We start from the raw sequence: 109779 nt of genomic DNA, 5'->3' as shown, positions 1-109779 counted from the left end.
GCGAGCGGCTGGCCCGGCTGTATCCGGATGTGCACCGGCCCGCGATCTCGACGGTGCATGCCGTGCTCGACCGCCACGGCATGGTCGAGCGCCGCAAGCGCAGGCGCAACAGGGCGACGGGGACACCACTTTCAAACGGCTGTCGCCCTAACGATCTTTGGTGTGCCGACTACAAGGGCGAGTTCATGCTCGCCGATCGGCGCTATTGCTATCCGCTGACCATCACCGACTTCGCCAGCCGTTATCTCATCGCCTGCGAGGCGCTCTCGACCACCAAGGAAGCCTATGCCTTCACCGTGTTCGAAAGCGTTTTCAAAGAGTTCGGCCTGCCCAGCGCGATCAGGACCGACAATGGCGTTCCCTTCGCCAGCCCCCAACGCGCTGTTCAATCTCAGCAAACTGTCGGTCTGGTGGCTGCGCCTGGGCATCGACATCGAGCGCATCAAGCCGGGCCGTCCGCAGCAGAATGGCCGCCATGAGTGCATGCACCTCACCCTCAAGAAGGAGACCACCAAACCGGCCGGCGCCAATTTCCTTCAACAGCAGGCCAGGTTCGATGACTTCATCGACGAGTTCAACTCACAACGCCCGCACCAGGCGCTCGACATGGACTGCCCGGCCGAGCGCTACACCCCCTCAACGCGTCCCTACACCCGCTTGCCCGATCTCGACTACCCGTTTCACGACAAGGCCGTCACCGTCACCACCTGCGGCCGCATCTGCTATAACCGCAAGAAGATCAACCTCAGCCTTGTCTTTGCCGGCCAGACCGTCGGAATCAAACAGGTCGAGGACCATATCTGGCTGGCTAGCTTCATGGACTATGATTTGGGATATTTCGACGATGAGACATGCAGGCTCGAACCACTCCAAAACCCCTTCGGGCCAAAAGTGTTACCCATGTCTCCGGTATAAACCGTAACCTATGTGTCCGGAACGGACCTAACGATAATGGTGGGCCCGGAGGGACTCGAACCCCCAACCAAGCGGTTATGAGCCGCCGGCTCTAACCATTGAGCTACAGGCCCCACGCGGGCTGGATTAATGTTTTTCGCATCGCGGCACAAGGCTTTCCCGACGGGCTTCCCCAGATCGCCCAAATCAACCCATAATCGCGCTCTACGCGACGTCTGCGACTTGATCGCAGACCAAGGAGATTTTCATGACCAGACATCTTTTGCCTCTCGCGCTCGCCGCTGCAATCGCTTTTCCGGCGATGGCTGGAGCCACCGATCTGCCGACGCCGCCCCGCATCATCGTGTCGGGCGAAGGCGAAGCAACCGTGGCCCCCGATCTGGCGGTCCTGACGCTGAGCGTCATGCGCGAGGCCAAGACCGCGCGCGCCGCGCTCGACGCCAACAATGACGCCATGGCCGCCGTGATCGCGGCGATGAAGTCCGCCGGCATCAAGGACCGGGACCTGCAGACCGCCGGCATCCAGATCAACCCGCGCTACAACTACACCAACAAGCCGGACGGCAGCCAGGAAGCCGAACTCGTCGCCTATCAGGTGACCAACACGCTTTCGGTGCGGGTGCGCGATGTCGACAAGACCGGCGAGATCCTCGACAAGGCGGTGTCGCTCGGCGTCAACCAGGGTGGCGGCATCGCCTTCACCAATGACAACCCGGCAGCCACGGTCACCGAGGCGCGCAAGAAGGCGGTCGCCGACGCCATGGCCAAGGCCAAGACGCTGGCCGAGGCCGCAGGCGCCAGCCTCGGCCGGGTGCTCGAGATATCAGATCAGAACATTGCGCCGGCGCCGATGCCGATCAACGCCAAGGCCTTCGATGCCGCGGCGGGTGGCGCGGCTCCCGTGCAGGCCGGCGAGAATTCCTACAATGTCCAGGTGACCGTCACCTTCGAACTGAAGTAAGCGGCTCTGAGGATCCGTGGCTGGGTCTTGCCCAGCCACCGATGCATCACCAGCCAATAGCGCGCATGAAAAACCCCGCGGGATTGCTCCCGCGGGGTTTTTTCGAGCCACACCCTTCAAACGGAAAGGGGCTCCGCTAGTCCCAGCTGATCTTGCTAAAGATCATGCTGCCAGGCTGACCCTCAAAGAGGGGTCGGCCTTGATTGTCGAACCTCAGCGATAGATAACCGGGCAGCCGCGCTCGTTGGCGAACACCACCACGACACGGTCGCCGTCCTGACGGCCCGCCACCTTCACCGTGCGCCGGTTGACGTCGACGATGCGGACCCGGTGGAGGCCCATGCGTTCGGCCTTGTCGAGGGCGCGGTCCGGCGAGCAGCCACGGCGCCAGTCGCCGCGGCGTTCATCACGGCGATGGCGATAACCGTCGTCACCGGTATAGACGCCGAAACGCGGGTCGTTGTTGTTGCCGAAGCCGAGATAGAGGCTGTCGGCGTGGGCGGGAACGGCCGCCAGCGTGCCGAGACCGACCAGGGCCGAAAGGGCTGCCGTCTTGATCGTGTTGAACATCGTCTTCTCTCCTTTTTGCGGGCCTTCGCCCGTCCTCGTGAACCAATGGGGGGGAGAATGCGCTTGCCTGTCTGAACTCTTTACGAACCTGCCGTTCATCTCCGGTTCATATGGCGGGAAGAAGGAAGTTCCGGCCATTCGCCATCCTCCCCAGCCCTTGGTGAAGGCCGGAATGCCTGACTCGGCGCCCGATTCCGACCCCCCGCGGATTGGCCAAATGCCTTCGAACGTAGGGCTGTTGCTCGCCGCGGCTGGTCCTACGGCTCCTCGTCCAGCACATAGTCAAAATAGTCTTCCGGCTCGGCAAGATCGGTTTCACTCGCCTTGACCCGGCCGCGCATCGAGATGCCGGCTTCATGCACGGTCTCGGCGCTGCCAGACACCAGCCGGTGCCACCAGTAGAGGTCGCGGCCCTCGGCAACCAGCCGATAGGCACAGGTACTGGGCAGCCAACTGATGGTTCGCACATTCTGCGGCGTCAGCCCGACGCAGTCGGGAACGCGCGCCAGCCGGTTGGCGTAGTCCGAACAGCGGCAGGTCTCGGCGTCGAACAGCCGACAGCCGACGCTGGTCCAGTAGATCTCGCCGGTGTCCTCGTCCTCAAGCTTTGACAGGCAGCATTTACCGCAGCCGTCGCACAGCGATTCCCACTCGGCCGGGCTCATCGCCTCCAGCGCCTTGGTTTTCCAGAATGGCGTTTCCATTTCCCGGATGTGGCCCCAGCCGCGGGCAAGGTCAAGCGCGGCAATGGTCGCAATTGCGGCTATCGCCAGGTGAATGACATGAAGTTGCCTTCAAAAGGTCGGTCAATCGCCCCGTACGGCCTCTATCCGTGCCAGACTGGAACCAATCGGCACAAGATCGGTTTCGGCAAGGATGGGACCCCACAAGGAGAATTTCGATGAAACGCCAACCACGGATTCTGGCAGGCACCGCACTTGGCCTGTTGATGGCATCCGCGCCGTTGGGCGCGTTCCCGCTTCAGGGAAGTGTCGCGTCCGGTCTTGCCCAGCGCACGGCAACCCCATTCATCCTGGCGCAAGCAGCATGCGCCGAGGGCGAATCGGCCGAGGCCTGCGCGCAGAAGCAGCAGGCGGAACCCGAACAGAAACACGAGCGCAAGAAGGCCGAGCCTGAACAGCAGGCCGCGCCTGCCCAGAGCGAGCAGCCCGCCGAGGAGCAGCAGCCACGCCGGAAGAAGCGCGACCAGCAGCAGCAGGCCGAGCAGGCGCCCGCCGAACAGGCCGCTCCCGCCGAGGAACAGCAGCCGCGCAGGAAGAAGCGTGATCAGCAGCAGCAGGCCGAGCAGGCGCCGGCCGAACAGGCAGCACCCGCAGAGGAACAGCAGCCGCGCAGGAAGAAGCGTGATCAGCAGCAGCAGACCGAGCAGGCGCCGGCCGAACAGGCAGCACCCGCAGAGGAACAGCAGCCGCGCAGAAAGAAGCGTGACCAGCAGCAGCAGACCGAGCAGGCGCCGGCCGAACAGGCAGCACCCGCAGGGGAACAGCAGCCGCGCAGAAAGAAGCGTGACCAGCAGCAGCAGACCGAGCAGGCGCCGGCCGAACAGGCAGCACCCGCAGGGGAACAGCAGCCGCGCAGGAAGAAGCGTGATCAGCAGCAGCAGACCGAGCAGACGCCGGCCGAACAGGTCGCGCCGGCCAACGACAATCAGCCCGGCGAACAGGCCCAGCCGCGCAAGAAGAACAGGCAGGATCAGCAAGCCCAACCTGAAGTCGCCCCGGCGCCGAAGGAAGCTCCCGCTGGAGAGGCGACGGCCCCTGCCGGCGAGCAGCCGGCGGCCCAAGGCGAGCAGCCCCAGGACACGACGAAGAAGCACGGCAGGAAACCTGTTGGCGAGCAGCCGGCGACGGCCGAACAACCCGCCACCGGCGAACAACCGGCCAATGGTCAGACGGCAGCACCGGCACAGGGCGAAAACCCGGTGCAGGGCGAAGCACCGGCTGATCCAAACGCCGCCCCCATCCTGGACAGCCAGAAGGACGCCGAGCGCAGAGGCGGACGCAAGCAGGGCGACAAGATCGTCCCGCAGGATGGCGAGCAGCAGAATGGCGGGCAAAATGCCCAGCAAGGTGGCGATCAGGGCCGCAAGCCGGTGGCTGCTCCCGTCGACCAGGGTCCGCCGCCCACCGACGACAGGGCCGCACAGCAGGAGATCAAGCCCGAGAAGATCGTCCCGGTGACCGAGGAGAAGGGCACGCGCGTAGAGCGTGCGCCCGATGAGATCGCCCGCGATCGTCGGCGTCCGAAAGGCGTCGACGTCGTCAGGAAACTCGGCGATCGCGTCATCCTGCAGTTCAACAACCAGACATTTGTCCAGAGCAATGACGCCCCGCGCGTCACCCGCGGTGCCAAAGAAGTCTACTATGAGGATCTGTCGGGCGATCGCACCCGGGAAATCGTCGAGCGTGACAACGGTGTCCGGATCGTCACCATCCGCAACCGCTATGGCGACGTTATCCAGCGTTCGCGCATCGCGCCGGATGGACGCGAATATGTGCTGAGCTATGTCGACGAGCGGCACTATCAAGATGACAGCGACTGGCGTGATCCCGGCGACGACCTGCCGCCGATGCGGCTGACCATCCCGCGCCGGGAATACATTCTCGATTCCGAGGACGTCGAGAGCCCCGATGACTACTACGAGTTCCTCGAACAGCCCCCGGTCGAGAAGGTCCAGCGCCTCTATTCGATCGACGAGGTCAAGCGTTCGGCCCGCGTGCGCGACATCGCACGTCGCGTCGATCTCGACACGCTCAACTTCGAATTCGGTTCGGCCTCCATCTCCGACACCGAGGTGCAGAAGCTCGAGGGCGTAGCGACGGCCATGGAGAAGCTGTTGAAGAAGAACCCGGCCGAGACCTTCCTGATCGAAGGTCACACCGACGCGGTCGGCACACCGGAGGCTAACCTCGCTCTTTCCGATCGCCGTGCGGAAGCGGTGGCGGAGGCTCTGACCAATGCCTTCGGCATCCCGCCGGAAAACCTGACGACACAGGGCTATGGCGAGGAGTATCTGAAGGTCAACACGGCGGCGCCCAACCGCGAGAACCGCCGCGTCGCCATCCGCCGCATCACCTCGCTGGTGGCACCGGTCGCCAGCAACAATTAGGTCATGATTTCAAAATCATGACCCGGTTTGTGGAATCGGCAAGAGAAGCATCCACCCCCGGCACAGCCGGGGGTGGATGGATGTGCGGGGTTCAACAAGAATTGTACGGGCGTTAGACACGGCTCATTGAATCGCGAGCGCAGCCACCCCAGATTCGGTGCTGGGCGTTCCCTGCCCCGTCCCGACTCCAGCGGGACGCATTGAGCCCCGCCGGACCTTGTTCGGCGGGGTTTTTTGTCTTGCAAACGGTGGCGGCCTCGTCGAATACGGCCATTGCTGAGAGATCAACCCGCCGGAATCATCCCATGAAGCGTCTCGAACTCGCCATCGAATCGATCATTCTCGCTTCACGCTGGCTGCTCGTCGTTTTCTATATAGGCCTGGCCCTGGCATTGGCCGTCTATGCGCTGTCCTTCGGCAAGAAGCTCTATGAGTTCATTAGCCTGGCGTTCACGCTCGGTGACACCGACACCATCCTGAAGATGCTCGGCCTGATCGATGCCGCGCTGGTTGCCTCGCTGGTGGTGATGGTCATCATCTCGGGCTACGAGAATTTCGTCAGCCGCTTCGACGACCAGGACGGCGGTGTGCACTGGCTGGGCACCATCGATGTCGGTTCGCTGAAGGTCAAGGTTGCCTCGACCATCGTCGCCATCTCGTCGATCCACCTCTTGCAGGTGTTCTTGAACTCATCGTCCTACACGACCGACCAGTTGATGTGGCTGACCATCATCCATCTCGCCTTCGTCGTCTCGGCGCTCATGCTCGCCTATATCGACCGGCTGATGGGCCTGAGCAAAGGCAAGAAGGACGAGGCGTGAGCCTGCGCCTGCCGGACGTTGAATCAATCCCGCAGGAACGATGCCCTACCGCCTTGTTCGAGCAGGGCTTTCCCACGACTCTGCGGGTGGCGAAGGGCTTGGCTCGACGCCCGTCGCGTCAAAACGAACAGCTCTAGTAAATATTCCTGATCTTGCTGTCCGTGCGGGCAAACACCTCGTCGGGGACAAAAAAGTCGCCGGCCAGCGGCCCGGTCGCATCAGGCGCATAGATCGAGAAATCGCTGACGCCCTCGGCGCGCAGCACCTCTTCGTCGATGTAGAAATTGCCGGTCGCTTCGCGCGCCGGCCGCATGAAGATGGCATGCGCAGCATCGGCCATGATGTCGGGCAAACGGCTCATTGCCGCCACCGTCGCGCCGCCCAGCAGATTGCGCACGGCTGCCGTGTCGATGGTCGAAATCGGCCACAGTGAATTGACGGCGATGCCGTCCTTGGCGAGCTCGGCGCTCATGCCGAGCGTGCACATCGACATGCCGAACTTGGCCATCGTGTAGGCGACATGGTTCTTGAACCACTTGGCCTTCATGTCGAGTGGCGGTGCCAGATTCAGGATGTGAGGATTGCTGGCCAACTTCAGGTGCGGAATGCACATTTTGGACACCAGGAAGGTGCCGCGCGTGTTGATCTGATGCATCAGGTCGTAGCGCTTCATGTCGGTTTCCAGCGTGCCGGTGAGCTGGATGGCGCTGGCATTGTTGACGCAGATATCGATGCCGCCGAACTTTTCCACGGTCCTGGCGACCGCCTCGGCCACCTGTGCCTCTTCACGGATGTCGCACAGCACGGGCAGCGCCTTGCCGCCGGCCTGCTCGATCTCTTCTGCCGCGCTATAGATTGTGCCGGGCAGCTTCGGATGCGGTTCGGCGGTTTTGGCCGCGATCGTCACATTGGCGCCGTCGCGCGCCGCGCGCAGCGCGATCGCCAGCCCGATGCCGCGCGATCCGCCGGAGATGAACAGCGTCTTTCCCTTGAGCGACATTTCCTTGCGCCTCCCTTGCAACACGTCAGACGCGAAGCTTTGCGCGGCGGGCGACCACAGCGCAAGACCCGACACGCCGGACACCGCGTTACGCAGCGTAGGGTTTATGACTAAACCAGCACCAGCCCCTGCCGCATCGCAGTGGCAATCGCGTCGGTGCGGTTGGCGGCACCGAGCTTGATCAGGATTGCGGCGACATGGAACTTCGCGGTGTGCACGGAAATGTTCAGCCGCCGCGCGATCACCTTGTTGGGTGCGCCCTCGGCCAGCAGCGCCAGCACTTCCGCCTCGCGCGGCGACAGCGAAGGACGGACGGCATGCTCGTCGGAGGCTTCATCTTCGAACGGCTCGCCATCGCCAGTATGGAAATCCTCATGGCGTCCGGTTCTGCGCTCGCCCGATACCCGATAGCCGGCCGCCGCCAGCCGCGCCGCCGCAGCGATCAACAAATCGTCCGCGCCCGTTTGGAGGACGGCCAACACCTCGCCCGCGGGCCGTTCGCCATTGGCGCCTCCCGATAGAAGAACCCGGGGAATGGCGGCCGGCACAGCACCGCCGCTGCTGTCGTCAACGATGGCGACGTCAGCCCTGCCGGCCACCACCGGCAGCAGGTCATCGCTCGCGGCCAGCGAGGCCGCCAGGCGCTCGGCGCGCGACGCATCGCCAAGCGCAATCAGCACCACCAGCCGCCGCGAGACGGCACCGTCATGCATGATCCGGTCGCTGGTGAGCGTGTCCATGGATGCCCTCAGCTCAGCGGCTTTTCGCCGATGGTCAGCCCGACATCGCGCTTTTCGCCGCCGCGCACCACGCCGAGCGTCACCGAAGCGCCCGCACTGTCTGGTCCGAGCCTGCGGATCAGGTCGCGCGGGCCATGCACCGCCTCACCGTTCCACGCCACGATGATATCGCCGAGAGAGAGACCGGCGGCCTTGGCGGGACCATCGTCATCGAGGCTCATCACCATCGCGCCATGCGCGTCGCGGTCGCGTACCGGATGCAGGCCGGCGCCGAGATAACCGCGCGCGACATGGCCCTTTTCGCGCAGCGTCGCAACCGCCCGCTCGATCGTCTCGTAAGGCATGACCAGCGCCCGGTGGCGCGGCCCGAACAGCAGCATGCCGATCAGCGCACCCTTGGCGTCGAGAACCGGGCCGCCCTCGAAACGGCCGCCGGCACCGACGGCCAGATTGATGCGCCGGTCGATGGTGCCGCCGCGCATCGAGCGCCAGGCCGGACCGACTTCGCCGACCGAGCCCGAAACGGCCAGAGCCGACCCGTTGCTATTGCCGATGGCGATGGCAATGTTGCCTGGCCGCACCGCGTCAGCCCTAGCCAACGGCACGGCGTTGATGGCCGTAGCCGGCTTCAGCAGGGCAACGCCAGTCGACGGATCGCGGCCGACCAGTTCTGCCTTCACCGCCTCACCCGAGGCCAGCGTCAGTTCGATCTCCTCGCCGGCCTCGACAGCCTCCTCGGCGGTGACGAAATAACCGTCACGCCAGTGGAAGGCGCTTGCCGTGCGGTGATGATGCGTGGCGAAGCCAGCCGTTGCCGGTGCCGCCTGGGCGGCGAGATCGGCGATGGCTTGCGAAAACGCACTCAGATTGAAATCGCTCATATTGATCTCCTGGGTTCATCCATGCCCCAGATATCGCTCGACAGCGCGTTCAGAGGTACTCGCCTGAAGGCTAGTTGCCGGTTTGACTGGCCATCTGGTCAGGTCGCGGCGGTTCCAGCCGCTCCGCACATATAGTGCGTGTCGCCCAAAAGTGCTCAGCGGTTTTGGGACAACGACACGCACAGGAAAAAAATCATCCTTTCGCCCGAAAATACGGAGCCCTTCCATGGCCCTCGCCGCAGCCAAATTCGAACCTGACGATACATTGCTCGACGCATATTCGACGACCGTTGCGGACGCCGTCGACCGCATCGGCCCGGCCGTCTGCCGCATCGAACGCTTTGGCGGCCAGGGCGGCCACGGCTCCGGCTTCGTCATCGCGCCGGACGGACTGGTCGTCACCAATTTCCACGTTGTCGGCGATGCCAGGACAGTGCGCGTCTCGATGCCGGACGGCGCCTCCCGCGAAGGCCGCGTGCTCGGCCGCGATCCCGACACCGACATCGCGCTGGTGCGCGCCGACGGCAGCTTTGCCGATGTCGCGCCGCTCGCCGATTCCAAGCGGCTGCGGCGCGGCCAGATCGCCATCGCCATCGGCAATCCGCTCGGCTTTGAATGGACCGTCACCTCCGGCGTCGTCTCGGCGCTCGGCCGCTCCATGCGCGCCTCGACCGGCCGGCTGATTGACGACGTCATCCAGACCGACGCAGCGCTCAACCCCGGCAATTCCGGCGGGCCGCTGGTTTCGTCGGCCGGCGAGGTGATCGGCGTCAACACCGCCATGATCCATGGCGCGCAGGGCATCGCCTTCGCGGTCGCCTCCAACACCGCCAATTTCGTCATTTCGGAGATGATCCGCTTCGGCCGTGTCCGCCGCGCCTTCATCGGCGTCTCGGCCGACACTGCCAGTTTGCCGCGCCGCGCCGCCCTGTTGTCGCAAGTCTCGACCAGCACGGCGGTTCGCCTGCGCAGCGTCGAAAAGGACGGCCCGGCGGCCAAGGCCGGCCTGAAAGAAGGCGACATCATCGCCGCCATCGACGGCCGTCCTGTCACCGGCGTCGACGACCTGGTGCGCATGCTCGACGCCGAACGCATCGGCCGCGAGACGCTGTGCACCGTCGTGCGCCGCACCGGTGTCAGCCAGGTGACGGTGACGCCGGTGGCAAGGGCCAGTTGAGGCGGGCGCTCAGGCTCCCGCCACCCCTTCCGCATACTGCCAGAAACGCCTCGCTCGGCGGGATCGGCTTGATGACGTCGATCAGCACGCCATTGGGGTCCTTGGTGATGAAATGGCGCTGGCCGAAGGGCTCGTCGCGCAGCGAGCGCAGGATCGGCAGGCCGGCGGCGACGACGCGCTCATAGACAGCGTCCGGGTCGCGAACCTCGAAATTGATCAGCAGGCCCGAAGCGCGGCCCCGCCACTCTTCCGGGATGGTCTCATGGTCGCCCTGGACGATGCCGAGATTGACTCTTCTGTCCTCCCCCGATTGCAGATGCACATACCAGTCGCTTTCGAACAGGGGCTGGAAGCGGAAATGCTTCACATAAAAGGCCGCCGTGCCGGTGACGTCGCCGGTCATCAGCACCGGGTAATAGCTCGTGGTCTTCATCTTTCCTTCTCCCGTCAATTAACATACAGTCTGCATGTAAACTGAATTAACATACAGGCTGCATGTATGCAACACGATTCCGCGCGTCGTTCCAACCGCGACCGCACCGAAGCGACGCGCGCCCACCTGATTGCCGCGGCGCGAAAGCTGTTCACGGAGAAATCCTATTCCGAGACCGGCACGCCGGAGATCGTCGCCGCCGCCGGCGTGACGCGCGGCGCGCTCTACCATCATTTTGCTGACAAGCAGGCACTGTTTGCTGCCGTGGTCGAGCAGGAGGCGGCAGCGGTCGCCGAGGAGATCGAGCGCGCCTCGCCGCCATCGCTGTTTGCCCATGACGCGCTGATTGCCGGCTCCGACGCCTATCTCGCCGCCATGCGCGCGCCCGGACGCACGCGGCTGCTGCTGCTCGACGGCCCGGCCGTGCTTGGCCGCGCCGCCATGGACGCGATCGACAATCGCCACGGCAACCGCTCTCTGCGCGAAGGGCTGGTCGCGGCGATGCGGGCGCAGACGATGACGAGATTGCCGGCCGACGCGCTGACCGCACTGCTCGGCTCCGCCTTCGACCGTGCCGCCCTGGCCATCGAGGCCGGCGCCTCAGCGCAAGATTACCGCGCCGTGCTCATGGCGCTGATCGATGGGCTGTCTCGTGCTCCTCATCCGGCACCTCGCCCGGCTCGAACTCGTTGAAGCAGCCGAGCTGGCGCTTGAACTGGTCGATCAGCCAGGCCGCCGCCGGCTTCGGGCTGCGATCGCTGCGATGCATGGCAAACAGCGGCGAACTCACCTCCCTGAAGGATTCGAGGTCGATCTCGACCAGCCGGCCGCTCGCCAGGTCGTCTGATATCAGCCAGCGCGGCAGCCCGCCCCAGCCCAGCCCCTCGCGCATCAGCATATGCTTGGTGCGCACATCCGTCAGCCGCCAGGTACGGTAGGCATAGACGCCGAAGTCGTGCCCCTTGGTGCGCTCCGACTGGTCGGTGACGACAAGTTGGGTGTGTTCGCGTGCATCCTCGATCGCCACCGGTTTCGGCAGCAAGGCCAGCGGGTGGGTGGGCGCGGCGGCCAGCACGATCGACATGAAGCCGATGCGCACAAGGTTCACGTCGACATCGCCCAGCAGGCCGCCAATGCCAAGGTCGGCCTGCCCGCTGACGACATGGTCGGGAATCAGGCCGAGCGTGCCGATGTGCAGCCGCAGCATCACGGTCGGAAACTGCGCCTCGAATGCCTTCAGCACCCGAACCAGCACCGGTGACGGCAGCGTCGCGTCGACCGACAGCGCGACCTCGGCCTCGAGCCCCTGGTGGTGGCCGTCGACGCGCGAGCGGATGCGCTGCAGCACGCCGATCATGCGCCGTGCGTCCTCCAGCATCGCCCGGCCGATCTCCGTCAATTGCGGCTCGCGCGTGCCCTCGCGCTCGAACAGTTTCAGCCCAAGCTGCGCCTCGAGATTGGCGATGCCGTAGCTGATGACGGACTGTGCCCGGTTGAGCTTGCGGCCGGCGGCCGAGAAGCTGCCGGCTTCGGCGACTGTCACAAAGATCTGAAGTTGATCGAGCGTCGGGTTGGGTTGCATCGTTATATCCAATTTATGGATGGATCGTATAGAAAATATACCAGTTTATTGAATGGATCGAAAGCCCCATATCTGGCGGGACAAATCATTCCAACCGCTGGAGAGAGCCCAAAATGTCCATTCTTCTTGTCACTTCGAGCCCGCGCGGCGCTGCCTCGCATTCGACCCGCATCGCCACCGAATTCGCCGAAAAGCTCGTCGCCGCCGATCCGTCGAACACGCTCGTCGTGCGCGACCTCGTCGCCAATCCGTTGCCGCACATCGATGCCGACTATGCGACGGGCATCTATACCCCGGCCGAAGCGCGCACCCCGCGCCAGGCTGAAGTCGTCGGCGTCTCCGATGTCGTGCTCGACGAGCTGTTCGCCGCCGACACGGTGATACTGGCCACCGGCTTCATCAACTTCAACATCTCCTCGACCCTGAAGTCATGGGTCGACCACATCTCCCGCTCCGGCAAGAGCTTTGCCTATGGCGAGAACGGCCCCAAGGGTCTGGTCACCGGCAAGAAGGTCTATATCGTGCTGGCTTCCGGCGGCATCTATTCGGAAGGTGCGGCCGTGCAGTTCGATCACGCCATTCCCTACCTGCGTGGCGTGCTCGGCTTCCTCGGCATGACCGATGTCGATGTCATCCGCATCGAAGGTGTCGGCATGGGCCCTGACGCGGTGACAGCAGCGCTCGCCAAGGCGACCGCCAAGGTCGACGCCGTTGTGGCCGCCAGCCAGGGTGTCGCGGCTGCCGCGTAAACAGCCGAGATTTGTCCGCATCGAAGGCAGGCGTTCGCGCCTGCCTTTTGCGTTCTAGCCGATGAGGTGCCTCAGCAGACCAGCGGCGCTGACCCCGACCAGCACGGTCGGCAGCATGGAAAATCGCGTGGCTGCGACCAAGGTAATGGCCAGCGCTAAAAGGTCGGCAGGATTCCGCGACACAAAGGTCGGTGCGATGACAGAGATCAGCACGCAGCCGGGCGCAGCTTCCATCACAGCCGTGGCACGGGCGCCCAGCGTGCGGTTGCGCAGGACGACATAGCCGCCGATCCGCGCCAGGTAAGTGACGCCGGCCATCAGCACGATGGTGAAAAGGGTCGTTGCATCGATCATGCATCACCCGCCATCAGCCAGGCCGCGACCAGACCCGACATGGCGCCGGCGGCGACATACCAGGCACCGGGAACGAAGAGATAGACCAGTGCTGCAACGACCAGGCTGACCAGCCAGGGCCGCGCCGCCGCCATACCCGTCCACATGCCGCGCATCAGCACCAGGAAGACAGCCGGGAACGCCATGTCAAAACCATAGGTCTCGACATGGCCAAGCATCGGACCGAGCAAGGCACCCAGCGTGGTGAAGGCCACCCAGGTGAGATACATCGCCAGCGCCGCGCCCATATAGTAGCGCGGGCTGAAGGCCGGCGTGATGCCGGCAGCAGTACGCAGTTTGGCATCGGCCAAGCCCAGCGCCCAGCTTTCATCGCACATAAGGAAAAGCGCCGGAAACACCTTGCGCCGTGGCAGGTCGCGCAGGAACGGCGCCAGTGCCGCACCCATCAGCAGGTGACGGCTGTTGACCAGGAAGGTGATGGCGACGATGAGCACGATGTGCGGCGGCGACGTCCACAACTGGATCGCCGCGAATTCCGAACCGCCGGCGAAATTCAGCCCTGTCATGGCAGACAGTTCGACCGTGCTCAAGCCTTTCTGCGTCGCCTGGGCGCCAAGCACCAGCGCATAGGGGATGGTGCCGAACAGCACCGGCGCGCAGGACGCCACGCCACGGCGGAATTCGGATTTCGAACCATCTGCCACCGTCTCGACTGCCTGTGAAATGCTCATGTGTCTTCATCGGCTGACCTCGCGGCCGCCGCTTCCCTGCGTTTGAAATCAACTGATGTCGGCAGCAAACATACCGAAATCGGTCCGCAATTTGGTTGCGGAGATTGTTGTATTTCGCCGAATTCTGGCATTTTATGTTACAAATTTTCGAATAGATGGAATCTGTAGCCATGAAGCTGGATGAGATCGACAAGCGGATTCTGCGGGCGCTGCAGCGCGACGGCCGCATGGCCAACAATGATCTGGCCAATGAGGTCGGGCTGTCGCCATCGCCTTGCCTGCGTCGCGTGAAGCTGCTGGAGGAAGCCGGTGTCATCGACCGCTACGTCGCCGTGCTCAACCCGGCCAGCATCGGCAAGGGTCTGACCTTCTTCACCCGCATCTGGCTGAAGACGCAGGACGAGGACACGATCGAGCATTTCGCCACCGAAGTCGCCAAGCTGCCGCAGGTGATGGAGTGCTATCTGATGCTCGGCGATTGCGACGCCATGGTGCGCGTGGTGGCGGCCGGCATCGACGATTACCGCCGCTTCCAGTCGGAGCATCTGAGCCGCATCAAGGGCGTGCAGAACGTCAAGACCGACGTCCCCAGCCAGACGATCAAATACACGTCGGAACTGCCGGTCTGATCTGCTGAAAACGGCGTCGGGCCAGACTGGATAAAAAATGCAACCGGATTGTAGGATCAGCCTCGCTGCCGGCGTCCTTCGGATGCAAGCAGCGCTGAGCGCTGCCCTCTGGCATGGGAGATTTGAATGAGCTTTTCCTATCGTTGGGTCATCGTCGCGGCTGGCGCGCTGATGTCCTGTGTCGCCATCGGGACGATGTTTTCGCTGGCGATCTTTCTCGAGCCGATGGCGATCGACACCAACTGGTCGCGCGCCGGCATTTCGAGCGCCATGACGCTCAACTTCCTGGTGATGGGCCTTGGCGGCTTCGCCTGGGGCGCGATATCGGACCGTTTTGGCGCCCGCATCGTCGTGATGACCGGCGCGGTTCTGCTCGGGCTGGCGCTGGTGCTGGCCAGCCGGGCCGGTTCGCTGCTGAGCTTCCAGATTACCTATGGCGTGCTGGTCGGCCTCGCGGCAAGCGCCTTTTTCGCGCCGATGATCGCGCTGACCACAGGCTGGTTCGACACCAACCGTAGCCTCGCCGTCTCGCTGGTCTCGGCCGGCATGGGCGTGGCGCCGATGACGATTTCGCCCTTCGCCCGCTGGCTGATCTCCGCCTATGACTGGCGCACCGCCATGTTCGACATCGGCATTACCGCCTGGGTATTGCTGTTGCCGGCGGTGCTGCTGGTGCGCCAACCACCGAAACCCGTCATGGCCGATACCGGCTCCGCGCCGGTTGCCGAAGGCGCCGGCCTGACGGTCGGCAAGGCGCTGCGCTCACCGCAGTTCATCGTGCTGGGGCTGACCTTCTTTGCCTGCTGTGCGGCGCATTCCGGCCCGATCTTCCATATGGTCAGCTATGCCATGCTGTGTGGCGTCGCCCCCATGGCAGCGGTCTCGATCTACAGTGTCGAAGGCCTGGCAGGCCTCGGCGGCCGGCTCTTCTACGGCGTGCTGGCCGACCGGCTGGGCGTCAAGCCGGTGCTGATCGCGGGCCTGGCGATCCAGGCGATCGTCATTGCCGCCTATCTCTCGATCAGCCGGCTTGAGCAGTTCTACATGCTGGCCGTTATCTTCGGTGCCACCTATGGCGGCGTCATGCCGCTCTATGCGGTGCTGGCGCGCGAATATTTCGGCCAGCGCATCCTCGGCACCGTGTTCGGCGCCGCCACCATGCTGTCCAGCCTCGGCATGGCGCTGGGCCCGCTTGCCGGCGGCATGGTGTTCGACGCCTACGCCAACTATTCCTGGCTGTTCATCGGCTCGGCTCTTATCGGGCTCGGGGCGGTCGGCATCGCCATCGCGTTCCCGCCACTGCCGCGCAGGGAGTTGCAGCCGGTTTAGTCCGCGTCGATTTCCACACCTTGCTGGCCGGGCGCGCAATCAGCCTGGCCCGTTCGGTTCACTGCGGATCCTGTCCCCTGTTTCATCCGTTCCCCCTTGCGCGAGGCAGCTTACGGCCAACGTTTGCACCAAGCGATCTCGACTGAGCTCGCGCATCCAGTCCACGCCAGAGAGGACACCCTGATGGTCGAACATCCGAGTGGAAGCGAAAGCAACAGAATTGCCGCAAGCGCTGTTACCGACGACGATCCGCGTCTTGCATTCATTTATCAGGAAGCAGTGAGAGGTCTCACGCAACAGCAAACCCTTGTGGAGAACATGAGCAGCCGCGCCGGCAGCCTTGTCTTCGCCACCGCCTTCGCAAACTCGTTGCTTGGCGGTGCGGCCCTTTCCAACGGGCTTGGGCCTTGGGACTGGATTGCGGTGGCCCTGCTGTTCGGCATTGGCGGGCTGATCGTCTTCATGCTTTGGCCCTACCACCAATACACATTCCGCTTCGATCCCGAAGAGTTGCTTGATCAATATGTCGACGGCGACAGGCCGACGACGATGTCGGCCATGCGCCGCGCGCTTGCGCTTCGCATCAAGGCGGACATGGCCGGCAACTGGCGAATTATCCAGCGGCTGCGGGTGGCGCTGCAGATTGCGCTGCTGTTTCTGCTGCTCGATATCCTGGCCTGGCTTTTGGCGATTGCAGGCGTTTGAGCCGGAGGGCACACGGGTCCGCCACGGCCCGGCGCTTGCAGGACAGGCAACCCACGATGGATCGAAAAGCTTTCTTGAGCATTTAAGCTTTGGCTAATAGTAGCCCAGGAGAGAACCAATGAAAAAGACGCTGCTCATTTTGAGCCTGCTCATTCCGCTCTCGGCGTGCTCCCGTACAGAACAAGGCGCTGCCGTCGGCGGCTTGGGTGGCGCAGCGGTAGGCGCCGCGGTTGCCGGCGATCCTGTGCAAGGGGCGGTTGTTGGCGGTGCGGTTGGCGCGATAGCCGGGGCCGTCATCGGGCACGCCAGCGAAGCCGGCCAGTGCAGATATCGCGATCAGTATGGCCGGGTTTACGTTGCACGATGCCCGGAGGGTTACTGACCTGGAGGCGCGTGATCTCTTTCGATCACGCGCCTGCTCCGGAGGTGGGATAAGCGATGGGCTATCGGATCAAAGTACTGCTGGGTTGCTGGTTCGCCGTTGCCAGCGCTGCCGCGATGTATGCGGCATCCACCGCCGCGATCTCCGCCGCGCCTGTTGATGCCAAGACGATTGCCGATCACCTCTCATCGATAAAGTCCATGTCCGGGGACTTCGTCCAGTCGGGTCCAAATGCGGAGAGGACCCGTGGCAGGTTTTTTCTACAACGCCCCGGCAAGATCCGATTCAACTATGCAGGCCAATCAGGGATCAGCGTGATTGCAGATGGCAAATCCCTGGTGGTTTATAACAGAAAGCTGAAGACATCGCGGCTTTATGCTCTCTCGAAGACGCCGCTTAAGCTGCTGCTCGACAATAAGGTCGACTTCTCCGGCAATCGCGTGAAAAGCGTCAGGGACGATGGCGCCCAAGTTACCGTCAAGCTGTCCGACAGATCGACCTTCGGCAGTTCGAGCATCTCCATGGTGTTCGACAGTAAATCTCTAGATCTGCGCAGATGGAGCCTCACCGACGAGAAGGGACTTACCACAACGGTGACTATATCAAATGTGAAGCAGGGCGTTCGCGCTCCCGAGGGCACCTTCGTGATCGATTACACGGCAAACCGTGAATTCAACACCACCACGAAATAGCCGAAGCCGCGGGCATATTCCCTGGGCCGGAACCAATACGATTACCAGCGGTTTAGTCCATGAAGGGACCGGAACCGCAAAGGACGCGGCGCAATGATTGAAATTCACAGCATGGAAGCGGCCAAAGCCAGACTGCGTATAAGGAGAGCTGAGCACTCTTTGAAGTGCGCGAACGACTTGCTGGATGAGGAAGGTGGCGTCGCCCTCAATCTGGCATTGTGCAGCCGGATAAGAGCCGCGCAAAGGCACCTGATCGAGGCAAGGGCACGCCTGATGACGATCGATCCCGCCAGGACGAATTGACCCGCTGGTGGTCGCACGTCAACCCCTGAGCGATAGGTCTATCGTGGCGCAAGGCCCGGGCGGCGCTCGGTTCGGCGATGGTCCGGCCCTTACCCAAAAACCCGATCGCCCTGCTCGTCGACCAGTTGGATGCCCTTCTTGATCGAGATGTCGACGGCGTCGTCGAGCCCGGCAAAGCGGTCGGCGCGGATGAATTTGTGTTCCTTCACCACGCCGTCGATCTCCTTGGAGACGACGCCGCAGGTCTGGTACTGGCCATCGGCCTTGTAGGGCGTGGCGCTGATCAGAAAGCCCTTGTGCTCGACCTGCTTGGCTGGCGCTGCACTCGTCGGCTCAGCCGTCTGGGTTCCGCCGCCGCCACCGCCGAAAAGACGCTTCAGAAAAGACATCGGACTTCCTCCAACAGCATTCATCCCGCACCATGTAGAGTGACGCGGGATGAATTTCACTATCGGTCCTTGGGCCAGCGGGCAAGGGCTGCGTCCGGTCGGCTGGACGAGCTTACTTGTGCGACAGCGCTTCCAGCGCCTCGGCGGCGGCTTCGAGGATGGCGATGGCCTCGGCCTGCTTGTCGGCCGGGGCGTCGACGAAGTCGCCCAGAGCCGCGCGCAGCCGGTGACGGACTGCGCGGAATTCGTCGCGCGCTTCCGAACGATCCCCGCGGCCACCGCGGCCGCCACGACGCCCGCCCTCTTCGCTCTCGTCGTTCCAGCCGAACCAGTCGCGCGCCTTGGCCATTTTGCGGCCGAAGCGCTCGAGATGGTCGAGCACGCCGTCGATCATCTCGCGGTTGTCGGCGAGATGCGCCTGGCCCGCCTCGGTGATCGAAAACACCTTCTTGTTGCCGTCGGCGGCGGAGGCGGCATAGCCGGCCTCTTCCAGGAAGGTCAGCGTCGGGTAGACCACGCCCGGGCTCGGGCTGTAGATGCCGCTGGTGCGCTCTTCCAGGGCCTTGATGATGTCGTAGCCGTGACGCGGCGCTTCGGCCAGCAGCGACAGCGTGATCAGCTTGAGGTCGCCGTCGGCCAGCATGCGTCCGGCGCGGAACATGTCGCCCGGACCGCCGCGCCCGCCACCACGGCCGCCGTGGCCGAACGGGCCAAAGCCGCCGCCCCCTCTGCCACCGAATTTGCCGGCCATGTGCATGAACATGCGCTCGCCGAAATGACCGCGCCCGAAATGATTGTGTTTGTGCATTGATTGCTCCTTGAGTTGTATCTTACGATATATCTTAATTAGGCAAGTCAATCGATGGAGTCAAGATATATCTTACGATGTATCTGAATGCAGCACCAGCGGGCTCGATTTTCCAGTCTCGGCCGCTTCGTTGCGAACGGCGGCCACCGATAAATTCGGCTACCAGCGCCCCATGCGCCGGTTCCAGGCATAGAGAAGATCGGCAAAGCGATCGTAGGCAAAGCGTGTCAGCGGCAAGGCAACCGGATTGCCGAACAGCGTCGCCAACCAGCCCTCGCCCGGCGTGACCTTCCATACCGCGATGGCGACATCGGCGCCGACCAGCAGTCGGCCCTCGGCATCGGTGGCGTGCAGCCGGCGGCGGATATCCTCAAGCGACGCGCCAAATCCGGCTAGCGCTGCCGGTTCAAGATTGATGTCTCGGAACTTGATCCGCCCAGCCTTGATCGCTTCGATCAGCCGCCGCTTCTGCCTGCTGATCCCGGCATCGCAGACCGGGCAGCGCGTATTGTACCAGACGGTCAGCATAGTTCCGGCATTTGGTTGGTAGCGCAAACTTGAAGGACCACGAACGATCGGGCGCCGTCAAGACGTCGCTCGGTCGCTCGCGCGAAGGAGAATGTATCGGGCCAGCCGGTCCGGCCCTTCCGCTACGGGCTTTATCCGAGCGAGGTGACGATCTCGCGGTAGGCTAATTCGGGAAAGGCCTTCAGCGTCCGCGTCCTGACATTGCCGGCCGCCGCCAGCATCAGCGAGAAGCGCGCCAGCACCGCGTCGTCGGGCGCTTCGACCACCGCCACCATGTCGTATTCGCCCATGGTCAGGTAGAACGCCTTGAACGATCCGCCCATGTCTCCCAGCTGCTTTCTGGCGGCGTCGAGCCGCTTCGGTGACTCGCGCACGTTTCTGGCACCCTGCTCCGTCCAGTTCATCAGCACGATGTAGCTTGTCATGGCACACCTCCCTCCGGGGCCACGGAGCACGGCGGCTTCGCCGGGGCGGGCATCCGGCTTATCGCCCAGAAATGCATCCGACAGCGAAATTATCCTCCCGAAGGGCCTGGCCCGCAAGAGTGCGCCCCACAAACAAAAAAGGGCGCCATCGGCGCCCTTGAACTCTTTGCATCGGTAAGTCTCAGCTATCCAGGAAACTGCGCAGCTTGCGCGACCTGCTCGGGTGCTTGAGCTTGCGCAGCGCCTTGGCTTCGATCTGGCGGATACGCTCGCGGGTAACCGAGAACTGCTGGCCGACTTCTTCCAGCGTGTGGTCGGTGTTCATGCCGATGCCGAAGCGCATTCTGAGCACGCGCTCCTCGCGCGGCGTCAGCGAGGCCAGCACGCGCGTGGTGGTCTCGCGCAAATTGGCCTGGATCGCCGCGTCGATCGGCAGGATCGCCATCTTGTCCTCGATGAAATCGCCCAGATGCGAATCCTCCTCGTCGCCGACCGGCGTTTCGAGCGAGATCGGCTCCTTGGCGATCTTCAAGACCTTGCGCACCTTTTCGAGCGGCATGGCAAGCTTTTCGGCCAGTTCTTCCGGCGTCGGCTCGCGGCCGATCTCGTGCAGCATCTGGCGCGAGGTGCGCACGATCTTGTTGATCGTTTCGATCATGTGCACCGGAATGCGGATGGTGCGCGCCTGATCGGCGATCGAACGCGTGATCGCCTGCCGGATCCACCACGTCGCGTAGGTCGAGAACTTGTAACCACGGCGGTATTCGAATTTGTCGACCGCCTTCATCAGGCCGATATTGCCTTCCTGGATCAGGTCGAGGAACTGCAGGCCGCGATTGGTGTATTTCTTGGCGATTGAGATGACGAGGCGCAGATTGGCCTCGACCATTTCCTTCTTCGCGATCGCCGCTTCGCGCTCGCCCTTCTGCACCTGGTTGACGATCTTGCGGAATTCCAGGATCGAGATCGCCGTTTCGGTGGCGAGGTTCTGGATCTCGGCGCGCAGGTCCTTGATCGCATCCTTCTCGTTCTTGGTGAATTCCTTCCAGCCGCGCGAGGTCAGGTTGCCGATCGAGCGCGTCCAGTTCGGGTCGAGCTCGGAACCCTGATATTCCTTCAGGAACTCTTCGCGACGCACGCCGTAGCTTTCGGCGAGCCTGAGCAGCTTGCCTTCGTTCTGCACCAGGCGCTTGTTGATGTCGTAGAGCTGCTCGACCAGCGCCTCGATGCGCGCCGTGTTGAGCGACAGCGACTTCACCGCCTTGATCAGCTGGTCCTTCAGCTCCTTCAGCCGGCGATCCTGGCTGGGCGACAGCGTGCCGGCCGCGGCCAGACGGTTCTCGACCTGCTGGTCCTGCAGCTTGCGCAGCTTTTTGTAGGTGTCGGCGATAACGTCGAGCGTCTCCATCACCTGCGGGCGGAGTTCCGCTTCCATCGCGGCCAGCGACAGGCTCGCTTCGTCCTCGTCTTCGTCGTCGTCATCCGTCAGCCCACGCGTATCGGCGCCGACATTGGTGATGTCGTCTTCGTCGTCGCGCGAACGGCGCGGCTTGTCCTCGACCTTGGCTTCCTCGACGCGCTCGACCACCGGCGCCTGCTTGGCCTCGGGGCCGGCATAGGTGGCTTCGAGATCGATGATCTCACGCAGCAGGATCTTGGATTCGTTGAGTTCGTCGCGCCAGATGATGATGGCCTGGAAGGTCAGCGGGCTTTCGCACAGACCCGCGATCATCGTCTCGCGACCGGCCTCGATGCGTTTGGCGATGGCAATTTCGCCCTCGCGCGACAAAAGCTCCACCGAGCCCATCTCGCGCAGATACATGCGCACCGGATCGTCGGTGCGATCGGTCGGTTCTTTCTTGGTGGTGGTGGCGGCAACCGCGGTGCCGGTCTGCTCAGCCAGCTCGTTGGCGTCTTCCTCGGCATCGGCCGCGGTGTCGGCGGCCTCGGGCTCCTCGCCCTGCTCGTCGTCTTCGACCACGTTGATGCCCATGTCGGACAGCATCGCCATCGTGTCCTCGATCTGCTCGGAGGTCACTTCCTCTGAGGGCAGCACCGAATTCAGCTCGTCCATGGTGACATAGCCGCGCTTCTTGGCGGCCTTGATCATCTTCTTGACAGCATCATCGGAAAGGTCGAGCAGAGGGCCATCGGTGGCGCCTTCGCGTTCGGTTTCGACCTCTTCCTTTTCCTTTGTCGCCATAGTCTTTATCTTCTCCTAGCGGCCGAACTTCAAAGCCGCGTAAGCTGTCGGACCAGTCAAATCGGATGCGCTCGCTTATGAAACGCGCTTCACCGGGCCAGTAACTGCATCAACTCGTTTCGTTTGGTGTATGTCGTTGCCCCAAAACCGGGTTTCCCTTTTTTGGGCGACATCCATTAAGTCCAGATTAACCCTGATATCTGTGGCAGGCGGGCTGCCTGTCCAGTGACCGGTACCTCACATCGCTTATTTCCCGTCGACGCGGGTTCGGGTTAACGTTTCGAATCGTCCTGATTCCGCCAATCTGCCAGAAGGTCAAGCGCCTCTCGCATGATTCGCATGAAAAAAGCGAATCAATTACCCGACTTAGCCCGTTACGCGCCATTTCGACGCGCAACGACGCTTTCTCAATTCACTCGCTTCCAACTAAGCTCGCCCTGCCCTGCCAGAGGAGACGCCAAACCCTTCGATCAGCGCTTCCGTGGCTTGCACATCCTGGAATTGCGCCTGAATTTCGATCAGGTGCCGGTAGTTTTCGTCTGTGGGATCGGTGGCGAGCGCCGCTTCCGCCTGTTTCAGTTCCTTATGTAAGGTGCGCGCGCTGCGCTGCAAGTGCAGCGCCTGGCTGAAAGCATCGCGGGCATCTTCGAGGGCGGCGGTCTCCAGCGCCGGCCATTGCCGCATTCGCCGGATCAGGCCGACCGCCCGCTCCCAGATCTCGGCGCAGCCGGCGCGTTCGATCGTCGCAATCACCGCCTGGCGGTCATTGGCCATGTCATGCGCCATTGCATCGAGGATTGCCGCATGCAGCCGCCTCAGATCGGAGTTGGCAAGATCGAGAAACTCGATATGGGCGAAATTCTCGTCGATCAGTGCCGGATGGTTGACCAATGCGACGATGATCGTCGCCTCGCGCACCGACATCCCCTCGCCGCCGCGTTTGACCAAAGCCGACTGGCCGAGACTTTCGGTGATCGCAATGCGGCCGCCACCGCTCTTGGCGAACTGCCCGCCGGGAGCGGCTGCCTTGCCCTGGCCCGGGCGCCCATCCTGGCGGCCGCTTTGCCTGGTGCCGCGCTGCGAGCCGAAGAAGCTCAACACGCGCTCGCGCATCTCCTGTTGATAATGGTAGCGGAGACTTTCATCGCGGATGCGGCTGGTCAGTTCGCGCAGCGTCTTCTCGAGCTCGGCCCGCCGCTCCGGCGTGTCGAAGACGCCGCCCGCCGTCTCACGCATCCATAAAAGGTCGACCAGCGGCCGCGCCTCGGCCAGAACGCTACGAAACGCATCCGGTCCTTCGGCCTTGACCAGATCGTCGGGATCCTTGCCTTCCGGCAGCAGCGCGAAACGCGCCGAGCGGCCGGCCTGCACCGACGGCAGCGCCATGTCGGCGGCCCGCCACGCGGCCTTCAACCCGGCCTTGTCGCCGTCGAAGCACAACATCGGCTCCGGCGCCATGCGCCACAGCAGCTCGAGCTGGTTCTCGGTAAGCGCGGTGCCGAGCGGCGCCACGACATTCTCGAAGCCGGCCTGTGCCAGCGCGATGACATCCATATAGCCTTCGACGGCGATGACCGTGCCGCCCTTGGCCAAGGCCTTGCGGGCGCGGGCGAAATTATAAAGCACGTTGCCCTTGTGGAAGAGCTCGGTGTCGGGCGAGTTCATGTATTTGGCCAGCGCATCGGGCTGCAGCGCGCGGCCGCCAAAAGCGATGATCTTCCCCCTGGAATCCGGGATCGGAAACATGATGCGGTCGCGGAACCAGTCATAGGAAACCGGGATGTCGTCGCCGTGGCGCACCAGTCCGCAGGCCTCGATATCGGCTTTCGGCACGCCCCTGGCGGCGAGATGCTCCTTCAGCGCATTGCGGCTGTCGGGCGCAAAACCGAGCCGGAACGATTGCTGCGTCGCCGGCGTCAGGCCGCGGTCGCGCAGATAGGCACGCGCCTTGGCGCCTTCCGGTCCCTGCAGCCGTTCCTGGAAGAAGGCGGTCGCCATCTCCATGACGTCGGTCAGGCTGGCGCGTTCCTTTTCGCGCCGCTCCTCCTGCGCATCGCGGACCGGCATCGGCACCCCGGCCATGTCGGCGATCTTTTCCACAGCTTCGGGAAAGCTCATCCCGTCCAGTTCGGTGAGGAACTTGAAATGATCGCCCGAGACCGAACAGCCGAAACAATGGTAGCGGCCCTTCTTGTCCTCGCAGTGGAAGGAAGGGCTCTTCTCGCCATGAAACGGGCAGCACGCCCAATAGTCGCCGCGTGGTGCGTTGGTCTTCTTGCGGTCCCACGCGACGCGCTGGCCGATCACCGATGAAATCGGCACGCGGTCGCGTATCTCGTCGAGGAAGGCGGGTGGAAAGCGCATCGGGGAACTCGTTTCCCGGTTATATAATCACGCCCGCGAAATCCGACGACCCTTAATGCGGGCCATACCCGGTTTCCACAGGCAAAAAGAAAGGCGGCCGTAGCGGGCCGCCTCCCTTTTCAATGTCCGGCAAGGTGCCGATTAATGCGCGGCAAGCGCGCCGAAGATGACGCCGGAGAGGATGCCGACCAGGACATAGTCGTTGCCGACGCGGATCCATTCCTGGCCGCGGCCGGGGCGATGCAGGCCGTAGCGGCCATAGTCGCGGATCGGCTGATGGCGCTTCCAGCCGGAATATTTCTGGCCATGCCGCCAGTTGTTGCGCTTCACGACGACGACCTTCTTCTTGTAAACGCGCTTCCTCACATCGCTGTGGTGGCCGGGCTTCTGCCAGTCGACCTGGCTGTAGTTCGACTGCGGCGCGTTCGGCGCATTCAGCGGTGCGGCCTGGCCGGTGAGCGACGTGGCGGCCAGCATCGAGAAAGCGAGTGCGGAAAGGACGATGCGTTTCATGAGAAGTCTCCTTGGTTGTCGATATCGAAGCAGTAGCTGCCCATCGATGAACCGAAACTGAACGCACGCATTACAATTAGGTAATGAATTCCTTGATTTACCCAAGGAAGCTGAACATGATCGCAAAGGCAGGAGCCAGTCGCACCGCAAACTCGGCCTATCCGCCGCTTCGCGCCCGCCCCGCGATGCAACCATTTGCGCGTCCGTCCATTTTCCGACACCGCCTGTCGCGCGGCAACGGCCCTTGAAATCGACAAGATTTTATTATCCGGCTAAAATATTCGCGCTATTATAAGTCACCGCCATGAACATGATTCGTTCCCTCGTTTTTCCTTCTGATCGCCACGCAAAACAGGGCGGGCGCCCTGTTTGCATGCAGGGGACGAAATGAGCGGGTCCGTCGTCCTTCTGCATCTGGCCGGCGCCGTGGCGCTGATGCTGTTTGCCACCCGCATGGTGAAGACCGGCGTTGAACGCGCCTATGGCGACGTGCTGCGCCATCGCCTCCGCGCCACCATGCGCAATCCGATCATGGCGGTGCTGGCCGGCACCGGCCTTGCCATCGCCCTGCAGAGCTCCACCGCCGTCACGCTGCTGGTCGGCTCCTTCGCCGGCTCTGGCATCGTCTCTGGCGCCGCGGGCCAATTGGCGGTGCGCGGCGCCGAGATCGGCTCGGCGCTGGTGGTCAAGCTGCTGACCTTCGACCTCACCTTGCTGGTGCCACTGTGCCTGATCACCGGCACGGTCATGTTCATGGCCACCGAGCGGCGCGACTGGCGCCAGTCCGGCCGCATCCTGGTCGGCATCGGCCTTCTGATCCTCTCGCTGGAGATGATCGGCCAGGCATCGGAGCCCCTGCGCAACAGCCAGCTCATGCCGGTCATCATCAACTACTTCTCGACCGATTCCATCACCGCCTATCTGCTGGCGGCACTGATCACCTGGCTGTTCCAGTCGAGCATCGCGGCGGTGCTGTTGATGGCGACGCTGGCAGGCCGTGGCCTGATCACGCCCGAACTTGGCGTCGTTCTCATCCTTGGCGTCAACCTCGGCTCCTCGATGATCGCGCCGATGCTGACCCGCTCGTCGAGCCCCGAAGTGCGCGTCGTGCCGATCGGCAATCTCCTGATGCGCGGGCTTGGCTCGCTGGTCATGCTGATCCTGGTCATGATCTTCAGGCCGCACTTCGCCTTTCTCGGTTCGACGGCGGCGGACCAGATCGTCAATGCCCACATCCTGTTCAATGTGCTGATCCTGCTCGCCGGCCTGCCGCTGGCAGGCTTCGTCTACCGCGCTTCGGAGAAGATCGTCGCACTTGGCACCAAGCCCGTGCCGGCCGCCTCGCTTGACGTCGTCGAGCTGTCCGCACTCAACGAAAGCGCGCTCGACGTGCCGAGCCAGGCGCTGGCCAATGCCACCCGCGAGGTGGTGCGGGTCTGCGAGACGATCGAGATCATGCTCAAGCGTATCATCGAACTCTATGAAAGTGCCGACGCCGACAAGATCAAGGCGCTGGCCGCACTCGACGACCGCGTCGACCGCAAGCACGCCGCGATCAAGCTCTACCTCGCCAAACTGACCAGGAACCCGCTGACCGAGGACGAGGCGCTGCGCTGCCAGGAACTGATCGGCGCCTGCGTCAAGCTCGAGCAGGTCGGCGACATCATCGTGCGCAACATGCTGGTGCATGTGAAGAAGAAGTTCGAGCGCGGACTGGAATTCACCGACGAGGGCTGGGCCGAGCTGTGCGCCTTCCATGGCTCGGTTCTGGCCAATGCGCGGCTTGCCTTCAACGTTCTGGTGTCGCGCGATCCCGAGACCGCCCGCCAGCTGGTGCTGGAAAAGGACCGGCTGCGCGACCGCGAAAAGGAAACCAGCGCCAGCCATTTCGTGCGGCTGCGCGACGGCACCGCCAAGAGCGTCGAAACCAGCTCGATCCATCTCGACACCATCCGCGACCTGAAGCAGATCAATTCGCTGCTGGCCTCGATGGCCTATCCGGTGCTTGAAGAGCGCGGCCTGCTGACGGGGTCGCGGTTGAAGGCGAGCTGAAGAATAGCAATCCCCCACGAGGCCTCCGGAGAGAGAGGAAGGGCGCTAGTTGAAATAAGATCGCGCCCTTCCTCTACCCCGTCGGTCGGGGGAGAGGAAGGGAGCGCGCTTGGATAGGTTCGCGCGCTTCCTTTACCCCGGCCATCTCCCCCACAAGGGGGAGATTGGCGCTTCACCGCCTCGCCCCCACTGAAGAAAACCTAAACTCGCGACAAAAATTTCTGGATTGCCCGCAAAGCCCATCCGTGGTTTGAGGCGCTTCCAGCTAAGGCTTCCCCATGTCGCTTCCGCTCATCGCCCTGTTCATCGCCGCCTTTGCCTTCGGCACCACCGAATTCGTCATTGCCGGCGTGCTGCCGCAGGTGGCGCAAGGCCTGGGCGTCTCGGTTCCCTCCGCCGGCTATCTCGTCTCCGGCTATGCCGGCGGCATCGCCATCGGCGGCCCGCTGCTGGCGCTCGCCACCAAGTCATTGTCGCGCAAGAGCCTGCTGCTAGGCCTCGCCATCGCCTTCACCATTGGCCAGGCGGCTTGCGCGCTGGCGCCCGATTTCACCTCGATGCTTCTGTTGCGCATTGCCGTGGCGGTCGCGCATGGCGCCTATTTCGGCGTCGCCATGGTCGTCGCCGTCGGTCTCGTGCGCGAGGACCAGCGCGGCATGGCTGTCGCCGTCATCCTGTCCGGCCTCACCGTCTCCAACGTCATCGGCGTGCCGGCCGGCACCGCGATCGGCAACATCTGGGGCTGGCGTGCGACTTTCTGGGTGATGTGCGCGCTGGGTGTCGCGGCAACGCTTGCCATGGCAGCCCTTTTGCCGCGCACCACCGGCTCATCGGCCAAGCCCGCCGGTTTCGCCCGCGAGGTCCGCGTGCTGGCCCGCCAGCAGGTCTGGACATCGCTGATCCTGATGCTGATGCTGATGATCGGCCAGTTCGGCCTGTTCACCTACATCACCCCGACACTGCTGGAAGTCACCGGTCTCGACGAGAACCTGGTGCCGTGGGTGCTGCTGCTCAACGGCGTCGGCGCAACCCTTGGCGTCTTCCTCGGCGGCAAGCTCTCCGACTGGAAGCTGATGCCGTCATTGATCACCATGCTGGCCCTGCAGGCGGTGACGCTTGGCGTCATCTATGCCGTCAGCCCCTATCCCCTGCCGATGGTTGTGGCGATCGTCATCTGGGGCGGTCTCAACTTCGCCATCGGCACGCCGATCCAGACCCGCATCCTGGCCTGGACGGCAGATGCTTCCAACCTCGCTTCGTCGCTCATTCCGTCCGGCTTCAATGTCGGCATCGCGCTGGCCGCTTCGTTGGGCGCCGCGATGCTGAACAGCGGCTATGGCTACCGCAGCCTGCCGCTGCTCGGCGCCATCGCCATGCTGGTCGCCGTGGCAGTGGCGCTCGCCTCTTATGTCTGGGAAGGGCGCAGCAACGCCACGCCGCCGCTGACAGCCCCAGCCGAGTAGATCACGATCCGGAAAAGTGGACGCCGGTTTTCCGAAAAGATCGTGATCAACCAAAAACACTTCACCCGCGCCAGCGCAGCAGGCGCATGGCGTTGGCGGTGACCAGCACGGTCGCGCCGGTATCGGCCAGGATCGCCGGCCACAGGCCGGTGATGCCCAAAATGGTGGTGACCAGGAACACCGCCTTCAGCCCCAGCGCCACGGTGATGTTCTGGCCGATATTGGCCATCACCGCCCGCGACAGTTTCACCATACGCGCGACGTCCATGACGCGGCCGTGCAGGATCGCCGCGTCCGCGGTCTCCAGCGCCATGTCGGTGCCGCCGCCCATGGCAATGCCGATATCGGCGGCCGCGAGCGCCGGCGCGTCGTTGATGCCGTCGCCGACCTTGGCAACCTTGAAACCCTCGCGCTGCAATTCGCCGACGATGCGCTGCTTGTCCTGGGGCAACAGCTCCGCCCGCGCCTCGATGCCGAGCGAAGCGGCGATGGCTTGCGCCGTGCGGCGGTTGTCGCCGGTCAGCATCACTGCGCGGATGCTCTCGGCCTTCAGCGCCGCGATCCCGGCCGCAGCATCCGGCCGCGGCTCGTCGCGCATGGCAATCAGCCCGGCCACCACGCCATCGGCGACGAGCACTGACACCGTCTTGCCCTGGCCGTTGAAGCTGTCGACGACGAGGCGCTGCGCTTGCGTCATGTCGGCGCGTTCGCCCGCCGCCTGGCCGGAGCCGAGGAAGACGGCGACGCCGCCAACGCTGCCCTCGACACCCTTGCCCGAGATTGCCTTCGCCGCGAGAGCCGGCGGCACCGGCGCCTTGTCGGCCTTGGCCCGGTCCAGGATCGCCATCGCCAACGGATGGCTGGAGCCCTGCTCCAGTGCTGCCGCCAGCGCCAGCACGGTGCGTTCATCCCTTCCATACGCCACGATGTCGGTGACGACAGGCTTGCCTGCGGTCAGCGTACCGGTCTTGTCGAAGGCGACCGCCGTGATCCGGCGAAAGCCTTCCAGCACCGCACCGCCTTTCATCAACAGGCCACGCCGCGCACCGGTCGCAAGGCCCGCGGCGATCGCCGCCGGGGTCGAGATGACCAGTGCGCAGGGGCAGCCGATCAGCAGGATCGCCAGGCCCTTGTAGATCCATTCGTTCGAGTCGCCGCCGGCAAGCAGCGGCGGCAACAATGCCACCAGCGCACCGACCGCCAGCACCGCCGGCGTGTAGGTGCGCGAGAAGCGATCGATGAAGCGCTCTGTCGGCGCCTTGGCCTCCTGCGCCTCCTCCACCAGCCGCACGATTCGGGCGATGGTGTTGTCGGAAGCGGCCGCCGTTACCCGCACCTTCAGCACGCCGTCGGTGCTGATCGTGCCGGCAAAGACGGCGTCCGCAACGCCCTTGCGCTTCGGCGTGCTCTCGCCGGTCACCGGCGCCTCGTCAATTTCGCTCGCGCCCTCGATGATCTCGCCATCGGCCGGGATGCGGTCGCCCGGCCGCACCAGGATGATGTCGCCGACCGCAAGGTCTTCGGCGGGACACTCCGATGTGCCGCCTGCGCGCTCGACCAAGGCCGTCTTCGGCACCAGATCGGCAAGTCCCTGGATGCTCGCCCGCGCCTGGCCGGCGGCGACACCCTCCAGAAGCTCGCCGATCAGGAAGAGCACCACCACGGCGGCGGCCTCTTCAGTGGCACCGATCATCACGGCGCCTATCGCCGCGATGGTCATCAGCATCTCGATCGAAAACGGCGTGCCGGCCAATGCCGCCATCAGCGCGCGCCGTGCGATCGGCACCAGGCCGACCAACAGCGCGGCCAGGAACACCCCGCGTTCCGCCACCGGGAACAGATGGCCGATGCCGTATGCGGCGAGAAGCGCTGCCGCGCAGGCGAGCGTCAGCACCGCCCGGCGGGAACGCCACCACGCCTGCCCCGTCTCGGAATGGCCATGATCGGGATCGTGGCTCGCATGATCGTGGCCTTCATGGTCATTGTGGACGTGATCGGCGTGCGCCTTGTTTGACATCGGCGATACATGTGCCTCGGCCTTGACGATGCCGTAGCCGAGCCGAGCCACCTGCTGCAGCACCTTGTCTTCCGGCAACGCGCCGCCATGGCTGACCGTCATGCTGGCACCGGTCACCGAAACCGAGACATCGGCGACGCCGTCTAGGCGACGCACCGCCGTATCGATCTTGGTTGCGCAAGAGGCGCAATCCATGCCGCCGATCTTGAACCGCGTCTGCCTGATTTTTACCTGGTCGAGGGGCGCCGTCATCACATCACCTGTCTGTCTTGCCCGCGCGGCGTCGCCGCATGGTCTTGAACGCTGATGTCAGGCACTGTAATTGCTCTAGTCACTAGAGCTTCAAGAGGCAATTCATGTTTTCGATTGGTGATCTCTCGCGCCGCACCGGGGTCAAGGTGCCGACCATCCGCTACTACGAGCAGATGGGCCTTGTTGCCGCACCCGAGCGCTCGGAAGGCAACCAGCGCCGCTATTCCAGGCAGGAGCTGGAGCGGTTGGCCTTCATCCGCCACGCCCGCGATCTCGGTTTCGCCGTCGAGGACATCCGCTCTCTGATCGATTTGAGCGGCCACCCCGAGCAACCCTGCGGCCACGCCGACAAGATCGCCGAGGAGCAACTGATCTCGGTGCGGGAAAAGATTGCCCAGTTGAAGCGGCTCGAGGCCGAGCTCGAACGCATCGCCACGTGCTGCAATGGCCAGACGGTCGGTGATTGCTACGTCATCCGCGCGCTGTCGGATCATGCGCTGTGCGCCGATGAGCATGGTTGAGATACATCCTACAGCTCGATTCGGAACCGCAAGCTTTCTGCTCCGCCATAGGCGGCGTCCTCGAAAAAGCGTTCGACGAGCTTGCCGCCATTGGCCAGGATCACCTTGTGCGAGGCCGGATTGCCCGGTTTGGCGGTGATCTCGACGTGAGCCAGGCCGACCGCCCTCGCCTCCTCCAGCATCAGGCGCAGCGCCTGTGTAGCGTAGCCGCGCCGCCGCTTCCACGGCACCACCGCATAGCCGATATGGCCGAGCACATGCGGCGGCAGGTCCGACGTGCCCTTCTGCCAGCGAAAGCCGATCGAGCCCGACGCCTCGCCGTCCCAGATCCAGCGGCGGAAGCCTGGCAGGCGCGGCACCTTTTTGCCGTCGGGCAAGGTGATCGGACCGCCCCTGGCCTGGGGATCATCGAGGTCGGCGAGAAAAGCCACGGGATCCCTTTCGATTGCCGCAAGCTGCTCGCGCGTCGCTTCCAGCAATCGCACATTGTCCGGCGACCAGCCGCGTTCGAGTGCCGCCTTGTAGGACAGCAGATGTTCGAACGCGGGTTTGACGATTTCGATCATGGTGCACCGGTGCAGACGCGATACCCACAAAATAGCACGCTTGACCAGGGAGGCGCGGTCCACCAAAGCGCGGCCCCATACGACAGAGGCCGCGCTCCCATCACTGGAAACGCGGCCCTGGCGTTGTGTCCTTGGGAGGACCGGCGATCCGGCGCGGCCGCGCCGGAGCACCTTTAGCGATCTCAGGCGATGTCGAAGCGGTCGGCGTTCATCACCTTGGTCCATGCCGCAACGAAATCCCTGGTGAATTTCGCCTTGGCGTCCGCCGACCCGTAGACCTCGGCAAGCGCGCGCAATTGGGCGTGCGAGCCGAAGATCAGGTCGGCACGGGTGCCGGTCCACTTGACCGCCTTGGTCTTGCGGTCACGCGCCTCGTAGACTTCGTCGGAGCCGGCGGCCGGATCCCAGATCGTGTTCATGCTGAGCAGGTTGACGAAGAAGTCGTTGGTCAACGTACCCGGCCGGTCGGTGAACACGCCGTGCTTCGAGTTGGCCGTGTTGGCGCCGAGCACACGAAGACCGCCGACCAGCACCGTCATTTCGGGTGCGGTCAGCGACAGCAATTGCGCCCGGTCGACCAGCATGGCTTCGACCGACATCGGCTGCTTGCCCCTGACATAGTTGCGGAAGCCATCGACTTTCGGCTCGAGCGCGGCAAAGGAATGGACATCCGTCTGTTCCTGTGAAGCATCCATGCGACCCGGCGTGAACGGCACCTTGGCCTCGTGGCCGCCATCCTTCGCCGCCTTCTCGACAGCGGCGACACCGCCGAGAACGATGAGGTCGGCCAGCGAGATCTTTTTCCCGCCGGTCTGTGCCGCGTTGAACTCCTTCTGGATGGCTTCCAGCCTGGCCAGCACCTTCGACAGTTCCGCCGGCTGGTTGACCTCCCAATCCTTCTGCGGCGCCAGTCGGATACGTGCACCATTGGCACCACCGCGCTTGTCGGAATTGCGGAACGTCGAGGCCGAAGCCCACGCCGTCGAGACCAATTCGGAAACCGACAGGCCCGATGCCAGGATCTTCGCCTTCAGCGACGCAATGTCCTGCTCGCCGACCAGTTCGTGGTCGACCGCGGGGATCGGATCCTGCCAGATCAGTTCTTCCTTGGGCACGAGCGGGCCGAGATAGCGAACGGCCGGACCCATGTCGCGATGGGTCAGCTTGAACCATGCGCGGGCAAACGCGTCGGCGAACTGGTCCGGATGCTCATGGAAGCGCCGCGAGATCTTCTCGTAGGCCGGATCGACCCGCAGCGCGAGATCGGTCGTCAGCATGGCAGGCGCGCGGCGCTTGGACGGATCGTGGGCATCCGGCACGGTGCCGGCACCGGCGCCGCCCTTCGGCGTCCACTGATGGGCGCCCGCAGGGCTCGTGGTCAGCTCCCATTCGAAGTTGAACAGATTGTCGAAGAAGTTGTTGCTCCACTTGGTCGGCGTCGTGGTCCAGGTCACCTCGAGGCCCGAGGTGATGGCATCGCCGGCGATGCCCGTGGCATGCTTGCTCGACCAGCCGAGGCCCTGCGCTTCGATGCCGGCGCCTTCCGGCTCCGCACCCACAAGCGAAGCATCGCCGGCGCCGTGGGTTTTGCCGAAGGTGTGGCCGCCGGCGATCAGCGCCACGGTCTCCTCGTCGTTCATGGCCATGCGGCCGAACGTCTCGCGAATATCGCGTGCCGAGGCCAGCGGATCCGGCTTGCCGTTCGGCCCTTCCGGATTGACATAGATCAGACCCATCTGGACGGCGCCGAGATGGCCCTGGAGTTCGCGGTCGCCGGAGTAGCGCTTGTCGTCGAGCCACTTGGTTTCCGAACCCCAATCGACGTCCTGCTCGGGTTCCCAGACGTCGGCGCGGCCGCCGGCGAAACCGAAGGTCTTGAAGCCCATCGATTCCAGCGCGACGTTGCCGGTGAGGATCAGCAGGTCGGCCCAGGAGATCTTGCGGCCATATTTCTGCTTGACCGGCCACAGCAGCCGGCGCGCCTTGTCGAGATTGGCATTGTCCGGCCAGCTGTTGAGCGGAGCAAAACGCTGCTGGCCGGCCCCGGCGCCGCCACGGCCGTCGCCGATGCGGTAGGTGCCGGCACTGTGCCAGGCCATGCGGATGAACAGCGGCCCGTAATGGCCGAAGTCGGCCGGCCACCAATCCTGCGAATCCGTCATCACCTGGTGCAGGTCCTTGATCACCGCATCGAGATCGAGCGACTTGAATTCCTCGGCATAGTCGAACTCTTCGCCCATCGGGTCCGAAAGGTTCGACTGCTGATGCAGAACGCCAAGGTCCAGTTGGTTCGGCCACCAGTCACGGTTCGTCCTGCTGGAGGATCCGTGCGCAACGGGGCATTTGCCGGCACTGGGATCATCGGTCTGTGCGTCCATGTTCTTCTCTCCGATCGTGGCTGAGTTGAGCTGTTCAACTGCTGCGTGAACAGGAACACAAAAATGTCCCTGTAGGCGGTCCGTTTCATGGCTGGCGCGATGACCTGAGCCCGATACGCGACCGAATATGTTGGATGTCCTGTTGCTGCGGGCATGCGCCTCACCAGGCGGTCCCGGCTGCTCCTCATCTTCGTTACGACTCCTATAGCAAAGCCGCTTGATTAATTTAAGTTGGATTTCCTGATTGCAGCGATAAGATGACATTATGACAAACCTGACGCTGAAGCAGCTGCGTTATTTCGAGGCGCTGGCCCGGCACAATCATTTCGGCCGCGCCGCCGATGCCTGCTCGATCTCGCAGCCCGCCATCTCGGTGCAGATCCGGGAGTTGGAGGAAACGCTGGGCACGGAGCTTTTCCAAAGAGGCCCACGCCAGGTCCGGCTGACCAATTTCGGCGAGGAATTCGCCTTGCGCGTCCGCGACATCCTGCGCTCGGTGGATGAGCTGACGGATCTGGCCCGCGCCTCGCGCGACCGGCTGGTGGGACGGTTGCGCATCGGCGTGATCCCGACGATCGCACCCTACCTCCTGCCTGCCATCATCGGCCACCTCGCCCGCATGCATGACGGGCTCGATATCCACGTGCGCGAAACGCAAACGCAGAAGCTGATCCAGGAACTGGCCGACGGCCGGCTCGACGCGGCCATCGTCGCCTTGCCGGTGTCGGAACCCTCGCTGACGGAAATCGTGCTGTTTGCCGAGAACTTCGTGCTGGTCCGGCCCGGCGAGGACGAGGGAAAGCCGGTCCCCAACCGCGAAATGCTGCGCGAGATGCGGCTGCTTCTGCTGGAGGAAGGCCATTGTTTTCGCGATCAGGCGCTGTCGTTCTGCAACATGCATTCGGCGCGGCCAAGGGAGTTGCTGGACGGCAGCTCGCTGTCGACCCTGGTGCAAATGGTCGGCGCCGGTGTCGGCGTCACCTTGATTCCCGAAATGGCCGTGCCGGTGGAGACGCGCTCGGCGGCGGTGTCTGTCGCCCACTTTGCCAACCCCCAACCGTCGCGGACGATCGGCATGATCTGGCGCAAGACAAGTCCGATCGCCAAACAGCTGCTGCTTATATCCGAAGTGGTTCGCCAGGCGGCCGATACGTTGCGGGCGCAGCACGGCTCGGCATTGCTTGCGCAGCCCGTGAATCTGCCGGCAGCCGCTCAATGAAGGCTTGGCTGACCCGATCGTCAGCCTGCCGCGTGGAACCGGATCTCGCCCTTGTTCAGGAAGCAGGTCTTGTTGAACAGCGACAGATCCAGAGGGTTCGGCAACCGCACATCGCCGATATCGGGAACCGGCTTCTGCGCCGGGTCGTAGGACCGGTCGATCTGCGAGATGAAGACGAGGATCAATCCCCTGTCGCCGGCAAACGCTTTCAGCGTGCGAACCTGCGCCATCAGCTCCGGATTTTGCCGCTTCTGGTCGAGCAGTTGCAGATAGTCGATCACCACCAGCGTGCCGCGCGGCGCCGAGCCCAATGCCTTGACGATATAGTCGGCGCTGATGGCGTCGGAATTGTCGAACACGAACCGGTCGTTGAACTGCACCGGGTCTGCCCCGATGGCTCGAAACCGGTCGAGCACATCCCGCTGCGTATACTCCAGCGTGAAGAACACGCCCCGACTGCCGGACTTCATGGCTTCGATTGCCAGTTCGAGACTCATCAGCGTCTTGCCGTGGCCGGGTCGTGCACCGACCAGGACCAGATCGCCGGGCGCAAGTTGCGCAAACAGTGTGCCGGCAGGCGCCGCCCCGGCTGCCTTGGCCGCAAGCAGGCTCCAACTGGCGAAACCTTCCCGTACTGCAACGCGGTCAAGCGCTTCGTGGAGCGGAATTTTGGCCTCGCGGGACAAAAGCCTGGCTTGACGCTTCAGATGATAGACGGGCGCGGACAACTTCATGACAAACCTCCTGGTGCGAGCCGTTTTCGCAACCCCTCCTTATGCCAAGCGCTCGAACAGTTGGTTCGGTGATGAGAGGCCCTGCATGGATGATGCTTTCCCGGCGGAGGGAGGAGGCGTGAGCCACGCCAGAATCAGATGATAGCTCAATCCCTGCGTATCGAAAATCGCGGAACTCGAGAGATCAGGTTCCGAACTCGCGGCTTTTCGCGATAGGAATTTTTTCTTGACTCCCTGCACTCAGCTATGGTACATATTTGTCCATGGTGCTGATTTGCGCCAATGGCCCGCCGCACAGGCGGGTTTTTCGTTTGATGCTCCGTCAGCCAACGCGCCGACGAGCTCGAAGGAACCCGCCAACCCGAGTTTGTTGCCCTGCTTCAAGGATGCGAAGACGTCCGCCGCAAGCCTGGAGCCAGCATGTCGGCGTAGGCGTTTGCATGCATCGACCTGCTTTACGGATCTTCATGCGGGTACGCTAAACAAGATGTGTTTCGCCTGATAATGCGAGGCCATCTATGATCGATTCTCGCGGCAATACCGCAAGAAATAGCCATTCGCTTCGACAGGAGAATTGATCCGTGCGGTTGAGATCTGTTTGTCTGGGCGTCGTCGCCAGCTTTTTCGTCGCCGTCATCGCCGTGACGGTGTCGGCTCGATCCTTTGCCGCATCATCTGACGTTCCGGCCTGGCTGCAGGCTCATGTCGGCAACAGCGACGGCCAGATCTCACAAATTGTCCTCGAACGTGCCCGCGCGCTTTATCGGAAGAAGGTCGCCCAAGGGGCCGTCAAGAACCCCTGCTACTTCGCCATGGATGCGACACGCCCCAGCGATCTGGGCAATGGCGTGCTCGGCCGCCGCTACTACGTCATCTGCGAGGGCAGCGACTCCTTCCGCGCGATTTCGTCGGGTCATGGCAGCGGGCGGAATCTGAAGGGCGTCGTCGATTTTTCGAACGGCAAGCGGTGCGCTAGGAACTTCGGCAATGCGATGGATTCATCGTTGACGGCCGGCGGCGCCTATATGACCCGCGAGGCGAAAACCTCGTTCAAGGGTTATTACCGCACCGGTGCGAAACGGGACGTGGCTTTCCAGCGCACCTTCATCCAGTTCGACGGCGAAGGCGAAGCCGCGAACGCCAGGCAGCGGGTGATCGGCGGCCACGCGGCCCAGGTGCTGCACGGCCTGTGCCTGCGCAAAAATCCGAACAGCTCGCATGCCGACCATGACGGCTTCGTGCCGTTCGGCAAGCTGGTGGATTATGCCGGCGGTCGCAGCAATGGCTGCACCAGTTGGTCGCCGGCGGATGCGCAGCAGATTATCCCGATGGTCAAGGACAATCCGACGACGCTCTACATCTACCCGGAATCGCGCGACATCGCCGCGGTCGCAGCCAACCATTCACAGCCGGGCGCCTATTGGAACGCGTCCTGCCTGAAGGAAATCGGCACACCGAAATTCTGGCCGCGAAAGACCCTCGAGCCGATCATCGCCCAATACAGGAAGGATCATCCGGCACCGCCGCCGCAGCCAGTGCCGATTTGCACGCAGCCGTGACGTCCGCTTCGGCATGCGAACCATGCGCATTGATCAGCAACCCGTCGTGAACCGGTATCGATCCCGATCTCCGAGGTTTGCCAGCGTCTGACTCCCCGCGCGTCGTCGATGCCGGCAAGCCAAAGGCTGGGATCGGATCATTTGCGACCTCGGCGCGTTGGTCCCCAGAGACAACGCGCGCCCATGGCGCGGGCGGCCGCCGCCGAGAAGGCCGCCGAAACGAAAGGCGCATCCGGTCGTTCCGCCGCCGCGCGCAAGGCAGTGCGGACCAAGGGTACCCGCGGCAGGAAGGAAGCGGCACAGAAGGCTGCCAGAACGCGAACACATCACGCTTACATTGAACGTCTTCTTCGAGGACTGGCGCTCCGGGTGACGACTATGATCGAGACATGGGTAATCGCCTGCGCCTCGCACCTTCCCGCCGCGTTGTATGTCGCGAACGGATCGGGAGTGGCTGAATGCTCCCGGCGAGGACAGTTCCCGGTGCCGTGTCCAGGCCGATTGGTTGGAGCCAACGGCCTGCTCTCCAGTTAGAAAGCCAGCAAGTCTGGTTGTAGCCTTGCCGCCATGTGACCGACGGTTTCAAGGCCACCGATTGAGCTTCGGAAGCGTGGAGAGCACGCTTGATGGAGAAAATCATGAACCAATGGTCAAACGCCAAGCTCTGTGACGTAGCAAATCTGGTCCTCGGAGCAATTCTCTTCTTCTCTCCATGGATATTCGCCTTCGCGGCGGGGACACAGTCCCAGAATGCCATGGGCAGCGGCATCGTGATTGTCGTGCTTTCGGTTGCCGCCCTCTTCGCCTTTGCTGTCTGGGAGGAATGGCTGAACCTCGTTGTGGGTCTTTGGGTAGTTGTGTCTCCCTGGGTGCTTGGATTCCAGGCAACCACAGCCATGGGCGTGCATGTTGTAATCGGCGTTCTGGTCGCGGTGCTGGCTGCGATCGAGCTGTGGATGATGAACCAGAGCCCGCCGACGCAGTCTACGGCCTAGCAGGACTGGGCGTCCTTGCGGCGGCCTGATCGTGACGGATTGGCCGCCGACAAATTGGCATCCCGCTGGGTCGCCGATGACGGTGGAAAATCATCTGACGTTGGCCCCCCGGGAGGCCAGCGTGCCTGCCGCCGCAACCCCGGTTGCACAGCCGCTGACGACAGCCCTGCAGACAGCGTCGCCGAAAGCCAGACAACAGGAGGTATGCCGACATGAAAGCAATCCGCATCCACGCTTTTGGCGGACCTGAGGTCCTTTCGATCGATCAGGTCCCCTCGCCTCAGCCCCTTGACGACGAGGTTGTGCTCAGGGTCCGCGCCGCAAGCGTCAATCCGATCGACTACAAGACCCGCGAAGGGTCGGTGAGCGAGACCCTGCCGGTCACGCTCGGGCGCGACGTATCCGGCACGGTGGAAATATGCGGTACGCGGGCGCATACGTTGAAGAAGGGCGACCCGTTGTTTGCGATGCTTGGTCATGACCGGGGCGGCAATGCCGAATATGTCGTGGTCAAGGCGACGGAAGCGGCTGCCAAACCGGATCGTCTAAGCCATGTCGAAGCCGCGGCGGTGCCGCTTGCCGGCATCACCGCATGGCAAGGCCTTTTCGACCATGGCGGCCTCAAATCCGGACAACGGGTTCTCATCCATGGCGGCGCCGGCGGCGTCGGTCATCTGGCGATCCAGCTGGCCAAGGCCGCGGGCGCGTTCGTCGCGACAACCGTTTCCGCCGAGGACGTCGTTTTCGTGCGTGAGCTTGGCGCCGATCAGACGGTCGACTACAAGAATCAGCGTTTCGAAGAGGTCGTCGATGCGGTCGACCTGGTGTTCGATCTTGTCGCGGGCGACACGCAGGAGCGCTCCTGGGAGGTGCTCAAGCCTGGCGGGACGCTCGTTTCCACGCTTTCCCAACCGTCGCAGGAAAAGGCAAACTTGCGTCGGGCGCGTGGCGTCTCCTACCTGGCCGAGCCGAATGCGGCGCATCTTGCCGAGATCGGCCGCCTCATCGAGACCGGCAAGGTCACCCCCTTCGTGCAAGCCACCTACCCTCTTGGAGAGGTCGCCAAAGCGGAAGAACGGCTGGAAAATGAGCATGTGCGTGGCAAGATCGTGCTTGAGGTTTCCGCCTAGCGCGAGTTGATGCTCCTGCCCTCTCGGACGCGTTATCCGATCCGCGCCTTGCCGTCGCTGTCCGGCACGTTTGGAAACAGCACCTTCAGCTTGTGTTCCGCGCTTGCCCAACTGCGCCTGTGATATTGCCACAGGCACCAGTTGCTCACCGCAAAAGCTAGAATGCCGACAGTCACGGCGAGACTGACCGTCGAGCCAACGACAACCTTGAGCATCACGCCGGCAAAGACACCGGCGATGGCACCGTTGACGACATTCACCATCCCTGCGGTTCCGGCGAACGCTTGCCAGGGCCTTGGCTTGAGGCCGACATCGGCCAGCAGAGCCGTTTGGTTGTCATGGGTGGAGTGAACCAGATAGCGCGCCATCGAAGGGGCGAACTCGGTGTAGCAATGCCTGATGCGTGCCATGCCGCGGGCGTGGACCATGTCTTCGATGGCCACCTGCACAGCCCTGACGAATGTCACCAGCCCAATGAAGTAGAGGCACGGCAACAGGATCAGGCTGAACAGCATGAAAGGAAGCCCCATCCTCGTCACCTGGGCCACGAAAGCAAGGGCGATCGTGGCGCTGGATACCGAAGTCAGGAACAAATTTGCGCGCTGATTTGCCTCCTGAATAGTCGCCGCCCTGGCGGTCCCCAGCACCAAATGCTCCGTCGTCATCATCTGCAGGAGTTGCTGTCGGTTCTCGCCTTCATTGGTTTTTGTCTTTCTTGCAGGCATCGCAAAAAATCCGTTGCAGGACGCGCTCCCCCCAACCAGTTCCTCAAAGCCGCCCACCCAGGAACGAACTGCTTCGGAAGGGGTTCCGGCGCAACCAAGACCGCTACCGTGGATCCCGGGGCAGAGCCGGATCACAGGCCGAGCCAATTTGTCGACAGATAGCGAAACGATTGTCCCTGAGCATCGTTTCGAAACCAGACATGAATTTGATGAGGAGGCGATGATGAGCGCTACCGGTTTGGATGTCTTTGACAGGACGCTGCAGACAACCAACATCTGGCTCGACGAGATCATGGACGATCATGGTCCGGATCGGCGAATTGCATGGCACATATTGGGCGCGGTCCTGCGGACCGTAAGGGACAGGCTGCAGATCGGGCTTGCGGCCAAACTTGGGGCGGAACTGCCGCTCCTGGTGCGCGGCGCCTATTACGACCACTACCGGCCCGCAGCCGAGCCGGACAAAACGCGCTCCCTGGAAAACTTCTCGCAGCACATCGGCGAGGAATTGAAATCGATCCGCCCCGTCGATCCCGAGGATGCAGCACGCTCGGTGTTCCGAGTTCTTGCACGGCATATTGATCTTGGCCAATCGGCTAAGGTGCGCGATGCGCTGCCGAAGGAAATCCAGGCGCTCTGGCCGGAAAGCCTCGGTGTCAAATAGAGATGGCACGAATCTGACGGCTCCCCGGACAGCCAGGCCGAGGCTGGCGCCCCTGTCGGGCGTCAGTCCCGCAAACGGTTGGCGGCATGATCCTGATGCTGCTCGGTCGCGACCTGCCTGGAGTCCAAACCGCGTTCTTTGGAATGCTGTGCCTTGTCGCGATTGGACAGAACCTTGTTTTCTTCGAGCTTGTCTTTTGGCGTCACGGTCATGGCGCCTGTGCCGGAACCCTTTCCCTGTGAACCTGCTCCGATGCGCTTCTTGCTGCCGCGTGCCATGGGCTGCCTCCAATCTATGACGAATGTTCCAGGAGCGTTGCTGGTCCGTGACGCGCTTTAGTCGTCGGCACGGTTCTTGTGATGGGCGCTTTCCTGATTCTTGCCGCGAAGCATGTTGCGGTCGTCTGGATCGACGAGGTCCGGTGTATCGGTCCTCATGTCCGATCCCTTGCGCAGTGCTTCGCGTTCCGCCGCTGATCGTTTCAGATCCGCCTCGGCATCAAAATCCTTGCCGGCGTTTTTTGTGTTTTCCCGCTCTTCAATGATGCGAATTTGTTGATCGTGGGTTTTGCGTCCAGTCATCGCTTTCCTCCGGCGTGCTCGTGTCGGCGCGCGAAAGTGGTGCGTCGCCGACCGTCTCTAAGGTCGGTTACGGCGTTTGCCTGGCCGAGCCTGCCTTCGTGCTGATAATGGCAAGGTGACGGGATCGTTCCGAAAGGCGTTGAAAAGCTTCTCGCCAGATGGCTCGGCTCGGCCCGGCGCTCACATTGACGCAGGCTCCGGCTGGCGCCCGCCCTTGTGAACCGCAGCGTCCCTTGAACGCTCGGCAACCGCCGGGCTGGTGCCGGATGCCTTTGCCGTCGCGGCACTCGGCTCCGCGCAGAAATCGATGACAGCCTGGATGAACTCTGCCGGATATTCGATGTTCGACAGATGGACCGCAGGCAGCACAACCAGCTTCGCGCCGGGCACCGTCGCGGCGATCAGCTCGCTGTGGCTGGCTGCCGTCACCGTGTCGTGCCGACCGGCGATCACCAGCGTCGGCCGGGGTATCAGTGCCACGGTACGGCGAAGGTCCGCGTCGCGAACCGCCGCGAACAGACCCGCCAGGCCCTGCCGGTCGATAGCCAGCAGCATGGCGCGAAAGTCTTCGACCACAGGCTCGTTGGCGGCAACCAGCGACGCGGGGAACCAGTTGCTCAGGAACGTCTCGGCGGTTTCCGACATGTCCGGCGCCTGGCGCACCGCAGCGATCCGCTCGTCGAAATAGCTTGCCGGCGCCAGATGGGACGAGGTGTTGCTCAGGATCAGCCGGTCGATCCGCTCGGGCGCGTGGATGCCGAGCCACTGCGCGACGAACCCGCCGAGCGACAGGCCAAGGAAATGTACGCGTTGCAGGTCGAGCGCATCGAGCAACTCGATGACGTCGCGGCCAAGCCGGTCCAGCGAATAGGCGCCGACCGGAACGCTCGATCCGCCATGGCCGCGAAAGTCGTAGCGCAGGACACGAAAATGCTTCGACAATTCGCCGACCTGCCCATCCCACATGTGCAGCGTGGTGCCGATGGAATTCGACAGCACCAGCACCGGCTTGCTTGCCTCGCCGTCGAAGCGGTAGGCGATGCGCGTGCCGTCGCCCGTTGTGACGAAATTCAGCTCATTCATGATGAAGATTCCTTCTGGAACGTTGAACGAGACAGAGCCTAGCTGTGGAGCGATTTTGTTGATATTACAAAGATAAGACAATCTCTGTAACAAAAACCGACATGGCCGAATTCACCCTGCACGATCTGCAATGCTTCGATGCGGTGGTCCGCACCGGCGGTTTTCAGCCTGCGGCGGCCATGCTGTATCGCTCGCACCCCGCGGTGTTCGCCGCCGTCGCCAAGCTGGAGCGACAGCTCGGCCTCGTCCTTTTGGATCGCAGCGGCTATCGCGTGCGTCCGACCGAGGCCGGGCTGTCGTTCCACCGCCGAGCGCTATCGCTGCTGCGCGAGCTGGACGGTTTGCGCGTCCATGCCGCCCAGTTGGCGATGGGTGAGGAAAGCGAGATCCATGTGGTGATCGGCGACCTGTGCCCGCGCCCGCAGGTGCTGGGCATGCTCGGGCGATTCTTCGCACAGTTGCCCGGCACGCGCCTGCATCTGCATTTCGAAGCGGTGGGCGGCCCATGGGAGCGTCTCTTCGACGACGAAGCCGACCTGATCCTGCACTGGGTCGACAAGGGCAATGCGCGGGTGGAATGGGTCGATTTGTGCAAGGTGTCCTTCATTCCCGTGGTGGCGCCGGGCTTTCTGCCTCAGCGTATCGAGCAGCCGATCACCCCGGACCAGATGCAGGCACTCACCCAATGCGTCATGCGCGACAGCGCCCGCCATTCGCCACAACAAAACTATTCGCTGATCGAAGGCGCGCCGCAATGCCTCGTCGCCGACCAGGGCATGAAGAAGGAGATCATCCTGCAGGGCCTTGGCTGGGGCCACCTGCCCCGCTTCCTGATCGAGGAAGAACTGCAGGACGGACGCCTGCACTCCATTGCCGGCCGTCATCTGCCGGGCCGCACCGACGAACTGGTGGTGGCGCGCCGCCGCGACCGGCCGCATGGGCCGATCGCGAACCGGCTGTGGGATCATATCCAGCAGGAAGCGCCGGCATTGCGCCGTGTGCTCGAAGCGCCGAAATCCGCCGAGGAAGTCAGCGGCCAACCAGCCAGCGAAAAGCGCGACGGATGAACGTTTGAGCGTCCTCCGTCACTGGTTCGCCGTGCGCCATCAGCACTCTTTCGGCCGGCCATGCCAGTATGCGTTGAAGAGCGGCACGCGCGGCGCGCCGGTCGGTAAAGCCGGCGCGGAATTTTCGCGGCACTGAGGGCTCTGCGGCCACCATCAGATCCAGCCGGGCTACGAGCGCCCGCCAGCCCTTGAACCATCCGGCGTGGAAATGCTGGATCAGATCGGTGAACAACACTGTCCTGCTTGCGCGGTGGAAGAAGACAATCTCGGTGGTGATCCTGTTGCCGCGCACGACGACCTGGTCGAGATCGTCCGCCCAGTCGGCGGCAGGCGTATCGCCGAGCTCGCCGCAGAAGAGGATATCTCGGCGCTTTTCCCGCAGGCCGGGTGGCGCATAGACCTTGGCATCGGGATAGCCGCGCTGCCAGTCAGCGAGAAACACGTGGTGAAGCGAATTGGGCGGGATCAGGAAGCGCACCACGCCCAGAGCGTCTACATCGGCACGCAGCTCGTTCGTGAGCTCTACCGGTGACCAGATGAACAAACCGCCCCCGGACAATCCGATAACGGCCATACGCGTGGGATAGTGAAAGCCGGCGGCCGCCGTGACGATCGGATCATCCGCAATCCAGATCCCAAGGCCGAATTCCTTGAGACTACCAGCCATTTGCACATTGCTTCCCATAGAGCCGCTTGAATTCCGATGCGCCACGGTCGACCCTTCGCGGGATTGGCGGCTGCCGCAATGCGGCGGTCACGCAGCAAAAATTTACATATGTGTAAATTTACACTAGGGTATAAAAATGACAACCCCAAAGCGGACCGAACGGTCGCGAAGCCTCATCCTCGATGCCGCCGAACTGGCGTTTCGGGAGATGGGGTTTGCCAACACCTCGGTCGAGGAGATCGCGACGCGCGCCGGCTTGACCCGCAAAACGGTCTACAATCTGTTCAGTTCGAAAGAAGAAATCGCGTTGCGGCTCATCGCCCGCGTGGAGGCGGGCGATGCCGCCTACCGCGCCCGCATGGCGGCGAACGAAGAGGTATTCGTCATGCTCGAGACAGTCTTTCTCGACAGCGCCGGCTGGTGCCTGGCCAATCCCTCGCTTGCCAGGCTGGCTCTTGCCCCCGCCGAGCGTCCGTCCCTACAGCCGCCGCCCGACCGGCCCTCATTCCAGCGCCTGGTCCGGGACCTTCTGGTGCTCGGCCAACGGCAAGGTGTCATTCGCAGGGATGACGATGCCAATTTCATGGCGCTGGTCCTGCTTGGAATATACGGCCAGGCGATGCTTTCGGCGCTTTCGGCCGGGTCATTCAGCGAGGACGAGATCAGGCACCTCATCCGCATCGTCGTTGAAGGGATCGGCAAACGCTAACTACGCGAACCACTTGTCCGCCGATCTCCAAAGCGCCGCAGGAGTGCTCCCGGCCTTCGCTTCATTGGCCGCTCTTCGGAGCCTTGGCGTCCTTTGAACGCTCCGCGATAGCGGGGCCGGCCCCGGACGTCTTTTCGGTTGCGGCGCTCGGCGTGACTTGTCTTGGCGGGTTTTGTCCCTCCGACTGGCGGGTGCGGTCTTCCACTTCGCCCATCCGGCGGGTGAGCCCTATTCCGCCGGCAGGCTTCTCGTTGGCGGCCGCATCCTGGGAGAATTCATCGGAAGCGTCGGCATCGGTCTTTGCCGGATATTTCGTCGCACCGGTTTCATAGCGGGTTTCGTTCTCAGTCATGGCATCTCTCCAGTTGCATGACGGATAAACATCTCGGCGCTATCCGGGTTCCAATTCCTGGACTTGGATTCCGGACGGATCTGGATTCCGCCCGGTCGGCCACCCAAGCGACGAGATGAGCAGCACCCTACTGCAGCAGACCCTTGACGATGCCGCTCGCCTTGCCGAAATCCATCTGGCCGGCATATTTCTGTTTCAGCGCGGCAATCACCTTGCCCATGTCCTTCTGGCTGGCCGCACCGGTCGCGGCGATCGCCTCGCGCGCCGCCGCGGTTACCGCCGCATCGTCCAGTTGCGTCGGCAGGAAGGTGCGGATGATCTCCATCTCGCCGCGCTCCTGCGCGGCCAGTTCCGGCCGCTTGCCGTCATCGAAGGCTTTGGCCGATTCCTCGCGCTGCTTCACCATCTTGGCCAGGATCTGCAGGATCTCCTCGTCGCTGGCCGGCTCCTTGCCTGACCCGCGATTGGCAATGTCGCGGTCGTGAATGGCGGCCTGGATCAGCCGCAATGTCGGCAGCCGGTGCTTGTCCTGCGCCTTCATCGCGCTCTTCAGGGATTCGGCGATTTTGCCGCGCATGGTGCATTCTCCTTCGATCGGCGCGGACAATAGCGCCGCGGGCGAGCCAAGGCAAACTCTGATGTGCCGAGGCAAGCCACTGATTTTGCTAGGCGAAATAAAATATGGCGGCATTTCGCATGATCATTGACCGCCCTGCCCCCTTCCCCTATGTACTGGGCCTTGCATGAACGGAAATTTGACTGCGTGGAAGCCGCGAAATCGCCGCTTCGCGCCGTTTGCCGCGCAGATGGCCCGCCGGGCCGGTTGCAGCGCGCGGCCTGACAGGAGTGCCGCATGGCCGAGATGACGCCCGCCTTGACCCCCGCTTGGGCCACGGAAAAGCCGACCGCCCTTCTGGTGCTGGCCGACGGCACCGTCATCGAAGGTCGCGGTCTCGGCGCCACCGGCTCCGCTGTCGCCGAAGTCTGCTTCAACACGGCGCTGACCGGCTATCAGGAAATCCTCACCGATCCGTCCTATGCCGGCCAGATCGTCACCTTCACCTTCCCGCATATCGGCAACATCGGCACCAATGACGAGGACATCGAGGATCTCAATCCGGTCGCCCGCGCCGGCGCCGTCGGCGCCGTGTTCAAGGCCGATGTCACCAACCCGTCCAACTACCGTGCCGGCACTGGTCTCGACCAGTGGCTGAAGAAGCGCGGCATCGTCGCTTTGTCGGGCATCGACACCCGCGCGCTCACCGCGCTGATCCGTGAAAAGGGCATGCCCAACGCCGTCATCGCGCATGCGCCCGATGGCGTGTTCGACATCGACGATCTGAAGCGCCGCGCCGCCGCATGGTCGGGCCTGATCGGGCTGGATCTCGCCAAGGAGGTCACCTCGGGCCAGTCCTCGGTCTGGCGCGAGACGCCCTGGGTGTGGAACGAAGGCTTTGGCGAACAGATCGAACCGACAATGCACGTCGTCGCCATCGACTACGGCGTCAAACGCAACATCTTGCGCCTGCTCGCCGGCCTCGGCGCCAAGGTCACCGTGGTGCCGGCCAAGTCCGGCGCCGAGGAAATCCTCGCCATGCAGCCGGACGGCATTTTTCTCTCCAACGGCCCCGGCGACCCGGAAGCCACCGGCGACTATGCCGTTCCGGTCATCCGGGATCTGCTGAAGACCGACATCCCGGTGTTCGGCATCTGCCTTGGCCACCAGATGCTGGCGCTGGCGCTGGGCGGCAAGACCGCCAAGATGCACCAGGGCCATCACGGCGCCAACCATCCGGTCAAGGACCACACCACCGGCAAGGTCGAGATCGTCTCGATGAACCACGGCTTTGCCGTGGATGCCGACTCGCTGCCATCAGGCGTCGAGGAAACCCACGTCTCGCTGTTCGACGGTTCGAATTGCGGCATCACGCTGACCGGCCGGCCGGTGTTCTCGGTCCAGCATCACCCCGAGGCTTCGCCCGGCCCGCAGGATTCGCACTACCTGTTCCGCCGCTTCGTCAATTTGATCCGCGAAAAGCGCGGTGAGGAATTGCTGGCCGAACGGGCTTAGCGGACCGCCGCGACGGCGCGGCGCAGTTTTGGGGGCAAAGACATGCGTAAGAATACGGACCTGCATGCCGCTGAAGAAGCCCTTGAAGACGCCGCAGATGTGGCGATCTACGACGAACGCAAGGCTCAGCTGAAAACCGAAAAAGCACTGCCCGCTGACGCGACCATAGAGATTTTGCGGGGCCGGCTCACGCACGCCGAACTGGCGCAGATCAATATTCGGCATTCCGAGTGAAATGGATTGAATTGAGCATTAAATCCTCGACGAGGAAGCTTTGATCATTCGAAGGCAAATCGCGTGACTTCGACATTTGGCTGAGACCTGCCTCCCGTCGTCATTCACGGCGGACTCCGCAAAGCGAATGGTCGATAGCGCCGCAGGCAGATCTCCAAGCGGCACAAGCCTCGCCCTCACGCCACCGGCCGACCTTCGCTGGCCTCCAAGATGGCGAACCATTGCTGGCGGTCGAGCACGATGTCCAGCGCCCTGACCATGGCCGCCAGCCTTTCCGGCTTCATCGAACCCAGCACCGGCACCAATCGGGCCGGATGGCGCAGTAGCCAGGCGATCGCGACGGCAGCCAGATCGCCGGCACCGATTTCCGCTGCCACCTCGGCAAGCGCTGTCCGCACCCGCGCCTCGCGCCCCTCCTTGCAGGTGAACAGCGAGCCGCCCCCGAGCGGCGACCAGATCATCGGCGCATAGGCAAGGCGCTGCGCGTGGTCGAGGCTGCCATCGGTCAGCGCTGATGTCTTCAGCACCGACATCTCGATCTGGTTGGTGGCGAGCGCGAACGGCATCCGCGAGGCCAGCAAATCGAACTGCGACGGCGTGAAATTGGAGACGCCGATCGTCCGCACTCTGCCCGATGTGACCAGCCCGGCAAGGGCTGCCGCCGTCTCGTCGCCATCCATCAGCGGGTCTGGCCGGTGCAGCAGCAACAGGTCGAGATAGTCGGTGCCGAGATTGGCGAGCGAGCGGTCGACGGAGGCTGCGATATGGGTGGCACTGGTATCGTAATGCTTCAGCCGGTTGTCCGGCCGGCTTGGCGCTTTCTTCATGATATCGCACTTCGAGATCAACTCGATGCCGTCGCGCTTGCCTTTCCAGCGCGCCAGCCCGGCGCCGAAGGCCGCTTCAACCTCATAGTGCCCATAGATGTCGGCATGGTCAAAGCTGGTCAGTCCGAGATCGACGGCGGTGCCGATCAGCCGTGCGACATGATCGGCATCCGGGCGGGCGGCGCTGCCGAGCAGCCGCGAGGCGCCGAAGACCAGTCGCGACAGCGATGGTCCATCCCTGGTGAGCGCAATGCGGCTGTGACTCACACCTGTGCTCCATCCTCAGCGACATCGGTGGCGACATTCGTGCGCGCTGCCGGCCTCGCAACTTTCGTCACAAAGACGATGACCGCCAGCGTCAGGAAGCACGCTCCCAGCAGATAGGGCGCGCCGCCGAAGGTCACCGGCGCGCTTGGCCCGGTGAACCAGGAAAAGATCGCCGTGTAGAGCAGCGGCGTGATGATCGAGGTGATCGAGAAGATCGAGGTCATCGCGCCCTGCAGTTCGCCTTGCGCCGAAGGCGGCACCTTGGCGGCGGCGAGGCTCCTCAGCGGCGGGTCGGCCAGCGCTTCCAGGCAGCCGACGACGATCACCGCATAGATCATCCAGCCTTGCGACGCGAAGGCGTAGCCGAAGGCGCTGGCTGCCGTGAATGTCAGGCCGATGACTGCGGTCTTCCACTCGCCAAGCCTAGGGATGACGCGCGGCAGCACCGTCGCCATGACGATCGCGCCGCACAGGCCAAAGGCGCCGAGCGAGAAGCCGATCTGCTGCTCGCTCCAGCCATAGCGGTAGCTGGAGACGAACGACCAGACCGCCGGATACATCATATGCCCGAGCGTCATCAGGAAGAAGACAAGCCCGATCCAGCCGATGCCTTGATATTGGCGCATCTGCAGAAGCGTGCCGACCGGGTTGGCGCGTTTCCACTCGAAGCGGCGGCGGTGCTTGTCATCGAGCGTTTCCGGCAGGAAAAACAACGCGATGAGGAAATTAACGAAGGCGAGCCCGGCGGCGAAATAGAACGGCACGCGCGGCCCGAACGTGCCGAGCAGCCCGCCCAGAACCGGCCCGATGACGAAGCCGACGCCAAATGCGATGCCGAGCAGGCCGAAATTCTTAGCCCGATTGTCATCGTTCGAGATGTCGGCGATGAAGGCCGATGTCGTCGAATAGCTGGCGCCCGAAATGCCGGCCAGCACGCGCCCGATGAACAGCATCGGGTAGGACCAGGCGACGGCGCAGATCAGATTGTCGATGGAGAAGGTCAGCACCGATGCGAGCAGGATCGGCCGCCGCCCGAACCGGTCGCTCAAGCCGCCCATGATCGGCGCGAAGAAGAACTGCATCGCCGCATAGACGAAGAACAGCCAGCCGCCTTCGATCGCCGCGCCGCTGATGCTGACCCCGGTCAATTCCCGGAGATAGGCCGGCAGCACCGGCATGATCATGCCGAAGCCGATAATGTCGAGCAGCAGCGTGGTGAAGACGAGCGCAAGGCCCCGTCTGGCGGTTTTGGGGTCGATCATGCAGGATCAAGCTCCTCTGCTCGCCCTCAGGCGCAGGCGGACGCACCTTATAGGCGAGCTCGCGGAAAGGAACAATGCAGGAACAGGCCGAATCTATTCATCCTGACACCACCTGACGGCAGCATCGCCGGCAGGTGAAGCTCGACAACGGTCTGGTCAGATCGGCCCACTCAGCGTGTTGCAATCCGACAGCTTGCCGCTCTTGTAACCACGCGCCAGCCAGGTCTGCCGCTGCTGCGAGGTGCCGTGGTTGAAGCTTTCCGGCACGACATAGCCCTGCATCTTCTTCTGCAGCGTGTCGTCGCCGATCTGCTTGGCGGCGTTCAGCGCGCTTTCGATGTCGCCCTGCTCCAATATGCCTTTCTGTCCGGTGTAGTGGGCCCACACACCGGCAAAGCAGTCGGCCTGAAGCTCGATTCGCACCGACATCTGGTTGGCCTCGACCTCGCCCATGCTCTGCCGCATCTGGTTGAACTTGGACATGATGCCGGTCAGGTTCTGCACATGATGGCCGATTTCATGCGCGATCACATAGGCGCGGGCAAATTCGCCCGAAGCGCCGAACTGCTGGTCGAGTTGCTGGAAGAAGGTCATGTCCAGATAGACCTTGTGGTCGCCGGGACAATAGAACGGTCCGGCCGCCGCGGAGGCAAAGCCGCAGGCCGAACGGACCTGGCCGGAAAACAGCACCAGCTTGGGATCCTCGTAGGTCAATCCCTGCGACTTGAAGATGCCGGTCCAGGTGTCCTCGGTCTCGGCCAGCACGGTCGCCACGAACTGCTTCATCTCGTCATTGGCCGGTGTGGCACCGTTGTCCTGGCCGCTGTTGTCGGTGATCTGGCCGCCGCCGCCCGGCAGCAGGCCGCCGTCGCCGCCACCCAGGATCGTCGAAGGATCGAAGCCGAAATACCATCCGGCCAGCACCACCAGGATGACGAGGAAGATGCTGCCGCCGCCACCGGTACGGCCGCCGATCGGAATGCGGAACTGGCCACCGCCGCCGCCGAGTCCGCCGCCGCCGCTGTCGCTGCGGTCGTCCTCGATATTGTCACTCTGACGACGGCCCTTCCAGAGCATGGCAACTCCTCGTGCAGCAAACCTCCCCGTTGCTCCGGGGCACCAGACAATTATCCCAATGGTTGCGCCAAGTCACAGCATTTTTCGATGGCCTTTTTGGCCACACGGGTCGCCTTGCGGCCAAGTTCGTTGTGGCGAGCGGCTCGGCGTTGCAATCGTCCCCGTGGCCTACGCCGATCACGTAAGCCCGACAGAGAGCTAATCTTCCTGCTTGGCGCCGGCGCTCTTGCCGTCGGAGCTCTTCGAACGCTCCTCGAAACGCGCCGCGCCCTTTTTCAGCGGATGGCCGGTTTCGGCTTCGGTCTTGCGCTCATCCCTGGCCGCCGCCTGTTTCAGTCCCTCGGCTGCCTGCTTGCCCTTTGCCGCCGGCGTTTGTTCGATGCCCATCGTTTCCTCCCTTTCGCGCGCCAATCGCACGGATCTGGTGCAAACGTGTCTGGCGTGCGACGGTTCCGGCGACGCGGGAACTCTGGCGCTCAGCGCGCCGTCATCGCCTTGCGGAAGGCTTCCAGCGTCTCGGCGCTGACATGGTGCTCGATGCCCTCGGCATCGATGCGCGCCGTCTCCGCACTGACACCGAGCGAGCGCAAGAAAGCTTCCACCGTCTGGTGGCGGATGCGGCTTTCCTCCGCGACTTTGCGGCCGGCTTCGGTCAGGAACACGCCACGATAGGGTTTTCTCGACACCAGACCGTCGGCGCACAGCCTGGTCAGCATCTTGGCCACTGTCGGCTGCGCGACACCGAGCCGTGCGGCGATGTCGACCTGACGCGCCTCGTTGCCGTCTTCGATCAGGTCGGCGATCAGTTCGACATAATCCTCGACCAACGCACTGCGGCGCGCTTCGCGCTGCTGCCGGAAGCCCTCCGAATGAATTTCGGCGTCGAGCAGCGGCTCGCGCGGAACTGGTCTGTTCTTCAGCACCAATACGCGCTCCTCCCAGGACTATTTGCCATCCATGCTTTCATAGCACGGGCTCTGATTCTTCAGGCCGTTTATTTGCATTCCGCAACAGGTGCAACCGGGGCTTCCGATTGCCGTTTCACCCGATGACCGCCAGCCGGATAAAAAGCAACGACAATGAAATATAGCATATTGCATAATGTTGAGCCATGGCATAGCTTAAGCCAACATCGTCCAGTCTCGCGGAAAGCCCTCCTTCATGTCTGAAGCCGAAGCCACAGCCTCCCGTTCCTCATGGCGGTTCGCCAGGCCCGACGAGGACGAGCAGCCCAGCCTGCGCGAAGTCAATTCCTCTATCGCCGTGCCGAACTCGGGCGTCTGGTTCCGTCGCCTGTTCGCCTTCATGGGTCCCGGCTACATGGTCTCGGTCGGCTATATGGACCCCGGCAACTGGGCGACCGACCTCGCCGGCGGCGCCCAGTTCGGTTACACGCTGCTGTTCATCATCATGCTGTCCAACCTGATGGCGATCCTTTTGCAGGCGCTGGCGGCACGGCTCGGCATCGCCACCGGCCGCGATCTCGCCCAAGCCTGCCGGGCCTATTATCCCCGGCCGGTGAACTTCGTGCTGTGGATCGCCTGCGAGCTGGCCATCATCGCCTGCGACCTGGCCGAAGTCATCGGCACCGCGATCGCATTGCAGCTTCTGTTCGGCATTCCGCTGATCGGCGGCGCCATGCTGACGGCGCTCGATGCCTTCCTCGTGCTGCTCCTGATGAACAAGGGGTTTCGCTATCTCGAAGCCTTCGTCATCGCGCTTTTGATCATCATCTTCAGCTGCTTCGCCATCCAGATCTTCGTCGCCGCCCCGCCGGCCGGTTCGATCCTGCATGCCATGTTCGTGCCGTCGTCGGAAATCGTCACCAATCCGGCGATGCTCTACATCGCCATCGGCATCATCGGCGCCACCGTCATGCCGCATAATCTCTATCTGCACTCCTCGATCGTGCAGACCCGCGCCTATGAACGCACCGACAAGGGCAAGCGCGACGCCATCAAATGGGCAACGACGGACTCGACCATCGCCCTGATGCTGGCTTTGTTCGTCAACGCCTCGATCCTGATCGTGTCCGCGGTCGCCTTTCACAACACCGGCCACCAGGACGTCGCAGAGATCGGCCAGGCCTTCGAGCTGCTGTCGCCGCTGCTCGGCCTCGGCATCGCCTCGATCCTGTTCGCGGTGGCGCTGCTGGCTTCCGGCCTGAACTCGACGGTGACGGCCACGCTCGCCGGCCAGATTGTTATGGAAGGCTTCCTGCGCCTGCGCATCCCCAACTGGGCACGCCGGCTGCTGACGCGCGGCCTCGCCATTATCCCGGTGGTGGTCGTCACCGCGCTCTATGGCGAAAAGGGCACCGGCCAGTTGCTGGTGTTCAGCCAGGTCATCCTGTCGATGCAACTGCCCTTCGCGGTCGTCCCGCTGGTGCAGTTCGTCTCCGACAAGAAGAAGATGGGCAATCTCGCCATTCCGCGCGGCGTCGCAGCCCTTGCCTGGGTGGTCGCCGCGATCATCCTGGTGCTCAACTTCAAGCTGCTCTACGACACCATGTTCGGGGTCGGCTGAGTTCCGCTTCGCCTGGAAACCGGCTGCCCTCTGCGCAGGGGGCAGCCTCGCGACAAATCGGCAATCCGCGCTATGTTTTCCGGCATCATGACCCGGATCGAAGACATCAGGAAATTCTACGCGCGGCTGCTGGCCGCCAATGCCGGCTCGCCCGACCCACGTCTGGAAGCGGCTTTCGCCGACGTGCCGCGCGAAGCGTTTCTCGGTCCCGGGCCGTGGACGGTCGTCGCCGGCAACGGCAAGGTCAGAACACCGAGCGCCGATCCGGCTCATATCTATCAGAACGTGCTGGTGGCGCTCGACGACGACAAGGGCATCAACAATGGCGAGCCATTCCTGCACGCCATGTGGATTGGAAAGCTTGAACCGAAACCCGGTGAGGCGGTTTGCCATATCGGCGCCGGCACCGGCTACTACACCGCCGTGCTGGCCCGGCTGGTTTCGCCAGGCGGCATCGTCACCGCTTTCGAACTCGACGAGAAGCTGGCCGATCTGGCGCGGCAAAATCTCGAAGCCTATGGCAATGCGACGGTGGTCCATGGCGATGCCGTGACGACGCCCCTGCCGCCATCCGACATCATCTATGTCAATGCCGGCGTCGTAGCGCCCCCGGCCGGATGGCTGAAGGCGCTGCGGCCAGGCGGCCGCATGATCTTTCCCTGGCGGCCGGCCGCGCGCGTCCCGCTGGCGGTGATGGTGACACGCACGCAAAAAGGCTTCGCCTGCGATCCGTTCATGCGGTCGTGGTTCATTCCCTGTGTCGGCGCCTCGGTCGCGGACCCCGCGGCGATGATCCCCATCGGCGAGCAGGCCGCGCGCAGCCGCTCGATCTGGCTGGCGCAGGACAGGGCGCCGGACGACACCGCCACCGCCATATCAGGCGATGTCTGGTTCTCGTCGGAAAATCTCCACACCGAGCCTCGCAAGCAACGGTGATTTTCCAAAATTTCGTCCTGTCCTGTCGGACCGGTGGCTCGTCGCCCGTCCTTGGGCTGAAGTCCGCCACGACGGCGTGGACCGAAGAACGGGAGCATTGGAATGAGAAAGATCATCTCTGCGACATTCATCAGCCTCGACGGCGTCATGCAGGCGCCCGGCGGCCCGCAAGAGGATCCGGTCGGCGGCTTCAAGTTCGGCGGCTGGACCTTCCATTACTTCGACGAGGCGGGGGGCGCGGCGATGGATGAACTGTTCTCCAAGCCTTTCGCCCTGCTTCTCGGCCGCAGGACCTACGATATCTTCGCCGCCTACTGGCCATATCAGAAAGATCCGATCGCGGATGCCTTCAACCCTGCGGCCAAATATGTCGCGACGCATCGGCCCGACACCCTCACCTGGCAGAACACGCAATCGCTCGGCCCTGATATCGTTGCGGAGTTGCGCCGCCTCAAGCAGGAGGATGGACCCGACCTGCTCATCCAGGGATCGGGCAACCTGATCCAAACGCTGCTCGCCAACGGGCTGATCGACGAGATCCGGCTGATGGTCTTCCCGCTGTTGCTGGGTAAGGGCAAGCGGCTGTTCGGCGACAGCGCGATCCCGGCCGCCTTCAAGCTCATTAAGTCGCAGGCAACCGGCACCGGCGTCATCATGGCGACCTACGAACGCGCGGGCGAGGTCAAGGTCGGGTCGTTTGTCACGGGAGAGCCGTCGGAAGCCGAGCTCGAGCGGCGCAGGAATTGGAAGTAGCGGGACGGCCTTGGCACCTTTCCTCTCCCTCCGGAGGGGGGAGAGCGACGGGGGAGAGGAACCCCAGTTCTGAGAAGCTTCAAGCAGCGACTGGTCGCCGCGCCAGCCCTTCCCGTATATGCCGTGCGAATTCCTGCGCCGCGGGGCCTACCCCATGCCTCGGCAGATGCAGGTTGATGGCAAAATTCGGCAGCGGCGGCAGGCCGGACTCCGATGGCAATATGTCGAGATCGGCTGGCACCGTGGAGGCCAGCCAGGTGGTGACGGCGAGGTCGGAGCGCACCGTCGCGGTCGTCGCGTCGATGTTGCCGTTCTCGAACACGGTGCGCCACTCCAGCCCATGCTCACCGAGCGCCGCCAGCACAGCCGGCCGGAAAGCGCAGGTGTCGGCGACGATCGAGACCGGCAGCGGCCGCTTGGCGCGGGCAACGCCGCCCTTGGCACCGACCCAGACCAGCCGGTCAACGACGAGGCATTCGCCGGCCGACGGGCCGGCGCATTCCTCGATCACGGCAAGGTCGATGGTCCCGGCCGCAAGGGCAGCAGTCAATTCTGGCGACGAGGCGCAGACCAGCGATATCTCGACCTGCGGATAGGTCTCGGCATAGGTCTTCAGCACCGGCGCCAGCAAGGTGCCGACAAGGTCGTAGGGCACGCCGAGCCGCACCTGGCCGGCCACCGGTGTCCCAGCCATTTCGGCCCAAATCTCGTCATTCAAGGCCAGCAGCCGCTTGCCCCTGCCGAACAGCTGTTCACCGGCGCGCGTCAGCCGCAAGCCGCGCCGGTCGCGCTCGAAGAGGCTCGAGCCGAACGCCTCCTCCAGCCGTTTGACCTGCTGGCTGACAGCACCTTGCGTCAGGTGCAGTGCATTGGCCGCCGCTGTCATGCTGGCCTTGTCGGCGACGGTGATAAAGGTGCGGATCAGCGCCATGTCGAGATTTCGGATCATGGTTAGCATTATGCTTGCTAATGTCAACCATAGCAAACATTGCATTTACTGAAGTTCGTGCGCAGCTACGATGGCAGCCCTCCCACCGAGGACGCCGCATGCTCGAGCCCATTTTCCCGCTCATCCTGTTTGCCATCGTCGCCACCACCACGCCCGGCATCGCCACGACCCTGTCGACGGCATCGGGCGCACAGTTCGGCTTTCGCCGTTCCGTACCCCTGCTGATCGGCAGCGCCGCCGGCCTCGCCACGGTGACGAGCGCCGCCGCCGCCGGGCTCGCCGGCCTGCTGCTCGCCGTGCCCTCGCTGCAACTGGCGATGAAGGTCACCGGCTCACTTTATCTCGTCTGGCTGGCGATCAAGATCGGCCGCAGCGGACCGCCTAATCTGGATGTGAGCATGGCCAGGCCGAACAGCTTTCTCGGCGGCGCCGGCATTCAATGGATGAACCCGAAGGGATGGGCGATGGGGTTGGGCGCCGCGGCGTCGTTCGCGGCATTGGCCAGCGGACCGATGCAACTCGCGCTGCTGCTCGGCGCCACTTTCGGCCTCGCGGCCGCCGCCTCGCTGTCGCTGTGGTGCGTGGCCGGCATGGTGCTGGCGCGGCTGCTCAAGACCGAGTGGCAATGGCGCGCGCTCAACATCGTGCTGGCGCTGGTGCTGGCCGCCTCGATCATTCCGATGTGGCGGTCGGTGTAAAGCGCTCAAGCCAAAACCCGCGCCAGCCCCCCACCCGGGCCTTCGGTCCGACCTCCCACAAGGGGGAGGTGGGGAGTCCAGCTTTTCGCGCCCCACAAGACCATTGTCGCATGGGCGGACAAGCCGCGTCCCCAACCTTCCCCCTTATGGGGGTCCGAAGGACGGGCGAGACCCGCGGCTCGCCCCGGCAAGTCGCTGCGAAGCAGCGGGGTGGGGTCCTGGTTCGCAAAGCGGACCAGCCTCTCAACCTTCAAACCCCGTAGCGGGCCGCCGGCTTGTCGGCGTGCAGGCTGCCGTAGAAGGCTTGCCGGGCGCCGAGGAATGTGTCGAGCTTGGCCGCATCGGCAAGCGCGGGCACGGTGACCGCCTCGCCTTTGGCCAAGCCGACAAGTGCGGCATCGACCATGTCGTCGGCGGTCATGATGATCTCCTTCGGAACGTTGGCGATATCGGTGCCGGCAAGTTCCCAGAAATCGGTCCGGGTCGCGCCCGGCAGCACCACCTGCACCTTAACATTGGTGCCCTCGACCTCACGGTGCAGGGCTTCGGTGAAGTTGACCACATAAGCTTTGGTGCCGCTGTAGATGCCGCCGAAGGCGGTGTCGAAGGCGAGCACCGAGGCGATGTTGACGATGCCGCCGCGGTTGCGTGCCAAAAGCCCCGGCAGCACGGCGCGGGTTAGACGCGTCAAGGCGATGGTGTTGACCTTGATCATGCGCTCGGCCGCGTCGACATCGGCGGTGGCCACGACGGCCTGGCCGCCGATGCCGGCATTGTTGACCAGCAGTGTGATGCTCTCGTCGGCTGTTACAGCTTGCTCGACGCGGCGCACATCATCGTCGTTTGCAAGATCGGCGCTGATCACGCCGACCTTGCGGCTATAGGTCTGGCGCAGCTTCCCGGCCAGTTCCTCCAGCCGGTCGGCGCGCCGCGCCACCAGCACCAGATCGTAGCCCTGCCCCGCCAGCCGGTCGGCATAGACCGCGCCGATGCCCGACGAAGCGCCGGTGACGACCGCCGTGCCCTTGTTGCCCTGTCCACTCATTGTCCTGTTCCTTCTTCAACTGATCTTGTTCGTTTCGAATGACCCCGGCGCCGTGGGCATCTGCCGCGCTGCCGGAAAGCCGCTTGATCTGATTTAGTGGCATATACCACTAATCGTGAAGTAGGCATATGCCACTATCTTGTCAATGAGACGGGCGGGGATTATTTGAGGGGAGCAGCCGGGCCTCATTCGCCGGCGCCAGGGACCATCATGTCAAAGGACAGCCTGCCCGGCCTCACGCTCTGCAACAACGCCGCGCTGCGCCGCGCGGCGCGCAAGCTCGGCAAGTTTTATGATGATGTGGTGGAGCCGTCAGGCCTCAAGGCGACGCAGCAGGGCCTGCTTTACCAGATCCATATGGGCGATGAGCCGGCGATGGGCGCCATCGCCACGTCGCTGATCATGGACCTGTCGGCGCTCGGCCATACGCTGAAACCGCTGATCCGCGACGGCTATGTCGAGACCTTCGCCGACCCGGAGGACCGCCGCGTCAAGCGTGTACGACTGACGCCAAAGGGCCTGGACAAGATCGAGGAAGCGATGAAACTGTGGCAAATCGCCCAGCAGCGTTTCGAGGATGTCGTCGGCAAGGACAAGGCCGAAGATTTGCGCGCGGCTCTGGATGAGATCGCCGCGCTGGATTTTGATCTGCCGCCGGCCACGCCCTAAGGCCAGCGTTTGCCAAAGACTCTACTCGGCAGGCATTTCTACAGGCCGAGCCGCCCAGCGGCCGGCGACCACGACGCCAAGCCCGACGATCGGGAAGATCGCGGCGACCAGGCCGAGATCGGCCGGCGCGCCGTAGCGCAGCACGGCACCACCGACCACGGCACCCAGCGCCACGCCGAGATAGAGCGCCGAGGCGTTGAGCGACAGCACGATCGGGGCGGCATCGGGCGCCAGCTTGATGATGCGGCTCGCCTGCGCCGGCGGGAACGCCCAGCCGACGATGCCCCACGGCACCATCATCGCCATCAGCGCCGGCCCGGCAATATGGTGCGGCAGGAAGGTCGGGATGACCGACAATAAGACCAGCATGCCGGCACTCAGCGCCAGCGACCAGCCGACGGTGCGGGTCGCACCGAACCGGTCGGCGGCCTGGCCGCCGCCAATGTTGCCGATGACGGCGCCGACGCCGAAGGCGAGCAGCATGCCGGGCAGCGCGATCTGGCTGAGACCGCCGCCCTCGATGGCAAGCGGCGCGACATAGGCAAAGACGGTGAAGGCGCCGATCAGCGCCAGCACTGTCGTCAACAGGATCGGCATCACGCCTGGACGCAGCGCTGCCGCCAGCCTGCGCTTCAAGGGCAGCCTGGTGCCAACGATGCCCTGCGGCAGCCGGTACCACAGGATCGCGCCCGCAAGCGCGCCAAGGCCGGCGATGGCAAAGAAGGTGCCGCGCCAGCCGGCGACGGTGGCAACGAGCGCGCCCAGCGGCGCACCGAGCGCAACGGCCACAGTGGTGCCGCCGACGACGACGGCGATGGCACGCGCCCGGTGATGATCATCGACCAGCGCCACCGCCGTGCCTTGCGCGGTTGCGGCGAACAGGCCCGACGACAGCGCCATGACGATGCGCGCGACCAGCAGCAGTTCGAAGGAGGAACTCAAGGCGGCGGCGATGTTGCCGATGACGAAGAACACCAGCGTCCACAGGATGACGCGGCGCCGGTCCCATTCGCCGGTCAGCGTCGCCAGGATCGGCGTGCCGACCGCATAGGCGAGCGCGAAGGCGGTGATCAGCGTGCCGGCCAGCGGAATGGAGATGCCGGCATCCGCCGCGATGTCGGGCAGAAGGCTGGAGATGACGAAGCCTTCGGTCGAGATCGTGAACGATCCGAGCGCGAGCCAGAAGAGGCGCTTGTCCATGGCGGGATGTCCTTAGTTCAAAAGTTATTGAACAATTGGACATAACAGGGCATCATGTCAATGAAGCCAGGGAAAAATAGCTGAACCTTCCTGACAGCCCTGTGTCAGCACAGGCCGGGCGGGGTTCGCGCGAGACGGAGAAAGGCCATGTGGAGCCAACAATGATGGATGCGTTGAAATCGGACCCGACTGTGCTTAGTTTCGAGCCATGACCTTGCCACACCCCAATACGGACCAGATCAGCCTGCCGATCGTGCTTGGCGTGCTCGGCGACCCGACGCGGCTTGCCATCGTGCGCTATCTCGCCAGCAAACAGGGCGTGCCGCTGAACTGCAGCCAGTTCCTCGATTTCGGCTCGAAGACCAATCTGAGCTACCACCTCGCCAAATTGCGCGAGGCCGGCGTCACCCGCGCCGAGGTGGTCGGCACCAACCGCATGATCACACTGCGCCGCGCCGATCTCGACGCCCGCTTCCCCGGCCTGCTCGACAGCGTCATCGCCGCCGCCGGCGACGATCCCGCACTGCCGGCGGTTGGCGGCCACGATATCGAAGTGCACGCCCGACCCTGAAGGACTTGGGTTCCTCGCCCACGAACGTGGGGAAAAGGAAAAGCGGCGTCACACAGGAGCTTCCCGAAATGCGCATCGCCGTCCTCGCCGATATCCACGGCAATGTGCTGGCGCTCGACGCCGTGCTTGACGACCTGCGCCGGCGCGGCGGCGCCGACCTGACCGTCAATCTCGGCGACAGCGTTTCCGGCCCGCTATGGCCGCGCGAAACGATGGAACGGCTGCAGGCGCTGAACCTGCCGACGGTGCGCGGCAACCACGACCGCCGTGTTGCCGCCGACCCCGCTGATGACACCATGTGGCCCTCCGACGTCTATGCGCAGGAGCGGCTGACCGAGGCACAGCGCCAGGTGCTGTTCGCCCAGCCGTTGACGCTGGAGATCGCACCCGGAATCATCGCTTTCCACGCCCGTCCCGACCATGACGAGAAATATCTCACTGATACGATCGTCAATGGCCAGCTGGTGCGCGCGCCGCTGACGGCGATCCGGCGGCGGCTGAAGGCGCTCGACCCGGCTTGCCGCATCGCGCTGTGCGGCCACAGCCACCGCGCGGAACTGATCCGCGTCCCCGACGGTCCCGTCATCTTCAATCCGGGCAGCATCGGCTGCCCTGCCTATGACGATTCCACGCCGCCGGCGCATGTCTCCGAGCAGGGCTCGCCGCATGCGCGCTACGGCATTGTCACCCTGGGCAGCAACGGCCAGCCCGACGGCTTCGAGGCCATCGCCGTCGACTACGACCACGAGGCGGCCGCCAGGCAGGCCGAACAAGCGGGCCGGCCGGAATGGGCTCACGCGCTCAGAACCGGGTTCATGCCCCTGCCCGGCTGAAGGCTGGCGAAACGGCGGCCCGAATTTTCGGGCTTACATGGCGCCGCGTCGTCCCTTATAAAACCGGCCGGGCTTGCGGCGGGCTCGATCCGCCGCGGCACGGTATCAGCGCACGGCCAAACGATGAGGCGCACAGTTACGCTCCGAACAATCCTCCATGCGCTGATTGCTGCTCCGCTGCTGATGACGGCGTGGCCGGTGATTGCCCCCGCTATGGCTGAAGAGATGGCCCAAGAGGCGCCGGAGCTCGTCATCTCCGTCGTTACCGGCCTGGCGCCGGACGACCTTCTCAAGGTCCGCACCACCGCATCGCCGGTCGCCACGGTCGAGGCGCGGCTGAGCAGTGGCGACATGGTCACCAATCTCGGCTGCAACGACATCAACGGCTACAAATGGTGCAAGGTCGAGAGCACGGGCAAGGAGAAGCTGAGCGGCTGGGCGCCGGCGCGCTATCTCATCCCCCTCAATCCGAACCCCTATGTCGAAGGTGAGCCAAGACCGGCCGGTGCGCCGGTGGTTGCCTCCACCGGCAGTGGGGCCGAGCAGGCCTCGGCACCGGACCAATCGCAGGCCACCGGCTCAGCCGACAGCGCGCCGGTCGCACCGCCCGACCTGACGGCGCGGCTTGGCGGCGCCGGTCCGGCAGCCGAAAGCACGCCGAAATCGCCAGAGGAAATCGGCCACGCCGCCATGCAGGATGCGTACCTACTGGCGCTGGCGGCGCCTGACGTCCCGCTTGATTCCGCTCCGACGCTGGCTTCTGGCCCCGAAATTCCTTGCGCCCGCTATGTCGGCCAGCCGATGGAGCGCTGCAAGGTCAGCGTGGTGCACAGCGCCGACAAGGCGAACATCACTGTGACCTGGCCCGATGGCGGCACGCGCATCATCTCCTTCCGTGCCGGCCAGCCGGCCGGTTCCGACGCGCCCGGCGACTTCCGCTTCACCAGGGAAGGCAGCCTCAACATGATCCGTGTCGGCGTCTCGGAGCGGTTTGAGATCACGGATCAGTTGGCGCTGGGGAATTAGAATTCAGGGGAGTAAGGGAGCAAGGAATAAGGGAGTGTGTTTGGAATTCTCTCGAACCCACCCTATTCCCCTATTCCCCTATTCCCCTATTCCCCTATTCCCCTATTCCCCTATTCCCCTATTCCCCTATTCCCCTATTCCCCTATTCCCCTACCTCGCATTTTCGGGGTTACATCAGTCAAAACTCTTCCCTATAAGGCCCTCCTAGCCTGATACCAGAATCGCGAGCACAACCGGCCGGGTCTTCCCGTCCCGGTTTTTTGTGCAAGCCGCCCGCCGAACGGACCTTTGACATGCCAAGACGCACTGACATCAAGTCGATCCTGATCATCGGGGCCGGCCCCATCGTCATCGGCCAGGCCTGCGAGTTCGACTATTCCGGCACGCAGGCCTGCAAGGCGCTGAAAGAGGAAGGCTTCCGCGTCATCCTGGTCAATTCCAACCCGGCCACCATCATGACCGACCCGGAACTGGCCGACGCCACCTATATCGAGCCGATCACGCCTGAAGTGGTGGCCAAGATCATCGCCAAGGAGCGGCCCGACGCGCTGCTGCCGACCATGGGCGGCCAGACCGCGCTCAACACCGCTCTGTCGCTGCGCCGCATGGGCGTGCTCGAGCGCTACAATGTCGAGATGATCGGCGCCGATGCTACCGCCATCGACAAGGCCGAGGACCGCGCGCTGTTTCGCGAGGCGATGAAGAAGATCGGCCTGGAAACGCCGAAGTCGATGCTGGCCAACGCCACCGACGTCAAGAACACCGACCGCAAGACGCATGAGGCCGAGCGCGCGGCGCTCAAGGCCGAGCAGCCGGCCGATCTCGACGCCGCGCTCGATGCGCTGGAAACCCGCTGGAACCTCGGCGAAGGCGACCGCAAGCAGCGCTATATCAGCCATGGCATGGCGATCGCCGCCCAGGCGCTCGACCATGTCGGCCTGCCGGCCATCATCCGCCCGTCCTTCACCATGGGCGGCACCGGCGGCGGCATCGCCTACAACCGCGCCGAATTCTACGAGATCGTCCAGTCCGGCCTCGACGCCTCGCCGACCACCGAAGTGCTGATCGAGGAGAGCGTGCTCGGCTGGAAGGAGTATGAGATGGAGGTCGTCCGCGACAGAGCGGACAATTGCATCATCGTCTGCTCGATCGAGAACATCGACCCGATGGGCGTGCATACGGGCGATTCGATCACCGTCGCCCCGGCGCTGACGCTGACCGACAAAGAATACCAGATGATGCGCAACGCCTCGATCGCCGTGCTGCGCGAGATCGGCGTCGAGACCGGCGGTTCCAACGTGCAGTTCGCCGTCAACCCGGCCGATGGCCGCCTCGTCGTCATCGAGATGAACCCGCGCGTCTCGCGCTCTTCAGCTCTGGCTTCAAAGGCGACCGGTTTCCCGATCGCCAAGATCGCCGCAAAGCTCGCCGTCGGCTACACGCTGGACGAGCTGGAGAACGACATCACCGGCGGCGCGACGCCAGCCTCGTTCGAACCGAGCATCGACTACGTCGTCACGAAGATCCCGCGTTTCGCCTTCGAGAAATTCCCCGGCGCCGAGCCGGTGCTGACCACCGCCATGAAGTCGGTGGGCGAAGTCATGGCCATCGGCCGCACCTTCCAGGAATCGCTCCAGAAGGCGCTGCGTGGACTGGAAACCGGCCTGACTGGTCTGGACGAGATCGAAATCCCCGGTCTCAGCCATGGGGGCCTCGGTTCCGCCAATCATGCCGACGACCGCAACGCCATTCGTGCGGCGCTCGGCACGCCGACGCCCGACCGGCTGCGCATGGTGGCGCAGGCGATCCGCATGGGCACCTCGTTGGAGGACGTGCACGCCATGTGCAAGATCGACCCGTGGTTCCTCGAACAGATCGCCGGCATCGTCGCCATGGAAGCCCGCATCCGCGAGCACGGCATTCCCGAGGATGCCGTCAACCTGCGCATGCTGAAGGCCATGGGTTTCTCCGATGCCCGCCTCGCGTCGCTGACGAAGACCGACGCCGAAGTGATTCAGAAAGCTCGCGAAAAGCTCGACGTTCATCCTGTTTATAAACGCATCGACACTTGTGCGGCCGAGTTCGCCTCGCCCACCGCCTACATGTACTCGACCTATGAAGTGCCGTTCGCCGGCGCGCTGGCCAACGAGGCGCAGGTCTCGTCGCGCAAGAAGGTCGTGATCCTCGGCGGCGGCCCCAACCGCATCGGCCAGGGCATCGAGTTCGACTATTGCTGCTGCCACGCCGCCTTCGCGCTGCGCGACGCCGGCTATGAAGCGATCATGATCAACTGCAACCCGGAGACGGTCTCGACCGACTACGACACCTCGGACCGGCTCTATTTCGAGCCGCTGACGGCCGAAGACGTGCTGGAGATCCTGCGCGCCGAGCAGGCCTCGGGCGAGCTGGTCGGCGTCATCGTCCAGTTCGGCGGCCAGACGCCGCTGAAGCTGGCGGATGCGCTGGAGAAGGCCGGCATCCCCATCCTCGGCACCTCGCCCGACATGATCGATCTCGCCGAAGACCGCGACCGCTTCCAGAAGCTCCTGCACAAGCTCAACCTCAGCCAGCCGAAGAACGGCATCGCCTATTCGGTCGAGCAGGCTCGGCTGGTTGCCGGCGAGCTCGGTTTCCCCTTGGTGGTGCGCCCGTCCTATGTGCTCGGCGGCCGCGCCATGCAGATCATTCATGACGAGGGCATGCTGCAGACCTATCTGCTCGACACCGTGCCCGGCCTGGTGCCGGAGGACATCAAGCAGAAATACCCCAACGACAAGACCGGCCAGATCAACACGCTGCTGGGCAAGAACCCGCTGCTGTTCGACACCTACCTATCCGGCGCCATCGAGGTCGATGTCGACTGCCTCTGCGACGGCAAGGCGACCTTCGTCTCCGGCATTTTGGAGCACATCGAGGAAGCCGGCATCCATTCGGGCGACAGCGCCTGCTCGCTACCGGTGCACTCGCTGCCTTCCGAACTGGTCGACGAGCTGGAGCGCCAGACGGCAGCCCTTGCCCGCGCGCTCAATGTCGGCGGCCTGATGAACGTGCAGTACGCGATCAAGGACGGCACGGTCTATGTGCTGGAGGTCAACCCGCGCGCATCGCGCACCGTGCCCTTCGTCGCCAAGACCATCGGGCGGCCGATCGCGAAAATCGCCGCCCGGATCATGGCCGGCGAAAAACTGGAAGACGCCTTCGCCCATTACGGCGCCATGCCCGACCCCAGGAACCCCGGCCACATCGCGGTCAAGGAAGCGGTGTTCCCCTTCGCCCGCTTCCCCGGCGTCGACATATTGCTCGGCCCGGAAATGCGCTCGACCGGCGAAGTCATGGGCCTCGACCGCGATTTCGCGCTGGCCTTCGCCAAGAGCCAGCTCGGCGCCGGCGTCGACCTGCCGCGCTCCGGCACGCTGTTCGTCTCGGTGCGCGACGAGGACAAGAAAGGCATCCTGCCGGCGGTGAAGCGCCTGGCCGGCCTCGGCTTCAAGGTGCTGGCGACCTCAGGCACCGCCCGCTTCCTCGCCGAGAATGGCGTCGACGCCCAGAAAATCAACAAGGTGCTGGAAGGCCGCCCCCACATCGAAGACGCCATCCGCAACCGCCAGGTCCAGATCGTCTTCAACACGACGGATGGCCAGAAGGCAGTGTCGGACTCCAAGTCACTGCGGAGAGCAACGCTGATGCAGAAGGTGCCGTATTACACGACACTGTCGGGTGCTGCGGCGGTGGCGGAAGCGATCGCGGCGCTGAAGGCGGGGAGCCTCGAAGTCAGGCCGCTGCAGGAGTATTTTGCGTAAAGCTCAACAGATTGAGGTGACCGCATCAAGATTATGGCTACTCAGAGGGAGATCCGATTTTACGGATAAACCACCAAGAAAAATTGAAATTGCGATTTACTTCAATGGCTTCAGCTTGAGAATTTCTTTCCCGAGGCGGGCTGTCTCATTGTGAGGTTCGATAGATAGCCAGTACTCTATCTGACCCAAGAGTCTATATTTATAGATTGGGTCAGATATTCCTGCGTTATTTTTATGAGATTCAATTCCATACCTATTGATATAATGGATGGCTTGCCTCAAATTTCTACGCGATTCCTTTGGCAGTCTCAGCTCTCCACCGGAAATCGAAATGCCAGTGATGATTTTCTTTTGACCCTCAAAGGCAAGGACAGTCTTTTCCTCAGCGATTTCGAGGCCAAAATTCGACAAGCAGTCGCTAAGAAACGGAAAGGCACTCTCGGGTATTAGATCTCCGGAGAGGCAGATATCGTCCGCGTACCTCGAAAACAGAAGCCCATTTTGGTTACAAAATTCTGCAATCCGCACATCAGCCTGAAGCATCACGATATTACTAATCGCCGGACTAGTTGGGGCTCCCTGCGGAAGCACATCATCTAAAGTACACACCCTCGACAAATAATATGATATCTTTGGCGAGTATCCAACTCCAAGAAAAATATCATCGACCGCTGCATATTTGATAGAGCCAAAGAAATCTCGAATATCTATTTTTAAAATACATTTCGACGCAGCGTGCAATTTCGCATTGCCAACGGTGTTGCGCCCCTTAACAAACCCAAAAGCCGACGGATGCAGGCTGAGCTTCGAGAGAATTTCGTCCAAAATCCATCGCTGCAGCCCCGCCAGAAATGGTCGAGGTACAAAAAGGGAGCGTTCTCCGCCCCTCCGCTTTGGGATACTTCTAGGACTGTAGTAGCGGCGGTTGTCCAGAGCTACGCTCGCTATGAACTTCGCCTCAAGTCCGGAATGCCAAGCCATGTGCTGAATATCTAAGATTACAGGAAGGCCTTGTGCCTCTAACCGTTCCGCGTACGCTATGAGACCCCGTTTGGCTGCATGCTTAAGTGGCCAACGGAAAGTTCTTTGCTTTAAAAATTCACTGTATGGCTGCACCGGCACCAAGTCACCACATAATATACATATTAGTAATCGACTGCTTCATCGACAAATAACAATGTTAGTTGTCTGAGGTTCGTAGAACCTCTCGGTAATCTTCTTCGATTGCCGAATGGGCTTAACTCTAGCCTAAGTCGCCGAGGCGAATCCACCTCGTTGCGCTAGTTCCTTAATGCCGGTGCAAACTCGCTGATTCAGAAACCTCAGTCTGCCGTCTCTCCCAGTTTTGTCAAGAAGTCGAGCTCAAGGCTGGACATTCTGGGGACATACAAATCAAAGTCCTCGGCACGCGGCCGGCGCTGCGGAACGTATCTCCATTCCTTGTCAGCTCTAGGCCTCATGAAGAGCTCAGGCGCATGGGCGTCAATCCAAGCTACGCCCTGCGGCAGAAGCCTAATTCTAAGTCCCACCTCGTCATGCTCGATCGTCGCAATCTCATTGGCCTGCAGGAAATCCACACATTCGAGCATCTGGAGCGGAGACAGCCGATACCTTTTATGAAATTGGTAACCGTCAACCCATCCGCGATTGCGATATATCTCTCGCAATACCTCCAATATGAAGGTAGGATAGGTCATCACCTGAGCCTTTTAAAAATTGTCTTTCTCGGTTTGTAGTCTTTATATACAGGCCACCAGAATATTGGAAAAACATTGTTTGGGCAATTGTGATTGTGCACAGAAAACAAGGCCTCAGACGACCCATACCCCATAGAGGGCATGAACTGACCTTTGTATATCGCCGCGAGATTCTTTTCCAAGGATTTCATGATCTTTCGCTTCGAACTCACGTCTGCACCCTCGTATCTGTCCGATATTCCGCGATTGAGCCAAATTTCTGAATGATAGTCCAGGCCAAGGCCATTCAGTCGAGATTTTGCAGCAGCCATACCGGCAATAGCTAGAAGATATACCCTATTATCTTTGTACTGGCTATTTTTGACATATTCGACAAATTTCGTTGCTTGGCGCTCGATAGTCTTTCCAGTCCCGAAGAAATCATCAAACAGTACGTAATTCTTTCCATTTCCAAATGCATCACTGTAGCCGACCAAAGAGTTTCTGAAATTCTTCTCAGACCAGCCATCGACGGAGCTAAAATCATTCTTTAACTGCTGCAAAAAAGCCTGAGATCCATCGGCTTCATGGTCGTCGCTCACGGCAAAGAAAATGGTATTCTTTGCAGACAGCGACCATTTCTCTTGGACATGAGCAGAAACAGATTTCGTTATGTCCACCATATCGAAGGATGTTATTACTTTAAAATTGTTTACAAGATCTATAATTAAGTCGCGAGACTCAGCATCATGGCAATCATTCCAAAGCCTAACGAGAGCGTCATATTCACTCATCAACCATCTGCATTTTTTGCAGATGTCAAAGAGTACTTTAAAATCACCAGAGTCCATAAAATGAGTCGCGCGAGGCGCATCTGCGATGTTTTTAGTCAGAGTTAAGCTCCCCGAATTTGACGCGACAATCTACCCATTTCGGTATCTTTCAGGCAATAGCGGCGGTCGGAAATTGAACTCACCCGACGCAATTGCGAAAGCACTATACTTAAGTTGAAATATCCGCCCTTAAGCCCGCTTCTTCGCTCTACCAGGGTCAAAATCTGGTGGTGAGAGCCACCCCTCACGCCACCGCCACGCACTCAATCTCAATATCAAACTCCATCGGCCATGACGCCACAGGCACAAAACTCCGCGCCGGCGGGTTGACGCTGAAGTACCTGGCATAGACCCGGTTGATGGCGTTGTAGAAGCCGGAATTGACGGCGTAGATGCGCACCATCACCACGTTTTCCAGCGAGGTGCCGGCCGCTTCCAGGCAATGCTTCAGCGCCTTCAGCGACGCCTCGGTCTGCACCTCGATGTCGCCGCGCACCATCTCGCCGGTCACCATATCCACCGGCGGCGTCGCCGAGATGAACACGAAGCCGTTGGCCTTCACCGCCGTCGAGCACGGCAGCCCGAGCGCCCGCACCTTGGCCGACATGACGGGCACTTCGATGATTTGTTTGGTCATGGTGTTTCTCCTTGGGTTGTAAGGGAGCTTATCTCGGCACGGGCGGAACGCCAGCGCCGTTCTTCCCTTCTCCCCTTGTGGGAGAAGGTGGATCGGCGCGATAGCGCCGAGACGGATGAGGGGTGTTCCAGCGGAGTGAGACGTCGGCGTTCCCTGGAACACCCCTCATCCGACCTCGCTTCGCGAGGCCACCTTCTCCCACAGGGGGAGAAGGCCAGTGCGGCGCTAGAGAAATCCGATGAACCGTCCGGCGAAAAGCACTGATGTCCACAGCAGTATCGAGAGCACAGCCAGGATGGTGCTGCCGGCCAGCTCGTCACCGCCTCTGGCGAAGCGCAGGAAGGTGAAAAAATTGACGCCGGCGAGAAGGATGAGTGCCATCTTGGCGAGGAAAACCGGCATCGCCGCATAGGTGCTCGCCTTGACCGAAAACAGCAGCGAGCCTGTGACGAGCGCACCCGCGAATGCACTTAATGTAATGCGGCGCAGCAGCGCGACGAATGCGGCTTGCGGCAGCGAACGGAAGGCGCCGCAGATCCTCAGGTCCATGAGGAGGACGCTGGTCAACAGCGCGCCGATCGACATGATGTGGAGCGCATTGACGATGGGGTAGGCAATGAAGGAGCCCTTCAGCCACCGCGCCAACGCAAGATGCTCGATGCCAGCGAGGAGCTCGGCCATTTACGCCGGCGGCACGCGGTCGGGATAGACATCATACGTCTTGCCGCCGACGATGAGGCGCACCGCTTTCATGCGCTTTTCGCTCGCCTCGAGCGAGCGGTTGCCGATCGCGGTCACCTCGTCGCCGACCTTGGCCACCTCCTCCGTGAAGCCGGCGGCGATCGTGCGTGATGGCGGCGCCATCTCCACCCGCCAGGCCTCACCCTCCGCGTCGACATCCAGCGTGGCGTGCGGATTGCCGATATAGATGGCCGTGATCTTGCCCTTGAGTTCGAAAAACCCATCCTGTGTCCACGACCAGCCGTGATGGGCATAGGCCGCGGTGCCGGCGGCAAGCATCACGGCCGCCGTCAGCGCGACGCTGCGAATTGCCTTGAACTGCATCGCTCGTCTCCTCGGTTCATCCCGCAGGCACTTGAGAGTAGGACACGGCGCGGCAACGTCAAATCATATCGAGCGAAAGACTGGACCGCCAAGCGCCCGCCCAATCGCCGGCATGACGCCTTGTTAATGACACCCATGCACACCACTCTCTCTTTCCTGGCCGTTCTTCCCCTGGGCTGAAGATCGGACTCCCATCGGAAACGAGGCGAACCATGAGCAGCATGAGAGACCGTCAGGAAGGCTTCGAAAAGAAGTTTGCGATGGACGAGGAAACGAAGTTCAGGGCCATGGCGCGCCGCAACAAGCTGCTCGGCCTGTGGGCCGCCGAAAAGCTCGGCAAATCCGGTGCTGACGCCGACGCCTATGCCAAGGAGGTCGTGCACGCGGATTTCGAAGAGGCAGGCGACAACGATGTGTTCCGCAAGGTCCGCGCCGACTTCGACGCGGCGGGCATCGCCCAGTCGGATGGCCAGATACGCACCGCCATGGAAGAGCTGCTGGTGACCGCGGTCGAGCAGATCAGGTCGACCTGAGCGCCGCTCAGCCTTGATCGGTATAGGGCGTGCCGTGCTTAAGGCACAGGGCCATATTGTGGTGTTGGTTGGCCAAGCGGGCTGGCTTCCATCGTAGCGCTCTACGGCGCCCCCCTCTGTCCTGCCGGGCAGGACAGAGGGGGGCGCCATAGTGAACGCCCTCACCCCTGATGCGCGGCGGCCAGTTCCTTCACGTGTTTTTCGTGCATCTGCAGCGTCGGCAGGGTTTTCTTGGCGAATTCCTTCATTGCCGGGTCGTCGCCGGATTTCGCATAGCCGCTGAACAGCGCGACGGCTTCCTTGTGGGCGTTGGTCTGCATCTCGATGTATTTGGCCTGGAATTGATCGCCGCTGGCACTCTTCAGCTCATCGAGCATCTTCTGCTCCTTGGGCTGCAGGGCCGGACCGGACGGTGCGGTGGCCGAGGTTGTCTGGCCCTGGGCAAGCGCCGCCTTGAATTCCTCGCCGGCCTTGGTGTGATCGGCGATCATCTGTTTGGCGAACGCCTTGACGTCGGCGTCGGTTGCCTGTTGCTCGGCGAGCTTGCTGGACTCGATCTCGAACTCATTGGCGCTCGGCACCGTCTTGATGAAGGTCGAAGTGTCGACCTTCGTCGTGGCGGCGAGCGGCGTGGTCGTGGCGGTCGTGTTCGACTGGGCAAAGGCCGGCGCGCCGGCAAGCAATGCTGCTGCGGTCAGAATGGTAAGCGTCTTCATGGCATGTCTCCGGTTGGAATTGTCCCTCGGACAATCCAACGTCGCTTGGGCACTCCGGTTGCAGGTCATGAGGAAGAAGCCTGCGCATGTCGCCTCGATCGGCCCGAACCGCGGCGGCTGACCAGAGCTGCCTTTCAGTGGCAACACGCCTCGCCATATTGCAGCTGCTCGTTCCAGTTTGGACGCCCCTCAGGCGTGAAATCCATCAGGTTCCAAAGCGTTTCGCAGGTGCCGAGGCCACGCGGATCCTGACCGGGCTCCGTCGGTGCGAAATCCAGTTCCGAACTCCAGAAATGGCGTATGCCGTCGGGGTCGCGGTGAAACACCGACAGCAGCGGGATCTGTGAGCCGTCGGCCGCCTCCGCATTGTAGTCGCGCTTGAAGCTGTTGGAAGCCGAAGATACCAGCCGCATGTTGCGCCAGCCCCGATCTCGACCGAGCGTGACCAGGTTTTCGAGCGCGGTCTTGCCCACCACCGCGAAATTGAAGCCGGCCGCCTGGAGATGGCCGACGGCGCCGTCGAACTGGTCGAGTAGCGCCGTACAGGACGGACATGGCTGGTCCTGCCGGGCAAGCCTGGCCGTGCCGCCGCTGGTCGCGACGTCGCGCTTCTCCTGCGGGTGACGCGGAAACATCATGTTGTAGAGGATCAGGCTGTTCTTGCCGGGCGAAAACAGCTCCGACAGTTTTATTGTCGCGGGCCTGCCCTGGGCATCCAGCCCGTCGAACTCATAATCCTGGCGGATCAACCCGCCCGGCGGCAGCGCGCGCCGGGCCTCGGCGACCTCTTCCATGGCGCGGCGCAGCTCGATTTCCTTCTTCAGCAATTTTTCGCGCGCGGTGCGGTATTTCGCGGATTCGTTGGGAAAGGTGATCATGATCGGCTCCTTCAAGTCGCGGCGCCGGCGTCCCGGCGCGGTTGCTCTGCGACCCAAGGACGTTTGGCGGTGATCGGCTCCGACATTTATTGCCCATGGTGAGATGTCGTAATCCCTGTTCGGGCAGCGTGATCCGGGGGACGAAATGCACGACGACGAGACCGATCTGCGCTGCCCGCAAGTGGTGGCCGACAATGCCGCCAAGGGCCTCAGGCTGCGCGGAGAATTCGGCCGCGGCGGCACCGAGATCGGCGTCGCCCGCGCCACCGAACTGAAAAACCGGGAAAAGCTCGCGCCCTCCACCATTCGCCGCATGGTCAGCTATTTCGCCCGCCACGAGGTCGACAAGCGCGGCAGGAACTACGGCAATGAGCAGAACCCTTCGGCCGGCTACATCGCCTGGCTGCTGTGGGGCGGCGACGAAGGCCGCGCCTGGGCGCTTGATCTCAAGCAGAAGATCGGCAACGCGCCGGACATCTGACAACGGTCCGCACTACGCCGACCGCTCCTCACCCCTTCACACCGCCGGCGGTCAGGCCGGAGACGATCTTGCGCTGGAAGATCAGCACCAGCACCACCAGCGGCACCGTGACGATCACCGAGGCGGCCATGATGTTGCCCCACGGGATCTCGAACTGCGAGTTGCCGGAGAGCAGCGCGATCGCCACCGGCACGGTCCGCTGTGCGTTGTTGGAGGTGAAGGTCAGGGCAAACAGGAACTCGTTCCACGCACCGATGAAGGCCAGCAGGCCGGTGGTCGCCAGCGCCGGCCACATCAGCGGCAGGAAGACCCGGGTGACGATGATCCACGGCGTCGCGCCATCGAGGATCGCCGCCTCCTCGACCTCGACCGGCAGGTCGCGGACGAAGGTGGTGAGCACCCAGACGGTGAACGGCAAGGTGAAGATCATGTAGGAGAAGATCAGCGCGAACAGCGAATTGTAGAGGCCGAACATGCGGACCAGTTCGAACAGCCCGGCCAGCAGCGCCACCTGCGGGAACATCGACACCGACAGGATGATGAACAGCAGGGCCGAGCGGCCGCGGAATCGAATGCGCGCCAGCGCGTAGGCTGATGTGACGCCGAGCAACAGCGACAGCGCGACGACTGCGCCGGAGACGAAGAGCGAGTTCGCGAGGTTGCGCACGAAGGCGCCCTCGGTCAGCACATTCCGGTAATTGGCGAAACTGATCGTCGTTGGCCACAGATCAGCCCGGAACAGATCGGTCCCGGATTTCAGGCTGGTGACGATCGCGTAATAGAACGGGAACACCGCGACGAAGACGATTGCCCCGACCAGCAGGTAAAAGGCCGTGCGCTTCACGATCCACATCTCAGCGGTCCCCGTCCAGGCTGATCCGGCCGATCCGGATGGTGACGATGGTAAGCAGAGCGAGAATGAGGAAGAGCAGGGTCGAGGCGGCGGAGCCATAGGCGAACTTGTCGAACTCGAACAGGTTCTCGCGGGCGAACACCGACATCGACTTGGTGTGCACATTGTTGGGCGTCAGCACATAGATCAGGTCGAAGATGCGCAGTGCATCGAGCGCGCGGAAGATCACCGCCACCAACAGCGCGGGGCGGATCAGCGGCAAGGTCACCCGCCAGAAGATCTGCCAGGGGTTGGCGCCGTCGAGCCTGGCGACCTCGATGATCTCCCTCGGCAGCATCTGCAGCGCGGCCAGGATGAGCAGCGTCATGAATGGCGTCGCCTTCCAGATATCGACGATGAGGACCGCCGCCATCGCGGTGTCGGCGTTGGCCGTCCAGGCGATCTTGGTGCTGATCAGGCCAAGATTGAGCAGCACCACATTGATGATGCCGAACTGGTCGTTGAGCATCCATTGCCACATCTTCGCCGAGACGATCGTCGGGATCGCCCAGGGGATCAGGATCGCCGCCCTGACGATGCCGCGGCCTCTGAATTCGGCGTTGAGAACCAGGGCAACGATGGTGCCGAGGATGGTCTCACAGGTCACCGAAATGAGGGTGAACCGCACCGTGTTCCAGACGGCACGCCACCAGACAGGGTCGACCAGCAACCCGTCATAGAGGGTCCGGCCGCTTGGCATGTGAAGTACCGAAAAGTAATTGGCGAAGCCGACCCATTGGCGCGCGTCGAGATCGGCCAGCGAGGCGTCGGTGAAGCTGAAATAGACCGTGCGGGCAAGCGGCCAGCCGGCCGCCGCGGCGAGCACCAGAAGCATTGGCGCCAGGAAAAGCCACGCCGAGCGAACGCGCTGTGCCCTCAACGGCGCGTGCGCGGCCTTGGCTGTTTCCGGTTTCATCCCTGTCATCTCGCTCCGCTCGCTGCGGTCCCGCCGGCCGGCTGTCCCGGTATCGTCACCAGCCTCGGCCCTTCAGCTTGGTCAGCGTCGCTTCGAGGTCGGCCAGATTGTCGGCGGCAGTGCCGTCGCCCGAGAGAGTGTTGTGAACGGCGTTCCAGAACTGGCTCGACGCCTCGTTGTATTTGATCCTGGTGGCGGCCGACGGGCGCGGCACCGCATTGAGAAAGATCTGCTTCCAGCGCGGAATAATCGGGTGTTGCCTGGCGATGTCGGCATCGTCATACAGCGCCTGGATGGTCGGCAGATTGGACGTCTTCAGCGCGCGGTATTTCTGCATCGCGGGCGAGGCAATGAACTTGACCAGCTCGATCGCGGCATCCGGATGCTTCGAATATTTGGAGACCGCGAGGTTCCAGCCACCCAACGTCGCGACCGGTCGGGCGCCTTCGCCGGTGCCGGCCGGCAGCGGCGCCACGTCGAACTTGCCCTTGATCGGCGAGCCCTCGCCGTTGCCGAGCGCATAGGCATAGGGCCAGTTGCGCATGAACACCGCGTTGCCGGTCTGCCAGACGCCGCGCGATTCCTCTTCCTGGTAGGCGAGCACGCCGGGCGGCGCGATGGTCCCAACCCAGCCCTTGACCATATCGAGCACCGCCGCCGCTTTTGGATTGCTGATGGAGATGGAGCCGTCCGGCTCGATGATCTGGCCGCCGCCATTCGACATCACCCATTCGAGCGCGTCGCAGGTCAGCCCCTCATAGGCGTTGCCCTGAAAGACGAAGCCCCAGATATCCCGATTGCCGGCTGCACGTTCCTTATCCATGACCAGCCTGGCGGTGTCCGCCAGTTCCTTCCAGGTGGCCGGCACCTTGGCGCCATATTTGTCGAGGAGATCCTTGCGGTAGTAGAGCGCCGGCGCATCGGTGAAGATCGGCAAGGCGACGAGCTTGCCATTGACGGTCTGCGACCGGATGATCGACGGGAAATGCTCGGCCACGATGTCCCTGGTCGCTGCGGTCAAATTGACGAGCTGGCTGGCGAGCTGCGGCGCCCAGATCACGTCCGTCTGGTAGACGTCGATGTCGCTGTTTCCGGCGGCAAGCCACAGCCGGTACTGGCCGAACTGGTCGGTCCCGGACGTCGGCATGACGACGATGTTGACCTTGTTGCCGCTGTCTTTCTCGTAACGGTCGAGGATCTCGCGCAGCACCTTGATGCCGTCGCCGGTATCGCCCGACACCATCGACAGCTCGACGGCCCGCGCCGGCGTACCAACCAGCATGGCGGCGACGCCGAGCGCCAGGAATGCGTGAGAAAACTTCATGGTGATGGACGTCCCTCCGCGGCCGGCCACGGAAAATCCTCCCACGCGCCGGCAGCTTGTCAGGCCCTCACCTCCCATTGAATGCGAAGCGGCGCTTTGGGTTCCCAAATCGCGCCGTTCCTGCGTGAGGCGACACCCATCAGGGGGTGTTGAGATTCAGGTCAGGCCGAGTCGAAAATGGTGGTTTCCGAGAACCGGAGCGGAGCGTACTTTTGGGTACGTGAGCACCGGAAGCGCAGGAAGCCATCATTTGCAGGCCGGCATCACCTGAATATCAGCACACCCTAGCCTTCCCAGGCGACAGGCATCATATCCAGCCGCTCATAGAGCCGGACGGCGGCGGGATTCTCGACCGTGTTGGTCTTGAGGTCGACATGGTCGGCGCCGCGTTCGCGAAAAACGGCGAAGGCGTGCCACATCAGCGCTTCGGCAACACCCTTGCCGCGCGCCTCGGGATGAACGGCAAGATCCTTGACGAAGGCGCGGGTCCAGCACAGCGCCGCCGCCGCCAGCCGGCCCTTGGCGTCGATGACGAGGAAGCACAGCGCCGGGTCGAATTCGGGATCGTCCGCGATACGCGGCCACCACTCGTCGAACGGACCATCGGCGCCGTCATCGAACACTTCCGTCAAAAGCGCATGCAGGGCGGGCGCGTCACCAGGCTCGAAACTGCGCATGACAAAGCCGTCGGGCCAGTGCGGCGGAACCAGCGTCTCGTCGAGGATCTTGCGCAGCCGGATGTCGTTCAGGGCCGGCGGGCGCGGTTCAGGCATCGCGCTCAGGCGTCGGGTTGCAGGCGACGGCGCTGGCGGTCGCGGCCAAGGCCGGTCGCCTCGAGCAGGCCCTTGCGCTTGGCGTCGTAATAATAGCCGGTCTGATAGAGCCAGTCGGCCTTCTTGGCGTTGCCGCCGGCCACCAGCCAGGCGCCGCGCAGATATTTGACCGCGTATTTTAGATTGGTTTCGGCGTCGAACAGGCCCTTGGCCGGTCCGTCATAGCCCATGCCGCGTGCCGTCGCGTGCTTGATCTGCATCAGTCCCCAATGGCCGTTGTTGTAGGCTTTCGGGTTGAAGGTGCTCTCGCGGTTGACGACATGGCGCACCAGGTCCACCGGCACCTGGTAGATCGCCGCATATTTCTCGATCAGCCGCTCGACATCGCCACGCACGCCCGTCGCGTGTTCTTCTTGCACGGGCCCTGCCGGAAACTGGACCAGGGCCGCCGGGTTCTGCGGCACGACATAGGCGACCTGCTGGACGCCGGGCATGCGGTCGCCCTTGGCGGTTGCCGGCACGATCAGCCCCGCGGTCGTATAAGTCTCGGCCGCCTTGACCGGTTCGTTCGCATTTGCCGGCGGCGGCGCCTGCCAGGCATTGGCGGTCATAACCGCAGGCACGGCTGGTGCCGCCGGTGTCGATCCGGCAAAAGCGGCGGTCGCCGCAGCCGGCTGTGCGGCGGAATCGGGCGGCAGCTCGGCCGTCTGAACGGGGGCGATCCCCGATGATTCCGGCAGCACCGAAACCGTCTCCGGCAGAGGCACGGTGAAGCCGGCATCAGCGCCGGCGGCGGTCGCTGTTTCGGTGAGAGCAGGCGCGGACTTCATCTGCGAGGTCGACGTGCAGCCGCTGATGCCGGCGGCGGCCAGGATCACGCCGATCGCGATAAGGTTGAGTTTTGCTGGCAAGCCGCGCTCGGGTCCGGTTTGTCGGGTTGTTAAGAAATCCCTTACACCAGCGATTCAGGCCGGGCAATCGGGGCGATCAGGTGGTTTTCGGGTGGCGAGACGCGGGCGGCGATGCCATATTGTTCCGGATATGTACTGGGACGAATCCCGGATTTCGCCACTTTGCGGGAAGGAACGCATCATGGTCACGACAGCTTCGATCACGGCCGGCCACGCAGTGTTAGAAACAGTGATCGGTTTCATGGGCATTGCCTGGAGCGAAAAGGGCCTGATCCGGCTCTGCCTGCCCGAACGCAGCCGCGAAGCGGTGGAACGGCGCCTGCTGCGTCACGGTGGCGTTTCCGCTTCCACGGCGCAGCCGCCATGGGTGGTCGAGCTGATCGCAGCGATCAAGGCCTATGCGGCGGGCGAGGATGTCGATTTCTCCGCCGTACCGGTCGATCTCGACGGCGTCGACGATTTCCGCCTCGCCATTTACGACGCGGCGCGAAAACTCTCCTTCGGCGAAACCACCACCTATGGCGAGCTGGCCAAGACCGCCGGCCATGCCGGGCTCGCCCGCGAAACCGGGGCCGCCCTTGGCGCCAATCCGGTGCCGCTGGTCATCCCTTGCCATCGCATCCTTGCCGCCGGCGGCAAGATCGGCGGCTTCTCGGCGCCGGGCGGCTCGGTCACCAAGGAGAAGATGCTGGCCATGGAAGGCGTGCGCGTCGGCCCGCCGCCCCCGGCGCAGGTATCGTTCGGGTTTTGAGCGGCGGCCGGCGTTGGCAGAAGGCCTGGATCAGTACATCGGTCGCTTATTGACCGGGTTGGCGGGCACCGGCTGCATCACGTCCCAATGCTCGGCGATCTTGCCGTTTTCAACGCGAAAAATGTCCACGATGACGGTCTCCGGCATGTTGCCTGCCTTCGGTTGAACGACCTGGGTCATGACGAGGTCGCCTTCGGCGATCACCCGCTTGAAGTCGACTTTTTGTTTTGGCCAATTGGCGACACCCATGCTTTCGAGAAGCTTTTTGACCGAGTCTCGGCCATCCGTCATCGTCGGGTTATGCTGAATGTAAGCCTCGGCCCAATAGCGGTCCAGCGCGGCAAGGTCATGGTCGCCGAACAGCGCCTGATAGGCTTTCAGGACAAGCGTCCTGTTTTTTTGAGTCAATTCATGCTGTTGCAGCACCTGCTTGACCGGCTTGGTGTTTCCCGCATGCGCCGCGGCGGTGAGCGCCGCGACCGCGAAAGCGGCCGCCGCGAAGGATTTAAGTTGCAGCACGGATGTCTCCCTCGGTTGCTTCGGTGTCAGGCCAGTGCGCGCGCAACGAGCACCGTATCGACATACTGCCGCATGCGGATGATCTTGCCGTCCCGCAGTTCGTAGAGATGAGCGAAGGGGGCCGTCATGGATTTTCCCGTCGCCTTGTATGTACCGGAATACACGCCGAAGGCCGCCACCCGGTCGCCATCGGCAATGAAGCTGTGCACGTCGGCGTGGTATCCGATCCACTCCGAGCCGAGCCGCTTGAAGACCCCCTGCATCAGGGCCTCGATGCCGACATAGGTGCCGGCATAGGGGAATCCTTCCGCCTCGGTCCATTCGATGTCGGCGGAAAGAACGGCCAGCAGATTGCGGCCGTTCTCCTCGGAAGTTCCCTCGTAGGTTCCACGGATCAAATCGAGGTTCGTCGCCATGTCAGCCCCACTTCATCTCGCCCTTGGCGACCTTGGATCCGACATCGAGGGCGACGCCCATACCGAGGCCGGGGAAGCGGGTCTCCATGGCGGCCTTCAACGCGGCGCTGTCTGCCGCCTTGTCCAGTTCTTCCTCGAAGGTGAGGAGATAGGACTTGGTGAACTCCACCGCCGAAGGACCGATCGCGGCATCGGGGGCCATGTGGCCGGGCACCACGACAGCGGGCTTGCGGGCGGCAATCGCGTCCAGCGTCTTGATCCAGGCGGCGCGGCTTTCCCTGGTCTGCGTGTCGGCGGTCCAGACGTGAACGCCCGAGAAGATCATCACCCCGCCGAAAACGGCATTGAGCGACGGCACGAACAGATAGCGGCGGTTGGCCAATCCTTCTTCCGCATTGACGATCTCTACAGTCTCGCCATCGACCGTCAGCGTTGCGCCGTCGACTGCCTCGGGGAGGATGATGTCGGAAAGCGCCTGCGGACCATTTTCCTTCAGTTGCGGACCCCAGACGGCGAGCTTCTTCTCCACATTGCCCTTGATGGCTTCCAGCGTGGCGGAGGCAGCGATGACTTTTGCCTCCGGGAAGGCGTCCCGCACCGGCTTCAGGCCGAAGTAGTAATCGGGATCAGACTGAGTGACATAGATGGTGGTCAGCTTCTTGCCGGTGGACTTGATGGCATCGGCGAGCGCCTTGCCGTCCGGATAGGTGAAGCCGCCGTCGATCAACAGGGCTTCGCTCGGCCCCGACAGCAGCACCGGCGCACGGAAGAAACCGTTTGGACCCGCCGGGAAGTGTTTCCAGCCAAGCTTGGCGCCGGCGGCCTGGCCGCTGTCGATGGGCGCGAAAACGGCGGTTGCGCCGAGGGCCAATGAGGTCTTCATGATCTGTCTCCTCGTGAACATGGAATATCTCCGTTGAATGAAAGGGGATCGGGTGCGGCTACGGGCCCGCAGGGCGGACGGTAGACGGCACGGTAAGCCCTCTGGATTAATCAATAAATTGGCCGTAATAATACAAACTGTATGTTGAAAGCTTACAATGAGCCGTCGTGGTGGAATCGATAAACCTCAATCGCCTCGCCTATTTTGCCACCGTGGTCGACGCAGGTTCCTTTACCCGCGCGGCCGAGCGGCTTGGCATCACGAAAACAGTCGTCAGCCAACAAGTCGCTCGCCTCGAGGCTGAGCTGCGGACCACGCTTCTCGTGCGCACGACGCGTAGGGTCGAGCCGACGGAAGCAGGCCGTCTTCTGCATGCACGCTGCGTTCTGATCCTGCGGGATGTCGAAGAAGCGGTCGCCGAGGTTGGCGAGGCCAACGCCGAGGTGGCCGGTGTGCTGCGTGTTTCCGCGTCCAATGACTATGGCGCGATCGTGCTGGCCCCGATCGCCGCCCGCTTTCGCCAGAGATTTCCGGCCTGCGGCGTCGAACTGGTCATTTCCGATGCCATAATTGACTTGATCGGCAACAAGATCGACCTGTCCATCCGGGTTGGCTGGCTGGATGACTCCAGCCAGCAGGCGCGACGCATCGGCACCTTCCGGCAAATCCTGGTCGCGTCGCGGGATTTCGCGGCCGGGATCAGGGTGGACAAGCCGGAAGATCTTTCTTCCTTGCCGCTCGTTGCCAATGCCGTGCTTCGCAAGCCGTTCACCTGGAACTTCACCCGAGGCGATTCCGAGCCGCGCACCATCACCCTGCGCGAGGCGTTCTCCATCAACTCGACGCCCGCCGTACTGGAAGCGACGCTCGCCGGCGGCGGACTGGCAGTTCTGCCGGACTATCTGGTCGTCGACTATCTATCGCAAGGCCGCCTCGTCCACGTGCTCCCCGACTGGGCGCTGCCCTCCGGCGGCATTCACGTGGTCTATCCGGCGGCGCGCTTTCGCCCGCAAAAGGTGACGCAATTCGTGTCCATGCTCACGGAACATATCCGGGATTGAGAGCAATGGCTGCCGGTCGACAAGCGCTAGTTGTTATGGAAGAACCGCCGGCGGAAATGCCGGTCGTTGTCCGGCCGCTTGCAGTTGTAGACCGGGCAGGACTTTGTGTCGGCGCTCGGCACGTAGGCTCGTGTCCTCACCTCGCCCATGCTGCAGAATCGCTGGCTCTGCACATAGCGGTCGTAGAGCGGCAGTCCCGGCACCCGCTTCGACTGGTAGCGCAGGATGACCGCCCCCTGCCGGGCGATCGTCGCCTGAACCTTGCCGCAGCTCATACGCGTCGGGTCGTAGCGCGAGATCGCCTGAGCCTGAGCGGCGACAAGCGTCAGGCAGGCGGCAAGCAGAATGGTTTTCATGGTCCTCTCCCTGATCCGCCGCCCAGGGACGTCGCGATCCGTCGTGACGCTCTCACGCGATTGGGGCGGCCATTGGGCAGCGCCCTGATCACGGCTTTCTCACACAGTCTTGTTTTTTGTGCGAAAGCAGCCTATATGCCTTCCATTGATATTTCGGCCGATCGATCCGGGCCTCGCGATAATCGCGTTTGCTGACGTCTATCTCCAAAATCTCGATGCACACCGGCTGGACCTCGGTCCGGTCAATCTAAAGCAAATGTGAAGGACTATCTAAATGGCAACTGGAACGGTCAAGTGGTTCAACGCCACCAAGGGCTTCGGCTTCATTCAGCCTGACGCGGGCGGCGCGGACGTATTCGTCCACATCTCCGCTGTCGAGCGTGCTGGACTGTCGACCCTGGTCGAAGGCCAGAAGATCAACTTCGAGATCGAGCAGGACCGCCGCACTGGCAAGTCGTCCGCTGGATCTCTGAGCAAGGCAGCCTGATTTTGCGATAGCGCGCGCCGGGCGAGAGTTCGGGGCGCGCGGCAAGTCACGGATGTACTGACAGTCGCGCGAGAAGCGCGCTGGAGCGGAAAGACCCGACAAGCTGGATCAGCAGATAGCTGCCAGCCCGGACCGGACGCTCCCGATCAGGCTACCAAGCATGGGAAGGCGGGATTTATCCCGCCTTTTTTGCTGTCTGGGTTAGGTGGCGCAGCCCGCACTATGGTTCCAACTTGTGGTACTTTTAGCCCAGTAGTGGTACCATTCGGCCATGACCAAACTTGAGCAGATCGAAAAATCCGTCGCCAAACTGAGCCCCGAGGAACTGAAGGCGTTTGCCGCCTGGTTCGAGGCGCTCCAGGCGGATATGTGGGACCGGCAGATGGAAGCCGACGCGAAGGCGGGCCGTTTGGACAGGCTTGCCGAACAGGCGCTGGCTGACCATCGCGCTGGTCGGACGCGGCCTCTGTGAACCACGTCGCCTCTCCATCGTTCTGGGAGGCTTATGAAAAACTGCCATCGTCAATCAGAGCAAAGGCGGACAGGCGTTTTGCCCGACTGCGTTCGATCCTTTTCATCCCTCACTGCATTTCAAACAGGTCGGTCGCTATTGGTCGGCGCGAGTTGACGAAAACTATCGGGCTGTTGCCATACGCAACAATGAAGATGTGATCTGGTTCTGGGTCGGCACCCACGCCGACTACGACCATTTGTTGAAATAGCCCCTCCTTCAGGAGGAGAAGGCTACCCCACCCACTCGATCGGCACATGCCCCGGGTCCGCTTCCACGCGGCCAAGCCATGCCGACACCGCCGGATAGGCGTCGAGCTGGAAACCGCCCTGCTCCGCCGTATGCGTATAGGCATAGAGCGCGATGTCGGCGACGCTGAGCGCGCTGCCGGCGAAGAAGGCATTGTTTTCCAGATGCCTGTTCATCACGCCGAGCGCCTTGTTGCCGCGCTCCAGCGTCACCGCCAGCCGCTCCGGGGTCGCATCCCCAGCACGTTCGGGAAAGGTCAGCAGCGCCTTGCGCACGGCGATGTAGGGCTCGTGGCTGTATTGTTCGAAGAACAGCCATTGATACGCGAGCCCACGCTCATACCTGTCCGCCGGCAGGAAGCGTGTGCCTTCGGCGAGATAGAGCAGGATGGCGTTGGATTCGGCCAGCCGCCGGCCATCGTCGAACTCGAGCAGCGGCACCATGGCGTTCGGGTTCTTGGCGACAAAGTCGGCTTTGCGTGTGTCGCCTGTGTGCGAACTCACCTCGACGTTGGTGAAGGCCAGGCCAAGCTTCGCCATCAGCAGGCGCGGCTTGTAACAATTGCCGCTGTCGATCATGCCGTAAAGTATCATGGCTGTTCCCCCGAGCACTCTCTCCGCGCGATTATCGCAGCGGCGGCGGACTCAACCAATGATTTGTTTTGTCGCGACGATCAGCGCCGCTGATGTGTGAATAGTGGCGCCCCTAGCCGAACAGCGGGACGACATTGCCGCCGGTACCCAGCAGCGTGTCGATGTTCAGTGGCTCTTCCTCGAAAACGGTCCCCGCCAAGGCTGGGCGGGCGAGGAGAAAACCCTGCAGCAGGTCGACGCCGCCTTCGAGCGCGACGCGCAGATGGGTGGGCTGCTCGATGCCTTCGACCAGCACCTTGGCGCCGCGGTCATGCAAGCTGGAAACCAGCGGGCGGAAGAACCGTTCAGCGGCAGCGTGGCGACAGAACTCCGCGAACCAGGTGCCATCGATCTTGACGATGTCGGGCTTGAGCAGGCTCACCCGCTCCTCGGTCGAGTGCCCGGTGCCGAAATCATCGATGGCGATGCGGATGCCGTCGCGCCGCATTTCGCGCACCAGCCGCGCGAGAAGCGCGTCGTCCGCCGCCTGTTCGGTGATTTCGCAGACCAGCATGGCCGGCGCCAGGCCGAACTCGCCGAGATGCCTGGTCATCAGGCGAATCTCGGCCAGTGCCCGCCCGGCATGGTCGTTGATCAACGGATTGTAGTTGAAGAACAGGTCGAGCCCGTCGACGCCGATGTTGCGAAAATTCCTGAGATGCAGCGCCCGGCACATGGTTTCCACAAACAGCCGGTCCGAGACGGCAACGCTTTCGAAGAACATCTTTGGCGCGCCGGGGCGGCCCGCACGGTGCGGCTCGATCAGGGCTTCGGCCGCGACCGCGTGAAGGAACCGGCCGCGCGGCGCGAAAATCGGCTGATAGGCGCTGCGCAGCCGGAACTCGCCATACATGCCGTATTCGATGCCGACTTCGTCGACCCGGATCGCATCGCCGACATTGCGCCGCCGATCACCTCTCATGTCGCGACGCGGCGCCCGAAGGCCTTGACCGGCCGCGCCGAAGCCGTTGCCACGGCAGCAGCCGACGTGTCGACGGCAGCAGCGACAGGCGCCTGCCCGGCCTTGTCGAAGACGCCAAAGCTGGTCGGCGCCAATTCGGGCCGCGCCAGCACGAAACCTTGCACCATCGACGCACCCGATTTCTCGGCGAGCTCCAGTTGCCAGCCCTCCTCGATGCCTTCGAACACCGTATGGATGCCTTGCTCCTCGAAGTTCTTCACCATGGTGGTCAGCAACGCGAAGCCGGCGCCGGACTCCATCAGCTGCGTGATCCAGTAGGCATCGAACTTGACGATATCCGGCTTCAACTCCTTGACCCGGTTGATGTCGGAATCGTCGGCGCCATAGTCGTCGACGGCGATGCGGAAACCGTTGGCTCTCAGTGCCGCGACGAAGCCGTGCAAGGCTTCCTGCGACGCCGACCGCTGCTCGGTCACCTCGCAGACGACGCGACGCGGGTCGATGCCGGCCTCGTGCAGCACGAGCCGCATCTCGCGCAAGGCAGCGTCGGCAACAGTGCGTTCGGTGAACACCGACGGGTCGAAATTGACAAAGATCGACGCTTCCCGCGGCAGGCAGGCACCGGCGTTGAGAAGATGCAGCGTCCTGGTCAGCGCCTCGATATGCAGCCGGTCGGCGGCCGGACAGGTCGAGAAGAAATTCATCGGCGATTGTGGCTCGCCGTCGCGGAACGGTCGGATCAGCCCTTCGAACGCGACCACCGACAGCTTGCCTTCCTTGAAGGCGAAGATCGGCTGGAAAGCGCTTTGCAACGTGTAGATGCCCCAGACACCGGTGGAGGTGCCGTCGTCCTGACGGATGATGTGGGCAAGCCCGACGCTGCGCGACACGGTTCCTCGCTCCGCAATTGGTCTGCGATCCTGCCACTCAAGCCTCTACCGCTCGTTAATGAATTTATTGTTGCCGACCACTGGTCCGATCACAGCTCCTTGAGACCTGGATCAGCCGACAATGCTTGCGTTGCGCGAAATCATGCGACATGAGAAGCGCCGCGGTCGCTCCTGGCCGCGCCGATCTTCCATGGAGACGTCAAGCTCATGGCCTTTCTTGCCGACACCCTTTCGCGCGTGAAGCCTTCCGCCACCATCGCGGTCACGCAGAAAGCGCGCGAGCTGAAAAATGCCGGCCGTGACATTATTGGCCTCGGCGCCGGCGAACCGGATTTCGACACGCCCGACAACATCAAGAATGCGGCAATCGAGGCGATCCGCCGCGGCGAAACCAAGTATCCGCCGGTTTCGGGCATCGTGCCGCTGCGCGAGGCGATCGCAAAAAAGTTTAAGCGCGAGAACAATCTCGACTACAAGCCCGAGCAGACCATCGTCGGTACGGGCGGCAAGCAGATCCTGTTCAACGCCTTCATGGCGACGCTGAACCCCGGCGACGAGGTCATCATTCCTCGCCCCTACTGGGTCAGCTACCCCGAGATGGTGGCGATCTGCGGCGGCACCTCCGTGTTTGCCGACACCTCGATCGACAACGGCTTCAAACTGACCGCTTCCGTGCTGGAAAAGGCGATCACGCCGAAGACCAAATGGCTGCTGATGAACTCGCCGTCGAACCCGTCGGGTGCCGCCTATACCGAGGCCGAACTGCGCGCGCTGGCCGACGTGCTGTTGAAGCATCCGCATGTCTGGACGCTGACCGACGACATGTACGAGCACCTGACCTATGGCGATTTCGTCTTCAGGACCATCGCCGAGGTCGAGCCTAAGCTCTACGAGCGCACGCTGACCATGAACGGCGTGTCGAAAGCCTATGCAATGAGCGGCTGGCGCATCGGTTATGCGGCGGGCCCGGTCCAACTGATCAAGGCGATGGACATGATCCAGGGTCAGCAGACATCGGGCGCCTGCACCATCGCGCAATGGGCATCCGTCGAGGCGCTGAATGGCCCGCAGGATTTCATCGCCAAAAACAAGGCGATCTTTCAAGGCCGTCGCGACCTCGTCGTCTCGATGCTCAACCAGGCGCGCGGCATCACCTGTCCGTCGCCGGAAGGGGCCTTCTATGTCTATCCCTCCTGCGCCCAGTTGATCGGCAAGAAGACCAAGGCCGGCAAGCCGATCGACACCGACGAAACCTTCTGCTCGGAATTGCTCGAAGCCGAGGGCGTCGCGGTGGTGTTCGGCTCGGCCTTCGGCCTCGGCCCCAACTTCCGCATCTCCTACGCCACCTCGGAGACGCTTCTGGAGGAAGCCTGCACGCGCATCCAGCGCTTTACGGCTTCGCTGACCTGAGCGGCGCGCTTTGAACGCAGAACCCGGCTTCACTGCCGGTTTTCAATGGGCCGTCAGCCTCACGCCTCGTGCTTGGTCTCTTTGGCCGAGCGCGCCTCGGCCGGCGCCAGCACGGCAACCAGCAGTGCGGCGGTGAGGAACGCGCCGATCGCTGCCGTCAGCATGGCGGCATGGAAGCCGCCGGCATAGGCGGCAGCATAGAGTTCATGCACGCCGCTTTCGCCCATCGCCGCATCGGTTGCGAAATCATGCCGCGAAATTGCAGCACGGGCGACCGCTTCCGCGTTGGCGACACCGGCATCGCCGAGATACCCGGTCAAAAGGTTGGTTGCCCGCATGCTCATCAAGGCGCCGAGCAAGGCGATGCCGATGGCAAGACCGCTCTGGCGGGTGGCATTGATGACCGCCGACACCATGCCCGAGCGTTCGCGCGGCGCATAGGACATGGCGGCAGCGCTGCCGGTCGGGATTGCAAGCGCATTGCCGAGGCCGCCGATGGCGAACAGAAGGCACAGCGTCGCGTAGGACGTCGAAGGACCGGCCCAGCACATGCCGAGCATGGACAGGCCGATAGCAACATAGCCGATGGTCATCAGCGCGGAGTGACCATAGCGCGCGCTCAGCCTGCCGATCCACGGCGACACCACGATCTGGACGATGAAGGCCGGCGCCATGCGCAGGCCGGTCTGCGTCGGCGACCAGCCCTGCACCTGCTGCAGGAACATCGAGAAGAAGAAGACGCTGGAATAGGAGGTGAAGCCGAGCGCGAACGAAGCGACATTGGCGACGGCAAAGCGGACGTCACGGAACAGGCCAAGCGGCAGCATCGGCCGTGCCGTGCGCGCCTCGAAGCCGAGGAAAGCAGCCAGGCCGACGACCCCTGCGATGAGCGCCGTGACCGTCCTTGGCTCGCCCCAACCATTCTCGCCGGCCGAGATCAGGCCAAAGGTCAGCGCCCCCAGCCACAGGATGCTGAGAGCCAGGCCGACGAGATCGAGATGGGCATGTTCGGGATGCGCCGTCTCGTTGATCGAAGCAGCACCGAGCGCGATCGTGATCAGACCAAGCGGCAGGTTGATCAGGAAGATGCTTTGCCAGCCGACGGTCTCGACCAGGATGCCACCGAGGACGGGACCAACGAGCAGAGAGATGGCGGCGAACGACGCCCAGCCGCCAATGACGCCGGCGCGCTGGCGCGCATCGGGAAAGGCTTGCGTCAGGATCGACAGCGCGCCTGGAATGAGCAGCGAGCCGGCGATGCCCTGTACGACCCGGCCAGCCAGCAGCACCGACAAATTGGGCGCGACGGCGCAGATCAGCGAGCCGGCCACGAAGATGCCGACGCCGGCCAGCCATGAGCGCTTGCGGCCATAGCGGTCGCCGATCAGGCCGGACGACAGCATGAAGGCCGACAGGCACAGCGTGTAGGCGTCGACCACCCATTGCAGGCCGCCGAAATCGGTTTGCAACGCCTGCTGGATGGTCGGCAGCGCGACATTGACGATGCTGACGTCGAGCAGAGCCACGAACGAACCAAGATAGACAGCGGCGACCAGGGGCAAACGGTGCTTTGACATGGCTAGTCCGGACGTGAGTTTCGCAAATTACTGACCGACGGTCAGTTGAACGGGCGACATGGCGCTGTCGATCCGGCGATTGAGTATGGCCTGCGCCATGGTACGAGACTCGCCGCGAGTCGCCCTCTTCTAATAATATCGCGGCTGAATAGAAGCCGGGTTCCTGCGGACTGAGCATTCAGCCGTCATATTGTTCCGATGTCACCGCTTCCAGCCAGTCGGCATGGACGCCGTCGAGCGCCTCCTGCATGGCGATATGCGTCATCGCCGATTTCGGCGCCGCGCCATGCCAGTGTTTTTCGCCAGGCGCGAACGAGATGACGTCGCCCGCCCTGATCTGCTGGACCGGGCCGCCCCACGTCTGGGCAAGCCCGGCGCCCACCGTCACGTAGAGCGTCTGGCCAAGCGGATGCGTATGCCAGTGGGTGCGCGCGCCCGGCTCGAAGCTGACCAGCGTGGCTCGCAGCCGCGCCGGCGCCTCTTTCTCGATGATCGGCGTCTGCAGCACCCGGCCGGTGAAGTATTTTTCCGGCGCGATGACGGTCGGCACGCTGCCGCAGGCAATGATCTTCATGGGTCGATGGTCCTTCAAAACAGCGGGCGACGGGTCGCCTGCTTCAGTTTCCGCCGATATCGGCCGACGTGCAACAGCTTCCGGCTGCCAGCCCCCTATATGGCCAGCACGGGTCCACGGCCGAGCAAAGGATTTCTATTTTCCTTGCCCTGCCGGCAAACAAGTGGGACGATGGCTTTGGGCAGGTGGACTTGAAAAGAACCCCGCCCGCGACGGTCGAACAGGCCGGCCGCCGCTCAGGACCGATTGACCACGCCTGAACCATGCATGCCAGTCGGTCCTACGGGAAACGCCTGAGTGGAGGTCAGTCATGGGTACTCGCGCCGGAGGACGACGCACGGGACCGAAATGCATTGCCATAGTCGGTCCCTTCGCAAGCGGTAAGACGACACTTCTCGAAGCCATATTGGCCCGTACGGGCTCAATTCCCCGACAAAATCCCGTTTCATCAGGCAACACCGTTTCGGATCATTCGCCCGAGGCGCGCGCCCACGCCATGAGCGTCGAGGCGACGATCGCCACCACCGAATTCATGGGCGAGCAGATCACCTTCGTCGACTGTCCCGGCTCCATCGAATTCTCTTTCGAAGCCGAACCGGTGCTGGCCGCCTGCGACCTCGCAGTGGTCGTGGCCGAGGCCGATGAAAAGAAGATCCCTGCCCTGCAACTGATCATGCGCAAGCTCGACGATCTTGGCGTGCCGCGTATCCTGTTTCTCAACAAGGTCGACAAGGCAATCACCGGCGTGCGCGACACGCTGAAGATGCTGCAGCCGGCCAGTGCCGTGCCATTGCTGCTGCGCCAGATTCCGCTGCGCAAGGACGGCGTCGTCATTGGTTCGATCGACCTGGCGCTGGAGCGCGCCTACATCTATCGCGAATATGCCGAAAGCGAGGTGGCGCAGATTCCCGGCGACGAGAAGGCGCGCGAGCTCGAAGCGCGTTTCTCGATGCTGGAGACGCTGGCCGACCATGATGACCAGTTGATGGAACAGCTGCTCGAGGAGATCGAACCGCCAAAGGACGCGATCTTCGACGATCTCGCCGCCGACCTGCGCGACGGCGCGGTGACCCCGGTGCTGATCGGCACCGCCGAGAAAGGCAACGGCGTGCTGCGTCTCCTGAAGGCGATCCGCCACGACGCGCCTGACATCGAGGCGACCCGCAAGCGGCTCGGTGCACCCGACGGCGCGGCTACCCTGGTCCAGGTGATGAAGACTATCCACACCTCGCATGGCGGCAAGCTGTCGGTGTCGCGCATCCTCTCCGGCCAGGTCGTCGACGGTTCCGAACTCTGGCTGCCCGGCGGCGACACGGCCAAGGTTTCCGGCATCTACCGGATGCTCGGCAAGGACCAGTCCAAGCTCTCCATCGCAAAGGCCGGCGATACGGTCGCGCTGGGCAAGCTGGACGAGGTCAAGACCGGCCAGACGCTGAGTTCGGCCAAGGGCGGCATCAAGCCGCTCGTCCAGTTCGAGCCGCCGCAGCCGGTCTTCGCCTTCGCGCTCCGTCCCAAGGAGCGCAAGGACGAAGTGAAGATGTCGGCTGCCATCCAGCGGCTGGCCGAGGAGGACCCCTCGCTCAGCCTGCGCCACAACCAGGACTCGGCTGAAACCGTGCTGTCGGGCCATGGCGAGATGCATCTGCGCGTGGTGCGCGAGCGGCTGGAAGGCAAGAACCAGATACCGGTCGAAGGCCATCCGCCGGCGGTGCCCTATCGCGAGACGATCCGCAAATCGGCGCAACAGCGCGGCCGTCACAAGAAACAGTCCGGCGGACATGGCCAGTTCGGTGACGTGGTGATCGAGATCAAGCCGCTGCCGCGCGGCTCCGGCTTCCAGTTCACCGACACCATCACCGGCGGCGTCGTGCCCAAGACCTACATCCAGTCGGTCGAGACCGGGGTGCGCGACTATCTGAAATCCGGGCCGCTGGGCTTTCCGGTCGTGGATGTCGCAGTCAACCTGTCGGACGGCTCCTACCATGCGGTCGATTCCTCCGACATGGCCTTCCAAATGGCGGCCAGGCTGGCAATGAAGGAAGGCATGGCCGCGTGCTTGCCGGTGCTCCTGGAGCCTGTGATGAAGGTCGAGATCGTCACACCCTCCGACGCCACCTCGAAGATCATCGCTCTCATCCCGCAACGGCGCGGCCAGATACTCGGCTACGACGCGCGGCCTGGCTGGCCAGGATGGGATGTCGTCGAGGCAACCATGCCGCAAGCCGAGATCGGCGACCTGATCATCGAGTTGCGCTCGGCGACCGCGGGCGTCGCCAGCTACCGTGCCGTCTTCGACCACATGGCCGAACTCACCGGCCGTCTGGCCGACGAGGCGATGAACACCAACGGCAAGGCTGCCTGATGGCGTAGCGTTCCTCTCGAACCTGATTCGAGGGGGACAAAAGAAAACGACGTCCGGCGGGGACCGGACGTCGTTTTGTTCGCGGACCGTTTCCTTGGGAGGTAAAACGGCAGGTCCGCCGCATTTGGTGCCGCCGAGTTCGGCGGAAAAACGGTTCGGACGCGGTAGCCGCCTGAGCCCGGGCCGTACGAGTGATGCCCCCATCTCCCGTCCGAACCACACCGCGTCCTATGATCCACATAGCAGGTCGCGGGCGCCCGGGCTATGTTACCAGAGGTTACATGTCACCGTTACGTGGCAATTGTGATGGAATTTTTTGCCGGCCCAGCAGAGCACAGGCAACAAAAAAGCCGGATCAATGAAGATCCGGCTGAGTTTGATTGGAGTGCCTGTTAAGGCTAACCTCCAGAGGGGAACACTCGAGGGCGCTAATGGGAGGAGAACGCGCCCAGGAGATGATCTATATATGTGCTCATCATGCCCAAGAAACAAGCATCTATTTTGCAACACACGCATGCAAAAAGACGCAGGCTGTGGTCTAACCCATTCCAGAAGCCAATAGGACCAGCAGAATCGTCGAAATGGGCCGCCGAATCGGGCAATTGCAACTACAGAATCGCCGATCTCGGCTGGCTTTCGGCTCAAAATGCCAAAACCGGGCAATGATGTGGAAGCAGGCAGCAGGCGTGCATTTCTAAGGCAATCGGGAGGAAGCAGCCAATGCGGACGTTTTCGGCGATCGCCGGCAGTGCGGCCTTCTTCATCGCGGCGCCCTTCGTGGTTGCCGGGCTGGTGCCCTGGCTGTTGACAGATCGCTGGGGCTTGCCGTGGTCTGGTCTGCCGGGCTTTGTTCCTGCCGGCGGGCTTCTGATCGCCGTCGCGATCGCAGCACTGCTGCATGCCTTCGGTCGATTCGCGCTTGAGGGCCTCGGCACGCCCGCTCCGGTCGCGCCAACCGAGAGGCTGGTGATCGGCGGCATCTACCGTCATGTCCGCAACCCGATGTATGTCGCCGTGCTGTCGATCATCCTCGGCCAGGCATTGCTGTTCTCGAGCTGGACGCTGGCCGCTTATGCGGTCATCGGCGCGATCGCCATGGGCTCTTTCGTGCGGTTCTACGAGGAGCCGACTTTGGCTCACCGGTACGGCGCCGAATACGACGCCTACCGCCGCAACGTGCCCGGCTGGCTGCCTCGACTGTCGCCCTGGCGGGGGTAGGTGAAACCGGCAGCGCCGTCTCAGGGCATGTTGAGGCTCAGGTCGGGCCAGGCAATCGACATGTCCTTAGAATGACCAGCTTCTCGCCTTGGCGATGATAAAGTCCCGGAACACGTGCAGCTTGGCCTGGTTCTTCATCGCGTCCGGATAAGCAAAATAGGTGTCGAAAGACGGCACCTCGGTCTCCGGCAGCAGCTGCACGAGGTCGGAGTCCTTGCTGATCACATAGTCGGGCAGCATGGCGATACCGGCACCGCCCTGCACCGCCCGCTTGATCGACAATATGTCGTTGATCTGCAGCGTCGGCACCCTTTGCCCGCCTTCGAAATCACCGACCGTTTCCAGCCAGTTCAGCTCCGACAGATGCGACGGCACCGGCACGCCGAAGGTGACGATGCGATGGGCCTTCAGCTCGGCGACGGAAGACGGCCTGCCATGCTTGGCGACATAGGATGGGGCCGCGTAGAGGTGGAAATGCACGGTGAACAGGCGGCGCTGGATCAGGTCCGGCTGCTGCGGCTGGCGCAGCCGAATGGCGCAATCGGCCTGGCGCATGGTGAGATCGAGCTCCTCGTTGGCGAGGATCAACTGCAGGCTGATTTCAGGATAGAGTTCGATGAATTCCTGCACCCGCTCGGTTAGCCAGCCGGCGCCCAGCCCCACCGTCGTCGTTACCCGCAGCACGCCCGACGGGCGATCCTTGGTCTCGGTCAGCCGGGACTTGATGGTCTCCAGCTTCATCAGCACGTCATGCGCCGTGCGAAACAGCATCTCACCCTGCTCGGTCAACACCAGCCCGCGGGCGTGGCGGTTGAACAGCGGCACGCCGACATCATGCTCGAGCGCGCTGACCTGCCGCGAGATCGCCGATTGTGACAGATGCAATGTCTCGGCCGCATGGGTAAACGACCCCGCCTCCGCCGCAGCGTGAAACACGCGTAGCTTGTCCCAGTCCAACGCCATGATTCCCCTCGTTCTGTTTTGGCGTCTGAATGAAAAATCAGGCTTTTACACGGCGTTTCTAAGCCGCTCTCTGAACTCTCTACTCGGCCGCTTCGCGATGCACTTCGATGCCGGCCAGATACTTCTCCGCCTCGAGTGCGGCCATGCAGCCAAGCCCCGCTGCTGTCACCGCCTGGCGGTAGATATCGTCGGTCACATCGCCGGCCGCGAACACGCCCGGCACATCGGTGCGGGTCGAATCCGGCGCCGTCCACAGATAGCCGTTCGGCTTCTGCTTGAGCTTGCCGGCGAACAGTTCAACCGCCGGCGCATGGCCGATGGCCACGAACACGCCGTCGATCTTGAGGTGCGACACCTCGCCGGTCACCGCATGCTTGAGCTTCAGCCCCTCGACCGAGGGCGGCAGCGGCGTCTTGCCGGGCCGACCGGTGATCTCGTCGACGATCGTGTCCCAGATGACGCGGACATTGTCCTTTTTCAGAAGCCGCTCGCGCAGGATACGTTCGGCGCGAAAATCGCTGCGCCTGTGGATGACCGTCACGCTCTTGGCGAGATTGGACAGATAGAGCGCCTCTTCCACCGCCGAATTGCCGCCGCCGATCACCGCGACATCCTTACCCCGGTAGAAGAAGCCGTCACAGGTGGCGCAGGCCGAGACTCCAAAACCCATAAAGTCCTGCTCGGTCGGGATGCCCAGCCATTTCGCTTGCGCGCCGGTGGCGATGATCAGCGCGTCGGCGGTGTAGGTGGTGCCGGAATCGCCCTTGGCACGGAACGGTCGCACGTTGAGGTCGACCTCGGTGATGATGTCGTTGATGATGTCGGTGCCGACATGCTCGGCCTGTTTCAGCATCTGCTCCATCAGCCACGGACCCTGGATCGGGTCGGCGAAGCCGGGATAGTTCTCGACATCGGTGGTGATCATCAACTGCCCGCCCTGCTGCAGGCCGGCGACCAGCATCGGCTTCAGCATGGCGCGGGCGGCGTAGACCGCCGCCGTATAGCCGGCCGGGCCGGAACCGATGATGAGAACGGGCGCGTGCTTGGTGGTCATCTAAAGCCTCTGCGGAGGGCTGCCGGCAATTGCGGCATGGAAAACTCGATCATTGTCGCGCGTAATGTAAGTGTTGCCCACGACGCCAGCAAGGCAAGTTGGAGTTCGTCCCCGGAAAGCTTTGTCACACCCCTGTCGCCCGCGGATCCCGCGAAATATTCCGGGCGGAGGATGGAATGGACAGCGAAGTCGTTTAATTACAAAATCACGCAAGATTCTTGCGTGTTGCCCCTCATGATCGAGAGCCCTCATGCCGCTCAAGGCCGACCTCGACGCCATCGACTGGAAGATCCTGCGCGAATTGCAGGGCGACGGCCGCATGACCAATGTCGAACTGTCGAACCGCGTCGGCATTTCGGCACCGCCATGCCTGCGCCGCGTCAAGCGCCTGGAGGAAGCCGGCATCATCCGTGGCTACCGCGCTCTGCTCAACGCACCAGCGCTCGGCCTTGATGTCGTTGCCTTCTGCCTGGTCGGCCTGCATCATCAGGCCGATGCCGAGCTGCGCATCTTTGCCGAGCGCACCCGCGGCTGGCCGATCGTACGCGACGCCTGGATGGTGTCGGGCGAATCCGATTTCCTCCTGCATTGCGTGGCGAGCGACCTCGGCGCCTTCCAGACGTTCGTCATCGAGGAACTGACCTCGACCCCGAATGTCGACACGGTGCGAACCGCGCTCACCATCCGCCGGGTCAAGGACGAAGGGTTGGTCTCGTTCACACAGCCTTGAGCCGGTTGAACCGCAAACGGCTTTCGCCGATGCGGCCTGAGCGCCTCGCCATATCAGCGCCGCTTTGGCGTTCGATAGGCACTTCTGTGAAGCCGGATGTCCTGCCGTAGCCGCCTTGCTGGTTTCCTAGAGCAATTCCAGAAAAAGTGTGTAACGGTTTTCCTGGGAAAAGCGCATAGCGCTTTCGGGATTGCATAATACAGGTGGCGCAGGGCAGCCCAATTCCGAGAACAGTGTGCCGTGGGGTGGGACGATGACTCGATTTTCTAGCCCGGTTTCGGCGCTGGTCATCTGTATGAACGAGGCCGACATGATCGGCGAATGCCTGGAGAGCGTCGACTTCTGCGCCGAGATCATCGTCGTCGATTCAGGCTCGACGGACAGCACTCTGGACGTCGTCAATGCGTTCATCGCCAAGGGCTACCCGATAAGGCTGTTTCACAATGATTGGCCGGGCTTTCCTCGTCAGCGGCAATTCGCGCTCGATCAGGCCACCCAACCGTGGTGCCTTTCGATTGAAGCCGACGAGGCCATCGATGACGTTCTCAGGCAGTCGATCACGAATGTGACGCAGCTTGGGAACGATGCTTTCGACGGATGGTACATCAGGCGCCGCGACAAGCTGAAGGGTTATGGCTATGCGCACCGCTGGGTGCTTCACAACAGGCTGCTGCGTCTTTTCCGGCGCGACAAGGCGACCATGGACCTCAATCTGCGGGTCCATGAGTCGTTCGAGGTGCCGGGCGAAACCGGCACCATAGAAAATGGCGTGCTGCTGCATCGCCGCGAAATGACTATTGCCGAGGATCTGGCGAGAGCCAACACCTACTCCAGCCTCAAGGTCGCCACGCTGGTCGAACGAGCCAAGAAGCCTGGCCTGATAAGACTGGTGCTGTCGCCGCTTGGCAACTTCCTGAAGTTTTACCTGGCCAAGCGCTACTTCCTGTGCGGCCGGCACGGGTTCGTCTATTCGATGCTGGTGATGGTGTATTCGTTCGCCACCGAGGCCAAGCTCTATGAAGCCTGGCGGGACAACGATCGGGTATAAACCGTTAGGGCGCGCCCGAGGCGGCCCCAAGTGCAGCTATTGCGGCGAGCAGGCCGTCGAAGTCCGCGCGGTCGCACCAAGGCCGAATTGTGAAGCCCCGTCGGACAGCCGCTTGCCCGTCTACCAGCCAGCCCTGCGAGAGGCCGGCGCGTTGTCCCGCCTCCATGTCGGCCTCCTTGTCGCCGACGATCAGCGAACGCCGCAGATCGAGCCCGAGGCGCCTGGCCGCCTCCAGCAGCATGCCCGGATTGGGCTTGCGCATCGGATGATCTGCGGCCGCGAGCGGGCCGGAGCCCGCCTCGTGATAGGCGCAGGCAAGGACCATGTCGACGAACGCATTGTCGGCGCGTAGCAGTTCGAGCACGCGGCCATTGACGGCGGCGAAATCGCTCCAGCCGAAATAGTCGCGCGCGATGCCGGACTGGTTGGTGACGACGATGACGGGAATGCCGGCCCCGTTGGCGGCGGCTATCACCGCGGCTATATCCGCGCGCAGCACCATTTCGGCAGGATCATCCGGATAGCCCGTATCGATATTGATGGTGCCGTCGCGATCGAGGAACAGCGCCGGCGAGCCGGCGGCGAACACCTTTGAGCCGACCTGCTCGACCCACAGGCCCGGCTCAGCCAGCGGATAGCGGCCAGAGGTCGTGGGATCAGCCATTGCTGAGGCGCGCTTCGACCACCTCGCACAGATGATGATAAAGGCACAGATGCCCCTGCTGGATGATCGGCGTCGAGGTCGACGGAACGTTGAGCAGGATATCGGACAGAGGCTTCAGCTTGCCGCCGGTATCGCCGGTCATGCCGATCACCGTCATGTCCATCCTCCGTGCCTGTTCGGCGGCGGCGAGGATGCTCGGCGAATTGCCGCTGGTCGAGATTGCCAGAAGCACGCCGCCGGCCGCGCCATGCGCCTCGACCTGGCGCGAAAACACCGTGTCGAAGCCATAGTCGTTGCCCCAGGCGGTCAGCACCGCCGCATTGGCCGGCAGCGCGATGACATTGTAGGCCTTGCGCTCCTTGAGAAAGCGGCCGACCAGTTCGCCGGCAATGTGGATGGCGTCGCTGGCCGAGCCGCCATTGCCGGCGATGAGCAAGGCCTTCCCCGACGAAAGCGCCGTCACCACCGCGCTCGCTGCCCGCTCCATCTCACCGGTCAGGTCCCGTTCGACCATGGCTGATATGGCAGCCGCCGAGCGGACAAGGTAATCGTTCAAGTCGGACATGAAACCCTCAGTTTGTGGTGCCGCCGGCGCGCAATTTGCCAATGGTGTTGGTGGTGCTCTTTCCAGCGACGAGATCGACCAGCACGACGCGTCCGCCGGCCTTCTGCACCACATCGGCGCCGACCACGGTATCGACCGTGTAATCGGCGCCCTTGACCAGTATGTCGGGCAGCAGCGCTTCGATCAGCGCCAGCGGCGTATCTTCCTCAAACACCACGACCGCGTCGACCGAGGCGAGTGCTGCCAGCACGCAGGCGCGGTCGTGCTGGTTGTTGACCGGCCGGCCGGCGCCCTTCAGGCGCCGCACCGAGGCATCGCTGTTGAGGCCGAGCACCAGCCGGTCGCACTGGCTTCGCGCCGCGTGCAGCAAGCTGACATGGCCGGCATGCAGGATGTCGAAGCAACCATTGGTGAAGCCGACGCTCAGGCCCTCTTCCTTCCACGCCGCCACCATGCGGGCGGCCGATGTGGCGTCGAGGATGGCGTCCTTGTGGGCGGTCGGCCCATGTGAACGGAACAGCGCACCGGTGAGTTCCTCGACCGTCAGCCGCGCTGTGCCGCGTTTTCCCACAACGACGCCACCAGCGGCATTGGCGATCGAAGCGGCCATGACCGTATCGGCGCCTACGGCCAGCGCCAGCGCGAAGCTCGCGATCACCGTATCGCCGGCGCCCGAAACGTCGAACACTTCGCGCGCCTGGGTGGCGATGTGGCGCGCCTCGTCGGGGCCGACCACGCTCATGCCCTTTTCGCTGCGCGTCGCAACGACGAAATCGAAACCATGTGCCGAAATCAGCTGGCGCGCGGCAGCCACGATCTCGTCATCGGCGAACACCGCATGGCCGACGGCCTCGCCGAGTTCCTTGCGGTTGGGGGTGATGGCGGTCGCCCCGGCATAGCGCGCGTAATCGCGGCCCTTCGGGTCGACCAGCACCGGCTTTCCAGCCTCGCGGCAGATGGCGATCAAGTCGCCGGCGACGCCGTCGAGCAGGATGCCCTTGCCGTAATCGGACAGGATGACGATGTCGGCGTGCGCCAGCGCGGCGCGGAAATGCCGGATCAGGCCGGCTCGCTCCGCGGCGCCGAGCGGCTTGATCTCCTCTTCATCGAAACGCAGCACCTGCTGGTTGAGCGCGCTGAAGCGGCTTTTGGACGATGTCATGCGACCAGGCTCCTGCGCGAGGCCCGCCGTATCGGCGCCAAGTTCCCGCAGCATCCGCACCAGACTGTCGCCCGCCAGATCGGCGCCGATGACGGAAACGGGGACAGCGGCAGCGCCGAGCGAAACGATGTTGGCCACGACATTGCCGGCGCCGCCCATGGTCGAGGTCTCGCCGCGCCCATGCAGCACCGGGATCGGCGCTTCCGGCGAGATCCGCTCGATGACGCCGTTGACGAAACGATCGAGGATGAAGTCGCCGACCACCAGCACGGTGGCCTGGCCGAACCGCGCAATGGCGCGGTGCAATGGTTCTGGAGAAGGCGGATTGTGCTTGATCATGTCACTGGCAACGCGAGGGTAAGGCAAATCTCAATCGTGATGAAAATTGTCAATTTACGGGCCGGATCGTTCATGCCTGCCGATATACCGCAAATCCACGCAGCGCAACGTCAGGACATGACCCGCGAGTGTCCGATGCGTCAGCTCTTCTGCAGGGCAACATGGATGCCCAGCCCGACCAGCACCGCCCCTCCCGCCCGCTGCATCAGCCGCTGGGCGCGGCTCGAACGCCGCAGGCGGCCGATCACGGCGCCCGCCAGGAACACGCAGACGATATCGGCCGAGGAGAACATCAGATTGACTATCGTGCCGAGCACGACGAACTGCAGCCAGACCGGAAACGCCGCCGAGGCGTCGATGAATTGCGGCAGGAACGCCATGAAGAAGATCGCTGTCTTCGGATTGAGCACCTCGACGGTGATGCTCTCGAAAAAGGCGCGCCGCGCCGATTTGCGCTCGATGGCAGGCAGCGCCGCATCGCCGTCCGTGCGCTTGCGAAACAGCGAGATGCCAAGCCAGATCAGATAGAGCGCACCGACCAGCTTGACCGCCAGGTAGAGCGTCGGCACGGCATGAAACAGCACCGACAGCCCGGCGGCCGCGGCGAAAACATGCACGTAGCCGCCCAGATGAATGCCCAGCGCCGCCGTCAGGCCGGACCAGCGGCCGCGCGCCATCGTCTGCGCGGCGGCATAGAGCATGGCCGGGCCTGGAATGTAGGCGAAGATCGCTGTGGTGGCGAAAAACGCGATGAGCAGTTCGGTCGATGGCATTTTTGGTCCCTCACGATCGTGCTCTGCCCTGTCGATTCAGTCCGCGCGCGGGATTGCTTTGGACTGACCCGTGCGGACAACCGCAGTAAAAGCGAACATAATTTTCTTGTGAAATGACGGGCTGAACGCGCCAATTCGCGCACCCGGCTCGAAATAGGCCGACGCTTCCAGGATATCATGATTGTACTCATCGACCATGACCCAAAGGGGCATAGGATCGAGGCCCGCACGGTGGCGTTCAATTTCCGGGATGCTGACTGCAACGCGATCACGACCCGGCTGTGTGGAAGTGATTGCAAGTATGAAGAGGTTGGTACCCCCGGCTTTCCCAGGAAGGACAGCCACAAAGGCCACAGGCCGTGACTTCCGGCCTTCGGTCTCGCCGTCTCCGTGTTGGCGATGCCAAAAATATGGATATCGCCAGACGTCCGCAGCAGCGGGTTTAATCACGGTCCAATTCCGCGGCGTACTCCTCGAGCATCTCGACATGTTCGGTCGGGGCGTCCTTCGCAGCGTAGACGCGGCGGCTGTCGTTGCCGAAGCGCGCTTCGTAGGCCTCGATGCTCATCAGGACGTATCTCGGCTTGTTGTGGCGAGTGATGGAGACCGGCTGCTGGCTGGCAGCTGCAAGCACATCTCCAAGATTCTGTTTCAGATCGGTCGACGGATAGTTTTTCATGGGATACCCTATTTTGTCCATAATAGACAAAATGGACAAAACAGACAAGCGCATAAAATGGCAGGACAGGCGCATGCACCTGGCTTTGTCGACAGCCCGGCTAGCCTCCCCTATAAGGACCGGAATCGCAAAGCAACCAGAGGTCCTTCATGATCATCGTCACGGGCGGCGCCGGCATGATCGGCTCCAACATCGTCGCCGCGCTGAATGCCGAAGGGCATGACGACATCCTCGTCGTCGACGACCTTACCGACGGTCACAAGATCGTCAATCTTGCCGATCTCAAGATCGCCGACTATCTCGACAAGGACGATTTCCTGCCCCGCATGGAGGCCGGCTCGCTCGGCCGCATCGAGGCCGTGTTCCACCAGGGCGCCTGCTCGACCACCACCGAGTGGAACGGCAAATTCATGATGGAGGTGAATTACGCCTTCTCGAAACGGTTGCTGCATGCAAGCCAGACTTTGCGCGTGCCTTTCCTTTATGCCTCCTCGGCTTCCGTCTATGGCGGCGGCTCGGAGTTCCTCGAGGAACCCGCGTTGGAACGGCCGCTCAACGTATACGCCTATTCCAAGAAGCTGTTCGACGACTATGTCAGGCGAACCGTGTTCGCCGGGCAGGCCGACCATTCACAGGTCGTAGGCTTGCGCTACTTCAACGTCTATGGCCCGCGCGAAGCGCACAAGGGCGCCATGGCTTCCGTCGCCCTCCATCTGTTCAACCAGGTCGAGCGAGGCGAGAACCCGAAACTGTTCGGCGCCTATGACGGGTTCGGACCCGGCGAACAAAGCCGTGACTTCATCCATGTCGGCGATGTCGCCGACGTCAATCTGTGGCTGTGGAAACGGGGCTCAAGCGGCATCTTCAATTGCGGCACCGGCCGTGCCCAGCCCTTCCGCGCCATCGCCGAAACGGTGATCGACACGTTGGGTAAAGGGGAGATTGAATTCATCCCCTTTCCCGACCATCTCAAGGGCAGCTACCAGAGCTTTACGCAAGCTGATATGTCCCGTTTGCGCGCGGCCGGTTACAATGGCCAATTCCGGACAGTGGAAACCGGTGTCAGAGACTATGTCGAATGGCTGAAAGCCCAACGATCCTCGTGATCGGCCCACGCTGGGTGGGCGACATGGTGATGGCGCAGTGCCTGTTTTCGGCGCTGAAGGAGTTGCATCCCAACGCCGCCATCGATGTGCTGGCTCCGGCCTGGGCAGCACCCCTGGTCAAGCGCATGCCCGAAATCCGCCAGCAGATCGATTTTCCGCTCAAACCCGGCGCGCTCGAATTCACCCATCGCCGCCGCTTCGGCCGCCTGCTGCGCGGCCGCTACGACATGGCCTATATCCTGCCGGGCAGCTGGAAGTCGGCGCTGATTCCGTTCTTTGCCCGCATTCCGCGCCGTGTCGGCAATCTGCGCGAGATGCGCTATGGCCTGCTGACCGACATCGTGCCATTGCCCGACAGCATCAAACGACGCACCGCGCAGGCCTATTTCGGCCTTGCCCAAGGCGGCAGTTTCCGGGCGCCACGGCTTAGCGTGGACACGAAAAACCAGGTCGACCTGCTCGGCCGTTTCGGGCTGGCGCCGCAGAAATTCGTGGCCCTGATGCCCGGTGCGGAATTCGGCCCTGCCAAGCGCTGGCCCAGCGAAAGCTATGCCGGGCTTGCCAGCGGTTTCATGGGCAAAGGCTTGAAGGTTGCGCTGTTCGGCTCGAAGAACGACCGCGACGTGACGGCGGAGATCGCAGCCCTGGTCCCCGGCGTCGTCGACCTCGCCGGACAGACGCGGCTGGAGGACGCCATCGACCTGATATCCGCCGCCAGGCTGGCTGTGTCCAATGACAGCGGACTGATGCATGTCGCGGCCGCCGTCGGCACGCCGATCGTCGCCGTCTACGGCTCGACCTCGCCCGAAAACACGCCACCGCTGGCGGAGCGCCGCGAGCTGGTCTGGCTCGGCCTGTCGTGCTCGCCCTGCCACCAGAAGGTCTGTCCGCTCGGCCACCTCAACTGCCTGAAGACGCTGGCAGTCGGCCAGGTCGCGGCAGCGGCGGACCGGCTGCTGGAAATTCCGGCCGCGGCATGAAGGTGCTGATCGTCAAGACGTCGTCGATGGGCGATGTCATCCACACCTTTCCGGCGGTCGAGGATGCCCGTCGCCACCGCCCGGACCTGACCTTCGACTGGTGCGTCGAAGAGGCATTCGCCGGAATCGTCGCGCTTCACCCGGCGATCGACAAGATTCATACGGTGGCGATCCGGCGCTGGCGCAAGGCGCTGCTTGACGGCGCCACCTGGCGCGAGGCGGCCGCCCTGCGCCGCACCTTGCGCAATTGCCGCTACGATCTGGTCATCGACGCGCAAGGCCTGCTGAAATCGGCCCTGGTGGCAAGACAGGCGGGCTCACCCATTGCCGGCTTCGACCGTTCGAGCGCGCGCGAACCCTCAGCGACGCTGTTCTACGATGCCACGTATGCCGTCCCGCGCGACCTCCACGCCATCGAACGGACGCGGCGGTTGTTTGGCCTGGCGCTCGCCTATCAACCCGATCTTTCGACGCTGGACTCCGGCATCGTGCCGCCCGCCGGCACCCTGGCGGGCACTTCTGGAAAAACCGCCTTCCTGCTGCACGGAACCAGCCGCGAAGACAAGAAATGGCCGGCCGAAGACTGGATCGGAACCGCCCGCCTCCTGATTGAGCGGGGGATGACGCCGGTCACGACCTGGTCGAACGAGCGTGAGAAAACCGTAGCCGAGGCAATCGCAGGCGCCGTGCCGTCAACGATCGTGGTACCGAAATCGCCGCTGTCCGAAATCGCCGCGACTATCGGCGGCTCGACGCTGGTTATCGGCGCCGACACCGGGCTGACCCATCTTGCCAGTGCCTTTGGCCTGCCGACGGTCGCAATTTTCCTGGCAACAGAGCCGGGTCTGACCGGCCCGCGCGGACGCTACGCATCGACACTGCTGGCCTCGCATGGGGGGCGTGTTGTGCCGGTGGAGGTAGTGGCGGAAGCAGAAAAGCTATTGGCACTTAAACTACAAGCGCCGGCATAGGACCTTTCAGAATTCGCTCTGGCGAGTCGAATAGCGTGGTTCTTCGAGAACCGGAGCGGCGCGTACTTAAAGTACGTGAGCACCGGAAGCGCAGAAAACCGCCCGCGCATGACCCCGAAAATCGTGATTGATTTTCGGAAAGGGATCATGCGCTAACTGAAAATCCTACAGCGTCCTCTGCGCGTCCGAGAGGACGCGCGGCGCTGTAGTCGGCCGCCAGAGTAGAATTATCAAAGGTCCTAGATGAACTGCACCTGGACGATCTCATACCCCCTGGCGCCGCCAGGCGCGTTGACCTCGATGGCATCGCCGACTTCCTTGCCGATGAGCGCACGCGCGATCGGCGAGGAGATCGAGATGCGGCCGGACTTCACGTCCGCCTCCTGGTCGCCGACGATCCGGTAGGTCTTCTTTTCCTCGGTGTCCTCGTCGACCAGCACCACGGTGGCGCCGAACTTGATCTTGTCGCCGCTGAGCTTGCTGACGTCGATCACCTCGGCGCGCGCAATATAATCTTCAAGCTCGTTGACGCGGCCCTCGTTGAGGCTCTGGGCCTCTTTGGCGGCATGATATTCGGCATTTTCGGACAGGTCGCCATGCGAGCGCGCTTCGGAGATCGCCTCGATGATGCGCGGCCGCTCTTCCTGCTGGCGCCAGCGCAGTTCTTCCTTCAATGACGCGAACCCCTCGCCTGTCATCGGGACCTTGTTCATGATGCCTGCCTTTCCTGCTGCCACCCCCGCGTATCGGGGAAAGCCTTGTCGATGGGTACAAAAAGAAAACGGGTCCGGCAGCCTCGAGCTTACGGAACCGTTTCACCGCAATTTCCCTGAATATAGCAATGTCAGCGGGTTTTTCACGCCCAAAAATCGGTTTTGCTAAAATCATCCCCGTTTTCATCAGTCGGGGGCGATGAATGAGACCGGGGGCAACAGAAAACGGCCGCGATCGCTCGCGGCCGCTTGGAAGAGCCCTGGGATCTTTTCAGCTTCTCATGAAATGGTCGATCTGCTCGGCCAGCATGCCATATTCACGCGAACCCTTGCCGGTCCGCTTCTCGATTTCCATCAACTGCTGCTGGGCGCCGGCCAGATCGCCGATCTGCAGATGCGCTTCGCCGAGATATTCGCGCACCAGCGTGTAGTTCGGATCGATGCGCAGCGCTTCCTCGTAATAGCCGAGGCCGACGGTGACGCGGCCGGAATGGCGGTGCGAATAGCCGAGATAGTTGAGGATGCGCGGATCCTGCTTGTTGGCGGCGAGGCTGAGCACGGCAATCGCCTCGTCATAGCGCCCGGCCATCGCCAGCGCGTGGCCTGCATCATAGATGCTGTCGTCGTCGAGCATGCCTTCCTGGGGCGCGACGCACTTTTTCTTCTTCTTGTCCCAGACCTGGCCCTTCTTGCACTGGGTGACGGTTTCGTCACCGCCGCTGCCGCCGCTGCCGGCGGCGTACACGGGAACAGCGAGGAACTGCAGCGCGAGAAGCGCGGTCGCAGCCTGGATCAGCATTCTTTTATGCATCGAAACCTCCTGGAGGGGTGAGAATGCAATACTAACGCCGGTCGGCTTGCGTTTCATCCCGGAAAAATGCGGGCGGGAGAACATCAGGTGACGGATGCCGCAAATCCGCTATCATCCGGCAAACGACCTGAGGGAGACGGCCCTTGCAGCGGCGGCTTGAAAAGGACTGGGAGCTTTCGATCGGCCCCGACACGGTGCGCCTGTTCATCCTCAAGGCCAAGGCACTGAGTGCGGCCGTCAATGAAGACTATGCCGATGGCGCCGAGCACGAGGTCGAACTCGACGGCGAGTCCCATGTCAACCATCACCATGACGGCCTTGCCGAGGAAAGCTCCGAGAACCTGACCGAAGAAGAGCTGCGCGAGCTGATCAACGACCTCAATGTCGACGAAGCAGCCGAGCTGATCGCGTTGGCCTGGGTCGGTCGCGGCGACTACGACGCCACCGAATGGGCGGACGCGCTGGCCGCCGCGCGCGAACGCGCCAACAAGCGCACCGCGAAATACCTGCTTGGCATGCCGCTGCTCGCCGACTGGCTGGAGGAAGGGCTGGAAGCGATCGGTGCGTAACGGAGCGGTTACCGTTCGTGATGCGGCCAAGGCAACCACCTTGCGTCGGCGCCGTTGAGGGCGATGGGGTCGATCGTCTTTTCCCGAATGTGCAGGATTGCGTTGACCGTGGCCGTCACGGCCTTGCTGGTGATGCCGGTCGAGGCGAGACATCGCCATCGGCATCACCAGCCCCCGACGCCGCGGGTCGAGCAGCCGCTGACACCACGAGCCGACCAGCCCCTGAAACCAAGGGGCGGAAAGCGTTTGAAACCACGGCGCCACCGGCAGGTCACGCCAAAGCAGACACAGCAGAAAACGCAGACATCGCTGCCCTCGCCTGCCGATGTTCCCGTGCCCGAACCCGGCACTCCGATAACCCAACCCGGCATTCCGGTGCCCGAACCACGCCCGGCGGACGCACCAAAGGCTGAAGCTGCAAAGACCGAGGAGCAAAAGCGCGTAGGGCCGAAAGCCGCGGAAGCGCCCGACCGTTTCAAGGAAGAAAAATCCCACCAGGAAAAGCAGGCACGTCCCGAGCCATTGGCTCCGGAGCCATCAACCGGGGAAAACGAGCCGGAGCCGCCGGACGTCGCGCCAACGCCGACACGAAAGCCTGACATTGCAGAACCCGAGGCCCAGCCGCCAACCGTCGCCCCGCAGCCACCGCAAAAGCCGGCGGACGCGGACGAGGAGAAGATGCTGCCCGATCCGCGCTCGGCCGACGTGCCAGATGAAAAAATGCCGGCCGAGGAAGTCGCATGCCGCGAACGGCTAAAGACGCTCGGCGTCGAATTCGAAGAGCACAAGGCGGAAAGCCAGCCCGAAATCGGCTGTTCGATTCCCTACCCCATCGTGCTGAAGACCCTTGGAAAGTCGATCGCGATTGCCCCTGGAACCGAGCTCAACTGCAAGATGGCCGAGGCAACGGCGCATTTTGCCGCCGATGTCATCCAGCCGGCGGCGAAAGCCGAATTCGGTGCGGACCTGAAATCGATCGGCCAGGCATCGGCTTTTGTCTGCCGGCCACGCAACGGCACACGAAAACTGTCGGAACACGCGTTCGGCAACGCGCTCGACATCGCCAGCTTCACGCTGTCGGACGGCAAGAAGATCGAGGTCGGCCCGGCGCCGCCGGAGAAAGACGCCAAATTCCTCAACAATGTTCGCAAGGCCGCCTGCGGACCCTTCAAGACGGTGCTCGGCCCAGGCGCCGACGCCGATCATTCCCTGCATTTCCATCTCGATCTCGAACCGCGCCGTCATGGCGGAACGTTCTGCCAGTGATCATGGCTGATCCAGGCCGCGTGCCGCAATTCGGCCGCAGGCATGAACGCGGACGCTGAGTTTTCCTTTACCCTTGATCGTTAAAATGCCGGATATCCATCAACGGGATTCCGCCAATGGCCGGCAAATTTCGGGCCGTGTTTTTCGCCACCGCGCGCCAGTCAAAATATGCAGCAATGCTGACCGCGGGTCTGGCGCTGGCGGCGCTTTCCGCCTGCAACACCGGCAGTGTGCTGTCGCTGCAGCCGGCCGTCGACGTCGGCGCGCAGACGGCTGCCGTGCCGCAATATGCCGGCATGCAGAAGCTTGTCCCTTCCAATCCGTACATGACGCAGGCCGCTTATCCGCGCATGGACGAGCCGATGTCGCCCGTCGAGCAGATGCCGGCCAGCGAAACCGACTGCCGTCAGCAATTGAAGCGCCTCGATGTCGTCTACACCGATCTGGCGCCGATCCATGAAGGCCAGTGCGGCATCGATTATCCGGTCAAGGTCTCGGCCATCGGCAACATCCAGATGAAACCCGCCGCAACCCTGACCTGCGACATGGCAGCTACCTTTGCCGGCTGGACGAAGAACGAACTCGTTCCCTCCGCCCGCTGGCGTTATTTCTCCGGCGTCAAGATCATACACCAGGGCTCCAGCTATTCCTGCCGCCGGATTGCCGGCGAAGGCGTCCTGTCCGAACACGGCAAGGGCAATGCGCTCGACGTCATGAGCATCGAGCTCAACAATGGCGACGACATCGACGTGCGCAAGCCCGGCCTGTTCGCCTTCCGCACCCGTGGCTTCCTCAACAATGTGCGCGCCGACGGCTGCCAGTACTTCACCACCGTGCTCGGCCCCGGCTACAATTACGACCACCGCAACCATTTTCATTTCGACATCAAGAACCGCAAGAACGGTTATCGCGCCTGCCGTTAGATCGGTGCCGGGTATCCTTTGCCTGAATGCCATGACAACGCCTAATGTGATGCAGGAACATTTGAGCGGCATTCATGGGTCAACGAAGCGTTCGGCGACGCATTATGATCTGGGCGGCGACCTTGTTGGCCGCGTATCTGGCGCTCGCCTATTTCGCCGCACCGGAATTCTGGACGTTCCGCGATCGAGGTTTTCGCACGCATCGCTTCGAGATGCTGACGCACACGCCGCAAGGCATTCCGGGCGACCCGATCAATGTCGGCCTTGTCGGCACGCAGAAGGAGGTGGTCCACGCCTTTGCCGTTGCCGGCTGGGACACCGCCGACGCCGTCACCCTGAAGACCGCGATCGAGATCGGTGAAAGCGTGCTGTTCGACCACCCCTATCCCGATGCGCCGGTCAGCAGGCTGCTGTTCGATGGCCGTGCCCAGGATCTCGCCTTCGAAAAGCCGGAGGGCATCAGCGCCGATCGACGGCATCATGTCCGCTTCTGGCAGACCGATGCAAGCGGCGACGATGGCCGGCCGCTGTGGCTGGGCTCGGCCAGCTTCGATCGCGGCGTCGGCTTCAGCCACGACACCGGCGCCGTCACCCACCATATCGGCCCCGACATCGACGCCGAGCGCGATTTCCTGATGCGCGACCTGGCCACTGCCGGCATGCTGCTCTCGACCAGCGACATATCGGGCGTCGGCGCCACCAAGGCGGGACGCAATGGCGGCGGCGATCCCTATTTTACGGACGGCGAGGCAATTGTCGGCGTGTTGAAGCAGTTGCCATGACATCGCAAAAGTCAGGTCGTGGTGATCACGATCTTGCCGAACGGCCCTTTCTCCAGATGTTGCAAGGCCTGCGGCACCTCATCGAAGCCAAAGACCTTGTCGATGACCGGCTTGATCGCCAGCGCCTCGATCGCCTGATTCATGCGCTCGAAAGCACGGCGATGGCCGATCGACAGGCCCTGCACGGTGATGCGGTTGCGCATGAAGGGCAGGATGGGAAAGCTGAGCTCCATCGCGCCCAGCAGGCCGATGATCGACAGCCGGCCGTCGGCGGCCAGCGCGTTCAGAGATCGCCGTGCATTGTCGCCGCCGACCATTTCCAGCACGTGGTTCACGCCCAGCCCGTTCGTCAGCTCACGCGCGGCATCGTCCCAGGCCGGTTGCGTGCGGTAGTTGATCCCTTGCCAGGCGCCAAGCTTTCTCGCCCGCTCAAGCT

Annotated in this window: 118 protein-coding genes, 1 tRNA gene and 2 pseudogenes (2 of these 121 only partly in view); 53 read left to right on the top strand and 68 right to left on the bottom strand. The window is 63.0% G+C overall.

Translation table 11 applies throughout. The features are described 5' to 3' along the window. Window positions 1-915: pseudogene (locus P3C39_RS01445) on the top strand (IS481 family transposase) (it extends 250 nt beyond the left edge of the window). Window positions 916-952: 37 nt separating this feature from the next. On the opposite strand, the gene P3C39_RS01440 reads toward P3C39_RS01445, so the two are convergent. Then, window positions 953-1028, bottom strand: a tRNA-Ile gene (locus P3C39_RS01440). A gap of 134 nt (window positions 1029-1162) precedes the next feature. On the opposite strand from P3C39_RS01440, the gene P3C39_RS01435 reads away from it, so the two are divergent. After that, complete coding sequence (locus tag P3C39_RS01435; protein ID WP_275952497.1) at window positions 1163-1876, top strand: SIMPL domain-containing protein; 714 nt, start codon at window positions 1163-1165, stop codon at window positions 1874-1876. A 213-nt stretch (window positions 1877-2089) separates the two neighbouring features. On the opposite strand, the gene P3C39_RS01430 is transcribed toward P3C39_RS01435, so the two are convergent. Next, window positions 2090-2446: a hypothetical protein gene (locus P3C39_RS01430; protein ID WP_013530174.1), complete on the bottom strand. Its 357-nt coding sequence runs from the start codon at window positions 2444-2446 to the stop codon at window positions 2090-2092. 257 nt (window positions 2447-2703) lie between these two features. Further along, window positions 2704-3150: a YcgN family cysteine cluster protein gene (locus P3C39_RS01425; RefSeq protein WP_013530173.1), complete on the bottom strand. Its 447-nt coding sequence runs from the start codon at window positions 3148-3150 to the stop codon at window positions 2704-2706. 197 nt (window positions 3151-3347) lie between these two features. On the opposite strand from P3C39_RS01425, the gene P3C39_RS01420 reads away from it, so the two are divergent. Together P3C39_RS01420 and P3C39_RS01415 are read left to right on the top strand one after the other, a co-directional pair. Then, on the top strand, window positions 3348-5576 hold the full coding sequence (locus P3C39_RS01420; protein ID WP_063172862.1) for an OmpA family protein: 2229 nt from the start codon (window positions 3348-3350) through the stop codon (window positions 5574-5576). A 305-nt stretch (window positions 5577-5881) separates the two neighbouring features. Then, window positions 5882-6397, top strand: a complete 516-nt coding sequence (locus tag P3C39_RS01415) for a TIGR00645 family protein (RefSeq protein WP_013530171.1) — start codon at window positions 5882-5884, stop codon at window positions 6395-6397. Window positions 6398-6530: 133 nt separating this feature from the next. On the opposite strand, the gene P3C39_RS01410 is transcribed toward P3C39_RS01415, so the two are convergent. The 3 genes from P3C39_RS01410 to P3C39_RS01400 all read right to left on the bottom strand — a co-directional run bounded on the left by P3C39_RS01410 (window position 6531) and on the right by P3C39_RS01400 (window position 9018). Continuing rightward, window positions 6531-7397 (bottom strand): NAD(P)-dependent oxidoreductase, encoded by an 867-nt coding sequence (locus P3C39_RS01410; RefSeq protein WP_275952496.1) that lies wholly within the window; start codon window positions 7395-7397, stop codon window positions 6531-6533. A gap of 110 nt (window positions 7398-7507) precedes the next feature. Then, a complete protein-coding gene (locus P3C39_RS01405) occupies window positions 7508-8137 on the bottom strand; it encodes a helix-turn-helix transcriptional regulator (protein ID WP_275952495.1) in 630 nt (209 codons plus the stop codon). Window positions 8138-8145: 8 nt separating this feature from the next. Further along, a complete protein-coding gene (locus P3C39_RS01400; RefSeq protein WP_275952494.1) occupies window positions 8146-9018 on the bottom strand; it encodes a S1C family serine protease in 873 nt (290 codons plus the stop codon). A 226-nt stretch (window positions 9019-9244) separates the two neighbouring features. On the opposite strand from P3C39_RS01400, the gene P3C39_RS01395 reads away from it, so the two are divergent. Further along, entirely contained in the window at window positions 9245-10195 is a 951-nt protein-coding gene (locus P3C39_RS01395; protein ID WP_275952493.1) for a trypsin-like peptidase domain-containing protein, read from the top strand. On the opposite strand, the gene P3C39_RS01390 is transcribed toward P3C39_RS01395, so the two are convergent. Next, window positions 10155-10628, bottom strand: coding sequence for a VOC family protein (locus P3C39_RS01390; RefSeq protein WP_275952492.1), 474 nt, complete (start codon window positions 10626-10628; stop codon window positions 10155-10157). The two genes, P3C39_RS01395 and P3C39_RS01390, sit on opposite strands and share 41 nt — an antisense overlap. A 66-nt stretch (window positions 10629-10694) precedes the next feature. Between P3C39_RS01390 and P3C39_RS01385 the strand changes: the two genes are divergently transcribed. Further along, the gene (locus P3C39_RS01385; RefSeq protein WP_275952491.1) at window positions 10695-11321 is read left to right on the top strand and encodes a TetR/AcrR family transcriptional regulator; all 627 of its coding nucleotides are present in this window, start codon (window positions 10695-10697) and stop codon (window positions 11319-11321) included. Here P3C39_RS01385 and P3C39_RS01380 read toward each other — a convergent pair. Beyond that, window positions 11254-12210, bottom strand: a complete 957-nt coding sequence (locus P3C39_RS01380) for a LysR family transcriptional regulator (protein ID WP_275952490.1) — start codon at window positions 12208-12210, stop codon at window positions 11254-11256. The genes P3C39_RS01385 and P3C39_RS01380 overlap by 68 nt on opposite strands. Before the next feature lie 113 nt (window positions 12211-12323). On the opposite strand from P3C39_RS01380, the gene P3C39_RS01375 reads away from it, so the two are divergent. Then, the gene (locus tag P3C39_RS01375) at window positions 12324-12959 is read left to right on the top strand and encodes an FMN-dependent NADH-azoreductase (RefSeq protein ID WP_027162050.1); all 636 of its coding nucleotides are present in this window, start codon (window positions 12324-12326) and stop codon (window positions 12957-12959) included. Between the two features lie 54 nt (window positions 12960-13013). On the opposite strand, the gene P3C39_RS01370 is transcribed toward P3C39_RS01375, so the two are convergent. Beyond that, entirely contained in the window at window positions 13014-13313 is a 300-nt protein-coding gene (locus P3C39_RS01370) for an AzlD family protein (protein WP_275952488.1), read from the bottom strand. Next, a complete protein-coding gene (locus P3C39_RS01365; RefSeq protein ID WP_275952487.1) occupies window positions 13310-14044 on the bottom strand; it encodes an AzlC family ABC transporter permease in 735 nt (244 codons plus the stop codon). Before P3C39_RS01365 ends, P3C39_RS01370 begins: the two co-directional genes overlap by 4 nt. Before the next feature lie 170 nt (window positions 14045-14214). On the opposite strand from P3C39_RS01365, the gene P3C39_RS01360 reads away from it, so the two are divergent. The 6 genes from P3C39_RS01360 to P3C39_RS01335 all read left to right on the top strand — a co-directional run bounded on the left by P3C39_RS01360 (window position 14215) and on the right by P3C39_RS01335 (window position 18084). Then, window positions 14215-14673, top strand: a complete 459-nt coding sequence (locus P3C39_RS01360; RefSeq protein WP_063168771.1) for an Lrp/AsnC family transcriptional regulator — start codon at window positions 14215-14217, stop codon at window positions 14671-14673. A gap of 126 nt (window positions 14674-14799) precedes the next feature. Next, window positions 14800-16002 carry an MFS transporter gene (locus P3C39_RS01355; protein ID WP_275952486.1) on the top strand — a complete coding sequence of 401 codons (1203 nt, stop codon included), beginning with the start codon at window positions 14800-14802 and terminating at the stop codon, window positions 16000-16002. Window positions 16003-16098: 96 nt separating this feature from the next. Beyond that, a complete protein-coding gene (locus P3C39_RS01350; protein WP_275952485.1) occupies window positions 16099-16707 on the top strand; it encodes a hypothetical protein in 609 nt (202 codons plus the stop codon). 118 nt (window positions 16708-16825) lie between these two features. Then, complete coding sequence (locus tag P3C39_RS01345; protein ID WP_013530156.1) at window positions 16826-17089, top strand: YMGG-like glycine zipper-containing protein; 264 nt, start codon at window positions 16826-16828, stop codon at window positions 17087-17089. A gap of 56 nt (window positions 17090-17145) precedes the next feature. After that, window positions 17146-17781, top strand: a complete 636-nt coding sequence (locus P3C39_RS01340) for an outer membrane lipoprotein carrier protein LolA (RefSeq protein ID WP_275952484.1) — start codon at window positions 17146-17148, stop codon at window positions 17779-17781. 93 nt (window positions 17782-17874) lie between these two features. Further along, complete coding sequence (locus tag P3C39_RS01335) at window positions 17875-18084, top strand: hypothetical protein (protein ID WP_013530154.1); 210 nt, start codon at window positions 17875-17877, stop codon at window positions 18082-18084. 89 nt (window positions 18085-18173) lie between these two features. Here P3C39_RS01335 and P3C39_RS01330 read toward each other — a convergent pair whose 3' ends face one another. The 7 genes from P3C39_RS01330 to P3C39_RS01300 form a co-directional block, all read right to left on the bottom strand. Further along, a complete protein-coding gene (locus P3C39_RS01330) occupies window positions 18174-18473 on the bottom strand; it encodes an HlyU family transcriptional regulator (RefSeq protein WP_024505488.1) in 300 nt (99 codons plus the stop codon). Window positions 18474-18585: 112 nt separating this feature from the next. Next, window positions 18586-19281 (bottom strand): PadR family transcriptional regulator, encoded by a 696-nt coding sequence (locus P3C39_RS01325; protein ID WP_013530152.1) that lies wholly within the window; start codon window positions 19279-19281, stop codon window positions 18586-18588. 159 nt (window positions 19282-19440) lie between these two features. Next, window positions 19441-19809 (bottom strand): DCC1-like thiol-disulfide oxidoreductase family protein, encoded by a 369-nt coding sequence (locus P3C39_RS01320; protein WP_027162060.1) that lies wholly within the window; start codon window positions 19807-19809, stop codon window positions 19441-19443. A 131-nt stretch (window positions 19810-19940) separates the two neighbouring features. Next, on the bottom strand, window positions 19941-20234 hold the full coding sequence (locus tag P3C39_RS01315) for a GYD domain-containing protein (RefSeq protein WP_013530150.1): 294 nt from the start codon (window positions 20232-20234) through the stop codon (window positions 19941-19943). Between the two features lie 181 nt (window positions 20235-20415). Continuing rightward, window positions 20416-22437: an RNA polymerase sigma factor RpoD gene (gene rpoD / locus P3C39_RS01310; protein WP_013530149.1), complete on the bottom strand. Its 2022-nt coding sequence runs from the start codon at window positions 22435-22437 to the stop codon at window positions 20416-20418. Window positions 22438-22863: 426 nt separating this feature from the next. Continuing rightward, window positions 22864-24801 (bottom strand): DNA primase, encoded by a 1938-nt coding sequence (dnaG, locus tag P3C39_RS01305; RefSeq protein ID WP_063168778.1) that lies wholly within the window; start codon window positions 24799-24801, stop codon window positions 22864-22866. A gap of 141 nt (window positions 24802-24942) precedes the next feature. Next, window positions 24943-25314: an RcnB family protein gene (locus P3C39_RS01300; protein ID WP_013530147.1), complete on the bottom strand. Its 372-nt coding sequence runs from the start codon at window positions 25312-25314 to the stop codon at window positions 24943-24945. A 387-nt stretch (window positions 25315-25701) separates the two neighbouring features. On the opposite strand from P3C39_RS01300, the gene P3C39_RS01295 reads away from it, so the two are divergent. Together P3C39_RS01295 and P3C39_RS01290 are read left to right on the top strand one after the other, a co-directional pair. Further along, window positions 25702-27366 (top strand): Na/Pi cotransporter family protein, encoded by a 1665-nt coding sequence (locus P3C39_RS01295; RefSeq protein ID WP_275952483.1) that lies wholly within the window; start codon window positions 25702-25704, stop codon window positions 27364-27366. Window positions 27367-27644: 278 nt separating this feature from the next. After that, window positions 27645-28829, top strand: coding sequence for an MFS transporter (locus tag P3C39_RS01290; protein WP_024505485.1), 1185 nt, complete (start codon window positions 27645-27647; stop codon window positions 28827-28829). A gap of 61 nt (window positions 28830-28890) precedes the next feature. On the opposite strand, the gene P3C39_RS01285 is transcribed toward P3C39_RS01290, so the two are convergent. Beyond that, the gene (locus P3C39_RS01285; RefSeq protein WP_275952482.1) at window positions 28891-31098 is read right to left on the bottom strand and encodes a heavy metal translocating P-type ATPase; all 2208 of its coding nucleotides are present in this window, start codon (window positions 31096-31098) and stop codon (window positions 28891-28893) included. 104 nt (window positions 31099-31202) lie between these two features. Here P3C39_RS01285 and P3C39_RS01280 point away from each other — a divergent pair, with 104 nt between their 5' ends. Continuing rightward, on the top strand, window positions 31203-31619 hold the full coding sequence (locus P3C39_RS01280) for a helix-turn-helix domain-containing protein (protein WP_013530143.1): 417 nt from the start codon (window positions 31203-31205) through the stop codon (window positions 31617-31619). An 8-nt stretch (window positions 31620-31627) separates the two neighbouring features. Here the strand turns inward: P3C39_RS01280 and P3C39_RS01275 are convergent, their stop codons facing one another. Both P3C39_RS01275 and katG read right to left on the bottom strand, forming a co-directional pair. After that, window positions 31628-32185, bottom strand: coding sequence for a GNAT family N-acetyltransferase (locus P3C39_RS01275; RefSeq protein WP_275952481.1), 558 nt, complete (start codon window positions 32183-32185; stop codon window positions 31628-31630). 182 nt (window positions 32186-32367) lie between these two features. Beyond that, window positions 32368-34563, bottom strand: coding sequence for a catalase/peroxidase HPI (katG, locus tag P3C39_RS01270; RefSeq protein WP_275952480.1), 2196 nt, complete (start codon window positions 34561-34563; stop codon window positions 32368-32370). A gap of 265 nt (window positions 34564-34828) precedes the next feature. Here katG and P3C39_RS01265 point away from each other — a divergent pair, with 265 nt between their 5' ends. Continuing rightward, complete coding sequence (locus P3C39_RS01265; protein ID WP_275952479.1) at window positions 34829-35782, top strand: hydrogen peroxide-inducible genes activator; 954 nt, start codon at window positions 34829-34831, stop codon at window positions 35780-35782. A gap of 20 nt (window positions 35783-35802) precedes the next feature. On the opposite strand, the gene P3C39_RS01260 is transcribed toward P3C39_RS01265, so the two are convergent. Further along, the gene (locus tag P3C39_RS01260; protein WP_275952478.1) at window positions 35803-36516 is read right to left on the bottom strand and encodes a DNA helicase; all 714 of its coding nucleotides are present in this window, start codon (window positions 36514-36516) and stop codon (window positions 35803-35805) included. 581 nt (window positions 36517-37097) lie between these two features. On the opposite strand from P3C39_RS01260, the gene P3C39_RS01255 reads away from it, so the two are divergent. The 3 genes from P3C39_RS01255 to P3C39_RS01245 all read left to right on the top strand — a co-directional run bounded on the left by P3C39_RS01255 (window position 37098) and on the right by P3C39_RS01245 (window position 40200). After that, window positions 37098-38075, top strand: coding sequence for a hypothetical protein (locus P3C39_RS01255; RefSeq protein ID WP_275952477.1), 978 nt, complete (start codon window positions 37098-37100; stop codon window positions 38073-38075). A gap of 638 nt (window positions 38076-38713) precedes the next feature. Beyond that, on the top strand, window positions 38714-39070 hold the full coding sequence (locus P3C39_RS01250) for an SPW repeat protein (protein WP_275953151.1): 357 nt from the start codon (window positions 38714-38716) through the stop codon (window positions 39068-39070). Between the two features lie 212 nt (window positions 39071-39282). Beyond that, window positions 39283-40200, top strand: a complete 918-nt coding sequence (locus P3C39_RS01245; RefSeq protein WP_275952476.1) for an NADP-dependent oxidoreductase — start codon at window positions 39283-39285, stop codon at window positions 40198-40200. Window positions 40201-40232: 32 nt separating this feature from the next. On the opposite strand, the gene P3C39_RS01240 is transcribed toward P3C39_RS01245, so the two are convergent. Further along, complete coding sequence (locus P3C39_RS01240) at window positions 40233-40868, bottom strand: hypothetical protein (RefSeq protein WP_275952475.1); 636 nt, start codon at window positions 40866-40868, stop codon at window positions 40233-40235. A 280-nt stretch (window positions 40869-41148) separates the two neighbouring features. On the opposite strand from P3C39_RS01240, the gene P3C39_RS01235 reads away from it, so the two are divergent. Next, window positions 41149-41589 (top strand): DUF2267 domain-containing protein, encoded by a 441-nt coding sequence (locus P3C39_RS01235; protein ID WP_013530134.1) that lies wholly within the window; start codon window positions 41149-41151, stop codon window positions 41587-41589. 62 nt (window positions 41590-41651) lie between these two features. Here P3C39_RS01235 and P3C39_RS01230 read toward each other — a convergent pair whose 3' ends face one another. The 3 genes from P3C39_RS01230 to P3C39_RS01220 all read right to left on the bottom strand — a co-directional run bounded on the left by P3C39_RS01230 (window position 41652) and on the right by P3C39_RS01220 (window position 43253). Further along, complete coding sequence (locus P3C39_RS01230; RefSeq protein ID WP_275952474.1) at window positions 41652-41867, bottom strand: hypothetical protein; 216 nt, start codon at window positions 41865-41867, stop codon at window positions 41652-41654. 57 nt (window positions 41868-41924) lie between these two features. Next, a complete protein-coding gene (locus P3C39_RS01225; protein WP_027162073.1) occupies window positions 41925-42170 on the bottom strand; it encodes a hypothetical protein in 246 nt (81 codons plus the stop codon). 180 nt (window positions 42171-42350) lie between these two features. After that, window positions 42351-43253, bottom strand: coding sequence for an alpha/beta fold hydrolase (locus tag P3C39_RS01220; protein ID WP_275952473.1), 903 nt, complete (start codon window positions 43251-43253; stop codon window positions 42351-42353). A gap of 101 nt (window positions 43254-43354) precedes the next feature. Between P3C39_RS01220 and P3C39_RS01215 the strand changes: the two genes are divergently transcribed. Then, window positions 43355-44320 (top strand): LysR family transcriptional regulator, encoded by a 966-nt coding sequence (locus P3C39_RS01215; protein WP_275952472.1) that lies wholly within the window; start codon window positions 43355-43357, stop codon window positions 44318-44320. On the opposite strand, the gene P3C39_RS01210 is transcribed toward P3C39_RS01215, so the two are convergent. Next, window positions 44283-44987 carry a DUF4336 domain-containing protein gene (locus tag P3C39_RS01210; RefSeq protein WP_275952471.1) on the bottom strand — a complete coding sequence of 235 codons (705 nt, stop codon included), beginning with the start codon at window positions 44985-44987 and terminating at the stop codon, window positions 44283-44285. The two genes, P3C39_RS01215 and P3C39_RS01210, sit on opposite strands and share 38 nt — an antisense overlap. Before the next feature lie 136 nt (window positions 44988-45123). Here P3C39_RS01210 and P3C39_RS01205 point away from each other — a divergent pair, with 136 nt between their 5' ends. Beyond that, complete coding sequence (locus tag P3C39_RS01205) at window positions 45124-45696, top strand: TetR/AcrR family transcriptional regulator (protein WP_275952470.1); 573 nt, start codon at window positions 45124-45126, stop codon at window positions 45694-45696. Window positions 45697-45757: 61 nt separating this feature from the next. Here the strand turns inward: P3C39_RS01205 and P3C39_RS01200 are convergent, their stop codons facing one another. Together P3C39_RS01200 and P3C39_RS01195 are read right to left on the bottom strand one after the other, a co-directional pair. After that, entirely contained in the window at window positions 45758-46048 is a 291-nt protein-coding gene (locus P3C39_RS01200; RefSeq protein WP_275952469.1) for a hypothetical protein, read from the bottom strand. A 127-nt stretch (window positions 46049-46175) separates the two neighbouring features. Then, a complete protein-coding gene (locus tag P3C39_RS01195) occupies window positions 46176-46625 on the bottom strand; it encodes a GatB/YqeY domain-containing protein (RefSeq protein ID WP_013530126.1) in 450 nt (149 codons plus the stop codon). 276 nt (window positions 46626-46901) lie between these two features. On the opposite strand from P3C39_RS01195, the gene carA reads away from it, so the two are divergent. Then, window positions 46902-48119 (top strand): glutamine-hydrolyzing carbamoyl-phosphate synthase small subunit, encoded by a 1218-nt coding sequence (gene carA, locus P3C39_RS01190; protein ID WP_013530125.1) that lies wholly within the window; start codon window positions 46902-46904, stop codon window positions 48117-48119. 42 nt (window positions 48120-48161) lie between these two features. Continuing rightward, window positions 48162-48353, top strand: a complete 192-nt coding sequence (locus tag P3C39_RS01185; RefSeq protein WP_275952468.1) for a hypothetical protein — start codon at window positions 48162-48164, stop codon at window positions 48351-48353. A gap of 176 nt (window positions 48354-48529) precedes the next feature. Here the strand turns inward: P3C39_RS01185 and P3C39_RS01180 are convergent, their stop codons facing one another. The 5 genes from P3C39_RS01180 to mntR form a co-directional block, all read right to left on the bottom strand. Continuing rightward, window positions 48530-49447, bottom strand: coding sequence for an aldo/keto reductase (locus tag P3C39_RS01180; protein WP_063172883.1), 918 nt, complete (start codon window positions 49445-49447; stop codon window positions 48530-48532). Then, window positions 49444-50709, bottom strand: coding sequence for a tetracycline resistance MFS efflux pump (locus P3C39_RS01175; RefSeq protein WP_027162079.1), 1266 nt, complete (start codon window positions 50707-50709; stop codon window positions 49444-49446). The genes P3C39_RS01180 and P3C39_RS01175 overlap by 4 nt, the downstream gene beginning before the upstream one ends. Before the next feature lie 156 nt (window positions 50710-50865). Then, window positions 50866-51786 (bottom strand): neutral zinc metallopeptidase, encoded by a 921-nt coding sequence (locus tag P3C39_RS01170; protein WP_013530123.1) that lies wholly within the window; start codon window positions 51784-51786, stop codon window positions 50866-50868. Between the two features lie 198 nt (window positions 51787-51984). Next, window positions 51985-52173: a hypothetical protein gene (locus tag P3C39_RS01165; RefSeq protein ID WP_013530122.1), complete on the bottom strand. Its 189-nt coding sequence runs from the start codon at window positions 52171-52173 to the stop codon at window positions 51985-51987. An 89-nt stretch (window positions 52174-52262) separates the two neighbouring features. Beyond that, a complete protein-coding gene (gene mntR / locus P3C39_RS01160; RefSeq protein ID WP_024504117.1) occupies window positions 52263-52712 on the bottom strand; it encodes a manganese-binding transcriptional regulator MntR in 450 nt (149 codons plus the stop codon). Between the two features lie 235 nt (window positions 52713-52947). On the opposite strand from mntR, the gene P3C39_RS01155 reads away from it, so the two are divergent. The 3 genes from P3C39_RS01155 to P3C39_RS01145 all read left to right on the top strand — a co-directional run bounded on the left by P3C39_RS01155 (window position 52948) and on the right by P3C39_RS01145 (window position 56001). After that, complete coding sequence (locus P3C39_RS01155) at window positions 52948-54312, top strand: Nramp family divalent metal transporter (protein WP_013530120.1); 1365 nt, start codon at window positions 52948-52950, stop codon at window positions 54310-54312. An 87-nt stretch (window positions 54313-54399) separates the two neighbouring features. Then, on the top strand, window positions 54400-55248 hold the full coding sequence (locus P3C39_RS01150; RefSeq protein WP_275953150.1) for a protein-L-isoaspartate O-methyltransferase: 849 nt from the start codon (window positions 54400-54402) through the stop codon (window positions 55246-55248). A 102-nt stretch (window positions 55249-55350) separates the two neighbouring features. Further along, window positions 55351-56001 carry a dihydrofolate reductase family protein gene (locus P3C39_RS01145; protein WP_027162082.1) on the top strand — a complete coding sequence of 217 codons (651 nt, stop codon included), beginning with the start codon at window positions 55351-55353 and terminating at the stop codon, window positions 55999-56001. 79 nt (window positions 56002-56080) lie between these two features. Here P3C39_RS01145 and P3C39_RS01140 read toward each other — a convergent pair whose 3' ends face one another. After that, entirely contained in the window at window positions 56081-56950 is an 870-nt protein-coding gene (locus P3C39_RS01140) for a LysR substrate-binding domain-containing protein (protein ID WP_024504120.1), read from the bottom strand. 98 nt (window positions 56951-57048) lie between these two features. Here P3C39_RS01140 and P3C39_RS01135 point away from each other — a divergent pair, with 98 nt between their 5' ends. Then, complete coding sequence (locus tag P3C39_RS01135; RefSeq protein ID WP_275952467.1) at window positions 57049-57648, top strand: LysE family translocator; 600 nt, start codon at window positions 57049-57051, stop codon at window positions 57646-57648. Window positions 57649-57898: 250 nt separating this feature from the next. On the opposite strand, the gene P3C39_RS01130 is transcribed toward P3C39_RS01135, so the two are convergent. Continuing rightward, window positions 57899-58693 (bottom strand): SDR family oxidoreductase, encoded by a 795-nt coding sequence (locus P3C39_RS01130; protein WP_275952466.1) that lies wholly within the window; start codon window positions 58691-58693, stop codon window positions 57899-57901. A 210-nt stretch (window positions 58694-58903) separates the two neighbouring features. Between P3C39_RS01130 and P3C39_RS01125 the strand changes: the two genes are divergently transcribed. After that, window positions 58904-59362 carry a MarR family winged helix-turn-helix transcriptional regulator gene (locus P3C39_RS01125; protein WP_024504123.1) on the top strand — a complete coding sequence of 153 codons (459 nt, stop codon included), beginning with the start codon at window positions 58904-58906 and terminating at the stop codon, window positions 59360-59362. Window positions 59363-59383: 21 nt separating this feature from the next. Here the strand turns inward: P3C39_RS01125 and P3C39_RS01120 are convergent, their stop codons facing one another. After that, entirely contained in the window at window positions 59384-60562 is a 1179-nt protein-coding gene (locus P3C39_RS01120; RefSeq protein WP_027162085.1) for an MFS transporter, read from the bottom strand. Between the two features lie 208 nt (window positions 60563-60770). On the opposite strand from P3C39_RS01120, the gene P3C39_RS01115 reads away from it, so the two are divergent. The 4 genes from P3C39_RS01115 to carB all read left to right on the top strand — a co-directional run bounded on the left by P3C39_RS01115 (window position 60771) and on the right by carB (window position 66792). Next, window positions 60771-61133, top strand: coding sequence for a helix-turn-helix transcriptional regulator (locus tag P3C39_RS01115; RefSeq protein ID WP_013530112.1), 363 nt, complete (start codon window positions 60771-60773; stop codon window positions 61131-61133). Between the two features lie 68 nt (window positions 61134-61201). Continuing rightward, window positions 61202-61966 carry a metallophosphoesterase family protein gene (locus P3C39_RS01110; protein ID WP_063168791.1) on the top strand — a complete coding sequence of 255 codons (765 nt, stop codon included), beginning with the start codon at window positions 61202-61204 and terminating at the stop codon, window positions 61964-61966. A 123-nt stretch (window positions 61967-62089) separates the two neighbouring features. Beyond that, a complete protein-coding gene (locus P3C39_RS01105) occupies window positions 62090-62992 on the top strand; it encodes an SH3 domain-containing protein (protein WP_063173777.1) in 903 nt (300 codons plus the stop codon). A gap of 293 nt (window positions 62993-63285) precedes the next feature. Further along, on the top strand, window positions 63286-66792 hold the full coding sequence (carB, locus tag P3C39_RS01100) for a carbamoyl-phosphate synthase large subunit (RefSeq protein WP_275952465.1): 3507 nt from the start codon (window positions 63286-63288) through the stop codon (window positions 66790-66792). Window positions 66793-66888: 96 nt separating this feature from the next. On the opposite strand, the gene P3C39_RS01095 is transcribed toward carB, so the two are convergent. The 5 genes from P3C39_RS01095 to P3C39_RS01075 all read right to left on the bottom strand — a co-directional run bounded on the left by P3C39_RS01095 (window position 66889) and on the right by P3C39_RS01075 (window position 71003). Next, on the bottom strand, window positions 66889-67773 hold the full coding sequence (locus P3C39_RS01095) for a reverse transcriptase family protein (RefSeq protein WP_275952464.1): 885 nt from the start codon (window positions 67771-67773) through the stop codon (window positions 66889-66891). Between the two features lie 715 nt (window positions 67774-68488). Next, window positions 68489-69262 (bottom strand): hypothetical protein, encoded by a 774-nt coding sequence (locus P3C39_RS01090; RefSeq protein WP_275952463.1) that lies wholly within the window; start codon window positions 69260-69262, stop codon window positions 68489-68491. A gap of 283 nt (window positions 69263-69545) precedes the next feature. Next, on the bottom strand, window positions 69546-69938 hold the full coding sequence (locus P3C39_RS01085; RefSeq protein WP_127414963.1) for a RidA family protein: 393 nt from the start codon (window positions 69936-69938) through the stop codon (window positions 69546-69548). A 225-nt stretch (window positions 69939-70163) separates the two neighbouring features. Further along, window positions 70164-70619, bottom strand: a complete 456-nt coding sequence (locus P3C39_RS01080) for a DUF6644 family protein (RefSeq protein WP_275952462.1) — start codon at window positions 70617-70619, stop codon at window positions 70164-70166. Then, window positions 70620-71003: a DUF6152 family protein gene (locus P3C39_RS01075; RefSeq protein WP_275952461.1), complete on the bottom strand. Its 384-nt coding sequence runs from the start codon at window positions 71001-71003 to the stop codon at window positions 70620-70622. Between the two features lie 212 nt (window positions 71004-71215). Between P3C39_RS01075 and P3C39_RS01070 the strand changes: the two genes are divergently transcribed. Then, window positions 71216-71536, top strand: coding sequence for a DUF1476 domain-containing protein (locus tag P3C39_RS01070; RefSeq protein WP_063168796.1), 321 nt, complete (start codon window positions 71216-71218; stop codon window positions 71534-71536). Window positions 71537-71697: 161 nt separating this feature from the next. Here the strand turns inward: P3C39_RS01070 and P3C39_RS01065 are convergent, their stop codons facing one another. Further along, entirely contained in the window at window positions 71698-72252 is a 555-nt protein-coding gene (locus tag P3C39_RS01065; RefSeq protein WP_013530103.1) for a DUF4142 domain-containing protein, read from the bottom strand. Window positions 72253-72386: 134 nt separating this feature from the next. Next, complete coding sequence (locus tag P3C39_RS01060) at window positions 72387-73130, bottom strand: DUF899 family protein (RefSeq protein WP_063172894.1); 744 nt, start codon at window positions 73128-73130, stop codon at window positions 72387-72389. A gap of 145 nt (window positions 73131-73275) precedes the next feature. Between P3C39_RS01060 and P3C39_RS01055 the strand changes: the two genes are divergently transcribed. Further along, window positions 73276-73611, top strand: a complete 336-nt coding sequence (locus P3C39_RS01055; protein ID WP_063172895.1) for a hypothetical protein — start codon at window positions 73276-73278, stop codon at window positions 73609-73611. Between the two features lie 28 nt (window positions 73612-73639). Here P3C39_RS01055 and P3C39_RS01050 read toward each other — a convergent pair whose 3' ends face one another. The 5 genes from P3C39_RS01050 to P3C39_RS01030 all read right to left on the bottom strand — a co-directional run bounded on the left by P3C39_RS01050 (window position 73640) and on the right by P3C39_RS01030 (window position 78427). Further along, the gene (locus P3C39_RS01050) at window positions 73640-74464 is read right to left on the bottom strand and encodes a carbohydrate ABC transporter permease (protein WP_063172896.1); all 825 of its coding nucleotides are present in this window, start codon (window positions 74462-74464) and stop codon (window positions 73640-73642) included. 1 nt (window position 74465) lies between these two features. Then, window positions 74466-75428: a sugar ABC transporter permease gene (locus P3C39_RS01045; RefSeq protein WP_063172897.1), complete on the bottom strand. Its 963-nt coding sequence runs from the start codon at window positions 75426-75428 to the stop codon at window positions 74466-74468. A gap of 46 nt (window positions 75429-75474) precedes the next feature. Then, window positions 75475-76743: an ABC transporter substrate-binding protein gene (locus P3C39_RS01040; protein ID WP_275952460.1), complete on the bottom strand. Its 1269-nt coding sequence runs from the start codon at window positions 76741-76743 to the stop codon at window positions 75475-75477. A 284-nt stretch (window positions 76744-77027) separates the two neighbouring features. Beyond that, a complete protein-coding gene (locus P3C39_RS01035) occupies window positions 77028-77516 on the bottom strand; it encodes a GNAT family N-acetyltransferase (protein ID WP_063172899.1) in 489 nt (162 codons plus the stop codon). A gap of 5 nt (window positions 77517-77521) precedes the next feature. Continuing rightward, window positions 77522-78427, bottom strand: coding sequence for a lytic transglycosylase domain-containing protein (locus P3C39_RS01030; protein ID WP_027162099.1), 906 nt, complete (start codon window positions 78425-78427; stop codon window positions 77522-77524). A 181-nt stretch (window positions 78428-78608) separates the two neighbouring features. Between P3C39_RS01030 and P3C39_RS01025 the strand changes: the two genes are divergently transcribed. Further along, window positions 78609-79178: a methylated-DNA--[protein]-cysteine S-methyltransferase gene (locus P3C39_RS01025; RefSeq protein ID WP_013530095.1), complete on the top strand. Its 570-nt coding sequence runs from the start codon at window positions 78609-78611 to the stop codon at window positions 79176-79178. A 30-nt stretch (window positions 79179-79208) separates the two neighbouring features. Here P3C39_RS01025 and P3C39_RS01020 read toward each other — a convergent pair whose 3' ends face one another. The 3 genes from P3C39_RS01020 to P3C39_RS01010 are packed head-to-tail and all read right to left on the bottom strand — an operon-like array spanning window position 79209 to window position 81017. After that, entirely contained in the window at window positions 79209-79697 is a 489-nt protein-coding gene (locus P3C39_RS01020; RefSeq protein ID WP_013530094.1) for a nuclear transport factor 2 family protein, read from the bottom strand. Window positions 79698-79723: 26 nt separating this feature from the next. Beyond that, window positions 79724-80113 (bottom strand): nuclear transport factor 2 family protein, encoded by a 390-nt coding sequence (locus P3C39_RS01015; RefSeq protein WP_013530093.1) that lies wholly within the window; start codon window positions 80111-80113, stop codon window positions 79724-79726. A 1-nt stretch (window position 80114) separates the two neighbouring features. Continuing rightward, window positions 80115-81017, bottom strand: a complete 903-nt coding sequence (locus P3C39_RS01010) for an MBL fold metallo-hydrolase (protein ID WP_275952459.1) — start codon at window positions 81015-81017, stop codon at window positions 80115-80117. A 149-nt stretch (window positions 81018-81166) separates the two neighbouring features. Between P3C39_RS01010 and P3C39_RS01005 the strand changes: the two genes are divergently transcribed. Continuing rightward, window positions 81167-82057, top strand: a complete 891-nt coding sequence (locus P3C39_RS01005; protein ID WP_024504141.1) for a LysR family transcriptional regulator — start codon at window positions 81167-81169, stop codon at window positions 82055-82057. 26 nt (window positions 82058-82083) lie between these two features. Here P3C39_RS01005 and P3C39_RS01000 read toward each other — a convergent pair whose 3' ends face one another. Continuing rightward, entirely contained in the window at window positions 82084-82413 is a 330-nt protein-coding gene (locus tag P3C39_RS01000) for a hypothetical protein (protein WP_027162103.1), read from the bottom strand. 274 nt (window positions 82414-82687) lie between these two features. Here P3C39_RS01000 and P3C39_RS00995 point away from each other — a divergent pair, with 274 nt between their 5' ends. The 3 genes and pseudogenes from P3C39_RS00995 to P3C39_RS00985 all read left to right on the top strand — a co-directional run bounded on the left by P3C39_RS00995 (window position 82688) and on the right by P3C39_RS00985 (window position 83622). After that, the gene (locus P3C39_RS00995; protein WP_010910991.1) at window positions 82688-82900 is read left to right on the top strand and encodes a cold-shock protein; all 213 of its coding nucleotides are present in this window, start codon (window positions 82688-82690) and stop codon (window positions 82898-82900) included. Window positions 82901-83171: 271 nt separating this feature from the next. After that, on the top strand, window positions 83172-83372 hold the full coding sequence (locus P3C39_RS00990) for a hypothetical protein (protein ID WP_275952458.1): 201 nt from the start codon (window positions 83172-83174) through the stop codon (window positions 83370-83372). Further along, window positions 83369-83622, top strand: a pseudogene (locus tag P3C39_RS00985) (hypothetical protein). The gene P3C39_RS00990 and the pseudogene P3C39_RS00985 overlap by 4 nt, the downstream one beginning before the upstream one ends. Before the next feature lie 22 nt (window positions 83623-83644). On the opposite strand, the gene P3C39_RS00980 reads toward P3C39_RS00985, so the two are convergent. The 3 genes from P3C39_RS00980 to P3C39_RS00970 all read right to left on the bottom strand — a co-directional run bounded on the left by P3C39_RS00980 (window position 83645) and on the right by P3C39_RS00970 (window position 86104). Continuing rightward, entirely contained in the window at window positions 83645-84253 is a 609-nt protein-coding gene (locus P3C39_RS00980; RefSeq protein WP_013530087.1) for a glutathione S-transferase family protein, read from the bottom strand. A 112-nt stretch (window positions 84254-84365) separates the two neighbouring features. After that, window positions 84366-85214 (bottom strand): EAL domain-containing protein, encoded by an 849-nt coding sequence (locus tag P3C39_RS00975; RefSeq protein WP_027162105.1) that lies wholly within the window; start codon window positions 85212-85214, stop codon window positions 84366-84368. Then, a complete protein-coding gene (locus P3C39_RS00970) occupies window positions 85211-86104 on the bottom strand; it encodes an EAL domain-containing protein (protein ID WP_224675152.1) in 894 nt (297 codons plus the stop codon). The genes P3C39_RS00975 and P3C39_RS00970 overlap by 4 nt, the downstream gene beginning before the upstream one ends. Before the next feature lie 207 nt (window positions 86105-86311). On the opposite strand from P3C39_RS00970, the gene P3C39_RS00965 reads away from it, so the two are divergent. Further along, window positions 86312-87514, top strand: a complete 1203-nt coding sequence (locus P3C39_RS00965; RefSeq protein WP_275952457.1) for a pyridoxal phosphate-dependent aminotransferase — start codon at window positions 86312-86314, stop codon at window positions 87512-87514. Window positions 87515-87573: 59 nt separating this feature from the next. On the opposite strand, the gene P3C39_RS00960 is transcribed toward P3C39_RS00965, so the two are convergent. After that, window positions 87574-89091: an MFS transporter gene (locus P3C39_RS00960; RefSeq protein WP_275952456.1), complete on the bottom strand. Its 1518-nt coding sequence runs from the start codon at window positions 89089-89091 to the stop codon at window positions 87574-87576. Between the two features lie 178 nt (window positions 89092-89269). Beyond that, the gene (locus P3C39_RS00955; protein WP_064994525.1) at window positions 89270-89665 is read right to left on the bottom strand and encodes a cupin domain-containing protein; all 396 of its coding nucleotides are present in this window, start codon (window positions 89663-89665) and stop codon (window positions 89270-89272) included. 310 nt (window positions 89666-89975) lie between these two features. Between P3C39_RS00955 and P3C39_RS00950 the strand changes: the two genes are divergently transcribed. Together P3C39_RS00950 and P3C39_RS00945 are read left to right on the top strand one after the other, a co-directional pair. Continuing rightward, window positions 89976-92027 (top strand): elongation factor G, encoded by a 2052-nt coding sequence (locus tag P3C39_RS00950; RefSeq protein ID WP_013530081.1) that lies wholly within the window; start codon window positions 89976-89978, stop codon window positions 92025-92027. A gap of 720 nt (window positions 92028-92747) precedes the next feature. Continuing rightward, window positions 92748-93245, top strand: coding sequence for an isoprenylcysteine carboxylmethyltransferase family protein (locus tag P3C39_RS00945; RefSeq protein ID WP_275952455.1), 498 nt, complete (start codon window positions 92748-92750; stop codon window positions 93243-93245). A 66-nt stretch (window positions 93246-93311) separates the two neighbouring features. Here P3C39_RS00945 and P3C39_RS00940 read toward each other — a convergent pair whose 3' ends face one another. Continuing rightward, window positions 93312-94208, bottom strand: a complete 897-nt coding sequence (locus tag P3C39_RS00940) for a LysR family transcriptional regulator (protein WP_013530079.1) — start codon at window positions 94206-94208, stop codon at window positions 93312-93314. 79 nt (window positions 94209-94287) lie between these two features. Beyond that, a complete protein-coding gene (trxB, locus tag P3C39_RS00935) occupies window positions 94288-95262 on the bottom strand; it encodes a thioredoxin-disulfide reductase (RefSeq protein ID WP_013530078.1) in 975 nt (324 codons plus the stop codon). A 250-nt stretch (window positions 95263-95512) separates the two neighbouring features. Between trxB and P3C39_RS00930 the strand changes: the two genes are divergently transcribed. Together P3C39_RS00930 and P3C39_RS00925 are read left to right on the top strand one after the other, a co-directional pair. Further along, window positions 95513-95992, top strand: a complete 480-nt coding sequence (locus P3C39_RS00930) for an Lrp/AsnC family transcriptional regulator (RefSeq protein ID WP_064994522.1) — start codon at window positions 95513-95515, stop codon at window positions 95990-95992. Between the two features lie 253 nt (window positions 95993-96245). Next, window positions 96246-97040, top strand: coding sequence for a glycosyltransferase family 2 protein (locus P3C39_RS00925; RefSeq protein WP_063168809.1), 795 nt, complete (start codon window positions 96246-96248; stop codon window positions 97038-97040). Window positions 97041-97044: 4 nt separating this feature from the next. Here the strand turns inward: P3C39_RS00925 and P3C39_RS00920 are convergent, their stop codons facing one another. From P3C39_RS00920 to P3C39_RS00895, 6 genes are all read right to left on the bottom strand, one after another. Further along, complete coding sequence (locus P3C39_RS00920) at window positions 97045-97704, bottom strand: HAD-IIIA family hydrolase (protein WP_063172904.1); 660 nt, start codon at window positions 97702-97704, stop codon at window positions 97045-97047. Continuing rightward, the gene (locus P3C39_RS00915; protein ID WP_024504153.1) at window positions 97697-98269 is read right to left on the bottom strand and encodes an SIS domain-containing protein; all 573 of its coding nucleotides are present in this window, start codon (window positions 98267-98269) and stop codon (window positions 97697-97699) included. Before P3C39_RS00915 ends, P3C39_RS00920 begins: the two co-directional genes overlap by 8 nt. 7 nt (window positions 98270-98276) lie before the next feature. Further along, the gene (gene rfaE1, locus P3C39_RS00910) at window positions 98277-99770 is read right to left on the bottom strand and encodes a D-glycero-beta-D-manno-heptose-7-phosphate kinase (RefSeq protein ID WP_275952454.1); all 1494 of its coding nucleotides are present in this window, start codon (window positions 99768-99770) and stop codon (window positions 98277-98279) included. Between the two features lie 140 nt (window positions 99771-99910). Then, window positions 99911-100543 (bottom strand): LysE family translocator, encoded by a 633-nt coding sequence (locus tag P3C39_RS00905; RefSeq protein ID WP_275952453.1) that lies wholly within the window; start codon window positions 100541-100543, stop codon window positions 99911-99913. A 36-nt stretch (window positions 100544-100579) separates the two neighbouring features. Continuing rightward, the gene (locus tag P3C39_RS00900; protein WP_245460886.1) at window positions 100580-100993 is read right to left on the bottom strand and encodes a hypothetical protein; all 414 of its coding nucleotides are present in this window, start codon (window positions 100991-100993) and stop codon (window positions 100580-100582) included. Beyond that, complete coding sequence (locus P3C39_RS00895; RefSeq protein ID WP_024504156.1) at window positions 100986-101222, bottom strand: type II toxin-antitoxin system Phd/YefM family antitoxin; 237 nt, start codon at window positions 101220-101222, stop codon at window positions 100986-100988. Before P3C39_RS00895 ends, P3C39_RS00900 begins: the two co-directional genes overlap by 8 nt. 149 nt (window positions 101223-101371) lie before the next feature. Between P3C39_RS00895 and rfaD the strand changes: the two genes are divergently transcribed. Genes rfaD through waaC form a run of 3 tightly spaced genes read left to right on the top strand, consistent with a single transcriptional unit; the run spans window position 101372 to window position 104279 of the window. Then, window positions 101372-102328, top strand: a complete 957-nt coding sequence (gene rfaD, locus P3C39_RS00890; RefSeq protein ID WP_127368152.1) for an ADP-glyceromanno-heptose 6-epimerase — start codon at window positions 101372-101374, stop codon at window positions 102326-102328. Further along, window positions 102301-103308 (top strand): lipopolysaccharide heptosyltransferase II, encoded by a 1008-nt coding sequence (waaF, locus tag P3C39_RS00885; protein ID WP_275952452.1) that lies wholly within the window; start codon window positions 102301-102303, stop codon window positions 103306-103308. The genes rfaD and waaF overlap by 28 nt, the downstream gene beginning before the upstream one ends. Further along, on the top strand, window positions 103305-104279 hold the full coding sequence (gene waaC, locus P3C39_RS00880) for a lipopolysaccharide heptosyltransferase I (RefSeq protein WP_024504158.1): 975 nt from the start codon (window positions 103305-103307) through the stop codon (window positions 104277-104279). The genes waaF and waaC overlap by 4 nt, the downstream gene beginning before the upstream one ends. A gap of 239 nt (window positions 104280-104518) precedes the next feature. Here waaC and greA read toward each other — a convergent pair whose 3' ends face one another. Further along, entirely contained in the window at window positions 104519-104992 is a 474-nt protein-coding gene (greA, locus tag P3C39_RS00875; protein WP_013530066.1) for a transcription elongation factor GreA, read from the bottom strand. 271 nt (window positions 104993-105263) lie between these two features. Beyond that, window positions 105264-105803, bottom strand: coding sequence for a tetratricopeptide repeat protein (locus P3C39_RS00870; RefSeq protein ID WP_013530065.1), 540 nt, complete (start codon window positions 105801-105803; stop codon window positions 105264-105266). Window positions 105804-105946: 143 nt separating this feature from the next. Between P3C39_RS00870 and P3C39_RS00865 the strand changes: the two genes are divergently transcribed. The 4 genes from P3C39_RS00865 to P3C39_RS00850 all read left to right on the top strand — a co-directional run bounded on the left by P3C39_RS00865 (window position 105947) and on the right by P3C39_RS00850 (window position 109343). Beyond that, a complete protein-coding gene (locus tag P3C39_RS00865) occupies window positions 105947-106372 on the top strand; it encodes a DUF3775 domain-containing protein (protein ID WP_013530064.1) in 426 nt (141 codons plus the stop codon). Window positions 106373-106474: 102 nt separating this feature from the next. Next, entirely contained in the window at window positions 106475-107638 is a 1164-nt protein-coding gene (locus P3C39_RS00860) for an extensin family protein (protein ID WP_275952451.1), read from the top strand. Between the two features lie 116 nt (window positions 107639-107754). Beyond that, window positions 107755-108561, top strand: a complete 807-nt coding sequence (locus P3C39_RS00855) for an extensin family protein (RefSeq protein WP_275952450.1) — start codon at window positions 107755-107757, stop codon at window positions 108559-108561. Window positions 108562-108635: 74 nt separating this feature from the next. Next, complete coding sequence (locus tag P3C39_RS00850; protein WP_063168816.1) at window positions 108636-109343, top strand: LssY C-terminal domain-containing protein; 708 nt, start codon at window positions 108636-108638, stop codon at window positions 109341-109343. An 11-nt stretch (window positions 109344-109354) separates the two neighbouring features. Here the strand turns inward: P3C39_RS00850 and P3C39_RS00845 are convergent, their stop codons facing one another. Then, window positions 109355-109779 carry the end of an NAD(P)-dependent alcohol dehydrogenase gene (locus tag P3C39_RS00845; RefSeq protein WP_275952449.1) on the bottom strand. 598 nt of this gene lie beyond the right edge of the window, so the window shows 425 of its 1023 coding nt (coding positions 599-1023); its start codon lies beyond the right edge, outside the window; the stop codon is at window positions 109355-109357.

Source organism: Mesorhizobium sp. XAP4, from assembly GCF_029269325.1.
Classification (GTDB): Bacteria; Pseudomonadota; Alphaproteobacteria; order Rhizobiales; family Rhizobiaceae; genus Mesorhizobium; species Mesorhizobium ciceri.
The sequence above is the reverse complement of the archived record's forward strand: the minus strand, read 5'-3'. Positions and strand labels throughout refer to the sequence as shown.

Coding starts and splice junctions, on each gene's coding strand:
- P3C39_RS01230 (WP_275952474.1), bottom strand. CDS start 41,867: ATGGCACGCGGCAGCAAGAAGCGCATCGGAGCAGGTTCACAGGGAAAG.
- P3C39_RS01345 (WP_013530156.1), top strand. CDS start 16,826: ATGAAAAAGACGCTGCTCATTTTGAGCCTGCTCATTCCGCTCTCGGCG.
- P3C39_RS00925 (WP_063168809.1), top strand. CDS start 96,246: ATGACTCGATTTTCTAGCCCGGTTTCGGCGCTGGTCATCTGTATGAAC.
- P3C39_RS01080 (WP_275952462.1), bottom strand. CDS start 70,619: ATGGCCGAGCTCCTCGCTGGCATCGAGCATCTTGCGTTGGCGCGGTGG.
- P3C39_RS00870 (WP_013530065.1), bottom strand. CDS start 105,803: ATGCATAAAAGAATGCTGATCCAGGCTGCGACCGCGCTTCTCGCGCTG.
- P3C39_RS01085 (WP_127414963.1), bottom strand. CDS start 69,938: ATGACCAAACAAATCATCGAAGTGCCCGTCATGTCGGCCAAGGTGCGG.
- P3C39_RS01065 (WP_013530103.1), bottom strand. CDS start 72,252: ATGAAGACGCTTACCATTCTGACCGCAGCAGCATTGCTTGCCGGCGCG.
- P3C39_RS00995 (WP_010910991.1), top strand. CDS start 82,688: ATGGCAACTGGAACGGTCAAGTGGTTCAACGCCACCAAGGGCTTCGGC.
- P3C39_RS01400 (WP_275952494.1), bottom strand. CDS start 9,018: ATGAGCGATTTCAATCTGAGTGCGTTTTCGCAAGCCATCGCCGATCTC.
- waaC (WP_024504158.1), top strand. CDS start 103,305: ATGAAGGTGCTGATCGTCAAGACGTCGTCGATGGGCGATGTCATCCAC.
- P3C39_RS01280 (WP_013530143.1), top strand. CDS start 31,203: ATGTTTTCGATTGGTGATCTCTCGCGCCGCACCGGGGTCAAGGTGCCG.
- trxB (WP_013530078.1), bottom strand. CDS start 95,262: ATGACCACCAAGCACGCGCCCGTTCTCATCATCGGTTCCGGCCCGGCC.
- rfaD (WP_127368152.1), top strand. CDS start 101,372: ATGATCATCGTCACGGGCGGCGCCGGCATGATCGGCTCCAACATCGTC.
- P3C39_RS01285 (WP_275952482.1), bottom strand. CDS start 31,098: ATGACGGCGCCCCTCGACCAGGTAAAAATCAGGCAGACGCGGTTCAAG.
- P3C39_RS01275 (WP_275952481.1), bottom strand. CDS start 32,185: ATGATCGAAATCGTCAAACCCGCGTTCGAACATCTGCTGTCCTACAAG.
- P3C39_RS01135 (WP_275952467.1), top strand. CDS start 57,049: ATGCTCGAGCCCATTTTCCCGCTCATCCTGTTTGCCATCGTCGCCACC.
- P3C39_RS01315 (WP_013530150.1), bottom strand. CDS start 20,234: ATGACAAGCTACATCGTGCTGATGAACTGGACGGAGCAGGGTGCCAGA.
- P3C39_RS01355 (WP_275952486.1), top strand. CDS start 14,800: ATGAGCTTTTCCTATCGTTGGGTCATCGTCGCGGCTGGCGCGCTGATG.
- P3C39_RS01365 (WP_275952487.1), bottom strand. CDS start 14,044: ATGAGCATTTCACAGGCAGTCGAGACGGTGGCAGATGGTTCGAAATCC.
- carA (WP_013530125.1), top strand. CDS start 46,902: ATGGCCGAGATGACGCCCGCCTTGACCCCCGCTTGGGCCACGGAAAAG.
- P3C39_RS01075 (WP_275952461.1), bottom strand. CDS start 71,003: ATGCAGTTCAAGGCAATTCGCAGCGTCGCGCTGACGGCGGCCGTGATG.
- P3C39_RS01025 (WP_013530095.1), top strand. CDS start 78,609: ATGGTCACGACAGCTTCGATCACGGCCGGCCACGCAGTGTTAGAAACA.
- P3C39_RS01195 (WP_013530126.1), bottom strand. CDS start 46,625: ATGCGCGGCAAAATCGCCGAATCCCTGAAGAGCGCGATGAAGGCGCAG.
- P3C39_RS01330 (WP_024505488.1), bottom strand. CDS start 18,473: ATGTCTTTTCTGAAGCGTCTTTTCGGCGGTGGCGGCGGCGGAACCCAG.
- P3C39_RS00920 (WP_063172904.1), bottom strand. CDS start 97,704: ATGGCTGATCCCACGACCTCTGGCCGCTATCCGCTGGCTGAGCCGGGC.
- P3C39_RS00945 (WP_275952455.1), top strand. CDS start 92,748: ATGCGGACGTTTTCGGCGATCGCCGGCAGTGCGGCCTTCTTCATCGCG.
- P3C39_RS01295 (WP_275952483.1), top strand. CDS start 25,702: ATGAGCGGGTCCGTCGTCCTTCTGCATCTGGCCGGCGCCGTGGCGCTG.
- P3C39_RS01410 (WP_275952496.1), bottom strand. CDS start 7,397: ATGTCGCTCAAGGGAAAGACGCTGTTCATCTCCGGCGGATCGCGCGGC.
- P3C39_RS01415 (WP_013530171.1), top strand. CDS start 5,882: ATGAAGCGTCTCGAACTCGCCATCGAATCGATCATTCTCGCTTCACGC.
- P3C39_RS01055 (WP_063172895.1), top strand. CDS start 73,276: ATGCACGACGACGAGACCGATCTGCGCTGCCCGCAAGTGGTGGCCGAC.
- P3C39_RS01125 (WP_024504123.1), top strand. CDS start 58,904: ATGTCAAAGGACAGCCTGCCCGGCCTCACGCTCTGCAACAACGCCGCG.
- P3C39_RS01390 (WP_275952492.1), bottom strand. CDS start 10,628: ATGAAGACCACGAGCTATTACCCGGTGCTGATGACCGGCGACGTCACC.
- P3C39_RS00960 (WP_275952456.1), bottom strand. CDS start 89,091: ATGTCAAAGCACCGTTTGCCCCTGGTCGCCGCTGTCTATCTTGGTTCG.
- P3C39_RS01060 (WP_063172894.1), bottom strand. CDS start 73,130: ATGATCACCTTTCCCAACGAATCCGCGAAATACCGCACCGCGCGCGAA.
- P3C39_RS01150 (WP_275953150.1), top strand. CDS start 54,400: ATGACCCGGATCGAAGACATCAGGAAATTCTACGCGCGGCTGCTGGCC.
- P3C39_RS01420 (WP_063172862.1), top strand. CDS start 3,348: ATGAAACGCCAACCACGGATTCTGGCAGGCACCGCACTTGGCCTGTTG.
- P3C39_RS01335 (WP_013530154.1), top strand. CDS start 17,875: ATGATTGAAATTCACAGCATGGAAGCGGCCAAAGCCAGACTGCGTATA.
- P3C39_RS01395 (WP_275952493.1), top strand. CDS start 9,245: ATGGCCCTCGCCGCAGCCAAATTCGAACCTGACGATACATTGCTCGAC.
- P3C39_RS00950 (WP_013530081.1), top strand. CDS start 89,976: ATGGGTACTCGCGCCGGAGGACGACGCACGGGACCGAAATGCATTGCC.
- P3C39_RS01140 (WP_024504120.1), bottom strand. CDS start 56,950: ATGATCCGAAATCTCGACATGGCGCTGATCCGCACCTTTATCACCGTC.
- P3C39_RS01105 (WP_063173777.1), top strand. CDS start 62,090: ATGAGGCGCACAGTTACGCTCCGAACAATCCTCCATGCGCTGATTGCT.
- P3C39_RS00940 (WP_013530079.1), bottom strand. CDS start 94,208: ATGGCGTTGGACTGGGACAAGCTACGCGTGTTTCACGCTGCGGCGGAG.
- P3C39_RS01145 (WP_027162082.1), top strand. CDS start 55,351: ATGAGAAAGATCATCTCTGCGACATTCATCAGCCTCGACGGCGTCATG.
- P3C39_RS01045 (WP_063172897.1), bottom strand. CDS start 75,428: ATGACAGGGATGAAACCGGAAACAGCCAAGGCCGCGCACGCGCCGTTG.
- P3C39_RS01340 (WP_275952484.1), top strand. CDS start 17,146: ATGGGCTATCGGATCAAAGTACTGCTGGGTTGCTGGTTCGCCGTTGCC.
- P3C39_RS01175 (WP_027162079.1), bottom strand. CDS start 50,709: ATGATCGACCCCAAAACCGCCAGACGGGGCCTTGCGCTCGTCTTCACC.
- P3C39_RS01120 (WP_027162085.1), bottom strand. CDS start 60,562: ATGGACAAGCGCCTCTTCTGGCTCGCGCTCGGATCGTTCACGATCTCG.
- P3C39_RS01245 (WP_275952476.1), top strand. CDS start 39,283: ATGAAAGCAATCCGCATCCACGCTTTTGGCGGACCTGAGGTCCTTTCG.
- greA (WP_013530066.1), bottom strand. CDS start 104,992: ATGAACAAGGTCCCGATGACAGGCGAGGGGTTCGCGTCATTGAAGGAA.
- P3C39_RS01265 (WP_275952479.1), top strand. CDS start 34,829: ATGACAAACCTGACGCTGAAGCAGCTGCGTTATTTCGAGGCGCTGGCC.
- P3C39_RS00895 (WP_024504156.1), bottom strand. CDS start 101,222: ATGAAAAACTATCCGTCGACCGATCTGAAACAGAATCTTGGAGATGTG.
- P3C39_RS00855 (WP_275952450.1), top strand. CDS start 107,755: ATGGCCGGCAAATTTCGGGCCGTGTTTTTCGCCACCGCGCGCCAGTCA.
- P3C39_RS01170 (WP_013530123.1), bottom strand. CDS start 51,786: ATGCTCTGGAAGGGCCGTCGTCAGAGTGACAATATCGAGGACGACCGC.
- P3C39_RS01290 (WP_024505485.1), top strand. CDS start 27,645: ATGTCGCTTCCGCTCATCGCCCTGTTCATCGCCGCCTTTGCCTTCGGC.
- P3C39_RS00905 (WP_275952453.1), bottom strand. CDS start 100,543: ATGCCATCGACCGAACTGCTCATCGCGTTTTTCGCCACCACAGCGATC.
- P3C39_RS00915 (WP_024504153.1), bottom strand. CDS start 98,269: ATGTCCGACTTGAACGATTACCTTGTCCGCTCGGCGGCTGCCATATCA.
- P3C39_RS01210 (WP_275952471.1), bottom strand. CDS start 44,987: ATGGCTGGTAGTCTCAAGGAATTCGGCCTTGGGATCTGGATTGCGGAT.
- P3C39_RS01325 (WP_013530152.1), bottom strand. CDS start 19,281: ATGCACAAACACAATCATTTCGGGCGCGGTCATTTCGGCGAGCGCATG.
- P3C39_RS01380 (WP_275952490.1), bottom strand. CDS start 12,210: ATGCAACCCAACCCGACGCTCGATCAACTTCAGATCTTTGTGACAGTC.
- P3C39_RS01250 (WP_275953151.1), top strand. CDS start 38,714: ATGAACCAATGGTCAAACGCCAAGCTCTGTGACGTAGCAAATCTGGTC.
- dnaG (WP_063168778.1), bottom strand. CDS start 24,801: ATGCGCTTTCCACCCGCCTTCCTCGACGAGATACGCGACCGCGTGCCG.
- P3C39_RS01235 (WP_013530134.1), top strand. CDS start 41,149: ATGAGCGCTACCGGTTTGGATGTCTTTGACAGGACGCTGCAGACAACC.
- P3C39_RS01130 (WP_275952466.1), bottom strand. CDS start 58,693: ATGAGTGGACAGGGCAACAAGGGCACGGCGGTCGTCACCGGCGCTTCG.
- P3C39_RS01165 (WP_013530122.1), bottom strand. CDS start 52,173: ATGGGCATCGAACAAACGCCGGCGGCAAAGGGCAAGCAGGCAGCCGAG.
- P3C39_RS01110 (WP_063168791.1), top strand. CDS start 61,202: ATGCGCATCGCCGTCCTCGCCGATATCCACGGCAATGTGCTGGCGCTC.
- P3C39_RS01095 (WP_275952464.1), bottom strand. CDS start 67,773: ATGGCTTGGCATTCCGGACTTGAGGCGAAGTTCATAGCGAGCGTAGCT.
- P3C39_RS00930 (WP_064994522.1), top strand. CDS start 95,513: ATGCCGCTCAAGGCCGACCTCGACGCCATCGACTGGAAGATCCTGCGC.
- P3C39_RS01205 (WP_275952470.1), top strand. CDS start 45,124: ATGACAACCCCAAAGCGGACCGAACGGTCGCGAAGCCTCATCCTCGAT.
- P3C39_RS01300 (WP_013530147.1), bottom strand. CDS start 25,314: ATGAAACGCATCGTCCTTTCCGCACTCGCTTTCTCGATGCTGGCCGCC.
- P3C39_RS00975 (WP_027162105.1), bottom strand. CDS start 85,214: ATGAGAGGTGATCGGCGGCGCAATGTCGGCGATGCGATCCGGGTCGAC.
- P3C39_RS01000 (WP_027162103.1), bottom strand. CDS start 82,413: ATGAAAACCATTCTGCTTGCCGCCTGCCTGACGCTTGTCGCCGCTCAG.
- P3C39_RS00965 (WP_275952457.1), top strand. CDS start 86,312: ATGGCCTTTCTTGCCGACACCCTTTCGCGCGTGAAGCCTTCCGCCACC.
- P3C39_RS01260 (WP_275952478.1), bottom strand. CDS start 36,516: ATGAAGTTGTCCGCGCCCGTCTATCATCTGAAGCGTCAAGCCAGGCTT.
- P3C39_RS01240 (WP_275952475.1), bottom strand. CDS start 40,868: ATGATGACGACGGAGCATTTGGTGCTGGGGACCGCCAGGGCGGCGACT.
- P3C39_RS01040 (WP_275952460.1), bottom strand. CDS start 76,743: ATGAAGTTTTCTCACGCATTCCTGGCGCTCGGCGTCGCCGCCATGCTG.
- P3C39_RS01010 (WP_275952459.1), bottom strand. CDS start 81,017: ATGTTCACGAGGAGACAGATCATGAAGACCTCATTGGCCCTCGGCGCA.
- P3C39_RS01015 (WP_013530093.1), bottom strand. CDS start 80,113: ATGGCGACGAACCTCGATTTGATCCGTGGAACCTACGAGGGAACTTCC.
- P3C39_RS01215 (WP_275952472.1), top strand. CDS start 43,355: ATGGCCGAATTCACCCTGCACGATCTGCAATGCTTCGATGCGGTGGTC.
- P3C39_RS00955 (WP_064994525.1), bottom strand. CDS start 89,665: ATGAAGATCATTGCCTGCGGCAGCGTGCCGACCGTCATCGCGCCGGAA.
- katG (WP_275952480.1), bottom strand. CDS start 34,563: ATGGACGCACAGACCGATGATCCCAGTGCCGGCAAATGCCCCGTTGCG.
- rpoD (WP_013530149.1), bottom strand. CDS start 22,437: ATGGCGACAAAGGAAAAGGAAGAGGTCGAAACCGAACGCGAAGGCGCC.
- P3C39_RS01320 (WP_027162060.1), bottom strand. CDS start 19,809: ATGCTGACCGTCTGGTACAATACGCGCTGCCCGGTCTGCGATGCCGGG.
- carB (WP_275952465.1), top strand. CDS start 63,286: ATGCCAAGACGCACTGACATCAAGTCGATCCTGATCATCGGGGCCGGC.
- P3C39_RS01220 (WP_275952473.1), bottom strand. CDS start 43,253: ATGAATGAGCTGAATTTCGTCACAACGGGCGACGGCACGCGCATCGCC.
- P3C39_RS01225 (WP_027162073.1), bottom strand. CDS start 42,170: ATGACTGGACGCAAAACCCACGATCAACAAATTCGCATCATTGAAGAG.
- P3C39_RS01200 (WP_275952469.1), bottom strand. CDS start 46,048: ATGACTGAGAACGAAACCCGCTATGAAACCGGTGCGACGAAATATCCG.
- P3C39_RS01435 (WP_275952497.1), top strand. CDS start 1,163: ATGACCAGACATCTTTTGCCTCTCGCGCTCGCCGCTGCAATCGCTTTT.
- P3C39_RS01425 (WP_013530173.1), bottom strand. CDS start 3,150: ATGGAAACGCCATTCTGGAAAACCAAGGCGCTGGAGGCGATGAGCCCG.
- P3C39_RS00990 (WP_275952458.1), top strand. CDS start 83,172: ATGACCAAACTTGAGCAGATCGAAAAATCCGTCGCCAAACTGAGCCCC.
- P3C39_RS01070 (WP_063168796.1), top strand. CDS start 71,216: ATGAGCAGCATGAGAGACCGTCAGGAAGGCTTCGAAAAGAAGTTTGCG.
- P3C39_RS01375 (WP_027162050.1), top strand. CDS start 12,324: ATGTCCATTCTTCTTGTCACTTCGAGCCCGCGCGGCGCTGCCTCGCAT.
- P3C39_RS00850 (WP_063168816.1), top strand. CDS start 108,636: ATGGGTCAACGAAGCGTTCGGCGACGCATTATGATCTGGGCGGCGACC.
- P3C39_RS01050 (WP_063172896.1), bottom strand. CDS start 74,464: ATGTGGATCGTGAAGCGCACGGCCTTTTACCTGCTGGTCGGGGCAATC.
- P3C39_RS01405 (WP_275952495.1), bottom strand. CDS start 8,137: ATGGACACGCTCACCAGCGACCGGATCATGCATGACGGTGCCGTCTCG.
- P3C39_RS01090 (WP_275952463.1), bottom strand. CDS start 69,262: ATGAGTGAATATGACGCTCTCGTTAGGCTTTGGAATGATTGCCATGAT.
- waaF (WP_275952452.1), top strand. CDS start 102,301: ATGGCTGAAAGCCCAACGATCCTCGTGATCGGCCCACGCTGGGTGGGC.
- rfaE1 (WP_275952454.1), bottom strand. CDS start 99,770: ATGATCAAGCACAATCCGCCTTCTCCAGAACCATTGCACCGCGCCATT.
- P3C39_RS01385 (WP_275952491.1), top strand. CDS start 10,695: ATGCAACACGATTCCGCGCGTCGTTCCAACCGCGACCGCACCGAAGCG.
- P3C39_RS01370 (WP_275952488.1), bottom strand. CDS start 13,313: ATGATCGATGCAACGACCCTTTTCACCATCGTGCTGATGGCCGGCGTC.
- P3C39_RS01155 (WP_013530120.1), top strand. CDS start 52,948: ATGTCTGAAGCCGAAGCCACAGCCTCCCGTTCCTCATGGCGGTTCGCC.
- P3C39_RS00980 (WP_013530087.1), bottom strand. CDS start 84,253: ATGATACTTTACGGCATGATCGACAGCGGCAATTGTTACAAGCCGCGC.
- P3C39_RS01035 (WP_063172899.1), bottom strand. CDS start 77,516: ATGCCTGAACCGCGCCCGCCGGCCCTGAACGACATCCGGCTGCGCAAG.
- P3C39_RS01360 (WP_063168771.1), top strand. CDS start 14,215: ATGAAGCTGGATGAGATCGACAAGCGGATTCTGCGGGCGCTGCAGCGC.
- P3C39_RS01430 (WP_013530174.1), bottom strand. CDS start 2,446: ATGTTCAACACGATCAAGACGGCAGCCCTTTCGGCCCTGGTCGGTCTC.
- P3C39_RS01185 (WP_275952468.1), top strand. CDS start 48,162: ATGCGTAAGAATACGGACCTGCATGCCGCTGAAGAAGCCCTTGAAGAC.
- P3C39_RS01115 (WP_013530112.1), top strand. CDS start 60,771: ATGACCTTGCCACACCCCAATACGGACCAGATCAGCCTGCCGATCGTG.